We start from the raw sequence: 115,343 nt of genomic DNA on the forward strand, positions 1-115,343 counted from the left end.
AGTTGTGTATAATGGGATGCCTTGAAGGTGGAGAGGTCGCGACCGGGTCGCTGAAGGCAGTCGATCAGTTGGTACTCTCGCAGCCCCTGAATCGCCCCCGGCGTGGTTGACAGCGAAGCGACAAGGATGAGGCGGGCTGCGTCCGAGGTGTCGGTGTTGCCATTGTCGACATCGATCTGCTCGACCTCCGCATCGCCGCCACGGGCAATGTCGTGCGCAATCGCCTCACTGAGCGAAGGATTAATGGTACGGATTTCGGACGCGATCTCATCGAGATTGAGATCGAGATCATAGGGGTGAATCAAGTCGATGTTGGCGGCGTGCCCGGAGTTCCACAGGCTGGACACGACCATCTGCATCAGCCGGATGACGCCTCGGGTCTGCTGGAACCCCTCGTTTTCCTTGAACCGACCGACCAGCTCGCGTAGATCGGGATGGAATGGATAGGCGTCGATGACGCGGGTGTAGAGGGTCTCGGGCGAGCTGGTGGTCAGGCCCATTTTGACCGCCTCGCGCAGCGCTTCGCGATAGGCGGCGGCCACGGCGGCTACTTCAGGCACCCGCGCGACCCGCTCGAACAGGCGTTTGCGCAGAATATGATACAGCTCGTCGCCGTTCGGGTTGACCGGCGTGATGGGCACGGCGATTCGCTTGGATTCCGAGGTGATGCCATGCACCGCGCGGTTGAAGGCCGACTCCAGCGCAGATTGACCAATGCCGAAATTCGACCCGGCCAGATCGGACAGCACCAGACACACATTGGCCATGTCTGCGACGGCAACGAAGAGGTTCGCTAGTGCGGCCGTCGTCACGACACTCAAGTCGCCATTCCCGACCGGGACCGTAACGGCGTATTCCAGATAAGGCGGCAACTCGTCGAGAAACAGCACCAGCGGCTCGTCGCCGAGCAACTGCTTCCAGGCTTCCGGCCCCGGCGCACTGAGCAAGGGCGAAACATAGCGGGCGAACTGATCGGCTTTGCCGAGCTGCTCGGCGAGTGATCCCCAAATGCCGCCGGCCGCATCGGTACTGCGACCGTTGAAACCCACAACCCGACACGCCCCAAGGGCTGGGGCTGGATTGTGTTCGAGCACCCGATCACGCAACGCGGGATCACGCGCCAGCAGACCCAGCGCGATCATGCTGTGCGTCTTACCGCCCCCCATGGCCTGCGAGAGCAGAAACACCGAGGAACCCACGCCCTGACCGCCGAGATGGCGAAAGGCCCGATCCACCAGCGTGAGCATTCCGTTGGTGAAGTAGTTCTCCTCGAAGAACTCATCGCCGTTGACCTGCCCCTTGAGGAAGGTATCGAGGTTGAGAACCGTGGCGCGGCGATCAGCCGCATAGACGGACGGACGGGGCGTGCAGAGTGCGTGAATGCTCATAGTTCCTTAAACAGCGGACAAGCAATCCAACCTGCCCTGAGCCTCAAGGTTGGCCAGCGAAGGGACGCTAGCCCAGGCGGGATGCGCCGTCAACACGCAGCGTCGGGGGTGGCTGACGTCGCGTGCGCTACAAGCGCGCGATTGGGCCGCGATCCGCAGCTTTGCGGCGCAACTCCGTGCAGAGGCGTGTGACGGGCTCGCGGCGGATCTGGACGGGTTTCTTGGGGAGGCGCCAATGGCCTGCCGGAGACCAACGGTCGCCTTCGTGATCTCGACGCCCTGCTCGACATCGCCGGGCACAAAAGGGTATCGCTCACACACGATCAGGAGCGAAGGCCCTTGAGTTGATAGCCCTTCGGCCTTGGTCGTGCGTGTCTCGAAGGCGTAGCGCGTCCCGGTCGGATCCGCCTCGGTCGGGGTCTTCTCCCCGAGCGCCCGGCGCAGGTCGATGAAGTGCTCTTGAGCCGAGGTACGCTCGGTGAGGGTGATGCCCTGCCACTTGGCGATGAAGTCGTCCGGGGACATCGGCCTTACTCCTTGGCGTTATGACAGGACCGTACGAGGTCGAGACAGCCCCTAAGCTGGTCGGGGCACTGCTATGCAGGGTTCATTGCGGGTGACGACCGGATGCGAATGCGCGATCGCGAGCTATCTCGAACGGGCGGATCTTGCGGCGGAAAGGACCCTTAGAGAACCCGAGATCGTAGGCTCGTTTCACGGGTGCACTAACTTATTGTTTTGATGGTGCCCAGGGGCGGAATCGAACCACCGACACGAGGATTTTCAGTCCTCTGCTCTACCAACTGAGCTACCTGGGCTTTGAGATCCACTCCCGTTGCGGGTAGCAGAGCCCCGTATTAAAGCCGCAAGACGCGGGTTCGTCAAGGCGCGCAATCGCGCGACGGGCCTCCGATGTCGCGTCCGCCGTCCCACGCGGCGTTTCCGCAAGTTCCGCCTCTCGCGCGCCTGTGCTATGTTGCGCGGCTTGTCAATCACGCTGGATCGGTCATGTCATTGGATGCTTCCGACATCGAGAAGATCGCCCACCTGGCGCGGCTCGAGATCGCACTCGAGTCGATCGCGCGCTATGCCGCGGATCTCTCCAACATCCTCGACCTGGTTGCGCAGATGGACGCGGTCGACACCACGGGCGTCGAGCCGATGGCGCACCCGCTGCACATGAGCCAACGTCTGCGTCCGGATCGCGTGTCGGAGCGGAACCAACGCGAGTTGTTCCAGGCAATCGCCCCCTTGACCGAGGACGGGCTGTATCTGGTTCCCAAGGTCATCGACTGACGCCGAGCACTCATGCAGAACAAATCGATCGCCCAAATGGCCGCGGAGCTGAGGCTGCGCACCTACTCGAGCGTGGAGCTCACCCGTCACTATCTGGAGCGTATCGCACGCCTGGACCCGCGCCTGAACAGCTTCATCAGCGTCGCGAGCGAATCCGCCCTGACGGCGGCCGAGCGTGCCGATCGCGCGATCGCCGCGGGCGATGCCGGGCCCCTCGCCGGCATCCCGATCGCGCACAAGGACATCTTCTGCACGGCGGGGATCAAGACCAGTTGCGGCTCGCGGATGCTCGACAACTTCGTCGCGCCTTACGATGCGACCGTCGTCGAACGTCTGGCCGCGGCCGGGGCGGTGGTCTTGGGCAAGACGAACATGGACGAGTTCGCCATGGGCTCCTCGAACGAGACGAGCTACTACGGGCCTGTTCACAACCCCTGGGATGCGGACCGCGTGCCGGGCGGCTCCTCGGGCGGATCCGCAGCGGCGGTCGCCGCACGGCTCTGTGCGGCGGCCACCGGGACGGATACGGGGGGATCGATCCGCCAGCCTGCGGCGCTGTGCGGTATCACCGGCATCAAGCCGACCTACGGGCGCTGCTCGCGTTGGGGCATGATCGCTTTCGCCTCGTCGCTGGATCAGGCCGGCGTACTGGCACGCTCGGCGGCGGATGCGGCCTGTCTGCTCGACGAAATGGCCGGGTTCGACCCGCGCGATTCAACCAGTGCCGACGTGGCCGTGCCGGACTATGTCGATGCGCTCGACCACGACATCGCGGGTCTGCGCATCGGTTTGCCGAAGGAGTATTTCGGCGAGGGGCTCGATCCGCGCGTGGCGGCCTCCGTGCAGGACGCGATCAAGGAGTACGAGCGACTCGGCGCCACGGTGAAGGAGATCAGCCTGCCGAACAGTCCGCTTTCGGTGCCGGTCTATTATGTTGTCGCGCCGGCCGAATGCTCGTCCAACCTGGCGCGTTTCGACGGGGTGCGCTACGGCCACCGCTGCGAGAACCCGAAGGACCTCGAAGACCTCTATAAGCGCAGTCGCGCGGAGGGCTTCGGTGACGAGGTGCAGCGTCGCATCATGATCGGCACCTATGTGTTGTCGGCGGGCTACTACGACGCCTACTATCTGAAAGCGCAGAAGATCCGCCATCTCATCGCCGACGACTTCGCGCGTGCCTTCGAGGAGGTCGACGTCATCATGGGTCCGACCGCTCCGACGACCGCCTTCCCGCTCGGGGCCAAGACGGACGACCCGGTGGCCATGTATCTCAACGACATCTACACCATCGCGACCAACCTCGCGGGCCTGCCCGGGATGTCGATCCCGGTCGAGCCGGTCGACGGGTTGCCGGTCGGCTTGCAGATCATCGGCAACTCTTTCCAGGAGGCCCGCCTGCTCAATGTCGCGCATCGTTTTCAACATGTGACGCATTGGCATCAGGGCGCACCTTCCGGGTTCGAGTAATCGGCGAGCTTATCGCTTGGCGCGCCCCGGAAGTCTTGACACAGTGAGCGACATGAGACGGCAGCTTTGCCGACAGTACGATCGCGACATAGGTTAGACAGCATGCAATGGGAAACCGTGATCGGGCTCGAGATCCACACTCAGCTCGCGACCCAATCGAAGATCTTCTCGGGTGCATCGATCGCCTTCGGCGCCTCGCCCAACACCCAGGCCTGCGCCATCGATCTGGGTCTGCCCGGCGTGCTGCCGGTGCTCAATGCCGAGGCGGTGCGTCTAGCCGTGCGTTTCGGCAAGGCGATCGGTGCCGAGGTGGCGCCGCGCTCGGTGTTTGCGCGCAAGAATTACTTCTATCCGGATCTGCCCAAGGGCTACCAGATCAGTCAGTACGAGCTGCCGATCGTCGGCGAGGGTCGGGTGGAGATCGTGCTTGGCGACGGGGCGGTCAAGTCGATCGGGGTGACGCGTGCGCATCTCGAAGAGGACGCAGGCAAGTCCTTGCACGAGGAGAACCTCGCGGGCGGCGGCTACACGGGCATCGATCTGAATCGGGCCGGCACACCGCTGCTCGAGATCGTCTCCGAACCCGACATGCGTACGCCGCAGGAGGCCGTGGCCTACGCGCGCAAGATCCATCAACTGGTGCGCTGGATCGGCATCAGCGACGGCAACATGCAGGAAGGCTCCTTCCGGGTCGACGCCAACGTCTCGGTACGCCCGCTCGGTCAAACGCGCTTCGGCACCCGTACCGAGATCAAGAACCTCAACTCCTTCCGCTTCATCGAGCGGGCCATCCAGTTCGAGGTCGAGCGCCAGATCGACGTGATCGAAGGCGGCGGGACCATCGTGCAGGAGACCCGGCTCTATGACCCGGAGCGCGACGAGACCCGTCCCATGCGCTCCAAGGAAGAGGCCAATGATTACCGCTACTTTCCCGATCCGGATTTGCTCCCGGTCGAGATCGATGTCGCCTTCATCGTCGATGCGGTCGCGGATCTCCCCGAGCTGCCGGACAGCATGCGCGAGCGTTTCCATACTCAATACGGCCTCGGCGAATACGACGCTAGTCTGCTCACCGCCGGGCGCGAGCTTGCGCAGTATTTCGAGGCTGTGGTGCAGGCCACCGCCGAGCCCAAGTTGGCCGCAAACTGGGTCAACGGCGAGCTGGCGGCCGCGCTGAATCGCTCCGAGATCGAGATCGCGCGGAGCCCGGTCTCCGCGGCCATGCTCGCAGGTCTCATCCATCGTATCCAGGACGGCACCGTCTCGGGCAAGCTCGCCAAACAGGTCTTCGAGGCGATGTGGAGCGGCGAGGGCGACGCCGACAGCGTCATTCAGGCGCGCGGGCTGCGACAGATCACCGACAGCGGCGAGCTCGAGGCGATGATCGCGGCGATCGTCGCCGCCAACCCCGGCCAGGTCGAGCAATATCGCGCCGGCAAGGATAAGGTCTTCGGATTCTTCGTCGGTCAGGTGATGAAGGAAAGTAAGGGCAAGGCCAATCCGCAGCAGGTCAACGAGATCCTGATGCGCGTGCTCGCAAGCGACTGATCCCGAGCCCCCGGCGACGGGGGCAGTCAGTCACGCGTTTCAGGTTCGATGGAGCGATGTCCCTGTCATGGATCCCTTCCTCACTCGAATCGGTCCGATCGATCTTGCGCCCCTGACGGGCGGTCACGCGATTTCGGTCTTGGCGATCGGCTACGGGTAGAGCAGCCCATGCCTCAAGACTCGATGCTGCAGCGTACATCTCGGCCGCTTGCCCTTGCGGCGGCCTGGATGGGTGTGGCCCTGACCTCCTTCGCACTGCTCGCCGTCTCGGCGCGCGAGCTGCTGGACACCATGGAGCCGGTGCAGTTTCTTTTTCTGCGGACCGCATTCGGTCTGCCGCTCCTCGTGCCGCTGGCGTTGTGGTTGGCCCCGGGCTTTTATCGCACCGAACGGCTGCCCCTTCACCTGCTGCGCAACCTCTTCCATTACGGCGGACAGGTCTTCTGGATCACCGCCATCGGCATCTTGCCGCTCGCGTTGGTCTTCGCGCTCGAGTTCACCACACCCGTGTGGGCGGCCGTGCTGGCGCTCTTCTTTCTCGGCGAGCGGTTGAATCGGGGTCGTGTCGTGGCGCTTGTGTTGGGAGTGGCGGGTGTCCTCGTGATCACGCGGCCCGGCCTGCAACCGATCGATCTCGGTGTGCTGATCGGGCTGGCGGCGGCGGTCGGTTTCGCCGTGAGCCTGACAGCGACCAAGGGGCTCACGCGTTATGACGGCGTCTTCACCATCCTTTTCTGGATGCTGGCGATGCAGCTCCTGATCGGCCTCGTCCCCGCGCTCCTGGCCTGGCAGCCGGTCACCCGGGCCGATGCACCCTGGCTGCTCGTCGCCGCGGTTACCGGGATCACCGCGCATCTCGGTATCGCCAAGGCGTTTCAGCACGCCGACGCGACGGTCGTGCTGCCGATGGATTTTCTGCGCCTGCCGCTGATTACGCTGGTCGGGGCGATCTTCTATGGCGAGGGACTCGACCCCTGGGTCATCGCAGGCGCGGCTCTGATCTTTGTCGGAAACGAGTACAGCCTGCGGCGCGAGCGGAGAGTTTCGCGCTAGCCCGAACAGGGGTTGTATGCAGAGGGATGCCGATGTCGCCGCACCTTGCTTGACGATGATGCCGACCGCGGTCCATCTACCTGCGACCCGTCGGGTGCGCCGAGGACGTGACGGACGTCTCGGAGGGGAGGTCGCCCTCGCTCTCACCCTGCCTCGGCCGTTCGTAGGACTCGACAAGGTAGAGTGGTCGACCTTTGGTCTCGTTGAACATCCGCCCGAGATACTCGCCGAGTACGCCGATGGCTGCGAGTTGCACGCCTCCGAGGAAAAGAACGGCAACCATCAGGGACGGATAGCCGGCTACGGGGTCGCCGAAACGCAAGGTCTTATAGATAATCCAGCTTGCGTAGATGAATGCCGTCATGGCCGTGATCAGGCCGACATAGCTGGCGACCTTGAGCGGGGCCGTACTGAAGGAGGTAATGCCCTCGATCGCGAAACCCCACAGCTTGTGATAATTCCACTTGGTCACCCCGGCGCTGCGCCGGTCGCGATGGTAGGTCACCGCGGTTTGTCGAAAACCGATCCAGGCGAACAGGCCCTTCATGAAGCGATGCTGCTCGCGCAGCCGGCACAGGGCATCGACTGCGCGGCGACTGAGCAAGCGGAAATCACCCGTGTCCTTGGGGATCTCGATCGGGCTCATGCCGCCGATGACGCGGTAGAAATAGCGTGCGCTCAGCTTCTTCAGTGCGCTCTCGCCGTCGCGCGACAGGCGTGTCGCGTAGACCACGTCGTAGCCTTGGTTCCAACGCGCCATGAGCTCGGGGATCAACTCGGGCGGATCCTGAAGATCGGCGTCGATGATGACGGTGGCCTCGCCGCGACTGTGATCCAGTCCGGCCGTCATTGCGATCTCCTTGCCGAAATTCCGGCTTAGATTCAAGACGGCCACTCGCGGATCGGCGCCACGCAGACGATAGAGGATGTCCAGGGTCGCATCGCGACTGCCGTCGTTCACGTAGATCACCTCGGCGGTGACGCCCAACCCGTCGATCACGGCCGTCAGACGCCGATGGAGTTCCTCGAGCACCTCGGCCTCGTTGTAGGCGGGCACGATGATCGAAAGGGTCGGCGGCTCGGTGACCGGGACTGTGGCGTTGGGGTCGGACAAGGTGTAGAGCGAATCTGAATATTTGAGGCTCATAGCGCATCGCTCTCCCGAAAGGTCCAGAGGCTATTCAAGACGAAATTGAGTAAAAATACGGTCGCCGTGGCGACCACCTGGACGAGGAGGTAATTGAGGCCGAGGATGTCCACGCCCGCGTGGACCATCAACGTGTTCAACAGCCCCGTGGCGACCGCGATCAATGCAAATTTAGGCCCGGAATCACGATGCGCTTTCGTGCTGTTGAAGGTATATCGGTGATTGAGAAGGTAGTTGGCCAGGGCGCCGAGACCGAATCCGAGCGTTGTCGCCGCGACCGGTTCGACGGTCCAGATTTCGACGAGGAGGACTAGAGTTGCGTAGTGCACAAGGGTGCCGAAGGCCCCGACCATTCCGAAGATCGCTAGTCTTCGAGATACGGTCGCGAATGAAGTGGGCATCGATTTGTCTCCGGAGGAGTGTATTCGCGTAATGATGGATGATAGTAATGGGTTGCGGGGTCTTAATCATGATATTGGCCATACAGCCTATCGCCATGCTCGTGAGACTGTTTATGCCGTGTCACGCCTCCACCCACGCTCCGCCAAATGTGCCTCTTTGGGTGGGCTTAATGAACGAGACCAGTTGTGTAGATCGCCCGGGTCGGATTTTCAGTCATTGGCCGCATTCACCCTAATCTGAGGGTGGCTATCGCTTTGATGCGGGCGCTGCGGATGCTAAGGTTGTTCTCTCCAGAGGAACACAAAGTCGTCTGGGAGTGTGTAGTATTTCTTCATCCATTTCTCGATCTGAGGTTTTTCGTAAGGCATTTTTTCGGCGTATCGAGGCTTACGAAGTTTAAGTAGGGTCACGGAACTTCGGGGGCTCTTCTCGTGATTTATCTCGTGGCTTGCGGCAATCAGCTTCGCGTGATTGACCGAGTTCACCTCGAAGTTGGCCTTATATCCTGTATAGATGCTCTCTGCATTTGAAGCTGCAAACGGAAGCACTGCTAAGATAACTGCATAGACGACGGGCCTCGATCCGACGCAGAACAGTTGAGAAAAAATAAAGGTTACCGGGATCATCATCAAGAAGAAAAACGTCAACAAAGATCGTCCGGCGACGCCTGGTGCTATTAAGAGCAAAGCCAATGAGGCGACTGCTGCGATATATGTAGAAAGCACGATTGCATCGAACTCGAATTTCCTTCTTAAGAGGAACAGGAGCGCCCCATAAGCAAACAATGTCGCCGCAAAGAAAAGCGAAAGCGAGATGGCGCAGCAAATGCCCAGCAATGTCAGCATGGAAAGCGTTACAGCAATGGGTTTTGATTTGCGTGCGGAACATCTAAGGAGCAGAACGAACAAAAAAACGAACGACGCAGCGAGAATGGCAAGTAGAATACGCCCTTCCGGGTGGACGAAAATCCAATGGGTCAATGCCTTGGCGTTTATGGATAGAGTGTCGGTGAGGCTGTTCGACGGATAAGCCGAGATGCTTTTCCTGTTGAAATTTCCAGGTGCGAATATCGTGATGATGGCAATCAGAAAGACTGGACTGGTGAGCTTCAAATCCCTAAATACCCGCGCGGCGTCGAATTTTGGAAACTGCCTCAGAAGCGTATATGAAACGACAAATGCAACGACAGCAAAAGACATCTGCTCATGAAAAGCTGCGGCGAAAGTCAGAAGTAAGGTCGAGGTGAGGTCGAATGCTTTTCGTCTTTGAATCAAATAGGCCGCACATAAGAACAACGAGATTCCCCAAACATACGCGACCGAGGCCGAGAACCAATATAGGCCGCCGGCGACAGAATATTGCGGTAATGACAGAAAATAGACAATCGGTACAATGGTCAGCGGGTGAAAGAGTCTTTTCTGCGGGGAAAGTTTTATTGCCAAAAAAACGGTTGAGAGAATTATTCCGACTTGCGCTAGCCTGACATATTCAATGCCGAGTTTGAAGATGCTGATTTGAACAAAAAATGCAACGAATCGGCCGGACCAATTCACGTACTCTCCGCAGAGGAAGGCGAGCAGCTGCGTCAGGGCGAAGTTTCGGCCAGTAAATCCCGTTTGCTCGCCAACATAAGACAAGGTTGCATAACCCCAATCGTCGTGATAGGGAAAGACCATGTTGTGTTGCGCGAACAAGTAAGCGATGAATCCGCAAATGACGAGAGCTGATATGCCGGACGCGATCCTTCCCCGGGCCGACGAATTGGTCCCTCCGGACGAAAGGAGGTTGTTCGCCGCGACCTGAAGGGAATGCATGTTCAACTTGAGATGCGTCATGGTGTAATTGCAATGAGTCCTTCGATCGAAGTGCGCGGCGCCGCCCTCGAATGATGAGAGGGCGCGTCGGGTGCCTCCCTCTCCTCAGGCTGCTGTTCCGCCTTTTGGTCCCGTTGGCCGCTGAGTTCGCGACCGAGACGAGGGTGCCGGGTGACTGCCGCTGGAGCCGGTCGAGAGGTTCGGATGAAAGCCGTGCGATTCCGGGGACGCCCGCTGCTGTTCTGGCGTGCCGAATCTTCGCATGGGAGCTGGTATGCTGAACACTCATGGGCGACGGGCAGCGGCATCCTCGCCCTTTACGGTGGCCGTGACTTCCTGGAGTGTGGATCCGAAGAATGGGCGAGACCGATGGGTTCAATGATCGTTTTTGGCGTTTCGCGCGCCCGCTTCTGTTTCGCCTGGACGCCGAGCGCGCACACGAGTCGACTCTGGGGCTCCTCGGATTGTGCTCGCGCTGGTTCTCGGGCCGTTTGGGTGCGGGGGACCTTGCCCGTGCCCCGGGACGAGCCGTGGACGCGATGGGCCTGCGCTTCCCCAACCCGATCGGACTCGCGGCGGGTCTGGACAAGGACGCCGTCGCGGTGCCCGCATGGCAGGCGCTGGGTTTCGGATTTATCGAGGTCGGGACCATCACCGCCTCGGCACAACCCGGCAACCCGAAACCCCGGCTCTTTCGTCTGCCGGCGGACGAGGCGCTGATCAATCGGATGGGTTTCAACAATGCGGGCGCGGATGCGGCGGCGATCCGGCTGGAGCGGCTGCGTGCGCGGGACATCCTTCAGGTCCCCCTGGGCGTCAATCTGGGCAAGTCCAAGGTCACCCCGGCGGAGGACGCGGCGGACGACTATCGGCGCAGCTTCGAGCGGGTCGGTCATCTCGCGGATTATGTGGTTGTAAATATCTCGAGTCCGAATACGCCCGGCTTGCGTGATCTGCAGCGGGTCGAGGAGGTGGCGCGGATCATCGAGGCGATCCAGGGCCCCAATCAGCGTCTCGTGCGGCCCAGACCATTGTTGGTCAAGCTTGCACCGGACCTCGCCGACGAGGACGCGATCGACTGCGCCCGCGCGGCGCTGGATGCGGGCTGTGCCGGTCTGATCCTGACCAACACCAGCATCCGCTTCGAGGGGCTTCGCAGCAGCACCGAGGGCATGAGCGGCGGTCTGTCGGGTCGACCGATCCTCCACCGGAGTACCGCCCTGCTGGGACTGGTTCGGCAGGCCGTCGGTCCGGACCCGGTGCTCGTCGGTGTCGGGGGTGTCATGGATCCCGCGGGCGCCGCGGCTAAGCTCGCGGCCGGTGCGAATCTCGTGCAGATCTACAGCGGACTCATCTACCGAGGGCCCGGATTCGTGCGCGAGCTGCTGCGCGGGATGTCGAGCTGACGCTCGCCCCGCCGGGGCTTTCGCGTTGCCGCTTCTCGGTGTTTCCGACCGCGGCCCTTATGTGGCCCGGATCGGCTATGGTTTAATGCGGGCTTGCGAGCCAACGACACTGCTTCAACATGACCCTCGACAGCACTCATCGTCAGGCCCGGGTCGAGCGCAACACCCTGGAGACCCGGATCCGCGTGGCACTGGATCTGGACGGATCCGGGCGCTCCGATCTGCACACGGGCGTGCCTTTTCTGGACCACATGCTCGATCAGGTCGCGCGACATGGTCTGATTGATCTCGACATCCAAGCCGAGGGCGATCTGCATATCGACGCCCACCACACGGTGGAGGACATCGGCATCACGCTCGGTCAGGCGCTGGCGCAGGCACTCGGGAATAAGAAGGGGCTGCGTCGCTATGGCCACGCCTACGTCCCGCTGGACGAGGCCCTGTCGCGTGTCGTGGTCGATCTGTCCGGTCGCCCCGGGCTGGAGTTCAACGTTGACTTTACCCGTGCCATGATCGGCGGGTTCGATGTCGACCTCTTCCGTGAGTTCTTTCAAGGTCTGGTGAACCACGCGGCCATGACGCTGCACATCGACAATCTGCGCGGCACCAACGCGCACCACCAGGCCGAGACCGTCTTCAAGGCGTTCGGGCGTGCCTTGCGCATGGCCGTCGAGCCGGATCCGCGGATGGCCGGGATCACCCCGTCCACCAAGGGCGCGCTTTGAGACGCGATCCACGTCGTCACCATTGCCCGAGTTCTCGGCAGGGAGGCGCCTATCCGACATCCGACAGCGAGTGACTGATCCATGTTGCTGATTCCCGCGATCGATTTGAAGGACGGCCGCTGTGTGCGCCTACGTCAAGGCCGGATGGAAGAGTCCACGGTCTTCTCCGATGATCCGGTCGATACCGCCGCACGTTGGGTCGGCGAGGGTGCGCGCCGACTGCATCTCGTCGACCTGAACGGTGCCTTTGCCGGCATGCCGGTCAACGGCGAGGCCATTCGCGCCATCGCCGAGGCATTTCCCGAGCTGCCGATCCAGGTCGGCGGCGGTATCCGCGACGAGGCCACCATCGCGGCTTATCTGAGCGCCGGAGTGACCTACTGCATCATCGGGACCCAGGCGGTGAAGGAGCCGGTCTTTGTCGAGCGGGCCTGTCGCTCGTTTCCGGGCCAGATCATGGTCGGATTGGACGCTAAGGACGGACAGGTTGCCATCGAGGGTTGGGCACAGGTCACCGAGCATCTTGCCGAGGATCTCGCGAAACGCTTCGAGGACGCCGGTGTCGCGGCCATCATCTACACGGATATCGGCCGCGACGGCATGATGAACGGGCCCAACGTGGAAGCGACCCGGGCGTTGGCCGGATCGATCCGCATCCCGGTGATCGCCTCCGGAGGTATCACGGTGATCGACGACGTGCGTGCGCTCGCCGAGGTGGCGAGCTGCGGCATCATCGGGGCCATTACGGGGCGTGCCATCTACGAAGGGACGCTCGACTTCGCCGAGGGGCAGCGCCTCGCGGACAGTTTGAGCCCGCGTTGAGCCGGCGCCAATTGCACACGCGCGCAGCCGGGTGTTGTCGACGCCTTGAGGGCCGCCAGGAGATCGAAGATGTCTGAAGATTGGCTCGACGCCATCAAGTGGGACGCTCAGGGGTTGGTTCCGGCGATCGCGCAGGAGCACGGGACCGGGACCATCTTGATGATGGCTTGGATGAATCCCGAGTCACTGCGGTTGACGCGAGAGACCGGGCACGCGGTCTACTGGTCGCGCTCGCGCGGGCGGCTCTGGCACAAGGGCGAGGAGTCGGGCCATCAGCAGGTGGTGCACGCCATCCGAATCGACTGCGACGCCGACGTCGTGCTCCTCGACGTCGAGCAGAAGGGCGGGATCGCCTGCCATACCGGGCGTCATAACTGCTTTTTTCGCGAGCTCGATGTGCAGGGGCGTTGGGTCGAGGTCGCGCCTGTCCTGAAGGATCCGGATGCGATTTACGGAAAGGCGTGATCGATCATGAATGACTTGCTCGAGCGGTTGTCCGAGGTTCTGGAGGCGCGAAAAGGGGCGGATCCGGGAAGCTCCTATGTTGCAGGCCTTTATTCCAAAGGTCTCGACGCCATTCTCAAAAAGATCGGCGAGGAAGCGACCGAAACCGTCATGGCCGCCAAGGACGGGGTCCCCGAGAAGATCGTGCACGAGGTCGCGGATCTCTGGTTCCACACCCTGGTTCTGCTCGCGCAGCAGGATCTCGGCCCGGCCGATGTCCTGGCGGAGCTGGACCGGCGTTTCGGCCTCTCGGGGTTGGAGGAAAAGGCCGGTCGCGGGTCCTGATCCCTGGATTAAACCGCGCTCGGCACGGGACGCGCTGTTTTTGGATGGGATCGGCCCCGGCAGACTTGACAAGCGTTGGAGTCGGGGCGGTTTTTTAAGGATGATGAAAGATATCAGTTCAAACCACGTCCCTGCGAAGGGCTGTCGAGGCACCAAACCTCGAGCTCACTCGAAAATGAGCCTCTCGCCCTGGATGCGGTTTAATCGTCGACCTCGAGTCACCGAGGGACTAACCGCGTCTATGGGATTGCGGTATGATCCGGGCGCTTCGGGCCGCTTGGGACAAGGTTGCCGAAGACATCGAAAATCCAGTCGACGGACTGTTTCGTCGGCCTCCCCACTGAATCGAGTCGACCGTCGAATCGCGACGGTACGGAGGAAAACATGGGCGCTGGTGGCATCAGTATCTGGCAGCTTCTGATCATTCTGGTCATCGTGCTGCTGTTGTTCGGGACCAAACGACTCAAGGGCATCGGCTCGGATCTGGGCAATGCGGTGAAGGGCTTCCGCAGTGCCATGTCCGAGAGCGAGAAGGCCGAGGAAGAAGCCGAAGCCAAGCGGGTCGAGCAGACCGCCGAGAAGCGTGTCGCCGACGGCGAACCGGCCAAACACGAGCCGGTGAAGCCATCGGACAAGTCCGCCTGAGGCGTCGTCCCAAAGGCGTGCCTCTGAACGAGGCGGTCACGCGAGGTTGCCATGTTCGACATGGGTTTCTGGGAGCTTGTGGTGATCGGTGTCGTGGCGCTCGTCGTCATCGGACCCGAACGTCTGCCGAAGGTCGCGCGTATCGCGGGCCTTTGGTTGGGGCGTGCGCGTCGCACTCTGTCCTCGGTCCAGGATGAGATCCGGCGCGAGCTCAAAGCCGATGAGCTCAAGGAGATTCTCGACAAGCAGGCGCGCAGCCGCCCGCTCGAGACCATTCTCGAGGAGCCGGTGAAACGCACCGCAAAGCCCGCTTCCGGCACCGAAGCAGCCCGCACGCCGTCACAGGGTCAGCCATCCGCCGCGCTCGACGAGTCGACCTCGGCCGCCCGGACAAGCGAGCGCGACACCTCCGCGAGCTGACTGCGCCGATCCGGCGACCTGATCCACGCCCGTCGGTCAAGCCGACGCATCGCTCGCTCGATCAGTTCGCCGAGCCGCCATCCAACCTGCGACGAGACCATCACCCATGTCCCCCGCGATGCAGCCCGATGATCCGGGTGCCGAACAGCCTTTCGTCTCCCATCTAATCGAGCTGCGCGATCGTTTGATCCGCATGTCGATCGCGATCTTCGTGGTGTTCTTGGCGCTCTTCCCGTTCGCCAACGAGATCTACACCTTCGTCGCAGCGCCCTTGATGGCTCAGTTGCCCGAAGGCAATACCATGATCGCGACACAAGTCGCCGCGCCATTCTTGACGCCCTTCAAGTTGGCCCTGATCGCCGCGGTTTTCCTGTCGATGCCCTTCCTGCTCTACCAGTTCTGGGGGTTCGTCGCGCCCGGGCTTTACAAGCACGAGAAACGTCTGGCGACACCGCTGCTCATCTCGAGCATCATCCTGTTCTACGTCGGGGTCGCGTTCGCCTATTTCGTCGTCTTCCCGCTGATCTTCGCCTTCTTGTCGGCATCCACGCCCGACGGCGTGGCGATGATGACGGACATCTCGGCCTATCTTGACTTCGTGCTGGCCCTCTTCTTCGCCTTCGGAATCGCCTTCGAGATCCCGATCGCCACGATCCTGCTGGTGGCGGTCGGGATCACGACGCCGGCCGCCCTTGCCTCCAAGCGGCCCTACGTGATCGTCGGCGCCTTTGTCGTGGGTATGCTGCTGACACCCCCCGATGTCATCTCTCAGACCCTGCTGGCTGTGCCCATGTGGTTGTTGTTCGAGCTGGGGATCGTCTTCTCGAAGGTCTTGGTGCGCAAGCGCACGAACGACACCGACGAAGACCCGGATCCCCAAGCCCCAGGCAGCGCGTCTTCGCGCGCGCCGTCAACCCCTGGTGGTCCGGGCGGATCGAGCATGGGCCGAGTGACGCCTCGGCCCGAGACGCGTGAGGTCGGGCGCGATCTCGATCCGCACTTCGATGACCCGGATCGCTGGCAGCCCTTGAGCGAGTCCGAGATGGAGGCCGAGCTGGATCTGATCGAGGCCGATGAGATCCTGGATGCGCCTCGGCACCCCGAGCCGAACGCCTCTCAAGCCACGCGAACCGCAACCCCCGATGGCGCTCCGGCGATCAACTCGGTCGAAGAAAAGATTCGACGCGCGAACCGACTGCGTGAGCTCGGCAGCACCTTCGCCGCGCGCACCGTGCTCTACGAGGTTTTGGAAGAGGGCGACGCGGATCAACGACGCGTGGCACGCAACATCCTCAATCAGCTCGACGAGGCTTGAGCCTAAACCGCGTCCAGAGTGAAACGCTCGTTTTCGAGTGAGCTCGACGTTTGGTGCATCTACGACCCTGAGCGGGGGCGCGGTTAAGATTTGGACGGTTCCAAAACGCTGTTTCTCGATCGGGGCCTTCGCCCCCGAGGATCCTGCGCGCTGATGCTCGAGGGATGTTGCCCGACCGCTCGGCCGCGCCTCGTTCCGCTGCACGATTTTTCTATCCCTGCAATGCCGCGATCCGTGGCCGCCTGCCTTGCACATCCCGATGCCAAGGGTCGGTCTTGCCCTCGATCCGGCTGTTGGCCGCGTCGTACCTGATGCAAGGCATTGACTGCCTTGGCGATGTCGGTCGTCGCGTTGAAATAATTGCTTCTTTCAATGACCATGCTGAGATAGTATAGTTTTTACCGCCACTTGAAGATCGGAATCCCAATGGGCTCAGGATCCCAAATTCACTATAAGCAGAATCGTCTCAAACAATTGCGCGCCTTTTGCCATGCGGCGCGCACCGGCAGCGTCAGCGCTGCAGCCGAGAAGATCTTTCTCAGTCAACCCACCGTCTCTTTGCAGATCCAGGCGCTGGAGCGCGAGTTCAGCGCCGTCTTGTTCGAGCGGCGCGGGCCCAAGATCAAGCTGACTCCCGAGGGCGATTTGCTCTTCCAGATGGCCGAGCCCCTGGTCGAGGGTATGGACAAGCTCCACGAGGCCTTCGCCACGCAAAGCGGTCGCGTCGACCGGGGCGTGTTGAACATCGCCGCGGGCGAGTCGACCATCCTCTACATCCTCCCCGACCCGGTGCGCGCCTTCGTCGACCAGTATCCGGGGATCGAGCTGAAGATGCACAACGTGACCGGTCGCGACGGGTTGGCCATGTTGCGCGCTGATGAGGTCGACCTCGCCGTGGGGTCGATGTTGGATGTGCCCGACGACATCACCTATCGCCCGTTTGTCACCTACCAGCCGACGCTCATCACCCCGAAGGATCATCCGCTTGCGGGTAAGGAGTCCGTGACCCTCGAAGAGATTGCGCCCTACGGTCTGATCCTGCCGCCGCGACATCTGAGCACCTGGCGGATGGTCGATCTGGTGTTCAAGCAGCACAACCTGGCCTACCGGGTTACCCTGGAGGCGGGTGGCTGGGAGGTCATCAAGAAATACGTCGAATTGGGCCTGGGAATCTCGATCGTGACGGATGTCTGCCTGACGGGTGACGAAAACTTGAGTAGAATTCCACTATCTCAGTATTTCCCGAAGCGCAGCTACGGTATCGTACAGAGGCGCGGGAAATTTCTGTCACCCCAGACCAAGTGCTTCATGAAGACGCTTGATCGAGCGTTTGCCGACCGGATCGTGGAACCGCAACCTCAAACCGTGGGCGATGTCGAAGAATGGGAAGATGCTTATCTGGGATGATGACCCGGGATGATGACCATGCGCTCGGCCGCAGAGTACCGCGCCTAAGGCTTTTCGAGGGCGGTACGGCGAGTCATTTGCACGCGTGCGCACAGCGAATGTGCTTGATCCGAACAGGATTCGTGCACAATCAAAAATATATCGTGTATCACTGACATGAGGTGAATAGAGCCCAAAGCTATGGAACTCACAAAACGCATCGGGCAGCGCCTGCGCGCTGCGCGCCAAGATCAGAAGCTGAGCTTGTCGGAGCTCTCGGGTCGTACCGAGTCGCTCTCCAAATCACGCATCAGCAACTATGAGCAGGGGATTCGTCGCATGGGTCTCGAAGAGGCCCAAGAGCTTGCGGTCGCACTCGGTACCGTGACCCCGACTTACCTCTTGTGTCTCGACGACAAGGATCCGCTCTCGGCTCGCGAGCGCGAGCTCGTGGAATACTATCGGCAGGCCGACGAGCGCGGCAAGGAGACGATCGTCAAGGTTGCTTCGGACCAGTCCGGCTTCGTCGCGAACTAGAGTCGGCATGCCGCCGTGCGCGGCATGCCCTCGGGTCTAAACCGCGTCCAGAACGATATGCTCATTTTCGAGTGAGTTCGACGTTTGCTGCATCCACGACGCTTATCGGAGACGCGGTTTAAAATAATATATTTTTTAATATCTTAAGCCGCGCAGGCTCCAGCGGTCGTCAAGTCTTCCGGGGCCGATCCCATCCAAAAATATCGCATACCGCGCTGGGCGCGGGTTAGGGGCGCTATTTGTAGGCGCCGACTCCGCAGAAAAAGCCCTGTTCGTTCGTCATTACATAGCTGGTCTTCTCGCGAATCTCCTCCGTGCCGGGATAGGGCCAGTTATAGTCGACCCACCCCATGCCCGTGCTGCTCGCAACGGCGATCATGTTCTTGAAGAGTGTGTCGCCGTATTTGTCGAAATCCAGAAGATTTTTGCCGACCAGCTCCGGTTTGATCGCGTGCGACAGCATGACGCCGTCCATGTCCATGCAGAAGACATAGAGGTCGCGATCCTGGAAGCCGCCATCCGCAGCGGCAAAGGCTGCAAAGGCCTGCTCGCTTCCCATCTCGTTCACGGCAGCCTGTGCTTTCTGAGAAAGGGCCTTGGCTTCGTCGGGCGAAGCCATCTCCGCGGCGATCGCGTTGCCGGTAAGCATCATCGCAGCGGCTGCAAGTAGAAGTGTGTGCATTCTCCATCTCCTTATAGTGTTTATAGGGTTTTGCCTCGACGACGATAGTACAGATCCCGACCTAGATCCAGAGTGTTCGATCTTGGGGCGGCGATCCTCCCCGAATACCCCTTTTGCATGTCCGCTTGCACGAATCCGGTGCGCGCTCTGACCTGCGACCTCGCGCGGGGCCGCCAAACATGAGCCGACCGTCTTGGCCTGATTTCTGCTTGTTGTGCTGCCGGACGTCCTCGTCCCCGAAGCCATCACACCCATGTGTCGCATGACGAACAGGAGCCAGAACGTATGCTTAGACGCGACCCGATCAAATCGGTCTTGCTCGGCACGGGCCTCGTGCTTGGTTTGACCGCCGGATCTATGGCCCAGGCCGCAGACGACACCATCAAGGTCGGGGTCCTGCATTCGCTCTCGGGCACCATGGCCATCAGCGAAACGACGCTGAAGGATACGGTCCTGATGTTGGTGGACGAGCAGAACAAGAAGGGCGGTTTGCTCGGCAAGAATCTCGAGGCCGTTGTGGTCGACCCCGCCTCGGACTGGCCGCTCTTCGCCGAGAAGGCGCGCGAGCTGCTGACCAAGGACAAGGTTGCGGTCGTCTTCGGCTGCTGGACCTCGGTGTCGCGAAAGTCCGTGCTGCCCGTCTTCGAAGAGCTCAACGGGTTGCTCTTCTACCCCGTCCAGTATGAGGGCGAGGAGTCCTCCAAGAACGTCTTCTACACCGGTGCCGCGCCCAATCAGCAGGCGATCCCGGCGGTGGATTATCTGAAGGACGAGCTGGGTGTGGAGCGTTGGGTGCTCGCCGGCACGGACTATGTCTATCCGCGCACCACCAACAAGATCCTCGAAGCCTACCTGAAGCAAAACGGGGTCGCCGAGGAAGACATCATGATCAACTACACGCCCTTCGGTCATTCCGACTGGCAGTCGATCGTCTCGGACATCAAGCGTTTCGGCTCCGCGGGTCAGAAGACCGCCGTGGTCTCGACCATCAACGGCGACGCCAATGTCCCCTTCTACAAAGAGCTGGGCAACCAGGGCGTTTCCGCCGAGGACATCCCGGTGATCGCCTTCTCGGTCGGCGAGGAAGAGCTCTCGGGCATCGACACCAAGCCGCTGGTCGGCCATCTCGCCGCCTGGAACTATTTCATGAGCGTCGACGATCCGGCAAATGCCACCTTTATCGAGACCTGGCACGGCTTCACCAAGAACGACAAGCGTGTGACCAATGACCCGATGGAGGCGCACAAGATCGGCTTCGATCTCTGGGTTCAGGCGGTCGAGAAGGCCGGCACGACGGATCCGGATGCGGTGCAGGCCGCCATCATCGGTCTGGAGACCAAAAACCTCACGGGCGGGACCGCCAAGATGCTGCCCAACCACCACATCACCAAGCCGGTGCTGATCGGCGAGATCCAGGAAGACGGTCAGTTCGCCGTCGTTTGGTCGACCGATGAAGAAGTCCCCGGCGACGCCTGGTCCGACTTCCTCGAAGGCTCCAAGGATCTCACCGCCGATTGGACCCCTCCGGTGATGTGCGGCAACTTCAATACCGTGACTAAGACCTGTCTCGGGGCTCAGGCGCAATAGTCATTGAACCGCGTCCTGTTGAACCGCGTCCGGCGGGGTATGCGCTGTTTGAAGTCTGGGCTCGACTTGGCGTGAGCCCGTAAGCCCGGAGGTGGACGCGGTTCAAGTGTTTTTTCGGGATGGTTTTAGGTGATTCACGGTGAGCAGTCTGACTGCGTGTCGGGACGAATTGATTCGCCCCGGGTCTTCCGGACACGCGCAGTCGGGATGCTGATTCAACGATGATCCGTTTCCGTAAGTCCGCGTCCAGCCGGCTCGAAGCCGCTGGAAACGGATTCGACGTCGGATGTCGCCGGTGAATCAATGGGGGTTTCCAGACAGCCTTGACCGCAGCGAGTATCGAGATGCCCATGAGCCCGACAAACCAATCGCGACGATTCCCGTCCCTGGCGGGCCTTGGTCTCGTTTATGCATTCCTGATTCTGATGGTACTGCCGCTCGGCAGCATGGCCGATGAGATCGACGCGGCCTTGATCGATCTGAGCGACCGCTCGTTCGAGGTCAAGCAGGCCGCGGTCGATGTGATCGCCGTCGGCGATGATCCGCGCGCCGCGACGCTCCTCGAGGCGCTTTTGGGCGGTAACCTCTACGCCCGCGATTCGGACCGGCGTCCGGTTCTGGTCGCGCCCGCTCCCGGCGGGTACCGACTCACCGATGCACTGGACGGCAGCGACCTCGGCGAGGTCGAGCGCAGTGACGTGAAGAAGATCACGATCAACAACCGCATGCGCAACCAACTGCGCACGGCGATCGCCGCCCTCACGCTCGCGAGTCCCGATCCGGCGATTCGTCTCAAGGCCGCGCAGCAGATGCTGGGCGACGCCAATCCGATCGTCGTCGAGGCGATCCGCGAGCAGCTCGGACGCGAGGACGATCAGCGTGTGCGCGATTACCTGGATCTGAGCCTGACACTGGCCAGTCTGCGCGACGAGGCCCCGGCCGCCCGGCTCGCCGCCGTGAACGCGCTTTCGGGCAGTCTCTATCCGGCCGCACGCAACGCCCTGACCAAACTGCTGAGCGACGAGCCCGATCCGGAGGTGCACGCTGCCGCCGAACAGGCGCTCGCTGCCATCGAGCAAAAGCTCAAGCTCAACGCGGCGGCCGAAACGCTCTTCTTCGGCCTTAGCCTCGGCTCGGTCCTGGTGCTCGCGGCCATCGGTCTGGCGATCACCTTCGGGGTCATGGGTGTCATCAATATGGCCCACGGCGAACTGATCATGATCGGGGCCTACACGACCTATCTGGTTCAACAGGCGATGCCGGGGTTTCTGGACTACTCGCTGTTTGTCGCCATCCCGGCGGCCTTCGTGGTCGCGGGCCTGCTCGGAATCCTGATCGAGCGCACCGTGATCCGCTTTCTCTACGGCCGACCGCTCGAAACGCTCCTCGCGACCTTTGGCATCAGCCTGATCCTTCAGCAATTGGTGCGCACGACCATCTCGGCCCAGAACGTCGCCGTGCAGAATCCGTCCTGGATGAGCGGCGCCCTTCAGATCAATCCGGCGCTCGCCCTGACCTACAACCGACTGTACATCCTGATCTTCGCCCTGATGGTCTTCGTGGCCCTGCTGCTCATCCTCAAGCGCACCGCCTTGGGGCTACAGGTGCGCGCGGTCGCGCAGAACCGGGCGATGGCACGCTCGATGGGCGTGCGCTCGGCGCGGGTCGATGCACTCACCTTCGGTCTGGGTGCCGGCGTGGCGGGTGTGGCGGGTGTCGCCTTGTCTCAGCTTACCAACGTCGGTCCCAACATGGGGCAGGCCTACATCATCGATTCCTTCATGGTCGTGGTCTTCGGCGGGGTCGGAAATCTCTGGGGGACGCTGGTCGCCGGCCTGACACTGGGCGTGGCCAACAAGCTGATGGAGCCCTGGGCCGGCGCGGTGCTCGCCAAGATCCTGGTGCTGGTGTTCATCATTCTCTTCATTCAAAAGCGCCCGCGCGGGCTCTTCCCCCAACGCGGACGCGCCGCGGACGGCTAGACGGTAGACGAGTAGGTCGGGTTAGGCGCGCCGGCAGGGGTCTCGATGATTCACGCCGACGGCGATGCGCGCCGTAACCCGATAGCGGCGACGGCTTACCGAAGCGCCGAATGTCGGGTGACGCTGCGCTAACCCGACCTACAAAATACAGGCAAGAATTTGCGGTTTCGGAGAGACGAGTATGGGTGTGGCCAGTGTGATGAGGGGCGACAAAGGCGGACAGGCGATGCTGGCCGTCCTGCTGGTCGTCGCGGTCGTGGTGCCGATCCTGAATCTGGTCGTGCCCGAGTCCAGCCCCTGGCATGTCTCCACCTACACGGTGACCTTGCTGGGCAAATATCTGACCTATGCGCTGCTCGCCGTCGCGGTTGATCTGGTGTGGGGTTATCTGGGCATCCTGAGCCTGGGTCATGCCGCCTTCTTCGGTCTCGGCGGCTATGCGATGGGCATGTATCTGATGCGTCAGATCGGCGATCGCGGCGTCTACGGTCACCCGGTGCTGCCTGATTTCATGGTCTTCCTGAACTGGTCCGAGCTGCCCTGGTTCTGGCAGGGCTTCGACCTCTTCTGGTTCGCTGCGCTCATGGCCATCCTGGTCCCGGGGACCTTGGCCTTTGTCTTCGGCTATCTCGCCTTTCGTTCGCGGGTCACCGGGGTCTATCTCTCCATCATGACCCAGGCGCTCACCTACGCGCTGATGCTGGCCTTCTTCCGCAACGAGATGGGGTTCGGCGGCAACAATGGCCTGACCGACTTCAAGGACATCCTGGGCTTCGATCTGAAGAGCGACGCGACCCGAATCGGGCTCTTTCTCGCCTCGGCGGGTGCCTTGGCGCTCGGCTATCTGGCCTGCCGCTGGATCGTCACCTCGCGGCTCGGGCGTGTGGCGGTCGCGATCCGCGATGCCGAGGCGCGCACACGATTCATCGGATACCGGGTGGACCGCGTGAAGCTCGCCATCTTCACCTTCTCGGCGATGCTCGCCGGTGTCGCCGGGGCGCTCTATGTCCCTCAGGTCGGCATCATCAATCCGGGCGAGTTCTCGCCGCTCAACTCGATCGAGCTGGTGATCTGGGTGGCGATCGGCGGTCGGGCGACACTCTACGGCGCCGTCATCGGCGCCATCCTGGTCAACTACGGCAAGACCTATTTCACCGGCGCCTTCCCCGAGGCATGGCTCTTCGCCCTGGGCGCGCTCTTCGTCATCGTCACACTTTTCCTGCCCAAGGGCATCGCCGGCCTGGTCGGCATGATCAGGACCTGGCGACGATCGCGATCCCCCGCCGGGTCTGCAGCGGAGGCCGCGCCATGAAACCGGTCGAGCAACTGCGCCAATCCATGCGCAAGGACCGGCAGTGGAGCTTCATGTACTCCATGCTGGATCTTGATCTGGATGTCAGCCAGGGCGTGATCCTCTATCTGGAAGACGTCAGCGTCAGCTTCGATGGCTTTAAGGCGATCAATAACCTGAATTTTTACGTCAACGCCGGCGAGCTGCGCTGCGTGATCGGCCCGAACGGGGCCGGCAAGACCACCATGATGGACATCATCACCGGCAAGACCCGCCCGGATACGGGCAGCGCCTATTTCGGGCGGACCATCGATCTGTTGCGACTCTCCGAGCCCGAGATCGCCGCGCTCGGCGTCGGTCGCAAGTTCCAGAAGCCGACGGTCTTCGAGTCGCACAGTGTGTTCGAGAACCTCGAGCTCGCGATGGCCGGCGACAAACGCGTCTTCCCGACACTGTTCGCGCGGCTCAGCGGCGAGCAGCGCGACCGCATCCACGAGGTCCTGGGCATCATCGGACTCCAGGAGCAGACCCAACGCGAGGCCGGCGCACTCTCGCACGGCCAGAAGCAATGGCTCGAGATCGGCATGCTGCTGATGCAGGATCCGCATCTGCTGCTGGTCGACGAGCCGGTCGCAGGTATGACACACCAGGAGATGGACCGCACCGCAGAGCTGCTGCTTTCTCTGGAGGGCAAGCACTCCGTGGTCGTCGTCGAGCACGACATGGACTTCGTCCGCTCCATCGCCAAGCGCGTTACCGTGCTGCATCAGGGCTCGGTCCTCGCCGAAGGCAGCATGGACGAGGTCCAGAACGACCCGCGCGTGGTCGAGGTCTATCTGGGTGAATAGACCCGGCTAAAACGCGTCTCGTGCAACATGCGATGTGGTCGCTTGGGACGAGCCGCTGATATGCCAGCGAGCACAGTGTGGACGCGTTTTAGTTGATTTCAGGGAATCGTCATCTCGACTGCGCATGCCAGGAAGGCGGTTTGCGACGGTAGGGGCGAATTTATTCGACCACATGCCGGGAAATCCTTTTCCGGAAATCACCTTTTTTGGCTTTGTTTTTTATCTTGAATCGCGTCGACTGTAAGGCATCCTGAGCCATCGACGCGGCGACACATGACGAGATCGATCATCACCTCGGACGCGATTCAACATGCTTGAGATTTCGGGACTCAATCAGTTCTACGGCGAGAGCCACACACTCTGGGATCTGGATGTCGAGATCCCGCAGGGTCAGTGCACCTGCGTGATGGGTCGCAACGGGGTCGGCAAGACCACACTGATGCAATGCATCATGGGGTTGCTCCCGTTGCGCTCCGGATCCCTGAGCTATCAGGGGCAGGATCTCGCGCGTCTCCCCGCCGAGCGACGCGCACCGCTCGGCATCGGCTATGTCCCGCAGGGACGCCAGATCTTCCCGCTGCTGAGCGTCGAGGAGAACCTGCGTATCGGTCTCGCCGCGCGGCCTGATCGCGCCAAGCAGGTCCCCGGCTACATCTTCGAACTCTTCCCGGTGCTCAAAGAGATGCTCGGGCGACGCGGCGGCGACCTTTCAGGCGGTCAACAACAACAGCTCGCCATCGGCCGTGCGTTGGTCATCGACCCCAAGCTCCTGATCCTCGACGAGCCCACCGAAGGCATCCAGCCCAACATCGTCCATGAGATCGGCGACATCATCCGTCGCCTGATGACCGACCTGAACCTCACCGTCATCCTGGTCGAACAGAAGCTCCCCTTCGCCCGCCGCGTCGCCGATCGTTTCATCATCCTCGATCGCGGACGGCTGATGGCGAGCGGGCCGATGCCCGATCTGTCCGAGGATCTCGTGAAGCAATACCTGACGGTGTGAGTCTTCAACCGCGTCCAGAGCGAGATGCTCATTGCGCCGGGCGCGGTTGAGCGTGCAGTCACTGCGTCACCGGCAAGGCCTCGCGTTTCCGATACACCGTCCCCTGAAAGAGCGCGATCAGGGTCTGCTCGTCGTCGCGGATGCGGATCAGATAAGTGGCGAGCTTGGGATTGATCGAGACCTCTTCGGCCTCGGCGACGAGGGTTCCGCCGCGCGCGGCGGTCATGTAGGAGATGGAAACGTTGATCCCGAGCGCGACCGTGCCGTGTGAGTTGGAGGCGACGGCGAAGACCAGATCGGCCAGACTGAAGATGGCTCCGCCGTGGACGACGCCGACGGCGTTGCGGTGGTGATCATGGATCTCGAGCTTGGCCTTGGCCCGGCCCGGCGCCATCTCCAGAAGCTCGATGCCGACATGTGCAGCGAAACGGTCCTTGAGAAAGAAGTTCTTCAGGTCGGCCTGGGTTGGCTGACGGGACAGCGGGGGGTTCGTCATGGGTCTCTCCTTCACGACTGATGGTCCGAATATCGTCGAGCGGGCTTGCAACCCCTTCGCCGGACGCGATGTGGAAGTATAGCCTTACAGGAAACCGGGCAACCCGATCGGAGATTACCTATGACCCCAGTGAACGATCGCGTCCTATGGGCGACGCTCCTTTTGGTCCAATGCGCCGTGTTCTTCCCGGCGACGGCATACAGCGGACTCAACGAGCCGCAGCGGATCATCCAGCAGGTCTCGGACGGCCTGATGCGGGTGCTGAGCGAGGATCGGAACCTGCTCAAGACCGATCCCGGCTATGTCCATCGTCTGGTCGACGAGCTGTTCTTGCCGCATGTGGATGTTCCGCGTGTCTCGGCCTTGGCGCTCGGACCCTACTGGCGGGATGCGACGCCGGAGCAGCGTCGGGTGTTCCAAGCGGCGTTTCAGCGGCTCTTGATCCAGACCTACGCCTCTGCGCTCGATGCTTTGAGCTCTTGGGATATCCGCTTCCTCCCCATGCAGCTCGAGCCCGGCGCCACGCGCACCCTCGTGCGCACCGAGATTCGGCAGCCGGGCGGGCAGCCCGTGCGTGTGGACTATCGGATGGCATTCAGCGACGGACGTTGGCGAGCCTACGACGTGGCGGTTCAGGAGATCAGCCTGCTGGCCTCGTATCGGAATCAGTTCACGTCGGTGGCGCAGCGGCGCGGCATCGACGGTTTATTGGAGGAATTGACCACGCGGAACGACACCCGCCGTTGATCCGCGCGCGACTTGCGTGAGCGTGAGGGTTGGTCGGGCCACTACGCCCGCGGGGCCCAACCGACATCTGGACTTCGACGGATCAAACATGGTTCGGCAAGTGGCGAAACAACTCGACAAGTAAATCTGTTGAACCGCGCCGGCTCGAGCGCTCGTCAAGTCCGCCGAGGCCGATCCCATCCAAAAACCTCGCATATCGCGCGGGCGCGGTTGAATTACCGAGCAAGCGTCGGCGTCAGTGCAAACCCGCGCAGGTTTTTGGAGAACCGCTCCAACGCCTGAATCCCCGTCGCCTCGGCCTGCTGACACCAGTCCTGTAGCGCGTTGAGCAAGGCTTCCTGGCTAGGTGCCTTGCGGTCCCAGATCTCTTGTAGGCGCTCGCGAAACTGATAGACGGTGGCGAGCGTCTGATTCTTGGCCAGGATCTGCTCCAAACTGCCGCGAGCGGCGACGTCGAGGCGTTGGCCCTCGGTCAGAAGCAATCGTCGCGCACGCCTGACCAAGCGTTTGCAGTGCTCCGCGTCGCGGCACAGCTCCTCGCGCGACACCGGAACCATCACCTCTTTTCCGTAGCGCGCAAAGACGTGCATCCGGCTCGTGATCACCGCGCGCAGTGTCTCGAGATCCAGTTGCGACTTACCCGGGACCACCTGCGGGTTGGGTGCGACCCGGCGGACCTTCGCCAGCCGCAGTGCCGTGAGGATGCGGATATACATCCAGCCGATATCGAATTCCCACCGCTTCGACGAGAGCCGTGCCGAGCTTGGGAAGGCATGGTGATTGTTGTGGAGCTCCTCGCCGCCGATCAGGATGCCCCAGGGGACGATGTTGGTCGAGGCATCGGGCGGCTCGAAGTTGCGATAGCCGAAAGAGTGCCCGACGCCGTTGATGACTCCGGCGGCGAAGATGGGGATCCAGAGCATCTGAACGGCCCAGATGACGATTCCGTAGACGCCGAAGAGCACGAGATCCAGGATCAGCATGAGTGCCACCCCCTGCCAGGAAAAGCGGCTGTAAAGCCGACGCTCCATCCAGTCATCCGGGGTGCCTTGGCCGTAGCGCTCGACGGCTGCGCGATCGCTCGCAGCTTGTGCGTAGAGTTCCGCGCCCTCGCCCAAGACCTTGCGCAGCCCCAAGATCTGCGGGCTATGCGGGTCATCGACGGTCTCGCACTTGGCATGATGACGCCGATGGACGCCGACCCACTCCTTGGTCACCATCCCGGTCGTGAGCCAGAGCCAGAAGCGAAAGAAGTGCGAGACCGCCGGATGCAGATCGAGCGCCCGATGCGCTTGTGCACGGTGCAGATAGACCGTCACGGCGACGATGGTGATATGGGTCATGCCGAGCGTGATGAGCACGGCGGACAGGATGTCGACGTCGAGCAATCCGTAGAGCGTCATGGATGTCCTGAAGGAGTGGTGGTGGCGTGCCGATCCGGGCGTGGCCGGCGGCGATCTCTCCCTTTGCCGTTGTCCGACTAGGGTTTTATTGCGACCCTCTTTGCAGCATCAGGTTCCCGACCGGGTCCAGATCGGCACGCCAGCCGGGGGCGAGCCAGGTGGTGGCCAATGCGTCTGCGATGATCGCCGGTCCAAGCAGCCCGTGCCCTTGTCCGAGGTCCTCGCGTGTCCAGTAGGCGACCGGCGTCGGACATCCGTAGGCAGCGGAGCTTCCCGTCGGACCCCCTCGGCCGGCCGCGCCGATCGGCGGCAGCGCAAGATTCGGGATCGGGCCGCGCACGCGCACCCGCAGATTGACCAGCTCGACCGGCAGATCGAGGCGGTGGCCATAGCGATCCCGGTGCTGCCCGTGAAAGGCGGCGATGGTCCCCGCGACGCCATCCCAAGGCAGATTGAGCGTATGTGACTGGCCACGATAACGCAGATCGAGCGAGCGCTCGACACGCAGACCTGCGCGTGCCACACCTTCCTGCTCCAGCTCAACGATCCCGGACTCGGCGAGCGCGCCGAGCGCCGATTCGATCTCGGCATCGCCGGCCTGGTCGAGCGGTCCGAGGCGCGTCCTGGTCAGGGTTCGCCCGGCCGGGGTTATCAGCATCCCGAGTGCCGAGAGGACGCCGGCATGCACCGGCACCAGGGCGCGTGTCATGCCCAACGCCTCGGCCAAGGCGCAGACGTGCAAACCGCCGGCACCGCCGAACGAGGTCAGAATGAAATCGCGCGGATCCTGCCCGCGCTGCACCGAGATCACCCGCAGGGCGCGCGCCATATGCTCGTCGGCCAGACGGATCACGCCCAGTGCCGTCTCCTCGATCGAGAGGCCCATCGGGTGCGCGAGTCGTGCGAGTGCGGCACGGGCGGCGTCCGTGTTCAAGCGCATGCGACCGCCGAGGAATCCGCTCGGGTCGAGCCTTCCGAGCACCAGGTTGGCGTCGGTCACGGTCGCCTCGCGTCCGCCGCGGTCATAACAGGCCGGTCCCGGATCGGCCCCGGCGGACTCGGGTCCGACCAGGAGCATGCCGCCTGCATCGAGTCGCGCGATCGATCCGCCGCCCGCCCCGATGGTGTGCATGTCGACCATCGGCAGCGCGACGGGGAAGCCGGCGATCCGCCCGTCGGTGGTGAGGCTCGGCTCGCCGTCGACCACGGCGACGTCGGTGGATGTCCCGCCCATGTCGAAGGTCAGCAGCCGCGGGCAACCTGCGTGCTCCGCAGCGAATGCCGCCCCGGCGAGTCCACCGGCGGGCCCCGAGAGCAGCAGGCGTGCGGTGTGTTGTGCAGCTTGACTCGCCGTGACCGCCTCGCCGCTGCTCTGCATGATCGAGACCCGCGCACCCGAGAGGCCGTCGGCAAGGCGCCCGATGTAGCGGGCGACGATGGGTCCGATCCGCGCGTTGATCCAGGTGGCGATCCCGCGCTCGTACTCGCCGACGAGCGGCAGGACCTCGGAGGAGCGCGCGACGAACAGGCCCTCGGGCATCGCCTCCTCCACGGCCCGCTCGTCACTATCGTCCAAATACGAAAAGAGCAGATTGATCGCGACCGACTCCGGGGCGAGCCGCGCGACCGTCGCCTCGAGCGCGTCCAGGTCGGCCGCGGTCAACGGCTCCACCCGGTTGCCGTCGGCGCCGAGGCGACCGCCGGTCTCGACACAGAACTCGGGTGGAACCGGCGGGAGTCGTGCCGGTGGCTGGAGGTCGTAGAGATCCGGTCGCGCCTGGCGACCGATGCTCAAGAGATCGCCGAGTCCGCGATTGGCAACGTACAGTGTGCGAACGCCCTTGCCTTCGAGCACTGCATTGGTCGCCACGGTGCTCCCGTGGATGACGTGCAACCCGGCCGGATCCAGACCAAGATCGGCGATCCCACGCAGGATCGCCTGCTCGGGTGCCGCCGGTGTGGAGAGGACCTTATGCGTCCGGACCGCGCCGTCGCGCCAGAGCACCAGGTCGGTGAAGGTCCCGCCGGTATCGATACCCACGATAATCATATCTGATGAGCGTCGCGTTCGAGCGTCGTTTGGGTCGCAAAGGCCGAGGGCGCCCGGTCGGATCTAGTCGCCTGTTCGGGCGCGGGGACCACCCGAAGGATCCTCGGCCTCGAGCGGTGGCGGTGCAAGCGAGCGCACCCGCAGATGCAGCGCGGCCTTGGCAAGCAGGTGCGCACTGACCGGGGCCGTGATGAAGAGGAAAAGGGTCACCAGGATCTCGTGCAGGCTGAGCCCCTCGCCGCGGGTGCTGAAATAGAGCACCGAGGCGATCAGCAGCGCACCCACGCCGAGTGTGGTGGCCTTGGTCGGGCCATGCAGTCGTGTGTAGAAATCGCCCAGACGGGCAAGGCCCAACGACCCGATGAAGGTGAAGAGCGCACCGACGACGATCAGGACCGACAACATCATCTCAAGCATTCAATCGCGTCCTCGGCGTGATGGAAAGAGGCTTTACCGGATCATACCCACGCGGCCCCATCAGAGCATGGAGTCGACGCGATTGAAGTAAAAAACAAAAGGAATTAAACATCATGAAAGCGCGTCAACTCCAACGCGCACGGGATGCCCACGGCGCTCGCCAAACCCTCGAACATGACAAAAGCCCACCAAAAGACGCGCTTTCATCACTCGATGATATCGCCGCGTAAGAGATATTTGCACAGTGCCACGGTGCCCACGAAGCCCATCATGGCGATCAGGAGTGCGGCCTCGAAGTACAGCGAGCTGCTCAGATGGATCCCGAGCAGGACCAGCAGGGCGATCGTATTGATGTAGAGGGTGTCGAGCGCCAGGATGCGGTCCGGTTTGTCCGGCCCCCGGAGCAGTCGCCAGAGGCTCAGGAGCAGCGCCCCGGAGACCAGTGTGAAGGCGATGGAGACGGCGATGCTCAGCATGGTTCGAAGACCTCTTTGATCGGTGCCTCGTAGCGATGCTTGATCTCGGCGATCAGTGCGTCGGGGTCGTTGACATTCAGCCCGTGCACGACCAGATGGCTGCGATCCGGGCTGAGCCAGGCCGAGACGGTGCCCGGCGTCAGCGAGACCGTGTTGGCAAGCAGGCTGATCCCGAGATCCGTGCGCAGGGCGAGCGGCACGCGCACGAAGGCCGGTTTGACGTGTTTGGGTCCGCCTAGGATCAGGGCGGCGACCGCGAGGTTCGCAACCAGGATGTCGTACATGACGACCGCCAAAAATCGCATCAAGGTCAGCGGCTTGTGGATTCGGACCCGCTCCGGCCAGAAGCGCAGGGTGAAGACCGGGATCGCCCATCCCAGGATCAGGCCCAAGAGGATCTGACCGGGCGACAGGCTGTTGACCAGCAGGAGCCAGATCAGAGCCAAAACCGGCGTGAGGATGGGGTGTGGCAGCAGCCTGAGCTTCATCGCTTGTGCACTCCGCTCATGGACTTGGGGGGTCGCCCAGCACGGCCCGGATATAGACGCTCGGCTCCAAGAGCTGCTCGGCGGTCGCACGGGTGTAATCGGACAAGGGGCCGGCCCAGACGACCAGCGTGACGCAGAGCAGCAGCAGGCCGATGATCGGCAGGAGACGGCCCCAATTCGGACCGACGGCGTGTCGACCCGCGGCGCCGGTGCGCTCGATCAGGCCTTCGGCGCGGTAGAACAGGAGGCTGCCGCTGCGCGCCAGCGCGATGACGCCCAAGAGCCCGGCACTCAGGATGACGCCAAACACCCAGGGCATGCTCGGCAGGTCCGCCGCGGCGTTCAGTACCATGTACTTGCCGAGAAAACCCGAGAGCGGCGGCAGCCCGGAGACCAGGATGGCGGTGACGAAGAAAAAGCCGCCGATCAGGTTGGCATTGGCGATCACCGGCCCGGGATCCAGACGATCGGCAAGCGTGCCGCGCCCCATGGCGATCATGTCCGCCAGGAGAAAGAAGGCCGCTGCGGCAAAGGTGCTGTGCGCCAGATAATAGAGACCTGCACCGATGCTGGCCTCGGTGCCCAGAGCGAAGGCCGTCAGCAGAAGCCCCACGGAGACCACGACCAGATAGGCGATCTGCCTGCGCAGCTCATGCGCGGCCAGCATGCCCAGGGTGCCGATCGTCATGGTGGCGAGGGCGAGCGGCAACAGCCAGGGGCCGATCAGATCCGCCACCGGGCCGGCCTCGGCGCCGAAGATCAGGGTATAGACCCGCAGGATGCTGTAGGCGCCGACCTTGGTCATGATCGCGAAGAGCGCGGCCACCGGCGCCGACGTCGATGAATAGGCCGCGGGCAGCCAGAGATAGAGCGGGATCAGTGCCGCCTTCAGCGCGAAGACCACGAACAACAGCAGCCCGGCCGCGCGCACCACGCCGAGGTTCTCCGGCGGAGTCGCCGCCGCCTTCACCGCCAGATCCGCCATGTTGAGCGTCCCGAGGATGGCGTAGAGTGTACCGACCGCGAACAGAAAGAGCGTGGACCCCGCCAGATTCAGGGCGACGAAGTGCAGCCCGGCGCGCACCCGATTCGCCCCGCCGCGATGCAGCAGCAGCCCGTAGGAGGCGAGCAGCAGGATCTCGAAGAAGACGAAGAGGTTGAACAGATCGCCGGTCAGAAAGGCCCCGCTCAGACCGAACAACTGCAGCTGGAAGAGCGGATGGAAGTGCCGGCTTCCGGCGTCCGTGCCGCGCACGGCATAGAGCATCGCGAAGAAGGCAACCAGGCTCGTGACGAGCAGCATCCAGACGCTCAGACGATCCGCGACCATGACGATCCCGTAGGGTGCCGGCCAGTTGCCGAGCGCATACACCAGGATCTCGCCCCCGGCCACGCGCTGAACCAGCAGCGACACCAGCAGGATCTGGATCACGAGTGCGACGAGATTCAGGCTGCGTCGCACGCGCAAGGGGATGACGCGCCGAACCAGCAGCAACAGGGTAGCCGCCAAGAGCGGGAAGAGGATCGGGGCGATGATCAGATGGCTCATCCGCGCTCTCCCCCACGCCCCGCGCCATGCTCGTCAGGGGCGACGTCGCCGTCGAGTCGGCCATCCACCTGATCCGTTCCCAGTTCGGCACGCGCCTTGAGTGACAGCATGATGATGAAGGCGGTCATGCCGAAGCTGATGACGATGGCGGTCAGCACCAGCGCTTGAGGCAGCGGGTCCGCATAGCCTGCGGCCTGATCCGAGATCACGGGGGGCAACCCGACGGTCAGGCGCCCGGTGACGAAGAGGAAGAGATTCACGGCGTACGAGAGCAGGGTTAGTCCGATGACCACGGGAAAGGTGCGCGCCCGCAGTGCGAGGTAGACCCCGCTCGCGGTTAAGACACCGATGATCAGGGCGATCAGGGCTTCCATCGACAACAGCGACTCAAGCATGGTTCGCCCCGGACGGTTCCGGCTCGCCCGGATGGCTGGCATGGTGCATCAGACCGAGATGGACCAGGATCAGGAGCGTCGCCCCGACCACCACCAGATAGACCCCGAGATCGAAGGCGATCGCCGAGGCCAGTTCGAAGTCCCCGACCACCGGCCAGTGCACATGGGTAAAGGCCGATGTGAGGAAGGGATAGCCGAAGACCAGGCTCGCCAGTCCGGTGAGCAAGCCGATCAGCAGGCCGGCGCCGATGACCGGATGCAGATTGGATGTCATGCGGTTGTGTGTCCATTCCACGCCGTTCGCCAGGTACTGCATGATCAAGGCGATCGCGGTGACGAGTCCGGCGATGAAACCGCCGCCCGGCAGGTTATGTCCGCGCAGGAAGATGAACGCCGAGACCAGCAGGGCGAGCGGCAGCAGCAGACGCGTCAAGGCAGCCATGATGGTCGGATGCATATCCCAGTTCCAGGGCCGCCCGCGTGCGTCGCAGGCCGGTCCGGGCAGACGCAGATCCCTGAGCATGGCGTAGATGCCCAATCCCGCCAGCGCCAGAACCGAGATCTCGCCCAGGGTGTCGAAGCCCCGAAAGTCCACCAGGATGACGTTCACGACGTTGCCGCCTCCGCCTCCCGGCACGCTGTTCTCCAGAAAGTAGTCCGCGATGCTCTCGTAAGGCCGGGTGAGGACCGACCAGGTCAGTGCCGCCGCGCCGCCGCCGGCCAAGCCGGCCACACCGATATCGCGGATCCGTCGCGGCCAGCTCGACTCGGCAGGGCTGTACTGCGGCAGAAAATACAGTGCCAGCAGCAGCAGGACGATGGTCACCACCTCCACCGAGAGCTGAGTCAAGGCGAGGTCCGGTGCCGAGAACTTCACGAAGATGAGCGAGATCAGCAGTCCCAGCGCACCCATCACGATCAGTGCGGTCAGGCGGCGTCGGTGCAGGATGACCGTCCAGAGGGCGACGGTGATCAGCGCGATCGTGACGAGCAGGCTCACCGCATCGGCCGGTAAGAGTGCGCGATCGCCGGTCAGCGGTGCGCCGCCGCCGAGGAAACCGATCGTCCCCAAGGTCAGCGCGCAGAGGATGAAGACGAGCAGCATGCGCTGCAACGAGCCGCTATCCAGCGTGCGGGTGACGGCCCCGGCCAGCGCGAGGAGTCCCTTCAGGATCCAATCGAAGACGGCCTTGGCATCGAGGAGCCCTTCGAGCCTGGTCGCGAGCTTGAACAGCGGCCGCCGTCCGGCATAGATGAGGATGCCTCCGACCAAGGCGATCACACTCATGATCAGTGCGGCGTTGACGCCGTGCCAGATGGCCAGATCGTAGTCCGGCGGTGCGCTTTGCAGCACCCCCGTCGCCGCCACGGTGAGCAGCGGCGCTACGGTAAAGGCCGGCAGGATCCCGACCAGCAGACAGATTGCGACCAGGATCTCCACCGGTACCTTCATCCAGCGCGGCGGCTCGTGCGGGGTCTTGGGCAGATCCACCGGGTCGCCGTTGAAGAAGACGTCGTGGATGAAGCGCAGCGAATAGGCCACGGCAAAGATCCCCGCGACGACGACGGCGCCGGGCAGGAGCCACTCCCAGGAATGGTTCGCCGAGAAGGTGACCGTCTCGCCGAAGAACATCTCCTTGGAGAGGAACCCGTTGAAGAGCGGAACACCGGCCATGGCCGCTGCGGCCACCATCGCCAGTGTCCCCGTGTAAGGCATGTAGCGCCACAGACCGTTGATGCGGCGCATGTCGCGTGTCCCGCATTCGTGGTCGATGATGCCCGCGGCCATGAAGAGCGAGGCCTTGAAGGTCGCGTGGTTGATGATGTGGAAGACCCCGGCCACCGCGGCGAGCGGTGTCCCGATGCCGAACAGCAGCGTGATCAGGCCCAGATGACTGATGGTCGAATAGGCGAGCAGACCCTTCAGGTCATGCTTGAAGAGGGCGAAATAGGCGCCGATCAACAGGGTCGAAAGCCCCGCGCCCATGACCAGGACCGACCATTCGGTGGTGCCGGAAAGTGCCGGGAACAGACGTGCAAGCAGGAACACGCCCGCTTTGACCAGGGTTGCGGAGTGCAGATAGGCCGACACGGGTGTGGGTGCCGCCATCGCGTGCGGCAGCCAAAAGTGGAACGGGAACTGCGCGGATTTGGTAAAGGCGCCGAGCAGGATCAACACCAGCATCGGCGTGTAGAGCGGGTCGGATCGGATCAGGTCGCCGTTGGCGAGGACGACGGACAGATCGTAGCTGCCGACCATCTCGCCGAGCAGCACGAAGCCGCCGAGCATGGCGAGTCCGCCCAGCCCCGTCACGGCAAGCGCCATGCGCGCCCCCGTTCGGGCATCCTCGCGATGCTGCCAGTAGCTGATGAGCAGGAAGGACGACAGACTGGTGAGCTCCCAGAACATCAGCAGCAGGATCAGGTTCTCGGACAGGACGATCCCGAGCATCGAGCCCATGAAGAGCAGCAGATAGCCGTAGAAGCGGCCCATGCAGTCGCGTTCGGCCAGGTAGTAGCGCGCGTAGAGGATGATCAGCAGACCGATGCCCAGGATCATCAGGGCGAACAGCAGGCCCAAACCGTCGAGCCGAAACGCGAGATCGAGTCCCAGCGCGGGTATCCAGGGGATGCGTTGCACCAGGGTCTCGCCCAGAAACGGCGCGGTCACGCTCGGTGCCAGCACGATCAGGGCGGCCAGGGCCACGCCGCCGGCCACCCAGGCCGATTGCAGTCGGCCGAAGCGCGACACCCAGGCGGCCAAGCCGGCCCCGATGAAGGGTATGAGAACAACAAAGAGAAGATTCATGCGCGCGACTGCCTGAACGGGAGGACGGTGACTCGCTCGGGACAAGGATAACACCGTCCGTTCGCAGGCGTCCCGCGTCGGCATTCGTGCCTAAGTCGTCCTCGGACAGCGCCTGCTCGGCCGACTCGCGCTCGGTGATGTCTTCGACGGTGCCGGCGGCACGCAGTGCCCGGTCGTTGCGGTCGAATCGGAGAACCCACCATTGGCGCAGCCGCCTCAGCCTGCCACGCCGCGCACCGGGGTCGCTCCCGTGTACCCGAGCGTAGACCTTTTTCACGGGTCGACGTCGCTCGAGCGCGATCCAGTGGCGATTTTCGTGCTCGGCAAGGAGCGCACCGCGGCATTGGGGCTTTCCAATTTCCTCCCGAGCGCCGATGATTCACCGCATGGACGTCTTCCCTCTCCCTATAGCACGTATCGGCATCATCGGCGGCGGACAGCTCGGCCGTATGATGGCCAAGGCCGCGAAACGGATCGGCTGCACCTGCGTCGTGCTGGACCCGACACCGGGCTCGCCGGCCGGCCAAGTCGCCGGGCATCAGATCGTGGGTGCCTATCACGACCCCGCCAAGCTGCGCGAGCTGGCCGAGTCCTGCGATGTCGTGACCTTCGATATCGAAGACATCGATGCCGAGACACTGATCCAGCTCGGACGCGAGGGGCACAATATTCAGCCGCCCCCGGCCGTGCTGGCCTTGATTCAGGACAAGCTCGCGCAAAAGCGGGCGTTGAGCGCGGCCGGCATCCCGACCGCGCCCTTCGAGCCGATGCCCGAGCCCTCGGCCGAGGCCTTCGCTGCATTCGGCTATCCACTCGTGCAGAAGGCCTGTCGCGGCGGCTACGACGGCCGCGGTGTCTCCATCCTGGACGGCCCCGAGGATTTCGACGACCATCTGCCGCTGCCCTCCCTGGTGGAGCGCTTCATCCCTGCGGCCAAAGAGCTGGCCGTGCTGGTGGCGCGCGGTCTCGACGGGGACCACCGCTGCTATCCCGCGGTCGAGATGCGTTTTCGACCGGGCGAGAACGTGCTCGAGATGCTGCTGGCCCCGGCGCAGATCCCGGCCGAGACCGCCGCCGCGGCGGAGCAGCTCGCGGTGCGCACCGTGGATGCGCTGGGCGGGGTGGGCATCTTCGGGGTCGAGATGTTTCTGACCGAGGCGGGCGATCTGCTGGTGAACGAGGTCGCGCCGCGCACCCACAACTCGGGTCATCACACCATCGAAGCGAACATGACCGACCAGTTCGAGCAGCATCTGCGCGCCGTCGTGGGTCTGCCGCTGGGGTCGACCGAGCAGCTCTGCCCTGCCGCCATGATCAACCTGCTGGGCGCGCCCGGCCATCGGGGACGCCCCGTCATCAAGGGCATGGCCGAGGCCCTGGCGATTCCGGGCGTCTGTCTGCACCTTTACGGCAAGGCGGCGACCTCGCCCTTTCGCAAGATGGGCCACGTCACGGTCCTGGACCGGGACATCGAGCAGGCCCGCATCAAAGCCGAGCGGGTCCGTCGTCTGATCGAGATCTCGGGAGAGGATCACCCATGACCGCATCCACGCCATCCACGTCGTCGGCGGCTTGCCCGGCCCGCGTCGGCATCATCATGGGCAGCGATTCCGACCTGCCGGTGATGCAGGATGCCGCCGCCGTGCTCGGCGAGCTCGGCATCCACTACGAAATGACCATCGTCTCTGCGCACCGCACGCCCAAGCGGCTCTACGACTACGCCGAGAGCGCGGTCGAACGCGGCTTGCGCGTGATCATCGCCGGTGCGGGCGGCGCGGCGCACCTGCCCGGTATGGCCGCCGCCATCACGCCACTGCCGGTCATCGGCGTGCCGGTGAAGACCTCCAGCCTCTCGGGACAGGACTCGCTGCTCTCCATCGTGCAGATGCCCGCCGGCGTGCCGGTGGCGACGGTCGCCATCAACGGCGCGAAGAACGCAGGGATCCTCGCTGCCCAGATTCTGGGCGCCTCCGATGCGGAGATACGCGAACGGATCGTACGCTTCAAGCAGGATCTCGAGGCCACGGTGATGACGAAGGTCGCGGCGATGGAGCAGCCGACGTGAACCCGCTCGACGATTTCGATCCGGACCCATTTTGAACCGCGTCGGCACCGGCGCGGTTTAAACGAGACGACGTCAAGCCGACCCGAAGACCTCGCATATCCCGCGGAGGACGCGGTTCAGCAACCAACCTCGTGCGTCGTCGGAATCAACTCCGCGACACCGTCGCGTCGGTTCGCCGCAGCAACCAAATCGCCGGGATGGACTCGCCGGTGGCGTTATCCACCACGCCGGCGAGCGCACCTGGACCGAGATGGGGAATCAAGTCGCCGCGCGAGAGCGCAGCTGCGAGTCGTTGACGCATCGTGGTGACCTATTGCGGCCGAGGAAGGACATGAGTTGGTAGGCAAAAACAACGCCACCAATCAAATCCCACGATCAGGGGCCGGTCCGGGCCGTGCGGTGCCTTAAATGTCCCCGATCCTCCGCCCCCTCGTCCCCTTCCCGACAATCCAATCCCTTTCGCCTTTCACCTGAAATCTTCCGAACCGCGTGACTCCAAGTCCGAGACGGCACTCTAAAGATCCGCACCGGACTCGAGCCTCGCGCCAAACCCCGGAGGCGGTTCAGCTCGGATCCGTACGCTTGCGACGCCGCTCCTGATGGAATCCCGGCTCCCGAGACTTGCGCTCGTAAGAGGGCTGGTCGGGTCGAGCGCCGCCCGGGTTCTCTCCCTCGCTGCGCCGCGTCCCGCCTGCCGCCCCATCCGCGAGCGAGATCCGCAGCGCCTGACCGCGAACATACACCCGCTTGAGATGGTTGAAGATCTCGCGGGGCATGCCCTCGGGCAGATCGACCAGCGAGTGATCGTCCCGGATGTCGATCCGGCCGATATAGCGGCCTTCCAGCCCGGATTCGTTGGCGATGGCACCGACGATCTCGCGCGGGGTGGCGCCGTGTTGGTGGCCGACCTCGATCCGATAGCTGGTGAGCCCCTCGGATCCGCGTGCTTGCGGGCGCGGGCGGTTGCGACTGTCCTCGCGCCCGGGCGCTGCACCACGATCGCCGTCGCGGGGGGGGCGCGGACGTCCCTCGTCGCGACTTGCGCTCCGCGGGCCGCGTTCCGAGCGCTCGGGCCGCGTCGCCGCGGGGCGCGGCAGATCCGGTTGGACATCGAGCGGACGCTCGCGTTGGGTCAAATAGGCCAGCGCCGCGGCGATGTCCATCATCTCCAGCTCCTGCTCCGTCGCAAGCCGTGCGACCAGACGATAGAAGAAGTCGAGGTCCTGCTCGGTCAGGGTCTTGCGCAGCTCGGCGGTGAAGCGGTCGATGCGTGACTCGCTGAGCTGAGAGGCCGAGGGCGGCTCCATTGCCGGAACGCTGCGTCGGATGGTGCGCTCGATCGCGCGCAGCAGCCCGCGCTCGCGCGGCTCCACCAGCAGGATGGCCCGACCGGCCCGACCGGCCCGACCGGTCCGCCCGATGCGATGGACATAGGCGGAGGGATCCGTGGGGATGTCGTAGTTCACGACATGGCTGAGCCGTTCCACGTCGAGCCCGCGTGCAGCGACGTCGGTCGCGACCAGGATGTCCAGATGGCCCTGCTTGAGACGCTCGACTGTGCGTTCGCGCATCTCCTGGCTCATGTCGCCGTTCAGGGGCTCGGCCGCGAAGCCGTGGGCCTTGAGCTTGTCGGTCAGCTCGACCGTGGCGTTCTTGGTCCGCACGAAGATCAGCATGCCGTCGAACGGCTCGAGCTCCAGGATGCGGGTGAGCACGTCGAGCTTATGGAAGCGGGTGACCACGCAGTGGTGCTGGTCGATGGTGTCTACGGTTTCCGAGTCCGCCGTGACGCGAATCTCGACCGGATCGGACAGTCGGGTCTGGGCGACCCGGCGAATCCCTGCAGGCATGGTCGCGGAGAAGAGCGCGACCTGGCGTCCGGGCGGCGTCTGCTCGAAGATCCAGTCGATGTCTTCGGCGAAGCCCATGTTGAGCATCTCGTCGGCCTCGTCCAGGACGAGCGTCTTGAGCACGTCGAGCGCCAGTGTGCCGCGCTTGAGATGATCCATCACGCGTCCCGGCGTGCCGACGATCACCTGCGGGTTGCGTCTGAGCTGACTGAGCTGCAGGCCGTAGGCTTGACCGCCGTAGATCGGCAGCACCAGAAAGCCTTTCAGATGCTGCGCGTAACCTTGGAAGGCTTCGGCGACTTGGAGCGCAAGCTCGCGGGTCGGCGTGAGCACCAGAATCTGGGGTCCGCGCTGCGTGGGATCGACACGGCTGAGCAAGGGAAGGGCGAAGGCGGCTGTCTTGCCGGTGCCGGTTTGGGCCTGGCCGAGCAGGTCGCGCCCGGCGAGCAGATGCGGGATGCACTGGAGTTGAACGGGTGTCGGGGTCTCGTAACCGAGATCCTCGACGGCTTGTGCAACGGCGGGGGCTAGGCCGAGCTGGCCGAAGCCGATACTCGTGTCGGGGGTGTCCATCGTGGGGCCTCGAAAGAATGGCGCGTCCGGCGGGAAGTCCGGCGGACCATCCAGGGGGATTCGCAAAGAAACAATGCATTATCTGCGTGGGTCGCGGCTGGAGCAAATTTGATTCGCGGCTCGGGTGCGATTCCTCATCGTTGCACTGCGGATAACTCGATACCATGTCCACCTTTTAGTCTGGACAGAATCCGGACGCCGCCGATTCTTTTCCGAGGAAACCCGATGTCCACTACACCTAACCGACCCGGCATGGCCGTCCCGAGCACGCGTCTGAGTCGCCTTTGGCACCTCGGACGGGCCACCGGGGATCTCGCCGCCGGGATCGGCGTGAAGGGTCTGATCGAACTCGCCCGGACCCGTCGCAGCGCCGAGCCGTCGCGGATCAGGCTCTCGCCCGAGCATACCCGCCGCTTTACCGATCGGCTCGCGCGCATGCGCGGCGCCGTCATGAAGATGGGGCAATTGATGTCCATGGACGGCTCGGACATCTTCACGCCCGAGGCCGCCGAGATCATGAGTGCCTTGCGCGAGCGTGCCGAGCCGATGCCGATGAGCCAGCTCGCCGGGGTCTTGGAGCGCGAATACGGACAGGGCTGGAACGAGAAGTTCAAGCGGTTCGAGTTCACGCCCGTGGCCTCTGCCTCGATCGGGCAGGTGCACCGGGCCGAGACGCGCGACGGACGTCGTATCGCGCTCAAGATTCAGTTTCCCGGCGTGCGCGAGAGCATCGATAGCGACATCGACAACCTCGCCTTCTTGGCCCGGACACTCGGCATGGCCCCGGCGGGCGTTGATCTGACGCCTTATTTGGAGGGCGCGCGCCGGCAGCTCCATCAGGAGGCGGACTACGGCGCGGAGGCGGATTCGCTCGAGGCATATGGGGCCGGTGTCGGTGCTGATCCCGACTTCTTCGTCCCGCGCGTGCATCGCGACCTCTCCACATCGCGCGTGCTGGCGATGGATTTCGCCGAGGGTGTTCCGGTCGATCGTTTGGCCGACAGCGGCTACAGCCGCGAGGAGCGCGACCGCGCCGCAACGGCGTTGACGCGTCTGTCCATGCGCGAGCTCTTCGAGTTCGGTCTCGTCCAATCCGACCCGAACTTCGGCAATTATCTCTACGACGCCAACAGCGGGCGGATCGTGCTGCTCGATTTCGGCGCCGCGCTGCCGGTGGGGTCGGATCTCGTCGAGCGCTATCGACAGCTCGCTCACGCTGCATTCGCCGATAACCGTGCCGCAATGCGCGCGGCCTCGATCGACCTAGGCTATGTCGGTGCGAACGACCCGGCCGAGCAGGTGAACGCCCTGATCGATCTCCTGCGCATGTCCAGCGAGCCGCTGCGTAGCCCGGGCCATTACGACTTCGGCGTCTCCGACCTTTTCGAGCGTGTCTATGCGCGCGGTCGCGAGATGTTCTACTCAGGCGCCTTCAGCACCGTGCCGGCACCGGAAACCATGTTTCTACATCGTAAGTTCATGGGCGCTTTCATGTTGTGCCGGCGTCTGCGCGCGCGGGTGGATCTCGGGGGGATGCTGAGGCACTATCTCTGAGGTGAGGCGCCTGGCGCCTGGCGCCTGCCTCCTGCCTCCTGCTGGTGGCCGGTGGCTGATGGCTGGCGGCTCATCGCGCCAAACGAGCGAGCCGGCGCTGATACCGCCGCATGACCAGAAGATGCGCAACCGCCTGTGTCGAGAGATAGATCGACCAGGGCAGGGCGGGTGCGTAGTCGTGGATGGCGGCCATGGTGTAGCGATCGTCCAGCAGGGTTTGGAACTCGAAGCGGGCACGGCCCTGTCCGTCCGCTCGACTCAGTAGACCGCCGACGATGGCGTAGACCTGGCGTTGCGGGCTGCTTTCTTCGGCGAGCCATTGCAGTGTCAGCAGGTGCAGGCGCGGGAAGCGGGTGTAGACACTGCATCTCCCCGTCGCGTCGATGTCGGTGCAGACCATGGGCCAGCAGCAGGCGCCGAGCCAGCGGAAATAGTTGCCGGCGACCCAGGCGGCATCCTGACCGGGCGGCAGTATTACCCGCTGAATGGAGCGCACCAGCCGCGCGCGGCGCATCAGCTCGCGGCTCTGACCCTCGATCGGCTGGCGCGGGCTCGGCAGCAGGTGTCGGCCGGTCCGGTCGAGTGCGGTGCGCAGCGCCTCGCTGAACGGGATCGCTGACGGGTCGATCGCGCGCTGCACCGGGTTGTCGCGAATCACCGTGTCTTGATGCAGGCTTTCCAGTGCCGGACCGACGACGGCCGAGGGCGCACTGCTGAAGAACCGAGCGGTGGCCGAGGCCAGCCAGAGCGGCATCCAAGGCAAGGTCAGGATGCGTCTGCGCAGGCCGAGCACCTCGGCCGTTCGGCGCAGCATCTCTTCGTAGCTCAAGCACTCGGGTCCGCCGATGTCGTAGGCGCCCCGACAGGTCTCCGGTTGTCCCAGGCAGTGGCGAACCGCCCGCACAAGGTCCACGAGCGCGATGGGTCGCGTCATCGAGCGGGCGCTCGGCGGAAGCAAGAGCAGCGGTAGGCGCCGGACGAGATCCACCAGCAGCCGTGGGGCCGAGCCGCCGGGGCCGACCACGAGTCCGGCACGCAGCGCCGTGACCGGTGTCCCGCGCGAGGCCAGCACCAGCTCGACCTCGCGCCGACTCCAAAGCAGCGGCGAGATTCTGAAGCTGTCCGGGATCAGCCCGCCGACGACGATGATCTGTTTGACCCCGTTCGCCGCAGCGGCCTGTGCGAAGTTATCGGCCAGGATGAGATCCATGTCGCGCGGATTGGCCTGCGTCAGGCGCGACGAGGGCGCGAGCGAATGCACCAGATAGACGGCGTAATCGCAGTCCGCGAGCCCTGCGACCAGGTCCGGTGCCGAGAAGAGATCGCAATGACGCCAGGTGATGCGCTGATCCGGGTCGGGTGTTTGCTCCCGGGCGGGCGATCGTGTCAGTGCCCGAACGGAAAAGGCGTCCGTTAGGGCGCGGCAGACCGCGGTGCCGATAAAGCCGCTGGCACCGGCGACGGCGACCCGCGGCCGCCCTGGTGGATTGGATGGCATGGCGTCCTGTCTCTCGGGGGATGTCTCGACCCAACGCCATAGGATATACCGTCCGAGGACCGATCAGGCTGCACGTGCAACCCTTTTGGAAGTTGCCTTCTTGGAATTTGGTAAAGTCGCGACATGGAGCTCAACAGCTTTGTCCTTTCGGCGATCGCGCTGCTCACCGTGGCGGCACTCGCCGTTGCGCTCTTCAAGCACTTGGGTCTGGGCTCGATTCTCGGGCTTCTGGTGGCGGGCATCGTGGTCGGGCCGCACTCGCCCGGCCCATCGGTGACCGCGCATGTCGAGGACGTGCGCAATTTCACCGAGCTGGGCGTGGTCATGCTGCTCTTCCTGATCGGTCTGGAGATGAAGCCTCGGCGGCTGTGGTCGCTCCGACGCGAGGTCTTCGGGATGGGCTCGGTGCAGATCCTGGTCTCCGGCCTTCTGGTGGCGAGCTACATCTCGCTGTACGACTATTCGTGGCAGGCGGCGCTCTTGATGGGGCTGACCTTGGCGCTCTCGTCCACGGCGCTGGTCATGCAGCTGCTGCACGAGCGCGGCGATCTCGCCACCCGCCACGGAACAGCCGCCTTCGCCGTCCTCTTGATGCAGGACCTGGCCGTGGTGCCGCTGCTCGCGATCGTGCCGATCCTCTCGGATGTCGGCACCCTGTCCTCGGACGTCCCCTTCTGGCGGCAGATCCTCGTTGTCCTCGGCATGGTGGCCTTGGTCTTCGGCTTCGGGCGTTACCTGGTGCCCTTCGCGCTCAAGCATCTGCTGCGTCAGCACAACCGCGAGGCCTTTACCCTGGTGGTGCTGCTGGCGGTCTTTCTCGCAGCCGGGGCAATGCACGAGGCGGGTCTCTCGATGGCGCTCGGCGGCTTCATGATGGGGATGCTGCTCTCGACCTCGCGCTTCAGCTTTCAGATCCAAGCACAGATCGAGCCCTTCAAAGGGCTGCTGATGAGCCTCTTTTTCGTCGCCGTCGGCATGTCGATCGATCTGGAGGCGATCGCGGCTCAGCCGCTGCTGCTGGCCCAGCATGTCGCCCTGATCCTCGCCATCAAGCTGGTCGTACTCCTGTTGATCGGCATGGCCTTCGGACTGGCGCGTGGCACGGCGACGCGCGTCGCCTTCATGCTGGCTCAGAGCGGGGAGTTCGGTTTTGTCCTTTTCGGCTCGGCCAAGGCGCTCGGAGTCATCGACGATGCCACATTCGTCATCGCGGTGAGCGTCATCTCGGTCAGCATGCTGCTGACGCCCTTATTGGTGCGGCTCGGCGACGTCTTTGCGCGGCGCCTCCAACGGCGGCTCCGATGAGCTTCGAGTACCCGGCGGTCCCCGCGGGTCAGGCGGGGCGGGTCGTAATTGCGGGTTACGGGCGCGTCGGTCATACGGTCGCGACCCTCTTGGAGGCCAACAACATCGCCTTCATTGCCTTCGATACCAACCCCGTCCACGTCGAGCGTGGCGAGCGGGACGGTCGCGCGGTCTATTTCGGGGATATCGGCGATGTGGAGCTCTTGGAGGCCGTCCAAATCGACAAGGCGGCACTGGTGATCCTGACTATCGATCACGGACCGACCGCCTTGCGGGCCGTCTCGCATATCCGCACGGCCTATCCGAAGGTGCCCGTGATCGCCCGCGCGCGGGACCTGGAGGCCTGCGGCAGTCTCATTCGCGCCGGCGCGACGCTGGCTTACCCGGAGGCGATCGAGAGCAGCCTGCGCCTGGGGGCGGAGGCGCTGCAGATGCTCGGCATCTCCACGAATGAGGTCGACTCACTGCTCCGAGGCGTGCGCAGCGAGGGCTATGCGCGTGTGCTCGAGTAACCAGACGTTGGCTTGGCCTCATGCGCGGCCGATGCTCGCGCTCAACCGCCGGCCGCCAGCGCCCAGCTCTCGCCACCATCCCCGGTTGCTCGATCCGCCCAAACTCAGTAGGCTTCCAGGTCGCCCAGAACACGAAGACGAGGACTCGATTCCGATGGATATCACCGCCGAGTGCGCGCGTTTCAATATGATTCAACAGCAGATTCGCCCCTGGGACGTCCTGGACGACCGGGTCCTCGAGGCGATGGCGGAGATTCGACGCGAGGCGTTCGTTCCCGACGCCTATCAGGGTCTCGCCTATGCCGATATCGAGATCCCGATCGGCGAGGGCGCCTGCATGCTGGCGCCGAAGGTCGTGGGGCGCATGCTTCAAGCGCTGGACGTGCAGGCCGGCGAGCGGGTGCTGGAGATCGGTGCGGGGACGGGTTATGTAAGCGCCTGTCTCGATCGCTTGGGGGGGCGTGTCATCGGGGTCGAGATCGATGCCGCTTTGGCGGACGAGTCGCGTGCGCGTTTGGCCGGCTTGGGGCTCGAGTCGATCGAGATCCGCACGGGCGACGCGCTGAGCGAGCCCGTCGAGGGTGGGCCGTTCGACGTCATCGCAGTCACCGGATCGATGCCCACCGAGGCCGCCTTGCCGCTGCTTCAGGGGCAATTGGCTAAAGGCGGGCGTCTGTTCTGTATCCTTGGTGTGGAGCCCGTGATGGAGGCCCTGCTCCTAACCCGTGTCGGCGAGCGTGATTTTCGCCGAGAGGGACTGTTCGAGACCTCGACGCTTGCGTTGAAGAATGCCGCCGAGGCGAACGAGTTCGAATTCTGAACCGCGCTGAACCGCGTTCGGTGTGTGATGCGGGGCTTGCGTTTGGGCTTGGTGTTGTCCGAGTCAACGGGCGTTGCAGCGGACGCGGTTCAGGAGAATGTCAAGAAACGATCGGATGATTCATGGCGTGTTTCCCGGGCCGGCCGGTGCCTTCCGAGTCCGGCAGGTCGAGCCTCGGAAACCTATGCCGGTGCGGGCCTGGCTGAATACGGGGGCTGGTGATGCGTCGAATGGGGCCTGGAGAGGTTGCGCAATTGTTGGCGGCGGACGGCGAGCCGCCGATCTTGCTCGATGTCCGCGAGCCGTGGGAGTTTCGGATCTGTCGGATCGAGGGATCCCTATCCATTCCGATGGGACAGATCCCGGGGGCATTGGCACGCTTGGATCCGAATCGCGAGATCGTCGTGATCTGCCATCACGGCATTCGCAGCTATCAGGTCGCGCGGTTCCTCGAACAGCAGGGCTTCACGCGTACGGCCAATCTCGACGGCGGCGTTGCGGCATGGGCGCGTGATCTGGATCCCGCGATGCCGGTCTACTGATCTGCAGCCCGTCCTTGCCCACGGGCGGCTCGGGCGCGGCGCTGCTTTTTCCTTGATTCACGTCGGGAAACTGACGCACACTCCCCTGTGCCACGGGCGATTTCTGCCACGTGCGATCCAATAACAATCTCGCGAGGACACGCCATGAGTACCCATCAAGCGCAGATGCCGCTCTGTCAGAGGGCCTTTTCCCAGCTTCTGATCATCGATGCCCAGGAGCGTCTGGCGCATGCAATGCCGGCCGAAGAGCTGGATCTGGTCGTCGCGAACATCAATCGGCTGGTTTCCGCCGCCAAGATCCTCGGTATTCCGGTCATCGCGACCCAGCACAATTCCAAAGGGCTCGGACCGGTCATGGCGAGCATCCGCGACAACATGCCCGAGGGTGCCGAGCCGACCGAGAAGACAGCGTTCTCCTGCTGCACCGCGCCCGGATTCGAGCGCAACATCTCCGCCCATCCGGACCGGCGTCAGCTGATCGTCGTCGGCATGGAGGCACACATCTGTATCGTCCAGACCGTCTCCGGGCTCCAGCGCTGGGGATATCAGGTTTTTGTTCCGGCCGATGCCATCATCTCGCGGAAGTCGGTGTTCAAACAGAACGTCTTGGATCGCATGCGCCATGCCGGGACCCAAGTCGTCTGCACCGAGTCGGTCGGCTTCGAATGGCTCGGGGACTCGACCGACGCCCAATTCCGAGAGCTGTTGTCACTGTTCAAAGCAGCGGATTGAATCGCCGGGGCGGCCGATCACGGATCGTTCCCTCGCATCTTCGGCAAGCGGGCTTCGATCAGCGTCATGAGCCGATCGAGTGCACCGCGATTCGCCTCGACGATGCGACGGCCGTTCTCGCCGATGCGCGCCCGCTCGGTGGCGTCGCTCAGCCAAGAGATCATGAGTCGCGCCAGCGCTTCGGTGTCGGCGACCTCCATCGCGCCTTCTTCGGTGCACAGCAGCTCCGTCATGGCTGCAAAGTTGAAGTGGTGCGGGCCGATGGCGACGGGGACGCCCGAGGCCGCGGCCTCCAAGAGGTTGTGACCGCCCGTGGGCACCAGGCTGCCGCCCATAAAGGCCGCGTCGGCAGCGGCGAGAAAGACCGGAAGCTCTCCCATGGTGTCGCCGAGAAAGACCGCCGTGCTTGGTGTGCAGGGCTCCGGGCGGCTGCGACGGGCCAGCGTCAACCCCTGCCGTGTCACCAGCTCGGCGACGCGATCGAAGCGTTCCGGATGGCGCGGAACCAGCACCAGCAGGGCCTCGGGCAAGACTGTTCGAATGCGTTGGTGAGCCGCGAGGATCGGCCCGTCTTCCCCCTCATGGGTGCTGGCTGCGACCCACACCGGGCGCTGCACACCCCAGGTGCGACGCATGGCTTCGGCTTGATCGAGCAGGCTCGCGGGTTGGCGCAGGTCGAACTTGATGCTGCCCGTCACCTGGACCCGCTCGGGATCGGTCCCCAGTGCGATGAAGCGCCGGGCATCCGGCTCCGCTTGGGCAGCGATTAGGTCGAAGCCTTGCAACGTCTCGCGTGTGAGGCGCGCGAGCCGCCGATAGCCCTGCGCGGAGCGTTCCGAGAGCCGCGCGTTCGCCAGGATCACCGGGATGCCGCGTCTTGCGCAGGCCGCCAGGGTGTTGGGCCAGATTTCGGTCTCCATGACGATCAGCAGCGCCGGGGTCGTTCGGTCCAGAAAGCGGTCGAGGATTCCGGGAAGATCGTAGGGAGTGTAGCGGTGCGCCACGCCGTCGCCGAAGCGCTCGCGCAGCCGCTCGGCGCCGGTCGGTGTGGTGGTCGTGACCAGGATGGACAGCGGCGGGTCATGTTCCATCAGGCGCCGAATCAAAGGCTCCGCGGCCTGGACCTCGCCGACCGAGACGGCATGGATCCAGACCTGCGTTGCCGGTCCTGCCGGGCCGAGCGCGAGTCGCTCGCGCACCCGCCGCCGATAGGCAGGTGACTTGAGGCTGCGCCAATACAGGCGCAGGAGCGCGAACGGCAGCAGCAGGCGCAGCAGGAACGTGTAGAGGCGTCGGGTCATCGGCGAGGGGTCGTCTCGGTGTGCGCTACGGGTCGGCGCGTCTGCACGGGCTCAGGTCTGCGGCGCGGCAGCCCGGATCGTGCCTTGGAGTGTGCTCAGGATGCGCGTGGTCGAGCGCCCGGGCACCAGATCCAGGACGCGCACCTCACCGCCGTTGGCATGCACGCAGTCCGCCCCGGCGATCTCCTCCGGCCGGTAGTCCCCGCCCTTCACCAGCAGGTCCGGTTTGACCCGGCAGATGAGTGCCTCGGGCGTGTCCTCGGAGAAGGCGCAGACCCAGTCGACCGAGGCGAGACCGGCGAGCACGGCCATGCGTTGCTCGATGCCGTTGATCGGTCTCTCCGGGCCTTTGAGTCGGCTCACCGAGGCATCGTCGTTGACCGCCACGATCAAGCGATCGCCGAGCCGTTTGGCCTGCTGCAGATAGGCGACATGGCCCTCGTGCAGGAGGTCGAAGCAGCCGTTGGTCATGACGATTCGCTCGCCGGCAGCGCGCGCGGCCTCGACCGCGTCGACCAATGCCTCCTGGTCCAGCACCGTATGCCATTCGCTGCCCTGATAAGCGCGCTCCAACTCGCGCGCGGCGACCGTCGCGGTGCCCAGTTTACCGACCGCAAGACCGGCCGCGCAGTTGGCCAGCGCGCAGGCCTCGTCGAGTGCGACGCCCGCGCCCAGCGCGGCGGCCAAGGTCGCGATCACGGTGTCGCCGGCACCGGTCACGTCGAAGACCTCGCGGGCCCGTGTGGGCAGGTGCAGTGCTTCGCTGTCCGGGCGCAGCAGCAGCATGCCGCGCTCGCCGAGCGTGATCAGCATCGCCTCCAGGTCGAGCTCGGCACGCAGCCGCTGGCCCCGCTCGATCAGGGCAACATCGTCGGCGCAGACACCGACGATCGCTTCCAGCTCGGCCCGGTTCGGGGTCAGGAGTGTGGCACCACGGTAGCGCGTGAAATCCAGTCCCTTGGGGTCCACGAGCACGGGTTTGCCGTCCGCCAGCGCCAGCGCGATGAGACGCTGCGGGTCGGCCAGCGTCCCTTTGGCGTAGTCCGAAAGCACCAGCAGATCGCAAGCATCGAGCGCATTGCAGACCAGCGCCGGAAGCGGGTCGTCGGCGAGCGGCGTCAAGGGCGCTTCGAAGTCCAAGCGGATCAGCTGTTGATGCTGGCTCAAGACCCGCAGCTTGGTGACGGTAGGCACATCCGCGCGTCTGTGCACTCGGGTACGGATACCGTGCGCATCGAGTCGTGCGGCCAGCACATCGGCCGCTTCGTCGTTGCCCGTCACGCCCGTCAGGGTGACATGGCAGCCCAGCGCGGCCAGGTTCAGCGCGACGTTCGCCGCACCGCCCGGGCGGTCGTCCACCCGCGCGACGTGCACCACCGGCACCGGGGCCTCGGGCGAGATCCGACGCGTCGCGCCGCTCCAATAGCGGTCGAGCATCAGGTCGCCCGCCACCAGGATACGGGCGCGGGAAAAATCCGGGAAAGGATGAGTCGAGGTCGAGGGCAAGATGGGCTCCAGGCGAGAGGATGCGACGAGTCTAAACCGCGCTCAGTGCAGTACGCGATGTTTTTGGATGGGATCGGCCCCGGCGGATTTCAGAGCCGCTGGAGCCGGCGCGGTTTAAAGTATTAAAAAATATAAAATTGTAAACGGCGTCCCCGCTAAGGGTCGTGGATTCACCAAACTTCGAACTCACTCGAAAGTGAGCATCTCGCTCTGGACGCGGTTTAGCCGGAAGGCACTGAAGTTTCGAGGCGAGGAGCGAGAAGCGAGTAGGCGGCGAGGTCCGGGGTCTTCCCTTCGAGACTCAAACCACTCACCACTCACCACTCACCACTCACTCCTCGCCACTCCTTTTGGGTTTATGCTTTCACGAGATCAACCGGATTGCGTTGGAGGGTCATCATCATGGGACACGCTGCACTTAAACAAGAGGTCGACACCCTGCGGGAGTACATGAAGGAGCTGAGCTACCAGGCGATGCGCACCGAGATGTCGCTGGCCCGTCTGTCCGAGGAGATGCTCGAATTCAAGGACGAGATGCGCGAGTTCAAGGACGAGATGCTTACGTTCAAGGAAGAGAGCCAGCGCGAGCGTCGGAGCATGAACAAGCAATGGGGCGATCTCGCCAATCGCCTCGGCACGCTGGTCGAGGATATCGTAGCGCCCAATCTTCCGCGGGTGGCGGCCGAGCTCTTCTCCTGTCCCGTGGCGGATCTGTTCGGGGTCCGCGTCGTGCGCCGCTTCGGGGGCGAGACGCGCGAGTACGATGCGCTGCTGGTCTGCCCGGAGGTGGTCTTGGTCAACGAGACCAAGTCACGCCTGACGGATGCGCATGTCGAGGGCATTCTCGAACGGCTCGCCGAGATCCCCCGTGTCTTCCCCGAGTATGCCGATCGTCGCGCCGTCGGAGTCCTGGCGAGCCTCTATCCGGACGCGAGCGTCGTACGTCGTGCGACGCGCCGCGGCGTTTTGGTGATGGGCATGGGCGACGAGACGATGCACGTCTTGAACCCGGAGGCGCTCCAAGCCGGCGGTTGAGCGCGCTCCGTTACGCGCCTTGTCTCGATCAACGACCGCTCGCCCGCTCGAAAACGATGCGTCCATCCAGCACCGTCGCCATGACGCGCCCGTGCATCTGCGTGTGGAGAAAGGGGCTGTTCTCGCCGTGGCTCAGGAGTGTCTCCGGGGTCGGTATCCAGCAGTCGTTCGGATCGAAGATGCAGACATCCGCCGCCGCCCCGGGCGAGAGATGTCCAAGGTCGAGACCCAAGATCTCGGCAGGACCAAGGGTGAGTCGGGCGATGACGCCCGGCAGATCGAGCACGCCTTCGGTGACCAGTCGCAGCGCGAGCGGCAGCAGGGTCTCGAGCCCCGAGATGCCGGGCGCGGTCTCGGGGAAGGGCAGCAGCTTGGCATCGGCATCGTGCGGCTGATGGTCCGAGCAGATGGCGCCGATCTCGCCGGCCGCGAGCGCATGACGCAGGGCATCGCGGTCCGCCCGGGTGCGCAGGGGCGGTACCAGGTGACAATTGGCGTCGAAGCCGTCCAGGTCCTCTTCGGTCAGGAAGAGTTGGTGGATGGCGACGTCGCCGCTCGCCTGAACGCCGCGGCCGCGCGCGGCCGCCAGCATCACGGTCGCCCGTGCGGTCGAGAGACCGCGGAAATGGATGCGTGCGCCGGTCTGGCCGGCCAATGCGAGATCGCGGGCAACGGCGACCGTCTCGGCGGCCTCCGGGATGCCGGGAAGCCCCAGCCGGGCGCTCACGCGGCCTTCGTGTGCACAGCCGCCGCTGGTCAGGTCCGGGTCTTGCGGATGCAGGAAGAGCGTCAGTCCGAAGGTGGCGGCGTACTCCATCGCACGTCGCTGCACCTGGGCGCTGCGGATCGGCCGATCCGCCTGGCTCAACACCCGACAGCCGGCGAGCTTGAGCGCAGCCATCTCGGTGATCTGTTTGCCGTCGAGGTCTCGGGTCATGGCGCCGGCCGGCACGACGCGCGCGAAGCCGAGCCGCTGTGCGGTCTGCCGAATCAATTGTGCGACGGCCGGTGTATCGATGACGGGCGAGGTGTCGGGTGGGCAACAGAGCGTCGTAATCCCGGACGCTGCTGCCGCTCGAGTCTCGCTCGCGATCGTCGCTTTCTGCTCGAGACCGGGCTCGCGCAGCCGGGCGCTGAGGTCCACGAAACCGGGGCACACGATCAGCCCCCGCGCATCGAGAACGCGCTCCGGTTGAAACCCGGTTGGCGCCTCGCCGATCGCGAGCACGCGCCCGTCGGCAAGATGCAGGTCGATCTCCCGGTCGATCCGGTTGGCCGGGTCGATCAGTCGACCGCCGCGAATGCTGATGTGCTCGACCTCAGCCATTGGGCTCACCATCCGTCTTCACGTCCGCCTGCATGGCGATGTTCTGGGTGCCGATACACATGGACATGACGGCCATGCGGATCGCGATTCCGTTGGTGACCTGCTCGAGGATCACCGAGCGGGGCCCGTCGGCGACCTGTGACTCGATCTCGACCCCGCGATTGATCGGCCCGGGATGCATCACGATGGCCTCGGGATGAGCCACGCCGAGGCGCTCTTCGGTGAGGCCATAGAGCTGGAAGTACTCGTGCTCGCTCGGCAGGAGCGCATTGGTCATGCGCTCGCGTTGCAGGCGCAACATGATGACGACGTCGACATCGCGGATCCCCTCGCGCAGATCGTGAAAAACCCGCACGCCGAGCGCCTCTTCGGCGAATGCCGGAATCAGGGTGCGCGGGCCGATGACCCTTACCTCGGCCGCACCCAGCGTGTTGAGTGCGAGGATCTGGGAGCGCGCGACCCGCGAGTGCAGGATATCGCCGACGATGGCCACGCGAAGGTTCGCGAAGTCCCCCTTGTGGCGGCGGATGGTGAACATGTCCAACATCCCCTGGGTGGGATGCGAATAGCGCCCGTCCCCGGCATTGATGACGCTCACGTACGGTGCTGCATGGGCGGCGATGAAATGAGCCGCGCCGCTCGAAGGGTGGCGCACGACGAACATGTCGACCTGCATCGACTCGAGGTTGCGCAAGGTGTCGAGCAAGGTCTCGCCCTTGGCGGTCGCCGAGGTGGAGATGTTGAGGTTGAGCACGTCCGCGGAGAGTCGTTTGGCGGCCAGCTCGAAGGTCGTTCGGGTGCGAGTGCTGGTCTCGAAGAAGAGATTCGCGATGACCTTGCCGCGGCACAGCGGGACCTTCTTGACCGCCTGCTGTGTCACCCCGAGAAAGCCTTCGGCGCGGTCCAGGATCTCGGACAAGAGCGCTCGACTCAGCCCTTCGATCGTCAAAAAGTGCTTGAGGTTGCCCTGGCCGTCGAGCTGCTGATGGCCTGTCTTCATCGGCGGGCCTCGCCCTTGGCGCTCTTGGTCGGGCGCGCGACCGATGCCCGATCGGTCTTGGACGCCGTCGTTTTTGCGCTTTGACCGCGCAGCAGGACGAGCGGGTGCGGTCCGCTGAGCTTGATCTGCTCGCCCGGCTCGAGCTTGGCATGCAGGCCGACGACGTTCGGCTCGATCGGCAGCTCGCGCCCGTCGCGCTCGGAAAGGGTGACCAAGATGACCGAGGCCGGCCGGCCGTAGTCGAACAGGACATTCAGGGCGGCGCGGATGGTGCGACCGCTCTGCAGGACATCGTCCACCAGAATCAGGTGACGGTCGTCGATCCCGACCGGCAGATACGAGGGGCGCACCTGCGGATGCATCCCGATGCGAGTGAAGTCATCGCGGTAAAAGGAGATGTCCAGATGGCCGAGCGGTTCGGCCAGCTCCAGCATCTCGTGTAGCTGATCCGCAACCCAGACCCCTCCGGTATGGATGCCGATCATCAGCGGGGCTTCGATGGCGCGCTCGGCGATAAGAGAGCCCAGCTCGTCGGCCATTCGGCCGATGATGCCGTCGATCTCGGCGCTGTCTTTCCAGATCTCGGAATTGATCACTGAGGAATGCTCGGGGTTGGGTGCTTGATGGTCGGGATGCGTGTGTGGTGAGTGGCCGGTGGGGCGGAGTGATGCTTCAGAAACAGGTCAACACGGTGTTCAAGGCGTAGGATGGGTAGAGCGCCAGCGAAACCCATCCTCCAAACCGCCGGGTTGCCGGGTTTCGGTCTGATGCCTTTGGCGCGGGGTGGATGGGTTTCGCTTCGCTCTACCCATCCTACGTGTTTCCACTCTACCCGGCGCCATGCTCGCACAGCCAGGTTTCCAGGATCAGGGCGGCGGCAACCGCATCGACGGCATCTCGATCCGCGGATCGTCCGCGCGATGCCTCCGCGAGCTGCCGTCGTGCTTCGATCGAGGTCAGGCGCTCGTCGATGAGATGCACCGCGAGGCGAAAGCGTCCTTCGAGCTGGCGCCCGAACCGATGGATCTGCGCGGACCACTCGACCTCCTTGTCGTCCATCGTAAAGGGCAGCCCCACAACGAATGCCTCGGGTTGCCACTCGCGCACCAAGGCGGCGATACCGTCCCAATCCGGCTTGTCGTTGCGGCTGCGAAGCGTCACGAGAGGCGTGGCCGAGCCTGTGATGGTCTGGCCGACCGCGATACCGATCTTGCGCGGACCGAAGTCGAAGCCCAGTAGGGTGGTCATGCGGTGCTCGAACGTGCTCGATCCGATGGATGCCCGTGCGGACGCGCTCTACGCGTGCCCGGCTTCGCCGCTGAGTAGGTTTAGATCGACCCCCAGCAGTTGCGCCGCGGCGAGCCAGCGGGCACTCGGATCCATCCGAAAGATGATCTCGTCACTGGCCGGACCGCTCAACCAGGCGTTGGCACTCATCTCCTGCTCCAACTGACCGCTGCCCCAGCCGGCGTAACCCAGGGCGACCAGGGTCTGCTCCGGACCTTCGCCCGAGGCGATGGCTTCCAGCACGTCGCGCGAGGTGGTGACGCTGATATCCGATGTGATGCTCAGGGTCGAGTCGAAGGTCGGCCCGGAGGTGTGCAGCACGAAACCCCGATCGGTCTGGACGGGTCCACCCTGGTAGACCGGGATCTGCTCCACGTTTGGGCGCAACGCAACGATCTCGAGCTGGTCCAATAGCTCGCCGAGCCTGACGTCGAGCGGGCGGTTGATGACGATACCCATGGCGCCCTGATCGGTGTGCTCGCAGACATAGGTCACCGTTCGCGAGAAATTCGGATCCTGAAGACCCGGCATCGCGATCAGGAAGTGGTTGGTAAGCGAGGTGCTGAAGGACATGGCGTTAGTATCCCGGTCGGGGAGATCTCAAGCAAGTCCGAGGATGGTCTTGCGGCAACCGGATGTCCGGGGTAGGGTTGCGCAACAAACCGTGTTTATGGGCTCGAGGGTCCGCAACGGACGTCGGCGTTCTCCTGTGAGTTTGCACGCATCGACCGGTGCGTCGATGGTGGGGGTAAGCCCCGAGGAGTTTTGGATCATGGCACTGGCCAGAGAAGATATCGCGTTCATCAAGGAGCACCTCGGCGAGTGGCTCGTCGAGGTCTCGCTCGGCAAGCCGCCCGCAGTGTATGAGATCGAGCTGCGCGAACGCATGGTGCGGGTCGAGGAGGAGCTTAAGCATCAGCGCGAGCTGATGCGCCAAGGGTTCGAGCAGGTCGAGAAGCGATTCGAGCAAGTCGAGAAGCGCTTCGAGCAAATCGACAAGCGCTTTGAACAAGTCGAGAGACGTTTCGAGCAGATCGACAAACGTTTCGAGCAGGTCGACCGCCGATTCGACGAGCTGATCAAACGCAACGATCGCCATTTTCTGTGGTTGATTGGCTTTATCACCACCATCGCTGCGTTGATCATCGCCGCCGGCAAGCTGCTTTAAAGCTGCAGGCGCACGAGGCACCGAGCTCAATTCGCCCCGCCGATCGATTGAAATGGGGTATTTTCTGCTTCCCTAACGTTGAAATTCGGGCATGCATCGGCTAGGCTCCGTCGCATGTGTGCAGCGTTGCGCATTTACTACATCCGTGTCCTTGACGCGACTGTTTGCGGCCGGGGTTGCTGTCGCAGCCGAATGGTCGTTTAGCGGATCGTTGGTTTGGATGCGAGGCTCGCCTGGTCTTCAGATTGGTCGAGTACAGAGTCCGTTAGGCTCGGGGCGGTCCGGGCCAAATCGCGATCGGCGATTTTCCGGGCGGTTTCGGGGATTCGCTTGAGTCCAGTTCATAGAGACACCGCCGTTTTTTGATGCCTTGGTGCGGGTATCTCGATAGTGTCACGTGCTCGTCAACATTACAGGGAGTCATTGCTCATGCGAATTCGTTTGGCCCTTCCTTTGACCGGACTGCTGCTTGCGCCGTCATTTTTCTTATCCGGGGCGGTGTTTGCTGCCGACTGCGTCCCGGGTGTCGCTTCAGCGGGAACCTGTACGGTTCCTGCCAATGTGTTTAAAGTCAGCTTCGAGGCATGGGGCGGAGGTGGCCGGGGTGGAGCCCGCAGCGTGGGATCCGGCGGCGGCGGTGGTGCCGGTTCATTCTGCGGCAACCTCGAAGTCCCGGTCCAGCCGGGCGACGACCTCGCGATTACAATCGGCGCCGGCGGAAACTCGGCATCGGGTAACGGTGGCGCATCAAGCGTCGTTTCCGGTGCCGAAACGCTGGTCAGTGCAGCGGGCGGCACTGGTGTGGGTAGTTCCGCGACCGGTGGTAATGGCGGCGCGGCGTGCACGATTACCGGTGCAATCGGTTATGCCGGAGGTCGTGGAGGTAATGGCGCGACAGTCGGCGGCGGCGGCGGAGGTGGTGGTGGTGCCGGCTCCGGCAGCAACGGCAGCAACGGCGGCAATGGTACAGTGACAGCGGCCGGGGTCGGGGGGGAAGGCGGTACCGGGGCAACTCCGGGTGGTGCAGGAGGGCAGGGTGCCGGCAGAATAGTCGACGAAGCGGTTGCCGGCTCGGCCCCTGGCGGTGGTGGCGGCGGTCGATCCACGGTGAATAATTCGCGAGCAGATGGCGCCGCCGGCCGGGTCACCTTGGCCTTCACGGTTTCCGATCCCGATCGGGAACTCTCCGGCATCACCGTCGACGGCGGCTCAGACCCGGTCAATGTACCTGCCGATGGCACAACTTCGGCGACGATCGCGGTCACGGTTCTGGATGAGGACGAAAATCCGCTCTCTGGATCCGTAGTTCTGTCCGCGGACAGCGCGACGACCGTGATTACCCCGGTGGAACTCCCGACAACAATCCGGTCCTCAGCGCCCTCCGTCGGTGCCTCCGGTACGGCTCCCTTGATCAACGGCGTTGCGACCTTCACCGTTACCAACACGGTTGTCGAGAGTGTAACCTACAGCGCGAAAGCCTACACCGACCCGGATCAGCCCACGCCGGCGAACGGGTTCGCACCGGCCGCCATTGTCACCATCGGTGACGGTGTGATTGTGACCTTCGAGGATCTGCCTCCCCCTGTCGCCATCCCGACCATGAGCGCCTACGGCCTCTTGGCGATGACCGGTCTACTCGGCCTGCTTGCGGGTTGGCATCAGCGCCGTCGGCGCGGCTGATCCTCTCCGTCGCTGGAAACGCCGCCGGTTCCGCAAGGAGCCGGCGGCTTTTTGGGGTCTGGTCTCGGTCGGTGCTCCCGATACCCGGCGCGTTCGGCCATTTCCGGAGAATCTTGTCATCGACGCAGTGTGGGTCGGACTTAAGTCCGACTCGGCGGTATCGCCCTCCTGCGGCGTCCTTGTCGGGCTCAAGCCCGACCCACGGTGGGTCTAAAGAATTTCACGGAAAACACCTGAAGCCCTTCGTCGGGGTGAAGGCCTGTCTATAGACTCTCCGATCGATGCGATGCGCGAAGGTGTCTCGTCGCGCTGCCCCTGCTCACTGCTCCCAACCCAACCCCCCGCCGCGCAAAAACTGCCAGGTTCGCACGATATCGAGCACGTCCGTCTCCGCGGCGATGTCGGGCGGGAAGGGGGAGTAGGGCGCTGCAAGCTCCACGATCCGCACGGCCGCCTCGTCGAGCAGGTCGTAACCCGACGAGCGCACGACTCGAATCTGCTCCACGCTGCCGTCCGAGCGCACGGCGACATGCAGGATCAGGCTGCCGAACATGCGTTGATCTCGGGCTGCTTGCGGATAATTGAGGTTGCCGATGCGCTCCACCTTGCGCGCCCAGGCGCCCAGATAGCTCGCATACCGAAACTCCCGCGTGCTCGCACTCACCGACTTGCGCCGGACGCGGCTTGCATAGGCGGCGGTCTTGGCCTGGAGGTTGGCCGTGAGTCGATCGATTTCCTCGCCGCGGCTGGCGAGGATCGTAGCCGCGTCGACCGCTGTTTCCCGGGCGGGGATCTCCCGCGCGGCCAGCGGGTCGGGAGGAGGGAGTGGCTCGGGTTGGATCTCGGGTGCGGGTTCGGGCGGAGGCTCCACGCGTGCGAGCGTCTCGAGGTCCAGCGCGGGCGGCTCAGTGATCTCCGTCGGGTCCGGAGAAATCGTCTCGACATCGATCGGCTCGAGTGGCGCATCGACGGCGTCTGCATCGAGCCTGCTCGGTGGCGGCTCCGTGACGGCCGGGTCTCGATCGGCCGATGTGTCGGTCTCCGGCTCCGGCTCGACAGTCGACTCTTCGACCGACTCGATCCGCGTCTCTGGGATGGGTGTCGGAGGCTCGGTCGCCTCGATGTCTTCCGAGACGATCGCGTTCGGGTCGTCGTAGACGGCATTTCCGCTGGACGACGCGCCAGAACGATCGATCCGCGAGAGGGCTGCGTCCGGAGATGCCGAACCCCGACCGGCGTCCCGCAAGATCAAGATCTCCAGCGCCGATTCCGCGACGCCGCTCGCCTCGGTTCGGGGTGGCTCGAAGGAGACGAGGGTGATCGCACTGACATGCAGCAGTGTGGCGGCCAACAGGGCTATCGTGAGGGTCAAGCCCGAGGAGTCGTGACGGGGCGTCGCGAGGAGCGTGCGTTGCATCAGCGGATCGGGCGAGCGGGTGGGCATGAATGTGGATCGATTTCCAGAAAATGCCGCCGTCGTAGGTTGTGCTGACGCTAGGAAGCAAAACGTCCGCCGACGGTTGGTTGTGCTTCGCGCGGCTCTACCCGTCCGGCCCTGAAATGTCGGAGCTGTAGAGGCGGCTTAAGTCGCCCCGACACGTCGGTGAGTCCTTGGGAGCGGCTCACAAACAACCGAAATTCGTAGGATGGGTAGAGCGAAGCGAAACCCATCCAGTCCGCGCCAAGGGCATCGGACCGAAACCCGAGAACACAGCGGTTTGGAGGATGGGTTTCGCTGACGCTCTATTCATCCTCCGCATTCATCAAGGTTTGGAGGATGGGTTTCGCTGACGCTCTACCCATCCTACGCACTCATCAAGGCGCGATCCGAGCACCTGTGTCGACCAATTCGATCCGATCGGCCATTGCTGCGTTCATGTGCAGTGTGCCTTCGGCATCGACGAGCAGGACATAGCGGATGTCCATCGCGCGCGCCACCGTCTCCCAATCGGTCGGTCCGGCGACGAACATGGCCGTGGCCGCCGCCGCCGCGGTGGTCGCATCCCGATGCAGAACGGTCACCGAGCGGGTGCCGCGCGCGGGCGAGCCGGTTCGCGGATCGATGATTGCGTGGTAGATCTCGCCCTTGAACACGAAGTTCCGGTCGTAGTCGGCCTTGGTGACGAGGCTTTCGTCGCCCCCCATCGGCACGATGGCGAGCACCCCTGAACCGCTGGGTCGACGAATCGTGATCCGCCAGGGCTGGCCGCTGCGATCGCCGATCACGCGGACCTCGCCGCCGGCCTTGATCAGTGCGCTCTTGATCCCGAGCTCACGTAGGTGCTCGATGGCAAGATCCATGGCATGGCTCTTGGCGATGCTGTCGAAATCCAGCTTGATGGCCGGGTTGTGGCCGTGCAGCTCGAGCCCCTCGATATCGATCTGGCTCATCCCGGGCGCTGCCGCGACCAAACGTTCGATGTGCTGTGCGGGGGGCGGCGGGCGGCTGCGTACCGCGTCGGCATGAAATCCCCAGAGATCCATCAAATAGCCGATGGCGGGGTTGAAAAGTCCGCCGCTTTGCTCTTCGAAGTCCTTGCTCAGGCGAACCAACGGCATGGTCGACGGGGGGGCCACGAAAGGCTCCTCGGTCAGCAGCATCTGATTGACCCGTCCCATCGGACCGGGTTGCCAGGAATGCCATGCGTCCTGCAGGAAGGCGAAGTCCTGCTGGACCAGGGATGCCGCCTGTTGGGCCTGTTGCCGGTCGACGCCGACGAGGCTCAGATCGACCAGGCCTCCGAAGGCGTCGAATCGGATGGTGGTGACCGGGGTCTCTTGTCCGCAGGCGGCGAGTCCGAAGAGGGTCGCCGCGACCGCACACAATAGGGGCACGCGCCGAGGCCGGTCGGGGCGGGAGGATGAATACAGCACGGACACCTCCGGGAATGGGTTGCCGGTCGCGGTCGCTCGCGAGGCCGAGCGGTTTGGGTGACCGGTGGGCAAGGTCTCAGGTGCGACGCATGACTCGGGCCTGAATCGCGTCCATCAGATCACCCGCGATGTCGGTCCCGTAGGCGGCATCGATCTCGCGGATACAGGTCGGGCTGGTGACGTTGACCTCGGTCAGGAAGTCCCCGATCACGTCCAGGCCGGCGAAGAGGATCTCGCGTGCGCGCAGCTCCGGACCCACCTGTGCGGCGATCCAGCGATCCCGCTCGGTCAAGGGTCGAGCCTCGGCGGAGGCTCCGGCCGCGAGGTTGCCGCGCGTCTCGCCCGGCGCGGGGATGCGCGCGAGACAATAGGGCGCGGGCTCGCCGTCCACCATCAGGATCCGCTTGTCGCCGTCGCGGATCTCCGGAATGAAGCGTTGGGCCATGCAGTAGCGTCGGCCGTGCAGTGTCAGCGACTCGATGATGACGCTGAGGTTCGGGTCGTCCGTGCGCACGCGAAACACCGAGGCCCCGCCCATGCCGTCGAGCGGCTTGAGGATGATGTCGCCGTGCTCGCGATGGAAGTCCCGAATCGGCGCGGCGCGGCGCGTGATCAGGGTGGGCGGTGTACACTGAGGAAAGGCCGCAGTGAAGACCTTTTCATTGGCGTCGCGCAAACTGCGCGGGTGATTGACGACCAAACAGCCGGCCGCGTGGGCCTGCTCGAGGAGATAGGTCGTGAAGATATACTCGATGTCGAACGGCGGGTCCTTGCGCATCAACACCGCGCCCAGCGCATCGAGCGGGCGCTCGATCTCGGCCCCGAGACGATACCAACCCGCGGGGTCGTCCGTGACCTCGAGCGAGCGCATCCGCGCCAGGGTGCGTCCGTCGCGCAACGACAGATCCGCAACCTCCATGTACCACAGCGGCCAGCCGCGCCTCTGCGCAGCCAACAGCATGGCGAAGGTACTGTCCTTCTTGATGTTGATGGATCCGATCGGATCCATCACGACGCCGAGATCGATAGACATGCACGCGAGTGTACTTCAGTGGTCGGGGGCTTGTCAGGGATGATGACGAGGGTTCCGGCTCCGTCGGACTCGCGTGCATCGGATCTGTTGCTTGATCCCTTGCCCGATGCGTCGCCCGCCGCGCGCGTTGCGCAAGACGATGCCTGCATTCTGTTGGCGGACGACAGCCCGGTAGCGCGCCGTTTTGCCGCCAAGCTCCTGCGCGCTCGGGGTTACCGCGTCGAGGTTGCGCGCGACGGTTTCGATGCGCTCGGCATGGTGTTCGCGGTGAACCCCGACCTTCTGCTGCTCGATAGCGGGATGCCGCGGCTGGACGGCTTTCAAGTCTGCGCTCTCGTGAAGCGCGCCCCCGGGTTTGCCGCTCTGCCGGTGGTCATCCTCTCGGATTGCGGTGGGCTTTACGCCCGCGTTCGGGCTCGACTGGCCGGGTCGCGGTCTTGCCTCGCGAAGCCGTTCACGGCCGACGAGCTGTTGAATACCGTAGCCGGGGCACTGCACGATGGCTGACCCGCGCGCCGCCGTCGATCTCGACGCCGAGACGTCTCGTGCGACGACGAACCTGCAGACACTTGCCGAGGTGATGCTGCGGGTGCGCCCGATGTTTCACCGCAGTTTGGTCGACTGGTATCGAGACGCAACGGATCCGCACGGCTTGACGCAGCTCGAGGAGCTGTTTCGACAATTGAACGCCGGCCTGGGGAGCGGCGTTCTGGCAGACCTCTTCGGCCTGGCCGAGATCTTCGCGGCGGCGCTGCGTGACGGGCGGCTGGACTGCGATGCGGGTATGCGCTCCTTGATGGGGCAGCTCGATCGGGTCTTGAAGCCATTTGCGCAGCAGCCGCCCCTGTGGCCGGAGGTCGAGGCCCGAGCGCTGATCGAGCGGCTGTTGGATCTCCTGGGGGGCTTGGAGCCGGAAGACCGCCGGCTGGTCGATCTGGTCGCCGTCTATCGCGCGTCCGAGGCGATTCGCGCGGCGCAAAGCCCGCATCGCGATCGACCTGCGCAATCCTCTGAGGATGACACGGATCGCATCGACGGGCGGCTTGTCGAGCTCGTCGCCCTCGAGGAGCTGCTCGAGCGGATCGACCGCGGCGATTTCCTGGATCCGGCGGCGCTGGATGCCGCCTACGCGGCGCTCCACGAGGTCGTCGGTGTGCTGGATCCGAGCGATTCCCGTCGGCTTGCACCACGTCTGGCCGCGATCGCAGACCAGGTGAAGGCGCTGGTGTCGGCAGAGGCGACCGAGCAGTCGATGCGTCTGGAGGCTCTGGCCGCCGACCTGCTCGCCTTGGAATCGATCCTGCAAGCGTGTGTCGATGAAGGTGTCGCCTCCGAAGCGTCTTCGCTCGGTTCCGGAATGGAGCCGGCCGAGCTGACACTCGCCGCCTTGCGCGAGCTGGATGGGGAGCTTCTCGGGGTGAGCGAGCTGTTGTTCGGACGGGGCATCGAAGACCTGTCGACGCGCTCGGATGCGGTCGTGCCAATGCTCGCCCGCATCGCAGGTGTCCTGCGCCTGCTCGGGTTGGCCGACGCTGGCGATCTTGCGGCGGCCTGTGAAGACCGGGTGCGTCGAGACGACAGGGTCCGCGATGCGCGCTCGGTCGCTGTCGTTCTCGATCCGTTGGCTGAGGCGCTGGCGTGTTTGCGGCGAGAGATCGGCGCTGGCGTGGCCGCAGGGCTTGCGGTTCCGTCTCCGACGGGGTGCGTCGAGCAGGCGTTGATTGCGCTCGCACGGGCAATCGAGCAGACCTCCGCTCCGAGCAGTCCACCCGAAGCGCCGAGCGGCATGTCTTCGGATGTGCCGAGTCTCAACCGCGCCGCGCCCCCCGCGCAGGAGAGGATCGCTCCGGAGCTCATGGAGCTCTTTGTCGAGGTGATCGACGAGGACATGCCCTCCGATCGGGAGCGGCTGGCCGGTTGGACGCTCGACGCGCCGGACACCTCGTCCGTGAACGGACTCAAGCGCACCTCCTCCTCCGCCGAGGTCGACAGCCTGTCGGCATTGGTCCCTTTGGATGGTTTGACGCGATCGGGCGCTGCCCCGCAGATCCCCATCGAGGATCTGCTCGATACCTTCGAGGCCGCGCCGGAGACACCGAGCGAATGGGCGCTGCCCGATGTCGACGACTCACACGACATCGATTCAGGCGACTTGCTCGCGCGCTCGGAGCAGGCTCTCGGCGAGGAGCTTGAGCAGGCCTTCTCCGCGCTCCTCGACCCGGCGACGGAGCCTTCGGAGGATCCGGCAGCCGATCCTGCGCTCATCCCGTCGGCGCCGCCGACACCGGAGGCGAATCCGATCTCGGCGTCGGCCTCTTTGCTGGAGCAGATTGTCGAGATCGCACGCTGTCGCTCCGAGCTGGACATCACCCATGCGCAACTGGTCTCCGGCTTGGACGCACTCGACCTTGGCTTGGCGCGTCTGCGCGACCTTGTCGATCGCCTCGCGAACGAGCCACACCCGGGCACCGTGCCGAGCGGCGAAGGCGTGGACGATCGGGGCAAGTCAGTCGATCAGCGTGAATTTTGCGGTCGCGTGGGCGAGATCCTCGATGACCTGGAGAGCGTCAGACGCGGGTTGATCGCCGATCGACAGGCCTCCGACAAGCCGCGGGCGCGACAAACCAAACTCCTGGGAGCCGTCTTGGATGCCTTGGTCAAGCTGAATCTGGAGTCACCGGATTAAACCGCGCCCGGCGCGGTATGCGTCGTTTGTTGGATGAGCTTGGTCGCGTCGGCTCCGATCATTGTCGGAGCCGGCGCGGTTTAAATGATTAAAAAATTCACCTAAACCGCGTCTCAGCGGGATCGAGGATATCTCTGAAGCCAAACGCACACTGAAAACGACGCATGTCGCTCTGGACGCGGTTTAGTCGCCCAGATCCCCCCAGAGTGCTTGGATGACGGCGATTGCGGCCAGCGGTGCGGTTTCGGTCCGCAGGATCCGCGGCCCCAGGCGCACCCCCTCGAACCCCCGATCCCGAGCGCTCGCGCGTTCGCGCGGGCTCAGCCCGCCTTCCGGGCCGATCAGCAGGGTGATGTTCGCCGCCGGAGCAGGCAAAGCGGTCAAGGGCCGAGCCGCCCCCGGGTCGAGCAGCAGTCCGCCGCCTACATGGTCGATCAACCAGTCCGCATAGGATGCCGCAGTGGCGAGATGCGGCAGGCGTCGCCGCCCCGACTGCTCGCAGGCCCCGACGAGGATGCCGCGCCAGTGATCGAGACGCCGCTCGAGTCTCGGGCCGCTCAGGCGGACCTGACTCCGCTCGGTGAACAGAGGCGTCATGCGGTTCACACCGAGCTCGACGGACTTCTGCAGCGCGTAATCCATCCGCTCGCCTTTGGAGACGCCGAGCGCGAGGTGGATATCCAGCGGCGCGATCGGCTCCGGCGCCCCGGGCGTGCCGACCCGGACACGCGTCGCGCCGCGGTCGGCGCGAGTCAGGTGCGCCGGGTAGTCGGATCCGTCGCCGTTGAACAACACCAAAGGCGCATCGGGCGGCAGGCGCAGAACTTGGGTGAGGTGACGGGCTTGAGCCGACGGCAACTCCAGGGCTGCGCCGGGCTCCAAGGGCAGGTCGACGTAGATTCGCGGGATTCGCATCGACGAGCCGTCAATCCGCTCCGGAACCGGAGTCCGCTTGGCTGCGCCCCTGGGCGCCCCGGGCACCGACGACGAGCAGCGCCCAACCCACAAGGAGGAGCACGCCGCCGATCGGGGTGATGATCCCGATCGCACGCTGATCCGTCAGCACGAGTACAAAAAGGCTGCCGCTGAACAGCAGGATGCCGACCAGAAAGGCCCCCGCGGCCCGGTGCACGAGCCCATCATCGGGGCGCTGCAGCAGCCACAGCCCACAGGCCAGGATCGCAAGCGCGTGCAGGCCCAAGTAGTCCGTCGCGGTGGCCCAGTTCGCCAGTCGTTCCGGACTCACGAGGTCACGCAGACCGTGCGCCCCGAAGGCCCCCAAGGCGACCGCGACGAACCCGCAGGCCGCGCCGGTCGTCAACCAAAAGCGTGGTCGATTCATCTTCCAAATTCTCTGCCGTGATCGAAGTCATTGACACGGCCTAATAAGATAAATTTATGAAAGCAGGCCAAAATTCTGTTTTGACCGCGAAGGGGGCAGTCTCTAACCTCGAACCAGCTCATCGATCGGCCGGGACGACGTCAAAGAATACTACCCCGATCACGGATGTGAAGGGCGAGGAAAGCGCGACGGGACCCAAGCATCGACCGACTGAATCGCGATCCGTCGGCATCCGGGTTTCGGGTCGGACCGACACCGGATGAACGACACGTTTGTAGACGAGGAGAGCTGGACATGCTTCGTCAACTCGGTCTATCACAATAAGACCAAGACCTGGACCTGCTGCTAGCGGGCCGAAGTTGACACGAGCACACTGTTCAAACAACGAAGCCAACCGGGCCTTGTGCCCCGAGTCGGCTCGCCATTGACCGGACGCCGCGAGGCGTCCGGTTTTTTTGTGTGCGCCGTAGCCGTTCCCGAGTGTGGATCGGACTTCAGTCCGACACCGCCCTTGTTCGCGTTCATGCGTAGTGGCACAGTAGACCTGCCCTCCAGCGATGCCCTTTACAACGCCCTTGACCACCGCACCCAACGATCGCGCGCGCACGGGTGACCGTCAGAGGCGTTTGAGCGGCTGTAAGAGCCCAGGGCGCAGCGTTGGATGCGACCCAACGCATCGAACGGGATTGCCGGTCTGCATCCCGAGACATCGTCATCCATATTTTCGTGTCGGTGCCCTTCATCGAAATACCGGTGTCCACCGCCGATGCGGTCGACCGAGTCCTCATGAACGACACCAAAAAGCACCCACATCAAGATCTTGCTGCCATGCTTGCCGACCGACTCGGCGCGACCGCAGCCCTCGTCGAGGCCGTCCGGGGCGACGCCGAGCTGCTTGCCGCCACGGTCGATGCCGCGGCGCGCACCGCCGAGTCCATCCGCAACGGCGGCACACTCTTCATCTGCGGCAACGGCGGTAGTGCCGGCGAGGCCACCCACCTCAGCGGCGAGCTGATCGGTCCTTTCCTCAACAAGACACGCCGTCCCATCCCGGCCGTTGCACTGGGGTTCGATACCAGCGCCCTGACCGCGGTGGCCAATGATTTCTCCTTCGCCGAGATCTTCTCGCGCCCGCTCACCGCCTTGGCCCGGCCCGGCGACGTGCTCTGGGCGCTGTCCACCAGCGGGCGGTCGCCCAACATCGTCAGGGTGCTCGAAGCTGCCGCCGAGGCTCGCGTGCTCAGCGTGCTCCTGACGGGCGCACGACATGCCGACCTCATCGCGCCGGCGGATCTCCTGCTTTCGGTCCCGTCGCGCGAGACGCCGAGGATTCAGGAGCTTCATCTGGTTCTCGGGCATTTTCTATGTGAGGCCGTCGAGGCGTTGGCCTGTTGAGTGCGCACCGGGCGCCGAGTCGCCGCAGGGTCACGAGTCGTGCCTGTCGTTCCTGCCGTTGACAAGATACCGAACAAGCGGGCTCATCTTGCCGGCAACGAGGTTGTCGGATCAAAGCGGACTCAAGTATCTGAATACGCGAATTTTGCCGGTCACGGGTCGAGCTGTCCGCACAGACCATTCGAGTCAGTCGTGCTCTTGCCGTCTCCGCGGCGTGAAACGCTGGTCCGATGACTCGATCGGCTTGGTGCAGCTTATCTCGGATGCAGTCAAGCGCGGAGAGTGCGCACGCGGAGTCGGGTTGGTCGATGAGTTCGAGAAGCGCTGAAAAGGTCACTTTTACCCATCGCAGCACAGCGTTGTCGTCGGCCAGATCTTGCTTGGAAGTGCGATTGTGTCTCAGCCGTCCCTGGAGGAACCGGTCGATCTCTCGGGCCGGATCATTCTCGAGTGCGCAAGGATCTCTCGCCTAAACTTAACCAGATAGACTCCCGGGTAGTTTTGGCAACCGCCTGGATGGGCTCAGCGCAGCCAGGCGGAGTTGAGGCTGCCGTCACAAGACCGATCTATCACGGCGTCGGCCGCTGACGATAAGATGGACAGTGCGGCGGGTGCGAGGCATCCTAGTTTCTGGGCTGGTTCGACCGTGCATGGGAACATACATGTTGTCGATGGATGCCTTTTTCGGAGGCGAATCCAGACTCCGAAATCTCTCCAATATGGAATCTAGAGGGTAAGAAAATGACGACGAAGACATCTGTTCGGTGGATGCTCATGGTCCTCGTCTTGACAGGAGGTTTGATCGCCGCCGGCATTGCGGCGGAATCCGGGGAAGATTTGAATGCGTCCCCGCTTCTTTTTAAAGACTTTTCGGGTTCTGACGTCGTAGAGACACAAGACGGCGCTGTCGGCCGCTACATCGTGTTGTTTCGAGATTCGGCGTTTAGTGTTTCCGCTCTATCGGCGGGTAACCTGGAGAGCGAGGTTGCGAGCCTAAGCCGGTCCCTCGCTCAGCGATATGGCGCCAAGGTCCAGGCGCAGTGGAGCAACGCGCTCACCGGCATGGCGGTGGAGATGACCGCTAAAGCGGCTGCGGCCCTCGCCAAGGATCCCCGTGTGCTGCTGGTCGAGGAAGATGTCCCGATGTCCATCGACGGTGTCCAAAGTCCCGCAACCTGGGGCTTGGACCGGGTCGACCAGCGTGATCTTCCGCTGAACAACAGCTATTTCTACGCGAACGGCGGCGATGTCGTCACGGCCTACATCATCGATACCGGTATCCGAATCACGCACGCTGAGTTTGGCGGCAGGGCCACCTGGGGCGCCAATTTTGTCGACAGCATCGACACCGATTGTCAAAGTCACGGTACCCACGTCGCCGGCACGGTAGGCGGTAACACCTACGGTATCGCCAAGAATGTGGCGTTGGTTGCCGTAAAGGTCCTTGACTGCAACGGTTCCGGGCTAACGTCGGGTGTCATTTCCGGAGTCGACTGGGTTATCGCGAACAAGCAACTCCCTGCGGTTGCAAACATGAGCCTGGGCGGATCATATTCGGCGTCGCTGAATCTAGCTGTTAAGCGGGCGATCGATTCGGGCATTACGGTTGTCGCCGCAGCTGGAAACGACAACGAAAATGCCTGCAGCGGCTCTCCTGCATCTACTCCGGAAGCACTTACGGTTGGTGCGACCACACCCACCGATGGGCGCGCTTCTTTTTCGAACTGGGGCACCTGTCTGGATCTCTTCGCGCCTGGTGAAGGGATCACCTCGGCTTCGATATCGAGCGATACGGCAACCAGCGTGAAGAACGGGACTTCAATGGCAGCTCCTCATGTTGCCGGCGCCGCGGCCCTCTACCTCCATACGGATCCCGGGGCGTCCCCGGCTGAAGTGGCCAGCGCATTGAACACCAACGCGACCGCTGGCAAGGTTGCGAACCCGGCCACCGGCTCCCCCAATCGGCTGCTCTTCACCGGATCCGACAACTCCGTTGGCCTCACCGTCGGAAAAGCAGGATTGGGTATGGTCAGGAGCTCACCTGCCGGTATCGATTGCGGTGCGACCTGCAGCGCTAGGTTTGCGCGGAATACCCGCGTTGTTCTAACTGCCCAACCTGCCTCCGGTTACACCTTCTCCGGTTGGTCTGGAAACTGCTCCGGAACCGCGACGACTTGCACTCTCTCGATGAACGCCGAGAAGTCGGTGACCGCAACATTCGTCGATCCGCACGGAGCTAGTGAAGTATTTCCCGCGGGTGGCGTGTGGCCTGTCGGCTTCACGACTCCCTCGAGCTCACGGGCGGTGTGGAACATCGTGACCTCGCCGGTCACTGAAGGTCGATACAGTTTGCGATCCGGGACCATTCGCGACAACCAGGCCAGTTCGATCGAAGTTACGGACACCTTTGCCGCGGGAACTGTGTCGTTTGACTGGACGGTCTCCAGCGAGATCTACTTCGATGGAATCGTCTTTTCCGTCGATGGCCGATCCATCGCCAGCCTATCAGGATGTAGCACATGGTCCCCGAGCTGTTGGCGGTCTTACAGCTATCGGCTTCCCGCGGGACGGCATACCCTGAGGTGGTCTTATCAGAAGGATTTCAGCGCCACACACGGGCTCGATGCGGGCTGGCTGGACAATCTGGTGATGCCTGCGAGGGCAGGGGATGCGAACATCAATGCCGCTGTGTTGCCCTACGCTCGCGCCGTGGCGATCGGGCAGACCGCCACGGCGTTTGCCAGTGTCGTCAACGGCGGAAACACAACTGCAAGGGGTTGCAGGTTGGCCTTGCCGAGCGGTATCCCCGCGACCTTCAGCTACCAGACGACGAATGCGGGCAATGTCCTAGTCGGCGCCCCGAATACTCCGGTTGATATTGCTCCCAGGGCGACGCAGGGCTTTGTGTTCGCGATCACGCCGACAGCGGCTATGGCGGCGAGGGAGATCGCGCTCGTGTTCGACTGTGACAATACCGCTCCGGCGCCGAGCAGGGCCGGTCTCAATACCTTCATCCTCTCTGCAGCAGCGGTTGCACCGCCCGACCTTCTCGCCATTGGCGTAACGCAGAGCGGGGACGGCGTGGTCTGGCTGCCGAGTCGCACCGGCACCGGACTATTCGCGGTGGCTGCGGTCAACATCGGCAGCGGTGGGATGGTGACGGTCAGCCCCGATGATGGTGGGCGCCGCTTGCCTGTTGGGCTTCAGGTCTGCGAAACGAATCCGAGTGGTGCCTGGTTGAGTTGCGGTACTAGTCTTACCCGAATGGTCGCTGCCAATCAAACGGTCTATTACACGGTACTGGCCACCGGCAGGGGGCAGCCCATCGCGTTTGATCCGGCCAACAATCGGCTCTTTCTGCGATTCCGGGCAGGGGGAACGACTGTGGGGGCGTCCAATGTCGCGGTAACTGCGCGCTAACGTCCGAGCGCGCGCGATGCTCCGCCGAACCCGGTTGTTTTTACCGGTCGGCGGTCGCATCGCTCGATACATAGCGGGCTACCGTTTCCAGGGGCTGGCCAGTCATGAGCCGACCCACAAGCTTGTGTGAGGATTGCGGATGAAGATTGACTGGACGCCGGCTTCGCCTCGAAATTTCGCCTGTCCGGTCTGCCTTTCGGACGGTGCAAAGCGGTCGGTGCTTGCGGTCGCGTCGCCGTTCAATGCCGGAGATCTCTTGCGACTCCACGCCTGCGATGTGTGTGGAACGCTCAGCTTTCCGGGTTTAAAGCCGCCGGCCTACGAGGACGGCGCGGTGGCGGAGGATGCCGATGCCAACGCGCCCCTCTCGCAGGGCGCCATCAAGTTCTATGTCGAGCAGGGTGCGGCGCCCGACACTATGGTCGAGCCCCTGTTTTGGTTCGATCACGCAGGCATCAAGCGTTATGCGGAGGTCGGCTGCGGCTTCGGGTTCGGTTTGGACTTCGCTCGTGAGGCACTCGGCTGGGAGGTCCGCGGCTTCGATCCATCGCCGCTTGCGCGCGCCGGCCGACGTCTCCTGGATCTTCCGGTGACCTTAGACTATCTCGGTCCGGAGACCTTGCGCGGCGAGGCGCCGGTCGACGTACTGTTGGCCTCCGAGGTCATCGAGCATGTCGTGGATCCACACCGATTTCTGGACGACATCACCCCGCCCTTGGCCCCGGACGGCTGGCTGGTGATCAGCACCCCTAATGCCGCTGGTGTCCATCGGGATGCGTCTCCCGGCGCGCTGCTGCCGATTTTGACCCCCGGTTATCATCTGGTGCTCTTCAGCGAGACGGCGCTGCGCCGGCTGCTCGAGATACATGGATTTACGCAGGTCGAGATCCGAGCGTCTGAGACGAATCTCACGGCGCTTGCTTGCCGTCGTTCCCGGTCGTGCGACCTCTCTCGGACACTCGACCGGGCGCTCTACCGGGACTATCTAAAGCGCCGACTCGGCGCCCTGGATTGGGACGAGCCGCTCGCACACGGCTTTTCCGGGCGATTGATCAAGGAGCATGTCAACGCGGGCAACATCGAGCCCGCGCGGGCGGAACTCCGCCGTTTGGCCGACTGCTACCGGCGTCTTTACGACATCGATCTCGATCGTCCCGAGTCGGTCCTGGCCGAACCGACCGCAATCGAGAGTTTCGCCCACTTCGCCGCCGCGATCCCGGCGAATCTCTGTGGTTTGGCCTATCGAAGCGCCTTCATCGCGCTGCATCATGCGACGGATCCCGCACATGCGCTGGCGTATTTCGAGCTCGGCGAACGCGCCGGGTCCGCCCTGCGCAATGCCCTGCAGTCGATCGGCTCGGACGACGGCGAGACCGAGCACCTCGTCGATCTGTGCCGACTAGGCGCGCTTGAGTCTGCGATCCGCATAGCCCCGTCCGAGGCGTCCGGGCGTTTGAAGGCGGTCCGCGAGGCATTTGTCGGAGCCAACGGCGCTGACGTGTGCGCATCGCATCGCTTCGAGGGCGGGCTCGAACGCTGTTTCGTCGACCTCGTTTTCGCTGGATCTTACGCAGCGGCGAATGCCTTGGCGGATGCGCGTGGCACGACCGGGGGCAACGCACCGGAGGTTTTCGGCCGGGAGTCAGGCGAGGCGCTGGACTCGGCAGCGCTCGACCTCGCCCGCTCCTGTCACGCCCGCGGCCTACTGGCCCTGAACGATCGAAACGATGCGGCGGCAGCGCTGCCTTGGTTCCGCGCCGCCGGCGAGCACCTTCGCGCCGCACCCCTCTCCGACAGCGCGCTCGGCGCGCTTGCCGGAGCCATCGAAATGGCCCGCCTGTCGGCGCGAGCGGTGGTTGAACCCGCGGACGCCGCACTGGAATGTGCGGAGCGCCTGGCTGTGGACGCATCACCCGCACCGCAGCTCTTCGGCCTCTGCTGCGAGGTCTTCCAGCGCCTGATCCACGGCGCGTTCTACGCCGAAGCCGCGAGGCTCGAGCCCGTCATCACGCGCCACCTGCGCCACGCACCCGAGATGCTGTCGGCAGAGCTAGCCTTCGTGCTCGGGATTTTCGCCCTGAATCATGCCCTGTCCCCGGCCGACGCCTTGGGGTGGTTTGCGCAAGCGGCGCAGTTGACCCCTCCCGAGCACCCGCTGAACGAACTCGCCCTGTCCCATGCACGCCGCGCCGAGGCGGCAGTCGGCATGGGCGCAGAGTCGCGTACATCCAAGTAACTCGAGCCACGCAGTAAGAAAGGATCCCTTATGGGTTTGCGCGAATTCCGTCAAGCGCTCGGCAGGCGCCGACTCGGCAACTTCATCGAGCATCGAGCCTGTTGGATGCGAGTGCGGCTGGCCCGGGATCCGAGTTGGGTCGTGCAGCGTTGGGACGGCGAGCGAGGACTGCGCGAGTCCAAGCGGATCGCCGTCTTCGTGCATTACGACGACAAGGGTCTGGTACACCCCTACATCCTCTTCCATTTGGAGCAGTTGCGAAAGGCCGGCTACAGCATCTTGTTCGTGACCAACAGCCCTCTGCTCTTGCCAGCGGCCATCGATGTCTTGAAGGCGCGCTGCGGCTTGATCCTGCTGCGGCGTAATCGGGGATATGATTTCGGGGCCTACAAGGACGCGTTGCGGGAGATCCCGGACCTCGCCGCACTCGACAGTCTGATCCTCGCCAACGACAGCGTCTACGGACCCTTTCATGACTTGGGCGACCTACTGGGTCGAGCCGACCCGAATCAGGCCGATATCTGGGGAATTACGGATAATTTTGAGCATCATTACCATCTCCAGAGTTATTTTCTGCTGCTCCATCCACCTGCTTTGGCGGCGACCGAGTTTCAGCGGTTCTGGAAGGATGTCTGTTACGCACAGACAAAAGAGTTGGTCGTGCATCATCACGAGATCGGGTTCTCGCGGCGTATGTTGTCCGCCGGACTGCAATTGGAAGCGCTGTACCCCTATCGCATGGTGGCGATGGATCTGCTTGAGGATCTGGAATGCCGCTCGCTGGAAAACCCCGACTGGGCCGCCCGTCTTCCGCAACGGGACTATCTCAAATGGTTTCACAAGACATTGATGGCCGGTATTCCTTTGAATCCAAGCCACTTCTTCTGGGAGCCCCTGTTGCGCCGGCATGGCTACCCCTTCCTGAAGCGCGAGCTGCTCACGCGCAATCCCTGCGGCGTGCCGATGACCCAATATTGGGAGTCCGTTGTTCGCCAGGTCAGCGGATACGATACCCGCTTGATCTCCCGACACCTACAGCATGTCCTGCATAACCGCTGCGTCTGACGGCCGGATAGCTTGCGGATTTGAGCGCGCCGCGCTTGTGATCGACACGAGGTCGACGACTCTCTACCTGATCACATCTCCAAGAGCGACGACGCCTCGGCATGCCCGCACCCAACAGAATGCGGCATTCTTGACTTGAAAAGATCTCGCGGAACAGCTGCCCTCGTGCCGCCGCGATACAAAATACGGAAGCAGCCCGATGATTAGATTCATTTTGACGTTTTTCCTAATCGTCATTGTCCTTTTGGTCGCCGAACTGTCGTCGCCGGTGCAAGAGGCTTTCGTTTTGCCGTTTACGTCTGCGATAAGCCACGTTAGTGCGTGGATCATGCAGGCCTTTGACGATCAAGTTCGCGCCCAGGGCAAGCTGATCTGGGACCAAGCATCCGGGTTCGCAGTCTCGATCGAAGCCGGTTGCAACGGCGTCGAAGCGGGAATCGTGCTCGTCGCCGCTATGTTGGCTTTCCCCGCTTCGTGGCGACAGAGGGCAATTGGTATCGCGCTTGGACTACTGACGGTTCAGGCGCTGAATTTAATAAGAATAATTAGCCTATTTTATCTAGGACAATGGAATCAGACTTTTTTTGAATGGGCGCATCTCTACTTGTGGCAGGCATTGATCATGCTCGATGTACTTTTGGTGTTTTTGGTCTGGTTGCGTTGGATATCGGGGCAGCACCATGGAGATCGCTCGCATGGCTTGGCGTGATCTCAGCTTACTCACTCGCTTTACGGTTTACACATTGCTATGGCTTCCGGTCTGCTTTGCAGCCTGGTACTTCCTCTCGATCTTATCGATTCTGCCGCTGTCCTCGCTTATGGACGTCATCATGACCAACGTCTATCCGCAGCTGATCGGAGGTGTTCGATCCAATGGTAATGAGTTATTAGTCCAAACCTTCATGGCTATACCGAACCCTCAGGTGCCGGGCGGACCCGATGTCGCTGCTGTCTTTAAAGTAAACCCGCTGCCGTATGGGTATGGTATTCCAATGTACACTGCATTGGTGCTCGCGTCGCCGATTCATGTCAGAGAGAAGGCTTGGCGATGGGCTGTCGGCCTGTGGATACTCGGTCTGGTACAGACATTCGGTGTGGCGACAAACATCATCAAAATCCTGGCCTTCCAGATGGGAGAGGGTGCCCGTGAGCGTCTTGGTTTCTCGCCGTTGGCCTACGAAGGCGTCGCGATCGCGTATCAGATCGGATACCTGATCCTGCCGGCAGTCTCTCCGATCCTTATTTGGGTCTGGCAGTTCCGGGGGTTCGTTTCGACTTTAACAGAGTCACCTTCATCTCGTTCAAAAGCGCCATGGTTGCGCAAGGGAGCCTAATACGCATCTCGGTTTCCAATGATTTCCTTGCTGCCCGAGATACTCAGTCGCTCCGCAGCTTAGGGTTTCGCCGTTTCGATGGAAGTGTACTGATCCTGAGTCCGGAATCAGCCGCAATTGATAGTCGGGAGTTCAGGTCGTGAAAGAGTCGCTCATGTCCGGCATGGTAGGGGTTTCGTCCAAGTGGTGGTTTCTGTTCTGCGTCTTGAGCGTCTGCGGATTCATGGCCGTTGCATGGATCGCGGGGGTCCTGAGCTCCCTTCCGGAGGGACGAAGCGGTCACGTCGTGGAGTGGCAGGCTGCCGATCTTCGTCACGCCCCCGGTTCCGGTTCCAGCATTCCGGGAGCTTATCGGCTGGTGCTTGATACGCAGGGTCGAGCTTTGCTGCCACTGCCTCTAGCGGACCTGTCGGCTGACGCCTACAGGTTTCTCACGATCGAGGCGGAGAGCGTGAGGAGTTTGACGCACGCCGTTCTATTGTGGTCCGTCAGATCCAGGCATGACCCACTATTCATTCAGCAAAGTCCGCCAATTGGCCCGCTGCAGCAGGCGTCACTCCCGATCTATGGCTGGTCCGGGATTTGGCTTGATCTGAGTAGCCTGCCCGAATGGTCGGGTGACCTGGCCCGCGTGGGTATTGCTCTGCAAGGGCCCCCCGGCGCGGAAATATCGATTCATCAGGTGCGCCTTGCGCCTGATACAATGGCTAACCGACTTGCATGGTTCTTCGCAGGTTGGGCTCGATATGACCCGTTGGCGCAGTGGTCGATCAACGTATTCAAGGGAAATGGCATCGACCCGCCCATCAAATTTCGTATGCCCTTCGTTGTCACGTTTCTCGCTGTTGGACTCTTGTTGTATGGGCTCCTGCTGGTCTCGCGGCGTTTCCGACCGCCGTTTGATTGGCGTGTCGCCGGGGGATTACTGTTAATTGCCTGGTTCGCGCTGGATGCGCCATGGCAGTGGCAGCTATGGCGACAGGCTATGGACGCTGAAAAAGCGTTTGCGGGAAAAACACAAGGCGAAAAGGCTCTGAGTGGTCCAGACGCTTCGATCTATCAGTTGACCCAAGGGGTTTACCCTCTTCTTGGGCCGCCGCCTGCGCGAGTCTTCATTGCGACCTCGCAGGAGTATCTCGGCCTTCGTGCGGCGTATCGTTTGTACCCGCATAATCCTTACTGGGCCCGCGGTCGCGTAAACGAGCTCCCATCGGCGAATCAGTTGAAGCCGGGAGATTTCGTGCTGACGCTTCGCTCGACGGTCGTCAAATATGAACCGGAGTCAGGCGAGCTAAAGTGGCCGGATGATCAGCGGATCTCTGCGGAGCCTTTGTACGCGGATCCCACCGGTCAGTTGTATCGGGTGCACTAATGGATCTCCTTCGTATTTCTTTTGCCTTGGGATTGCCATGGCTGCTCGGTACGTTCGTCGTGCATCGGATTGTCCCAGCCGCGATGGCGGGACGCCGAGTCTTGGTCTTGGGATACGGTTTTCTCGTCGGCGTCATGCTCTTGACTCTGCTCATGCGTGGTCTCGATGCGGCCGGTTTCGGGCTCCATCTGATCTTCTTGGTGCCCGTCGTATTATTGCTGATCGCCATTGGCGTGCTGCTGGAGTATCGGTACCCGCGGTCTTTCGGCGGTGTATGGCTGAGCCGGGATTACCGTGATCTCCCCCTCTGGCAAAAACTCCTGATCGCCGTACTGCTGACGATCCTCGCGATCCGACTTGGCGGTCTTTGGCTGGAGGTGTATTGGCGTCCCTTATTTCCCTGGGATGCGTATATGCACTGGGCAACCAAATCTCGGGTTTGGACCGATGCGCAGGCGATCGTCCCTTTCGTCGACTATGACGAATGGCTGGCGCTTCAGGGTCGAGGTGTCTTCACCGACAATCACCCCGGCTATCCCATTACGACCCCTTTGCTGCAGACATGGATGAACTTGATACTGGGCCGATGGGATGATGCCGTGATGAACCTGCCTTGGGTGCTGGTAGCCGCTGCCGGGGGCATGGCCTTTTTCGGTCAAGCCAGAATGGCGGGAATCGGTCCGCTTGCGGCGCTCGTATTCTGTTATTTCCTGCTCAGCCTGCCGATCCTCAACGTACAGGTTGCACTGGCGGGGTACGCGGATGTCTTCATGGGCATCTTCTACTTGGCGGCGCTTATGGCGTTTTATCATTGGAGCAACACGCGCTTGTTCTGGCAAGGTCTGCTTGCGCTCCTCCTCGCTGCGGGGTGTTTTCTGATCAAGAACGAGGCATTGTACTGGATCCTTGCTTTGCTGCCTGGCTTTGCCGCCGTGTTTTTGCCCCCGCGCCGGCTGATCCTTTTGGTTGGTTTCGGGATATTACTCAGTGCTGGGGTTTTGTTGTTTTTCCCGCGCGACCTTGAAGTCGCCGGTCACACCCTGGCCGGGCTGGGGCTCCAATTCCATTCTGACGCAGTCCTCCCGCTTCTGCAGAGTCTGTTTTGGTTTTCCAACTGGCACTTGTTGTTTTGGATGGTTGGCTTCATGCTCCTGGCGAGGGTCATAATCGGCTTCCTTTCCGGCACGCGTTGGCCGCGACCGCTTTTGGCTCTATGTCTTATCCTGGGTTCGGCATTCGTCCTGTTTCTTGTGCTTTTCCTGTTCACCGGATACGCCCTCACCGTTGTCGGTCAGACATCGGTCAGTCGCATTTCCTTGCAGCTCGCACCTTCTTTTGTTTTTCTCGCGATGTTGCTCTATCAGGATCTCGCGAAGATTCCCCCCGTCGCCCTTCCTGCGCAAAAGCGCAGAACCGGCTTAGAATAGAGTCCATTCAGGCGTCTTAGTGATAATCAGTGCAGATAACCAGACGTCACGTCATCCCGAGTGCGGATTTTTTAAGCTGAAGCCATCGCATAATCTGACGTGAAACTCCTTATTCAGATTCCTTGTTTCAACGAGGCTGGCACTCTATCCGTCACGTTGGCCGCATTGCCGCGCCACTTGGACGGGTTCGGTGAGGTCGAATGGCTGGTGATCGACGACGGCAGTATCGACGACACTGCCGAAATCGCTCGTCGGCTAGGCGTCGATCATGTTGTCCGTCACACCGCCAATAAGGGCCTCGCGCGTGCCTTCATGACTGGACTCGATGCCTGCGTGCGGCTCGGTGCCGATGTCATTGTCAACACCGACGCGGATAACCAATACGATGCAAGGGATATTCCCGCGTTGGTCGCGCCGATTTTGGCACATGAGGCTGATATCGTGATCGGGGCACGTCCGATCGAGACGATCGCGCATTTTTCGCCGGTCAAGAAAGTGCTTCAGAAAATGGGTAGCTGGGTGGTGCAGTTGGCGAGTAAAACCGATATTCCAGATGCCCCGAGCGGCTTTCGCGCGATGAGCCGCGCGGCCGCGCAGCAACTGGTTGTCTTCAACGACTATACCTATACACTGGAGACCATCATCCAGGCCGGTCAGAAAAACATGGCCATCCGCTCGGTGCCCGTGCGGGTGAACAAAGATTTACGCCCGTCGCGACTGGTTAAAAGCATTCCCTCCTACATCAAGCGCAGCATCGTCACCATCGTCCGCATCTTTGTCATCTATCGTCCATTCAGGTTTTTTGCCACGATCGGGGTAGTCTTGTTTACGGTGGGCTTCCTGATTGGCCTTCGGTTTCTGTGGTGGTGGTGGGTTGGAAGCGGCGAAGGGCACGTCCAGTCGTTGATCCTTGCGGCTGCGTTGCTGGGAATGGGCTTTCAGACCCTGTTGGTCGCTTTTCTGGCCGACCTATTGGCGGCAAACCGAAAGTTGCTGGAAGAGCTTCGGTATCTGGCGCGCAGCGAGCGGTCGGAGGGTTTCCCGACTCGGGGCGGGGAGCGCTAATCATCGTCCTGTCTCCCTTTTCGGCGCTTCTGCCCTTTCGCGCATGCCCATGACGGTCTCCCCCGCAGCAAGTCTCACGAGTGGGCGTCGCTTAGCGCGCAATATGCTCTGGAATCTAACTGGCCAGGGTCTCCCCTTGCTGGCGGCCCTCGTGGCGATTCCGCTGTTGATTTCGGGTGCCGGGTTGGAGCGCTTCGGGATCTTGGCCTTGTCGTGGGTTTTGATCGGCTATGCAAGCCTGTTCGACTTCGGTCTAGGGCGCGCCCTGACACAGTTGGTCGCGCGACGGTTGGGCCAGGACCAGGTTCAAGAGATTCCAGTCCTGGTGTGGACGGCTTTGGCGCTCATGGCCGGTTTCGGGATCATCGGGTGCTTGATGTTGCTGCTCTTCGCGCCTTGGCTGGTGACCGAAGTACTTGAGATTCCCTCGATCTTACAGGATGAAGCGCTCCGCGCATTTCAGGTCGTTGCATTCGGTATTCCGGTGGTGACCTTGGCCACGGGCTTGCGAGGGGTTCTAGAGGCATACCAACGTTTTTCCGTCGTCGCGGTTGTGAATGGTCTGTTGGGTGCAGCCACCTTTCTCGGGCCTCTGACTGTCATGCTGATCACCGATCGTCTTGATGCCCTGGTTGGTGCGATCCTGCTGGCCCGTGCTATCGCAACGATCGCTTACGGGTTTTTATGCTTGCGCGGCAGCATTGGTCTTCGTGCTCCTCACGTGGACATTCAGGCCGTTCGACCGCTATTTGGTTTCGGAGCCTGGATGACGGTAACGAATGTGGTTGGTCCGATCGTGGATTATCTCGATCGTTTTATCGTCGCGGGACTGCTGTCGATTGCGGTGGTTGCGTTCTACTCAACGCCGTGGGATGTGGTGACCCGTCTATTGGTGATCCCGGCAGCGATAAGCGGAGTTCTTTTTCCGGCGTTCGCGGCGACGTTTTTAACCGACCGTACAAGATCCACGCATTTGTTCGCGACGGGCGTGCGATATGCGTTTCTGGTGTTGGCGCCTGTCGTACTCATTGTCGTTTCATTCGCTCACGAAGGGCTCGATTGGTGGTTGGGTCCTCGGTTTGCGACGGAAAGCGAGCGGGTGCTTCAGTGGCTGGCGGTCGGGGTGCTGATGAACAGCCTCGCCCGTATGCCGTACGCCTTGATTCAAGCAGCAGGACGGCCGGACCTGACCGCGAAGCTCCATTTGTTGGAGGTGGTCCCGTATCTGGCGTGCGTTTGGTGGTTGGTCGGAACCTTCGGGGTCACTGGCGCTGCCGTTGCCTGGACCTTGCGGGTCGCCGTCGATACGGTCTTGCTCTTTTTGATTGCACGCCGACTCCTATCCGGAGTCGGGCTCCCCTTCGGCCTGTCGTGGTGGATTGGGGGGGGCATGATGTTGGTCATGGTCGGTGTTGCTTTTGTCTCTGATCCAATCGTCAAGAGCGCGATCTGCGCTGTATCACTGATGCTGTTCGGGGCGGCGTCATGGCGCTGGCTCATTGAGCCGGATGAGGTTCGGCGGGTCCGCTCGTATTTCAAAGGTATGCCTAGTCATGCCAAATAAACCGTGCAACTTCGATGCACAGAGGAATCGCCCATGATACGTACGCGCCCACAGCTGCATTGTGAACTCTGCGGGTGTCCGGGAAAGCCGCTTTATACCGGTCTCGCGGATCGATTGTTCGGCGCCTCCGGCGAATGGAACCTGAGCGAATGCTCGAATCCCGCTTGTGGTCTGATGTGGCTGAACCCGATGCCGTCCGAGGAAGATATCGGGCTGGCGTACCTTAATTACTATACCCATGACCCAAGGCGGACGCCCCTTTTCGAGCGCATGTTGGCGTGGTTCCTCTATACCTCGCTCGGATTGCTCGCGGAGCGCCGCCGAGCGGACTTGATGTATTTAGACAGGATCTCGCCAGGTCGATTGTTGGAAGTTGGCTTCGGTGACGGGCGGCGCCTTGAACGCCTTTCGGCGATGGGTTGGACGGTCGAGGGCCAGGAGGTGGATCCGGTAGCGATTCGGCAAGCGCGTGATCGCGGACTCACCACTCATCAAGGGGCACTGGAGACTATCGGGCTGCCCGGTGATTGCTACGACGCGGTCATCGCCAATCATGTCATTGAGCACATTCATGATCCTGTCGGGTTATTGGCGGAATGCCGTCGTCTGCTCAAGCCCGGTGGTCGTTTGATTTTGGTTACTCCGAATAGCAACAGCTACGGTCATGCCCTGTTTCGGGAAAGCTGGCTGCCTCTTGATCCGCCGCGTCACTTACATTTGTTTTCAACGGCAACCATGATCGCGCTCTTGAGGCGGGCGGGGTTTCGAGACCCCCTGATTTGGACGACAATGGCACGCGCCGGCACGGTGTTCCGCGGCAGTCATGACCTAAAGCTTCGGCAGGCACACTCGGTCACTGCGTTTCCGAGAGTCGGCACGGCGCTCTTGGAGCTGAAATCGCTGCTGATGGCTCGTATCGAGCAGTTTCGACGGAGCGACGCCGGAGAAGAATTGGTGGCTTGTGCCGTGAAGTTGCACCCCGGAGCGATATCTCAAGCGTGATCAATATTTCTAGGCATGGATGGATGATGCGTCGACACGTTCATGTGCTTCTCTCTACATTCAACGGCGCCGAGTATCTTCGCGAACAACTCGATAGCTTATTGAGTCAAGATTATCCTCATTTTTCCGTGCATGTGCGAGACGATGGGTCAACAGATCAAACTGCCGATATCATTCGAGAGTACGCAAAAAAGGCACCCATTGGCTTTCATGTCTCATTTGGGCAAAACCTCGGATTCAATGAAAGTTTTCGAAAGTTGTTGGAGCTAGAGGCATCCGAGGACGATTTTTTTGCGTTTTGTGATCAAGACGATGTGTGGGCTAACGATAAAATTAGCCGTGCCGTTGAAATGCTTTCGAAAAGCAAGCACCCTGAAACCGCGCTCTATTTCGGCAGGCTATGTTATGTGGATCGGAATCTTAAGAAAATAGCACTTTCGGACATTCCTCGCTATCTGGATTTCAACAACGCGGTTGTGGAAAATGTCGTGCCCGGCTGTACGATCGTAATGGGGGGGGGTGTTAGAAATTACCTTCTTCGGGCTCCGGCATCCGCCATGTCTTCGCACGACTGGTGGGCTTATCTGTGCGCCAGCGCATTCGGCGTCGTGATCTATGATTCAAGTACTAGGATTCGATATCGCCGTCACGGTACGAACACATCGCCTTGGCAGCATTCGCCAACTAGCGTGGTCGTTACCCGAGCGCAAGAGTTCCTGAATCGTTGGCGAAGTCGAAAGATTGGATTTAAGTCGTTGCAGCAGGCCGTGCGTTTCATCCGGATTTATCGGGAAGAGTTATCGGACGATCAGGCATCTATTGTTGGCGAGCTGATTGATCTGCGGCCCCCTAGCAGTACCGTCGTTTCTCGATTCCGCTATGCGCGGAAGCCCAAAGTTCACAGAAACAAGCGATTTGACGATCTTGTTATGCGTGCGATGATCGTGCTCGGGCAGCAGTAGCGTTGGCGAGTGAGCTGTTGTTCGGTAGTGTTCCTCGGCTAGAGGTGGTGACTCATCTCATGACAAGCCGTCGATCGGTGCGAAGATGCGGCCGGATAGTATTCCGTGACCCTGCGCTAAGTAGCTTTGATGAGATATGATGTTGGGCAATGGGCGCATGTTCGCTTGCAGACATCATTTCCGTGCGCCCTTTCGATTATATCTTTGCAGAAGCGGAAAGCAGGCAATCTGAACATAAAGAAATGCCGTCAGGACGCCGTTTTGGCAATGGATTTTATGCTTTAAGGTTGTGGTTATTCGCTTTGCCAGGCGATAATCTGACAATTTTGCAAAGTCTTGTAGCGATGTCGTTGGGATCATGGGTTTGCATCGCGGTTCTTGGTAATTCGAATGTTTCAGGAGTTCTTGTGATTGACTGATCGAGCAGTCGAGCAATCTATTAAGCTTTAAGGCGATGCGGTACCACGTTGTCGGCTTGAGTAGCCATCGAATTCCACCGGCCCCCACTTGGTTAGTGCTGTGCTGGCGATAAGCGACCAGGCTTTGCGGGATGAATTCGGTAATGCCGAAGAAGGCTGTGAAAAGTCCAAGCCACCAGTCATGCATGTAGGTGTCGGGGGGTAGCGGAGTCGCCTTTTCAAGTAATGCCTTGTTGCCGAGTAGCGTGCACCCAACGATGTGATTTTGAAAGATGACGGTTGTCGGTGCGGGTGTGGCGGGATTGCGTATGCCTTGATATGACATGAATGATGAGCAGATGACATCAAGTTTTTCGGATACGACCGTAAGGTCCGAGTGAATGAGAATAGGTGTATCCTCGGAGTATTGCGTTTCGAGTTGAAGTAGTCTTTTGAATTGCCGCTCGAGCTTGTTTGGATTCCACACGTCGTCCTGATCGCTGAAGGCAAAATAAGATCCGCTCAGCGCTAGCGCCTGTTTCATGAGTTGGCCGAAGTTTTGAGCTGCACCTAAAGTTCCGAGAGCATCATCGATGAGCAGGATGCGAGAGTCGTGCTCGGCGAAATGTTTCAGCAGGGCAACGGTGCCGTCGGTCGAGCCGTCATCTCTTACTAATAAAAACCAATGTGCAAGGGTTTGTGCTTTGATGCTTGCTATCTGCGCGCCGAGATATTTCGCCCCATTGTAGGTCGCCATCAAAATAAAGATTGGCAAATTCTTATCGGATGTATTCTTATGCATTAGAAGAACGACTGAGTACGATGCTTCGCAACGCATTCAGAAGTGGAGAAGTAACGTTGCGTGGAGTGATGCGATCGGAGTTGCAGGGTATCCGCGATGCCTGCCTGCTCGGGATGCCGAGGGCGGCGAATTCGGATATTTTACGGGCTAAGTCTTCGTGTGAAGCCTGTGGAAGAAGCGTGACGCCCGGATAGTCGATCAGCAATTCTCGCGCGGCGGGGGAATCCATCGTGATCAAGGTGCCGCCGGCGGCTAAGACTTGAAACGCTTTATTCGGGATAACCCGCGATGCCTTTTCGCTGGTGCCGAAGACCCCGAGGCAGACATCCGCCTGATGGATCCAATGGACGAGTTCGTTGTACGGTACCCATTCATACCATTCGATATTACGGGATTGCAAGTCGTCGATCAGGCGACGGATTCGAGACGATTCCTGCCCTTTGCCGATCAACACCCAACGAATCGGTTGTCCCTCGGTCAGTTTTGCGGCGCGTACTACGGTATCGATGCCATGCAACGGGATGAACTGGCCGTAAAACAACACAGTGAATGGACGCGCCAGGTCGCGCGGCACGCGACCGTTGGCCGGGGGATGGAAATACTCTGTCTCGGCTCCCACGAAAACGTGCTTGACCTTCTCCGGTCGGACCTTGAAGGTGTCGATGAAATAGTGCCGATGGGCATTGGTGTCCAATAGGACGATATCGGCAGCTCGACAGGCGAGCCATTCCCAGGCGTAGAGGAATGCCGCCAGAGGGTGCCGCCGCCCGACAAGTTTTCGGTCATTGACCGCGGTATCGTAGAGCGACAAAAAGGCATCCCACGCCAAGGGGGCGCGTCTTAGCTTGGCGAACGGCCAGATCAGGAGAACGTCGAGATGGCCGAAATAGCCGACGATGACCGCGTCATGGGGCGGTAAGCGCAGGTAGCGCCAAATCAAGCCGGGATAATGACTCAGCCAACGCAGCAGCAATCGAAGCTTGATGCGAAGGCTTACGATCTGGGTCTTGTCCTCGATGCCGGCCCATACCTGTTCGTGACATTCGAGAATGTCGACGCCGTTTTCGCGCAAACCCTGCAACAGGATACGCACGCGCGGCTTGCCGAGGTCGTATGTCCCCCAGAACACGATACGAAAGGGTTTCTTGGTGGCCGCCGGGTCGGTCATGTTCTAGGGGCTGTTTGTCCACGGAGTCATGCTTGGACCGGCGCAGCTTCCCGCACCGGAATGGCTCGCGCAGGCCGCACGGGCCGCTCCGTGCGGCAATAGAGGTCGGCCGAGGTGTTTCCGTTGCGTCGCTCCGGCGCTCTGCGCCCTGCTTCATGGGTGACCGACAGCATTGACCTCCGTCTCACTGGACGTATTCGGGGAGTCGAGATACGAGCTGGATCCGACCAACGACCCGAACGCCTCGATCTCTACCAAGCGACTGTAGCCGGCCAAGGCGCCGCTGATCAGCACGCGAATGCGTTCGGTGGTGACCGGGGTGAAGCTCAGGCGACGCCAGACCTTGTTGTTGCCGGTGACCGCGGCGCCGGGAATCGCGACCCAAGCCGAGCCGTTCCAATACTGTACCGTAAAGGCGGTGACGCCGTACTTGCCGAACGCGAGGCTCTCCGTCGGCTCGATCGGGGAGGCGTAGTTGTCCTGCAGCGTGAGGACATTGATCTCGTCGATGCTCGCGGGTCCGGCGAAATCGATCTGCGCCCAGTCTGGATAGCCGTTGGAGGTGGCGTCGTTCCAGCCGCCGCCGCTGCCCCAGTTGAGGCCGCGCCGATCGCCGTCGTTGAGAGCCGCGGCCGGGAAGGCCGTGCTGTAGGTCGAGGATGCGCTGGCGACGCCGTTGTTGGCGCGTGCCGCGAGGTTGACACGCGGGTTGGTCGGCGGGTCCGGCGGCGGGTCGATCGGATCCGGCGGATTTTGCTCGACCAGGGTCCCGAAGGCTTCGATCTCGACCAAGCGACTGTAGCCGGCCAAGGCGCCGCTGACCAGCACGCGAATGCGCTCGGTCGTGACCGGTGTGAAGCTCAGGCGACGCCAGACCTTGTTGTTGCCGGTGATCGCGGCGCCGGGAATCGCGACCCAGGCCGAGCCGTTCCAATACTGCACCGTAAAGGCGGTGACGCCGTACTTGCCGAACGCGAGGCTCTCCGTCGGCTCGATCGGGGAGGCGTAGTTGTCCTGCAGCGTGAGGACATTGATCTCGTCGATGAGTGCGGGTCCGGCAAAGGCGATCTGCGCCCAGTCTGGATAGCCGTTGGAGGTGGCATCGTTCCAGCCGCCGCCGCTGCCCCAGCTCACACCGCGGCGATCGCCGTCGTTTAATGCCGTGACGGGGTAGGCCGCGCTGTAGGTCGAGGATGCGCTGGCGATCCCGCCGTTGGCGGGTACCGCGAGGTTGACGCGCGGATTGGTCGGCGGGTCGATCGGGTCGTTCGGCGGATCATCCGGCGGATCGGACGCGACCAAGGTCCCGAAGGCTTCGATCTCGACCAAGCGGGCATAGCCTGCCAATGCGCCGTCGACCTGCACGCGGATGCGCTCGGTCGTAACCGGCGTGAAGCTCAGGCGACGCCAGACCTTGTTGTTGCCGGTGACCGCGGCGCCGGGAATCGTCGCCCAAGCGGAGCCGTTCCAATACTGCACCGTGAACGCGGTGACGCCGTACGTGCTGAATGCGAGGCCCTCGGTCGGCTCGACCGGCGCAGTGTAATTATCCTGCAATGTCAGGACACCGACCTCGTCGATGCTCGCGGGTCCGGCGAAGGCGATCTGCACCCAATCGGGATAGGTGTTGCGCGTGGCATCGTTCCAGCCGCCGCCGTTGCCCCAGCTCACACCGCGGCGATCGCCGTCGTTTACTGCCGCGACGGGGTAGGCCGAGCTGTAGGTCGAGGATGCGCTGGCGACGCCGCCGTTGGCGCTGGCCGCGAGGTTACTGGATTCGGCGTTGCGGAATGCGGCGCTGACGATCTTGTCGGCGTTCATTGCGATCGTGCAAGTCGCGACAACACCGGTGCATGCGCCATCCCATCCGCTGAAGATGCTGTCGCCGTCGGACTGAGCCGTCAGCACGACGGTCGTCCCGTTTTCGAATGCGTGGGTGCAGTCCTGGCCGCAGTCGATCCCTCCTGGATTGCTGGCGACGTTCCCGCTGCCGCTTCCGGTCGTGCTGACGGTGAGCTGACGATCGCTCGCCGGGGCCGTGTAGCCGACCGAGAGCGTCACGCCCGCGAACGGCGAGAAGCCATAGAGGCCGATGTACCAGGTACCCGGGGTGGTCGGTGTCGGGAAATTGTCGCAGACCTCGTTGTTTCCGATGTTCCAGGGTCTACAGTCGTAAGCCGACAACGTCGGCAAGGTTCCGTAGCGAACATAGAGATCGACGTCCCCGGTGCCTCCGGTCGTGCTGATGGTCAGGCCCGTGGCGCCGCTCGGAACCTGCACCCCGTAGTATTGCCATGCGGCTTGCGCGCCCGCCAGATTAGGCTGTGTTGCGCCGTTGTCCAGAGTCGGCGGAGGTGTGGTGAATGTGGCGGTAACCAGTTTCGACGTGTCCATGGACAGGATGCACGACGCCGCGCCCGTGCAGTCGCCGCTCCAGCCGTCGAAGCTGTCGCCGTCCGCGGGGTCGGCATCGAGAATGACGGTCGTGCCGGGCGCATTGTCATAACGCTCGGAGCAATCGCTGCCGCAATCGATGCCGGCCGGGTGACTGACGACCACACCTGTTCCCGATCCGAGCTTGGTGACCGAGAGTGCGATGGTGCCGTCGTTGCGCGCGAACAGGAGGCGGTTGGGCGAGTCGGCGATGGCGTTCGTCACCACCCCCGGAGTCGCGTTCGCGGTGATGCCGGCGGCAACCGTTGCGGGTGATGCCGTCGGGTCGTCATCGAGATAGAGTGCGGCGGCGCCGGCGACATGGGGTGCCGCCATCGAGGTGCCGTTCCAAGTTCCGATCGAGGTGTCGGAGACGTTGGTCGAGGAGGTGATTGCCGAGCCCGGCGCGAAGAGATCCAAACAAGCGCCGTAGTTGGAGAAGCTCGAGCGCCCGTCCGCGTTGGTGGTGGCGCCGACCGTGATGGCCTCGGGCGCGGACGCCGGCGAATAACCGCAGGCATCGGCGTTGTCGTTGCCCGCGGCGACCACCATCATGATACCGGCCGTTGTGGCTTGTTTGATGGCGAGATTCAGCGCGCTCGAGTAAGAGCCGCCGAGGCTCATGTTGGCGACGGCGGGTGCCTCGTCTTGATCGATCACCCACTCAATGCCCGAGATGACGCCGGAGGTCATGCCGGACCCATTGCAGTCGAGCACCTTCACGGCAACCAGATTCACGGCCTTCGCGATCCCGTAGGTCACCCCGCCGACGGTGCCGGCGACATGCGTACCGTGACCGTGGCAATCCAGATCGGCGCCGTCTCCGGTCGTGTTGGTACCCCAGGTCGCGCGTCCGGTAAACTCCTGATGCGTCGTTCGGATACCCGTGTCGATAATGTATGCGGTGACGTTGCTTGCATCGACATCGTAGTTGTAGCGGTTGTCGAGCGGCAGGCCGCGTTGATCGACGCGGTCCAAGCCCCAGGTCACCGGGCTTTGTTGCGTCCCCGCGTAGACGTAACCGTCCTCCTCGATGAAGAGGATCCGAGGATCCCGGGCGAGCGCCTCGGCGGCATCGGCGTTCATCCGCACGGCCATGCCCTGGAGTGCCCGGCTCCATTGCGCCTCGATCCTCGCGCCTTGCCGGCTTGCGAGCGATTGATTCAGACCTTCTACGGCGGTTCGCAGCCCACTGACCGACGCGCGCGCCCCGGACGCGAAGGCCCCTTCTTTATAGACGACGATGTAGCGATCGGCCACCGGCTCCGCCACCGAGCGTACCAGCGTTTGGCCCGGGTCAACGCTTGCCGATCCTGGCATCCGAGGGGCCGAGTGGCTGGCGCCTGCCGCAGTCATGGACAGCATTGCCATCAGGATTATCGCTCGGGTAGGTCTCCCCATGCGGCCTGCACGAGGAGAAAGGCGTTCCTTGCGTCTGTGCGCCGGCATCGACAGCATGAGTGATCCTGTTGTTTCCATCTGCGTCACCATCTGAATGGATTGTGCGTCCGTTCGACGAACGTCCGAAGCCGAGGCCGTTCCCGTCTTGCCGGGCGACGACCACGCGTTGCGCGAAGCGATGCCCCGTGCGCGATTGCGCCGAAGCCGGTGAGGAATCGCCGTCGCGTGCCCGCCCGGACTGCACAGCCTGTTGCGCGCTCCCCGTCGTCATCCGGTCGTTCAACACAACTATATAGAATGAATCGACCTCTGGACTTGCCGGAGATCACACTTGAAAAATCTTGCCATCCGCGTGATCATCCCGCGCGGGTAGCTTGCTCGGACCCGTCGGCGATGTGCGCAAACATCCCGAATCGACCGGAGTCTTTCAAACGGAAATGACCGAGACCACAACCAAGTCGCCGGCAAGAGAGATGCCCGGCGATACGGCGCAGGCGCTGCGGCGCGGCATCGAACTGTTTCGGGTCGGTCGGATCGAGGACGCCGAGCGGCTGATGCGCCGAGTCGTAAAGCGCGTCCCTGATGCGCCCGATGCGCTGCATATCTTGGGCATCGCAGCCGCGCGGGCCGGTCGGCTCGACGAGGCCGAGCGTCTGCTGCGCCGCTGCGTCGCCGTCGCGCCCTCCTACGTCGACGCCCACAACAATCTCGGCAACGTCCGTATGGCGCGGGGCGCCTTGGACGCGGCACGCGACAGCTACGCGCAGGCCGCTCGGCTTGCGCCCGACTATGTCCTCCCGCAGTACAACCTCGGCAACGTGTTGCGCGCGCTCGGGCGGCTCGACGAGGCCGAGGCGGCCTATCGGCGCGCGATCGCGCTGGCGCCGTCCTATGTCGATGCGCGCGTGAATCTCGGGAACCTGCTCCTGGAAGCCGGCGCGGAGGATGAGGCGCAGGCCATCGCCCTGGACATCCTCGCGCAGCACCCGGATCGCATCGAGGTCCGGCTGAACCTCGGCAACATCGATCGACGGCGCGGGCGCCTTCCGCAGGCGCGGGCCCACTACGACACCTTGCTGCGCGCCCGACCGGGGCATCCGCGCGTGCTGCTCTCGATGGTCCTTCTGGCGCTCGACGAGCACGATCTACCGGAGGCCGAGCGCCTCTTCGCCTTGGTCGGGGAGTCGAGCGGCGCGCCCGCGCATGAACGCCTTACGGCCCTCGCACTGCTGTGCGCCGCCCGCAACGACCGCGCGGGTGCGCTCGAGGCCGCGCTGCAGGCCTACCGGGCCGGGGCCGGCCCGGAGCAGGCGGTGATCCTTGGCGGGCTGCTTGCGGAGATCGGCGAGCCCGCCCCGGCGATCGACCTGCTCGAGCAGGCCCGCGCACGTCACGGGGATCGCGCGCCGCGCATCCCGGTCATGCTGTTCGACCTGCGGCGCGCCGTCTGCGACTGGCGTGACTGGGAGCGCAGCCTGCCCGAGGTGCTCGATCGCATCCGCGCAAGCGACCTGGCGCTGATCGAGCCCTTCTCCGCCCAGTCGCTGCCCGGCTTGAGCGCCGCGGATCTGAGTCGGGTCGCGCGGCTGCACGGACGGCGCCTGCGTTCATGGGCCGAGCGCGGACCGCTCGCGGGCGCGCGCCCGCGGGACTCCGCATCCGGCAGGCGCCTGCGCATCGGCTATCTATCGGCCGATTTCCGCGAGCATCCCACCGCCTATTTGTCCGTCGCCGTATTCGAGCTGCACGACCGCGCGCGCGTCGAGGTCTTCGGCTATGCGATCGGTCCAAACCCGGAGAGCCCGATGCGGCAACGCATGCGCGCCGCGTTCGACCACTTCGTCGAGTTGAGCGATCTCGGCCACGAGGCGGCCGCGCGGCGCATCGCCGCCGACGGGATCGACATCCTGGTCGATCTGGGCGGCTATACGACCCACGCCCGGCCCGAAATCCTGGCGCTGCGCCCGGCACCCGTGCAGGTCGGCTGGGTCGGCTTTCCGGGTTCCCTGGGCGGATGGTGCCTGGATGCGCTGATCGCCGATTCGGTGGTCGCACCCCCGCGGGCGGCGCCGGACTATCCCGAGACCCTGATCAGGCTTCCGCACTGCTATCTGCCGGTGGATCCGCGTCGGGAGATCGCCCCGGTGCCGAGCCGCGCGGAGCTGGGTCTCCCGGAGGAGGCGTGTGTCTTCGGCTCCTTCAATCAGCCGCATAAGCTGACCCCCGAGCTCTTCGCGCGCTGGTGCGCGCTGCTCGCCGCCGTTCCCGGGTCGGTCCTCTGGATCTACGCCAAAGAGGCCCGCACGCGCGAGAACCTGCGGCGCGAGGCCGGCGCGCGCGGGATCGACGCGCACCGGCTGCACTTTGCCGGGTCCCGCCCGCAGCCGGAGCATCTGGCGCGGCTCGCCTGCGCGGACCTGATTCTCGATACCCTGCCCTACAACGGTCACACCACCACCTCGGACGCACTCTGGGTCGGCGTTCCCGTGCTCACCTGCGCGGGCGAGACCTGGCCCTCGCGCGTGGCGGCGAGTCTGCTGACGGCCGCGGGCGTACCCGAACTGGTTGTCGAGGACCTCGACGCCTATCTCGAGCGGGCCATCGCGCTCGGGAGCGATCCGGCTGCGTTGGCCGGCCTACGTACTCGGCTGGCGGCAACGCGCGCGAGCGCGCCCTTTTTCGATACACCGGGGCTCGTGCGGGCGCTCGAAGGTCTGTACGCCGAGATGCCGCCCGGGCGCCCGGCGGCGGACGGCTCGGGATGACGGGCCGATGACGGCAGCCGTACCGCCGCGGATCGTGACCAAAGATGCTGCTGTTGCGCCACTGCAACGATGGGGTGCAGTCCCGCGGTGTTGCAGTATCCGGGCGGGGGCAGGGGTCGGAATCAGGTCCCTCGCATTTTCGGTCGGTTGCTTGACAGGGCTCGGTTGTGGTGTAAACTTCACGTCGTGGCGATTGAGTCCGAGAGATGCTGGACAGGAGGTCGGTAGCTCGGTCCCACGCGGTAGACTCAGGTCGGGGTTCATTCGCACAGATCCACTGAAAGTGTGCCGTCGAAGCCGGGGGGGATTGCAGCTCTGGCGGGGGATGCGTAAGATCACGCTCAGTGCGTTCAAGCCAGTTCATTGATATCGGAGAATCATGATGTTTGCAAAGAAAAAACTTTCACTTGCCGTGGCGATCGCCGCCGGTTTCGCGGGCATGCAGGCCGCTCAGGCGGACAGCGTCTTCTTCCCCTATGTGGTCGGAAGTGAGACGGTTTCCACCATCATCAGCGTCGTCAACACGGCCAACGGCCTGCTTGGCCTAGATGCCGCCGGCAACAACAAGGCCGGCACCAACAACATCCACTACGCGCTGATCTACAAGCAGAGCGAAGGCGGTGTGGTCGATAACTTGGACGTCTGCCAAGAGACCAACTACGACCTGCCCACCAGTTACAACGACATCCAGACCAGCGACATCACCGGCTACTTCGCCGACAACGCGCTGGCGCCATTCACCCCGAACGATCAGGGCGTGCTCTTCAACGACCCCAGCCTCAACAACAACTGGGTCGCCTCCGGCCGCGATTTCGCGCTGGCACGTCCTCTGATGGAGCCAGGCGAAGGCTTCCGTGGCTACATGCTGGTCGACAACGCGGCCCCTACCTCCTCCGGTAATGTTTCGACAGTTAGCGGCGAAGCGCTGCTGCTCGAATACGCGAACGGTTCCGCTTGGGGCTATCAGGGCTTCACGCAGCTCGGCGAAAACTCCGATACTATCGTCGCCCAAAACAGTGAATTTGACTATTTCTACGCACGCACCCAAAGCCCGGTGCCGGTGAGTCTGCCGCCAGTCGACGAGTTCAACGTCGCCTTCCTGGTGACCCCCGTGAATTTCCCCACGGAAATCGCGTCGGTCTACGGCGCTGTTGGCGAGAACCAGTCGCAATACTGGAACCTGTCCGCAGCCATCAAGTTCACATCGACAGGCCGGAACAATACCTTCGCGCTCTTCGATCGTGACGAGAACCCGATCTCCGGTGCTCAGGAGCAGGTCGTGACCTGCGTGGGTCGTGTCCCGGCCAGCTCCTTGGTCGGCACTGCGTCTGCTTCGCAACTGGTAGACGGTGGCTGGGGCGACCTGGCAAGCCGCCGTACCAACCTCATGCTCGCTGATGGCACCGTCCAGAAGCCGGGGCTCCAGCCGCAGTACACCGATGTGTCCCCGAAGGTCAAAGGTGGTGCGGTTGTCTTCAAGCATCAGGTCAACCTCGGCTCGACCTTCAACGGCGTGCCGATCAACGGGATCTACAACGACGGTTCCTTGTTGATGCCTGCTGCAGTCGGTCAGTAATCCTTAATCGGATGCCTGAACCCGATTGGTCCCGGCTTGGACTCTAAGTCCTGCCGGGTCAGACAAAGCCGCCTCCGGGCGGCTTTGTCGTCTCGCGAATTACGCGCCGCGTGGTCGCTGTCACTGTTAATCCTGAAGCTGCCCAAGAGAGATCGCATGACAATACGGATATCCGCTCCGACTCGAGGTGCTCGGGTTCGAGCCGGGGTCGCGCTGTTCACCGCAGGCGTCCTGCTGCTGCCGTTCGCCCTTGCCGCAGAAACGTCTTCGAGCCCGACCCCCGCCGTCGCACTCACCCCCTATACCCTGAACTGGGACACGAACTGGCAGCAGCGTCTCGACGCCGCCGGACAGTCCTGGCTCGGCTACTACGACCAGGCGCGGATGCTGCGTCTGCGTCGACCCGACGGCGAGGTGGCCACCATGCTGCCCGCCACCGAGCGCTCGCAGGCGCCCTCCGGCCTGGCCATGACCGGCCTGGACGCAGGCGCTGCCGTGCTTTGGCGCGACAAGTTTCCGGTCAAGGGCCTGTATCTGGGCCGGCTGAACGAAGCCGGTGAATCCGCCGCCGCCCCGCTCAAGATCGGCGAGGAGACCGAACCTCTGGCGCGCTTCGAGCTTGCGCGGTTCGGCTCGCGCCTGCATGCACTTTGGTACGGCGAGAAGAATAGCGCCCCCGATGAGGCGCAGTACAACCTCTACTATCGCGCGTACGATCTGGAATCCAGCGCGCTCACGCCGATCGAGACCCTGATGCCCGGCATCTATCCGGTGTGGACGTCGAACCCGCAGGGCGGCCTGATGGCCTTCAGCTGGCTCTACAACGAGTCGCCGCGACGCATCGCCGCGCGGTTCCGCCCGGCCGGCGCCGAGGCCTTCGGCGAGACGGTGACGGTTGCCGAGGTCGGCGAGATCACGCCCATCTTCGAGGCCTTCCGCAGCGGCGAGCGCTGGTTCGCGGTCTGGGTCTCGGAGCGCGAAGGCGCCTGGCAGCTCGAGGGCGCCCGCTCCGACGACGCGGGCAAGACCTGGACGGCCTTCACCTTCGAGGACCTGCGCGACTTCGACATCGGCGCGATCTCGATCGCCGCCAACGACGCCGGCACTATCCTGATCGCCGTCGACGGTCAGCCGGGCCGCGGCGTGAATCGCCCCAAGAGCGACGTGCGTCTGATCCGCTCGATCGACCGCGGCGAGACCTGGTCCACGGCCAGCTCGCCGCGCCCCGCCGAACTCGCCGCCGGATATGTCGCGCGCAATCCGATCGTCGCCTTCGGGCCGCAGGATGGCCAGGTCCTGATGGTGTGGGAGGAATGGCGCGAGATCCGCGCGCGCCCCTATGCCAACCTGTCGCTCGACGGTGGAGAGACCTGGGCGCAGCAGAACGTCCCCTTGCCGTTCGAGCGGAACACCAACCTGGGTTTGCGCGCCAACCCCGGTGCACTCGGTGTCCGGGACGGGCGCTTTCACCTGATTATGCTCGAGTCGCCCAACGATGCCGTACAGAGCGCACGCCTGGTCGAGGCCAGCTTCGCGCCCGAGGAGCTGGCCGAGTTTGCGCGGCTCGCCGTCGAAAATGCCCCGCCGTCGTCCGACGAAGGGCTGCGCGCGCGCGTCATGGCCTATTGGAAGGCCATGATGGAGGAGGATTACACTGCATCCTATAAGCTGTTCGATCCCTTCTTCCGCGATCGTAACGAGCAGATGTCCTACCTGCGCCAGCTCGGACGGATCAAATACGGCGAAGCGGCGATCGACGCGGTCAAGATCGACGGCTGGCGTGCCGAGGTCAAGACCCGTGTGACGGCGACCATTCCGCCCTTCACGGCGAAAACCGGCGAGGTCGTCTCGCGTCCGCCTCGCGATGTGGAGCTTACGGAGGTCTGGCTCTGGATGGGGGACGACTGGTACCGCGAGTACTATAGCGAGGCGAACGACATCAAATATGTCCGCTACTGATCGCGGAGCGCCGACCATGTGCTCGGTTTGCCGTGCGCGATGCCGTCCGCGTCGGTGCGGCATCGGGGGCGCGCGTGCTGCCGGAGTGCGCCCGGCGCGGACCGGCGGGCGCGTACGGTAACGCGGCTACACCGAGGAGTGACGATGCAGGAGGAGGCGCTCGGGATGGACGGGGTCTATGAGGTCCGCGACGTGGGTGAAGACCGCGTCGAGGATCTCTGCCGGTTGTTCAAGACCGTCTTTGAAGCCGAGATCACACCGGCGGCCTGGCGCTGGAAGTACCAGGACGCCGCCTTGCTCGGGCATGTCAATGTGGTGCTGGCCGAGGGCGAGCAGATCCTCGGGCATGCGGGCGCCCTGATCCTGCCCGGCGTGCTGGACGGCGCGCCCGTGCCGATCGCGCAGGTGTGCGACGTCATGCTCTCGCCCGATGCCCGCGGAGGCGCCGGTCCGCGCGGCGCCTACGCGGTTTTTATGAACGGCCTGATCGGCGTCCTTCAGGCGCGCATCCCGGAGGGCATGTTCTACGGGTTTCCGGGCGAGCGGCCGTTTCGCCTCGGCGAACGGCTCGGCTTCTATCGCGGTACCGGGCGGATCCACGACTACATGCGCCCGGCCGCGCCGAAAGGACGCGGGTTCTGGGGAGCCTCCCCGCTCGGCTGGAACGATTCACGTCTCGACGCCCTCTGGTCGCGTCATGGGCGGCGTCCCGGGTGCCGGTTGGTGCGCGACCGCCGGTATCTGTCATGGCGCTATGAGCGTCACCCCGGCCGGAGCTATCAACTCCTGGGGATCCGGCGCGGCCTATCCCTGGCGGGATGGGTCGTTCTGAACCGCCGCGACGACGAGATCCTGATCGTGGATCGGCTGATCGATGAAGCCGCAATCGATCGGGTCCTCGCCGTTGTCGCCGGCTGGGCCGATACGCAAGGCGCTCGGCAGATCGTGTGGTGGCAGGGGGATCTCTCGGATCAGGCGCCGGCGGGCGCAACGGCCCGCGATACAGGCATGATCGGCGTCGTCATGCCGTCCAGCGCGGCGCGCTTCGCGCACGTCTCTCCATCCTGGCAGCCCGGCGATACCGATGTGCGTTGAGCAACAGACGGCGCAAAAACAAGGTGTACGGATGGGTGACCGGCATCAGACGTAGGGGCAAAGCGCGGCGTGCCCAACTGCGTCCACTGATGCCGGCGCGGGTTGGGCACGCTGTGCTTTGCCCAATCGACATGTTCATGTTGTTTTTGAAACGGTGCTAGGGCACAAGCGCACTCACGCCGACCCTTGTCGCGCTCCGATCCCGCCCCGAGCCATGCCATGCAGCTGACCGAGATCCACTACATCCCCTATTCCGTCTCGCCCTTGTTCCCGGGGCCCTGGATCGTCTTCGCACCGCATCCGGACGACGAAACCTACGGGATGGGCGGAACCATCGCCGCCGCTCGCGCCGCCGGGATCCAGGTGCATGTCGTGGTGGTCACAGACGGGGCACTCGGCGGCGAGCCGGGGGATGACCTGATCGAGACCCGCGAGCGGGAGGTGCGCGCGGCTGTCGCGGTGCTCGGCGGTACATCCTTGACCTTCTGGCGCGCCCCGGATCGCGGATTGGTACCCGATGCGAACCGCATCGCAGCCGCAGAGGCCCTCCTGCTGGGACAGGCCGGGGGCACGGTCTTTTTTCCGTCTCCCGTCGAACCCCATCCCGATCATCGCGCCACCTCGGTGCTGGTCTGGGAGGCGTTGCGCCGGTGCGGCTTCCCGGTCATGCCCGTGGCCTACGAGATCTCAGTACAGGGGCCCTGCAATCGGCTGATCGATGTCACGCCCTGGATCGAGGTCAAGCGTTGCGCGATGGCGGAATATCAATCGCAGGAGTCGGAGCGTCCCTACGCGCGTCGGATCCTCGCGCTCAACACCACGCGCTCCTGGTCGTTGCCCGACACGGTGGAGTTTGCCGAGGGCTTCAATGCCTTTCCGCTCGAGGATGCGCCCTTGGATGCGGTCCTGACGCGGCTTCGGCAACGTGATGCCGAGGGTGTCCGGATCGACACCGGCAGTGTGCCGAGCCCGGACGACGAGGACACGGAAATCGAGTCCCCGGAGCTGGAGCTGGCGCGGATCAAGGCGAGCCGCTCCTGGCGCTTGACCGAGCCTTTGCGTGCCCTGGCCCGCCGGCTGCGCGGCGAGACCAGGCCGCGGCCTACGCGCCCGACCGAGGCGGCGTCGCGCCCTATCCTCCTGATTGTGCTCGCGACGAATCATGTGGGCGGGGTGGAAACGCAAAGCCGGATCCGTTTTCAGGGCTTGGCTTCGCACTTTCGTCTCGTCGTACTGACGCACGAGGCTCTGCGGCCGCACTTCGCGGACCTATTGGCCCCAGAGACATCGAATCAGGCCATCGAGCTCGTGACCTTCGAGTCTTTCGGTCTCGTGAATCCATTCGATTACCGACCGGAGAACTTCCTGGCCTATGCGCGGGCGATCGCAATCGCGGCACGCGAGACCGGTGCGTCGCTCCTCTACGGGGTGATGCACAATTCCACGCTCTACATGACGATCGCGTACTGGCGCCACTATCGCACACTGCGCGGCAGACGCTTGATCGGAAGCCTGCACGGTTCGCTGCTCGGTTATTTCAAGCAGCGCGGACACGGCGCGAGCCTCACCGAGCGCGCCCTGATCCGGCTTGCATTGAAGACCTGCGACGTCGTGATCACGCCATCCGTCGGCGTCGGGCGCGAGCTGATCGAGCGATTCGGCGCCCGTCGGGCGCGGATCGCCAGCATCCACAACGGCGCCGACCTGGAACATATCTGCAGCCTCGGCGATCGTCCGCTGGCGTTCGAGAAGACACGGCCTTGGATCCTGACTTGCTGCCGGCTGGCCGATCAAAAGGACTTCAGGACGCTGATCGCCGCCTTCTCCCGAGTCGACATCGAGCCTTTGCCGCTCCTGGTCGTTGTGGGAGAGGGACCGATGCGCGGGCAGATCACGGCCTGGGCGGATGAGTACGGTGTCGGCGGGCGCCTTTACTTGGCGGGCTTTCAGGAAAATCCCTTCAATTGGATCCGGCACGCCGATCTCTTCGTGCTGTCGTCGCATTACGAGGGATTCGGCAACGTGCTCGTCGAGGCGATGGCCCTGGGCGTCCCTGTGGCGGCGAGTGATTGCCCTTGGGGGCCGGGTGAGATCATCGAGCCCGGAGAGAGCGGCGCACTCTTTCCGATCGGCGACGACGCGGCGCTGGCGCAGATTCTGAATCACTGGTTGGCCAAGCCATCCGAACGCGCACGATTGGCCGAGGGAGCCCGGAAACGCGCGTCGGTGTTCTCGGCCGAACGGATGATCGAAAACTACAGGGCGCTGTTTCAGCGCCTGTCTTGATGCTCCCCGGGCATGCCGATCGCTTCAACGCGCCCGCCGTTGGTCTCGGCGGAGATGTCGATCGTCTGGTTGCGCTTTCCCCAGAAACGAGGATCGAGCACGAAATCCGGCTTGACGAATTCGATCAGCTCCTCGATCCGGTCTCGATCGATATCGAAACACATGAAGCGATCGTAATCTCGAAAATGTGCCTTCGCGCGCTGCGTATGGCTCGCCCACTGGTCGCGCCAATACGGCTCCACCGCTTCAGGGGGCAGATTCAGTGCGGTGCAGATGCGCGATGCGAACAGGTAATGATTGAACCGGCTGCGAATCCAGTCGTCTTCGTTTCTGGTCTGTAGAATAAAGTAGGCATTCGGATATTCGGCGTGCAGCGCCTCGAAATACCGATTGCCTTCGATATAGTGCGTGTCGCTCAAGTATGTGAGATCGCTGTAGACGTCGGCATCGTCGAATCCAGCCAAGAGCGCCTTGCCCTCCAGGCTGTTCTTTTCCATGTTCACGGCCAGATTCCATCCGTCGAGATTGTGGTGGTAGCTCTTGTAGCCGCTGCTCGCGAAGAGCTCGTGCAGTGATGTGGTTCCGGTCTTGTTGAAGCCGATGAAGAAGACTTTCGGTTTGGCGTGTTCCATGACGATCTTCGGCAAATCTCGACGTTGGATGCTAAACCGCGCCCGGCGCGGTTCAGCCGTTTCCCCGGCACCGTAGGGTGGACACGCGATAGGCGCAGTCCGCCGGCGCCGGCGCGGGGTGCGGTGGACTTCGCTATCGCTCGTCCAACCTACGGGAAGGCGGTTCGAAGCGTCTCTTTGCAGCTTCGTACAAACGTCTATCCCACCGCGTTGCATGCATCAGCAGCTCGATCGTTTCCTCATCGAGATCCGCTGCCTTCGGGCGTTCGGTATTGCAGTTTTCGCGCCCAACCGCAAACCCCGTGTCCTTTCGACAAACAGTCCGGTGCAATCGGGCGAGCCCTGTGTGGATGGTGTCGACAAACAAGACGTCCGCGAAGTCTTCTTCGAGGTGCTGTAAGGCGATCTCGAGGTGCTCCGGCCCGCAGGTGCCGAAAGGAATGGGATGCAGGCCGCTGATCATCCGTACCATTTCGTTATCACTTTGCAGGAAGAAGCCGCCTGTCAGGAATCCCCGAATATCCAGTCGGTTCTTCACGATCAGATCGTTTGCGGGGCCGGTAACGACATCGCGATAGAAATAGTAGAGCGAGAGGACTCGATCCACGGGTTCACGCATCAGCGTGACGTATTTCGAATGCTGAGGAAGCGCCTCATGCAGGCCATAATGGAAATGACCGTAGCCGAGACGGACCTTCACCTTTTCTTCGTCACTCCATGCCCGGAACTCGCTTTCGAGTATCCCGGGTGATTCGCCGTAGAGCAGAACCAGCTCTTCGGGCTCGAGCCAATCTTGAAGCAGTACACGAACGGATGTACCGGCGGTCTTTGGTATGTGTATAAACAGGAGTGTGTCTGTCACGGATCGAGTCCTCTGCTGGTGTCGATCAAGACGCGGCCTCGGACCGCTGATCCCGTGCCTGTTGTCGAGGGCTGCTTGTCAAATATTCCGCAATACGGCGCCCGACAACGGCGGGAGCGAGTTGGGCGCGCGCGGACATCCACGCCGCCCTGCCGATCGTCTCGTAGAGCTTGCGGTCGGCGCTGATTCGTCTCATTGCCGCCGCCGCTGCCTTCAGATCAGGCTCTGCCCAGACGGCATCCTTGTCGTAGGGTCCCTGGTTCACTCCGATCTTGACCAGTCGATAGGGGATCAGCAGGCTATTGGCGTCGGTCATGAAGTCCGTGTTGCCGGAATAATTCGTGGCGATCACCGGTTTGCCGAGCCACATCGCCTCCGCGGGCGGAAGCCCGAAACCCTCTGCACGATGAAGGGAGACCAGTACATCGCAACTCTGAAAGAGTCCGTTGGTCTCGCGGCGCGTCAGTACGCGATCGACAATCGTGATATTGGGTCGGTCGGCGATGCTCTTCAGGAGCGTTTCACGGGCTTCTTCATCGGCGTTGTTGACCTTCACGACAAGGTGGACATAGCGATCGAGCGGATCGAACGCACTTTTGAACGCATCAATGGCGCCCTGCGGATTCTTGCGCGCGACGATGCTGTGGACATCGAAGAGTGTCAGGTATATGAAGCGATCCTTCGGGAGATCGAAGAATTCGCGCCCCGGGAGATCGTGTGCGTCGACCGATACGGGGTTCGGGACGACTCGAACGGGCTTCTCGGTCAGGCGTTGGATGCCGCCGCGAACGTGCTCGGAAGCGACCCAAATCTCGTCGACCAAGTCGAAGGCGGGCGTCCAGCGTCGAGGAAACTCGGAGAGCTCCCAGGCCCAATAACCGATGGCGTAGCGTTCGTTGGGTAATTGGCTTGCCACGTCGTCCTTGACCGTCGGGAGCCAATCGGCATTGACGATGTAGAGCGATGTCGGGTAGCGGCCTTTGCCGGTTAAGCGGTGTGCGTATCGACGATCGCCGCAGCGCGACGGATTGCCGCGACGATAGTCGATCGCGTCGACGCAGAGTCCCGCCGAATCAAGCGAGGCCAGTATGCCCCGCGCCGCCTCGCCTAATCCCATCTCGGCCGTAACATAAGCAATACAATTGATTCCGTCGGCGGGGCCATCGGCGGTGTGATTTTGATTCGCCTGCTTGTCATCCAAATCGTAGGCGATTCCGCAATCCCCGGAGGTTTTGACGAATTGTCGATGGTGGTAGCGATCTCCATGCTTCAGGGAATCTCCCCAGATGCTCCACATGCGTTTATCGTCATCCGGACTCGGCTTATCTCCGCGGTGCACGCTCTCGTGATGGATCAAGCTGGTGTCGGCGACGACCAGGTTACGCAGACCGAGAGCACCGGCACGCAGGCAGAAATCCACATCGTTGTGCGTGATTGCAAAGGCCTCGTCGAAACCGCCGAGCGTGCCGAAGGCCGAGGTGCTCACCAGAATGCAGGCACCCGTGACCGCCGTGACCTCTCGCGTGACCCGATCGAGACGCTGATAGAGGGATGTCGCCGGCGGGAGCCGATGAAACCAGTGGCGCACCCCTCCGCCGTGGTCGACCAGGAACACGCCGTCATGCTGGATCTCTCCGGACGGATAGTACATGAGTGCGCCGACACAACCGACGCCGGGTCGGCCCGCATGGGAGACAAGCCAACCGAGCCATTCCGGATCCGTGACTTCGATATCGTCGTTCAGAAAGAGCAGATAATCGCCGCGCGCCTCGCGGGCTCCTCGATTGTTGAGGCGTGCCCAGTTGAAGGGCTCGTTGCACTCGATGATTTTCAGACCGCGCTCCCGCAGCCATTGGATACCCTCCGGGAAGGCTCCGCGCCCGTTGTCGAGGATGATCAACTCATAGTCGGGATAGGTGGTGCGGCCGGTGATGCTCTCGATACAGGGAACGAGGTACTTGGGGTTGCCGGTCGTCGGGATGACGATCGAGACCTTCGGTGCTGGCCCGGGCAACGACCACCGAATGCGGCGATGCTTGGTCTCGGGATCCTCGATCACCCTGGCCTCGGGATCCAGGTCCAGGATCCACGAAGCCGCCATCGCGCCGGCTTGAGGTGCTTCCGTTCCCTCGTTGGCGGGTTTTGACCACAGGACACGCGGAACATGTCGAACCTCGGCAGGTGCGCGTGTTGCGGTGAGTGCTTGTCGGTAGCGCCACGCCGGATCGTTGTACAGACGAACCGCTTGCTCGTCGAGCCGCGCTGCGGGGATCAGCAGGCAGCCGGCGATGTAATCGCGCTGGAGCAGAAGGGTCGGTGACCAAGCGGGTTTGAGATTCGGCTCGATATGCAGATAACCCGCGTCGATCAGGTCGTGATCGCAGTAGACCAGATCCGGTGCGTCCCCCAGCGACTCCCGCACGAGGTAATAGATTGCGGTTTGACTGAGTCGTTCGCCTGCATCGAGCATCAGGATGTGATCCGCCGAGTTTCGCAGATCCGCCACGGCGGTATCCGGGCTAAAGACGCTGATGGAGAAGGGCGCAGCGGAGTTGAGCTCCGACCATGCGGGTACCATCCACGCCAGCGCCTCGGCGTTTCCGCTGCCCTGCTGTCCGGGCAGTAGGATGACACGCGCCGGCGGAACGACCTGGGATGCAAGATCGCCGAGAAGCTGCTCCGGAAAGCCAAGTCGGCACGATATGAGTGCCGTGACCCGAGCGGGGCTCTCCCGGTCGGAAAACCTCCTGGCCATAGCGCGAGCGTCGGAAGGGCTCGGCTGTTGTCGGAAATAGGCAAAATGCCAACGCATCCCGCGGTCTTCCACCACCAGATTGATGCGACGATTGAGCGAAGCGCCTGAAACCGATTGGAATGCAATCTCGACGACATGATCGCCGGGCTTGAGCCCCGAGATGTCGAGCGTAATGTTGAACCCGCTTTTCAAGGTATCCGCCAGATCCGGATGTGCAGCCTGAACATCGGCTCGGTCCTGTGTTCGCTTGATGGCCATCCACTCTTGTCCATCGATCAAGACCGATGCCTCGGTGATGCCGCCCCGGCCGATCATCCAGCCATGCAACGGCAGGATCTCGCTCCCGTAGACGGTATCTCCCTTCATGGAGTCCAGCCCGAGACGGACATCGTCGAGTGTGGGGTCCGCCGGACACGGTCTCCGACCTTCGGCTCTTCCGTGCAGGACGAAGTGGATGAGCGGGTTGAGTCCGGATGCGATGAGATCCGAGTTCTGCTCGAGATACCAGGATGTCCTGAAGCGGGGGTGCGGGTCGCGGCCTTCCCGATGACCCTGGGTCAGAAAATGGACGAACGGGTTGATCCCGCTGGCCGCGACATCTGGATTGTGCTCGAGATACCAATCTGAATTGAATAGCGGATGTGGGTCGAGACCCGCTGCGGCGCCGTGGTCGAGATAGTGAAGAATCGGATCCGTTTCCGATGTCTTGACCTCGGGGCATTGTCCCGAGTACCACGAGTAATCGAAGAGCGGATGGGGGTTCAGTCCTTCTCGATAGCCGACCGAGAGCCAGTGCTGCCATGGGTCATACCCGTCGATCAGGATCTCGGGGTAGCTGTGGGTGTACCAAGCCTCGTCGAACAAACCTGAGTTCCGAATCCGTTTGATCCGGGCTTGCTGCACCCGCGCAGCCCTCCCCTTGAAGCGCACTGCGCGCCACACACGCTTGGCGAGCCGAATCAGATCCTGCGCTGCTTCGGGATGACGTCTTCCGATCGCCAGAACTCGATTTGAAACCGGCCAGAGTGGATTTTTATTGATTCCGATGATTCTGGATTCGAACTTCGCTTTGATTGCAAGACAGGACTTATGCTGTCCCTGAATAGCCGCTAGTCTTGTTTCAAGGCGCGCGTTTACGAGTCGTTGATGTTTGGTTGACTCGAGGCGCTGAAGTCGTTCGTCGTTGAAAGCGGCCAGCTCGGCTTGCAACTGCTCGATGGTCTTACCGCGAGCGTTCAAGTCCGATTGTAGATTGCGAATGGCATGATCTCGCTCGGCCAGATGTCCACGGAGACCGCGGTCTTGTTCGGCCAAGTGTTCACGGAATACGCGATCTTGCTCGACCAATTGTCGGCGCAGATCGGCAATCTGGTCGGCGTCGGCCAGATGCTGATTGGCTCGATGGGTGATTGCGATGATTTGGCTGCTGGACCAACGCAGGCGCCACTTCGCGAACAGTGCCGATAAGCCTTCGGCGACCTTTGGATCTTCCGCTCTTACGCCGAAACCGCCGGATGTCGAAATTCGGTAGATTGCAGTGATCCGGTCGAGATGAACGAAATCCGAGAGAGCATTGAGTTGGAGCCAGAAATCCCAATCCTCGTAGACGTCGAGTGTCTCGTCGAATCGCAACGACTCGGCAACGAGCTCTCGTGCGAAGAGGACCGCATGCATGGGTAGATAGTTCTGGGTCAGCAGCCGTGTCGGATCGAATGGCTCATTGAAGACATGAACGGTCTCCCAATCCTCGGACTGGGTTTGTCGTCGGCATGCGACACCCGCATAAGCGACCCGGCTGCTATTGTTTTCTTCCAAGACGCCGACGAGAGAGGCGACATGGTCGGGCAAAAACCAATCGTCGTCGTCCAGAAAGGCGATGTAGCATCCTGTTGCAGCCATCATCCCGACGTTTGCGGCCGCACCTCGGCCGAGGTGGCCTCCGGTCGATGCGATATGTAAGGGGAAACGGCCGCACCGGGGCTCGGACTGCAGGCGACCCCGGCCTTCGACATCGACCAGGATCACCTCGATGTGTCGGTAGGTCTGAGCAGCGATCGAATCGAGTGCCTCGGATAACTCGGGGCGATTCATGCTGCGGATGACGATGGAGACCAGGGGGCCGACGGGTGGTTGTTCGGTCCAGTTCTTCATGCGCTCCAACATTCCGGCAATCGGCCGAAATAGCTCTTTTGCTTTGACGATCGTCATTCCTTCAGCTGCCTCGATTGCTCGGGGATGTCGACGTGCATGTGCGTTGCTCAAGTCGGACGTGTGTTCGCTCGGTGTTCGAACAGTCGGCAGCGAGCCCAAGCAGGCCATGGCCGCCTGCTTGACGTGGAAAACGGAGGTGATATCGATCAGGTGATTCGGCTCTGTTGATGCCGGAGGATCGTAGAAAATCAGCCCGCAGGTTGCAGGGATGCGGCGGATCGCCTCGCGCGCGACCAGGCCGAGCGTCGCGCGAATCTGATCCCGGTCGAGCGGAGATGGAGCGTATAGGAGTGTCGACCCGGTATCTTCCACGAGTCGCATCAGTCGCAAGACCAAGTGTTCGCCGTATTGGATGTCGGACGGCGACTCGTGCCAGAATATCGGCTCCAGACAGCCGAGCATGCCGGCCGCTTCATGACATTCGGATTCGAGTCTTCGGCTGGATGCACGGCTCATCGGCGGCTCAACCGCTGATCGACGGCCATCCGTGATTACGAGCACATGGACTTCATTCCCTGCTTCGGCGTGAAGGCGACAGGCTCCGCCGCAACCGAAGACAGCGTCGCCGGGTTCCGCGGAGAGCACCAAAACCGGGCCTGAGCCGAAGCTGCCGACTGCTGAATCCTGAATCGAGGGAAGAAGCGAAATCGTATTCATATCAATGGGTGGCATTTTATCGAAGAATCCGCAGAGGCGAATGCGGAAGATTGCGTTTGCGGCGGATTTCTGCTCATTATTTTAATCAGGATGGCATCCGCGGTAAGGTCTTAGCGAAAGTCTTCGGAAATGCTGCTGGTTGGATTCCCGCGCCCTAGGCGCGAAGGATGCGTCGAGTGAAGGGGCGGTCGAAGGCAGCAACCGTTGGCGCATCACATCCTTCCGTGCCGATCCGGAGTTCCGTGCGGGGCATTGCTGGTCATGTCGAGTCGGGTCCGGTCACCAATGCGCATCGGGCGGGTACGCATGAGGTCCGGAGTTCCCGCGTGATCGTATGTCTATTCCGATGAGGGAGGATATCCGGCGCGTGCCTTGAAATGCGGCGGGCGGGTTCTGCTGTGCTGCTCGGCGAGAGCCCAGATCCACCGACTCGGGTGCCGCGATAATACTTGAGAATGGATCCGGGGTGCTAATCGCCAAGGGCGACGCGAGGTCGAGTCCGAATCCTTGTCCGTGGCCGCAAGCGTGGAAGGCGCTCCGCCGAGCAACGGCTCTCCAAGCCGTGCGGCAAGCCCGTCCTCGGTCCGACATCGGCCCACACCGCCGATTCCATTGTTTCGTGACTCGGAAGGGCCTGGTGTTGTAACATCCGGTCTCTTGCCGACAGACATCGGAATCGCCTCCGCGTGCAAAGTCGCCGCAGAGTTCGTTTGACCGAGGCATGAGGTCGGTATAGTCGTGCTCAAGTGCCGACACGGCACCCCTGCCAGCTTGTCTCGACCATGCCGATAAGTTGATGCAACATGATGGCACGGCCTCCGACCGCTCACGTCGCTTCAATCATTCCTACGGATCCGGGACATCCCTCGCCACTGAGTCCGCGCTCAACTTTAGTCGGAAACATGTGGTTTGGGGAAGGAGCGGCGCCACTCGGAAGGTCCGCGGCGACTCGGATCCCGATCAACTCCGACCCTGAGTCGTCACCGGTTTTTCTCATTTCGTCGACATGAAAACCCCTCGTCCGCTTCTCGCGAGCCTATTTGCCCACCCAAGAGCGATCGTAGGTCGCGGCCTGCGTGCCGTCTATCACCGACTACCGCTGACGTCGGGCGGGCGGGCATATCTCAAATCGATCTCTTACCGGATCTTGTCCCCCTTGATCAAGAACACCGCCAGCTATCGGCACTGGCAGGGGGAGCAAGAGGTCCAGGCCGACCTTGGAGACGGCGTCGGCGTCGACCGGAAAGAGCCGATCGCTACGATTTCTCCGCCGCCGCTGTTCTCCGTGCCCGAGTCGGGCATCCCGGGGGCGGCTGCCGGTCTGGTGATGCCGGTCGCCGAGGATCCGGAGGTCAGCATCCTGATTCCGGTTCACAATCAGGCCGGCTTCACGTTTTGCTGCCTACAATCGATCGCCGCTGTGTCGCCGCGCGCCTCGTTCGAGATCATCGTGATCGACGACGCATCGACCGACGAGACACCCGAGCTGCTGCGGGCCGTGAGCGGAATCCGTTACCTGCGCAACGACCCCAACCTGGGATTTCTGTTGAGCTGCAACCGGGGTGCTGCCCTGGCGCGCGGTCGATATCTGCTGTTGCTGAACAACGATACGCAGGTTCAGGCGGGATGGCTCGATGCGCTTCTCGAGGTATTCAAGGAAGAGCCGGACACGGGTATCGTCGGCTCCAAGCTGATTTACCCGAGCGGCCATCTTCAGGAGGCGGGCGCTGCGCTCAAGCGCGACGGGCGTGTCGAGCTGATCGGATTGAATCAGGATCCGGAGGAGCCGATCTTCAACCGGCGTCGACGAGTCGATCACTGTTCGGGTGCCAGTATCCTGATCGAGAAATCGCTGTTCGAGCGTCTCGGGGGGTTCGACGAGGCCTATGCGCCGGCCTACTACGAGGATTGTGATCTTTCGCTGCGTGTGCGCTCCCTCGGCTACGATGTGATCTACGAGCCGAAATCGGTCGTCGTACACCATTTGAGTGTCTCGACGAATGCCCGGCCGGCCGAGAAGATGACGCGAATCGCCGCAAACAGCGCGATCTTCCTCGACCGCTGGCAGGCCACGCTCGACGAGCTCGATGCCGTCCGGCTTATTGCATTTTTTCTACCTCAGTTTCACCCGATCCCGGAGAACGATCGTTGGTGGGGCAAGGGCTTTACCGAGTGGACCAACGTCACCCGGGCAAGGCCCAACTTTCCAGGGCACCAACAGCCTCACCTTCCCGCCGATCTCGGCTTCTACGATCTGAGGCTCGCGGAGACGCGTCAGGCCCAAGCGGATCTGGCGCGCGACTACGGTATTCACGGATTCTGTTACTACTATTATTGGTTCGGCGGCAAACGTTTGTTGAACCGACCGCTCGACGAGGTCCTTGCATCCGGTCAGCCGGATTTTCCGTTCTGCATCTGCTGGGCGAACGAGAGCTGGAGCCGGCGATGGGACGGGCGTGAGGCGGATATCTTGATGGCGCAGCACCATTCGGAGGCGGATGATTTGGCGTTCATTCGCCATCTGCAGCCGATGCTGCGGGATCGCCGGTACATCCGGATCCACGGGCGTCCACTGATCCTCGTGTACAGGATCGGGCTGTTTCCCGACGCCGCACGCACCGCCGAGGTTTGGCGCGAGTATTGTGCGACATCAGGGATCGGCGACATTTTTATTGCGTGCGTTCAGAGTTTTGGCTTAACAGCCGATCCGCGGGATTTCGGGTTCGATGCGGTTGTCGAGTTTCCGCCGCATGACCTCTCTGTCCCTCTCGACCCGCAGCCGCCGATGGATAATCCGGATTTCACCGGTCGCGTCTACGATTATCGGGCCACGGCCGAGTGCTTCATGCACAGGCCGCTGCCCGAGCATCGGTTTTTTCGCACGGCGATGCCGAGTTGGGACAATACCGCACGACGGCAGGACGCCGGTACGATCTTTTCCGGCTCCACCCCGCGGCTCTACCAGCAATGGCTGTCCACGCTGATCCAGCAGACGAGGGAATTGAATCCGCCGGGAGAGCGGTTTGTCTTCATCAACGCGTGGAACGAATGGGCGGAAGGAAACCACCTGGAGCCGGATCTGCGTTACGGACATGACTATCTGGAAGCGACGCGTGCGGCGCTCGGAGGGCTAATGCCGCTCCGATCTGCGGGAGTGCTTGAAAACGCCGTGCCGTCCGTCGCGACACGATCGACCCCTTCGGGCCGAGTCGGAGCATGTTGATCCGCGTGCGCGACATGCTTGTACACGCCGACGGAGTGATTCCGGCGATCAAGCGGATCGTGACGGCTGGTCGGATACGAGTGGGCGCGCGGCTCCGCGATGCGCTCCGTCGCCATCGGAGCCGACGATCCGTCGGTGATCCGCTCTCGCCGTTGGCTCCGAGCCCCGAGCGAACGAAATCCGGCGCGCGTCGCCTTGTCTCGCGATCCACGGCGGATCCGGGCGCTTTGTTGATCGGCCATCCCTATGCGGTACTCGGGCGCGCCGAGGATATCCGAACGGCGGCATCCGCCTTTGATGAAGCTGCTATTCCGTTTGCACTGCGCAATCTCTATGGTGAGTACGGCCGGGAGTTGGCCGGAATGCACAAGGAATTCGACCTGATGCACCGCGAGGATTCGGCCGCCTCGCGCTATCGTGCAAATCTTCTCGTCCTGAATGCAGACGAGATGGAGATGGCGTGGGAGCATCAGCGTACGACGCTTGAGGGCGGCGCGTACAACATCGGATATTGGGCGTGGGAGCTGAGTCAACTTCCGGATGCATGGCTGCCGGCACTGACCGGACTGGACGAGATTTGGGCGCCCTCGCGTTTTATCCAGCAGGCGATTGCCGACAAGGCGGACTGCCCGGTCATCTGGATGCCGCTCGCGGTCGAGCATCGACAGACCGAGACGGCGGGTCGAGACGTCCTCGGACTTCCTGATGATCGATTCCTCTTTCTTTTCTTCTTTGATTTTCGCTCCTTCGTCAGTAGAAAGAACCCTATGGCTGTCGTTCGGGCGTTCGAGCAGGCTTTTCCCCGCTCGGATGAATCGGTCGGTCTTGTCATCAAGACAAACGGCATGTCGGAGTGCTCGGATGCATACGAGGCATTCAAGAGCGGAGACGTCATGAACGATCCACGCATCCTTTGGATCGATCGGGTGATGGACGACCGCGAGATCAGATCGCTGGTGAGCGGATGCGATTGTTTCGTCTCGCTGCATCGATCGGAAGGTTTCGGGCGGGGTCTCGCCGAGGCCATGTTGATGAGTAAACCGGTGATCGCAACCGGATACTCGGGCAATCTCGATTTCACGAATGAAGAGAACTGCTGTCTGGTCGATTACGTGCTGGTTCCGGTCGAGGAGGGCGAGTATCCATTCGGAGCGGGGCAGCTCTGGGCCGACGCCGATGTCGACATGGCTGCGGGTTTTATGCGTGCCTTGGTCGAGGATCCCGCGTTGGCTCGGGAGAAAGGTGAAGCCGGAGCACGATACATCCGTCGACACCACAGTTTCGCTGCGGTCGGTGCGCGCTACCGTCGACGGCTCGAACAACTCGGCTTGGTCGATCGGTTGAATGGATGATGCTCGGGTCCGCACGATCGGGGATGCCGATGTGGCAGATCATGGCTGCCCGCGCTTCAAGCATGGCTATTTCCGATAAAACGAGCGGACGTCCCGGGGCGGTTGTCAAGGGCGGGCTGGGCTTGCTTACAAATGCGGCCACGTCGCTGGTCGCAGCCGCAGGGTGGGCAGGTGCAGCGCAGTCCACCAGAGCCGGCGCGGGGTTCGATGGACTTCGCTATCGCTTGTCTACCCTTCGGCCTGGATTATGAAGAACGCCGGCGGGCTGATGGAACGGGCAAATGCCGCCGTTCGTCGGGTGCGCGATATCTACCATCTGTTGCCGCTCGGAGCGACCCGGCGGGCCCGTATCAAAGCGCTCGTCAACGTCTTTTGGCTGCCGTTGTCGAAGCTGTTCGGTTCCGGAGACCCTCCATGGTCGCAGCTGGTGCCTGAATGGCGTGCGGATTGGTCTTCCCTATTTCCGCCGGTCGAAACAGCAGGGCGCCGTATTCTGGTCATTGACTGGAAGGCGCCGACGCCGGATCGCGATTCGGGCTCGTTTCGGATGCGGATGATCTTGGATTTGATGTCCGAACGGGGCTGGATCATCGATTTCATCGGCGATCGTCCCGCCGAGGCGCTTTCCTACGAGACCTCGCTCGAGGAGGTAGGAATTCGGGTGATCGTCGGCCAAGGGGAGGCGTTGAGGTATCTGACTCGCCATGGCGCAGCCTATCAAACGGTTTGGATTTCGCGCCCCGAGACCGCTGAGCGCTATTTGCCGATGGTGCGCTCCCTGGCGGTCCAGGCGCGGGTGATCTACGACACGGTCGACCTCCACTGGATTCGGTTGCGGCGAGGTATTCCATTCAGCGATCAGCCCGAGACGGTCCGCGAAGACGCAGAACGGTATCGTGCAATCGAGTTGTGCAACGCGAGATGCTCGGACCTGACGATCGCTATCAGCGAGGATGAAAAACAAGCGATCCTGAACGAGGTGCCGGGTCTTGCTGTTGCCGTTCTGCCCAACATCCATCCGGTTTTCGCTGATGTCGAAGCGGTCGGGGCACGATCCGATCTTTTCTTTATCGGCAGCTTTCATCATCCTCCGAACGTCGATGCCGTGTTCTATTTCGTGCGGGAGGTTTTTCCTCTGATCCTCGAGCGTATCCCCGATGTGCGTTTTCATATTGCGGGCAGCGATATGCCGTATGCGGTGCGTGCGCTCAAGTCGAGAAACGTCGATCCCCTCGGATACGTTCGAGACGTGACACCCTGGTTCCAGCGAGCGCGAGTCTTCGTTGCGCCGTTGAGGCACGGCGCAGGAATGAAGGGGAAGGTCGGTCAAAGCCTCGCCTTTGGCTTGCCGGTCGTCACCACGAGCGTCGGCGCGGAGGGTATGGGGTTGGTTCATGAGGTGGACGCGCTCATCGCGGAGGACGCCGGGGACTTTGCCGAAGCGGTTATTCGTCTCTACTCGGACGACAAGCTCTGGCAGCAGATCTCTCGCGGCGGGCAAGCGTTGATGAATCGACACTTCTCGAAGGAGGCCGTCGGACGCGCCTTGACGTCTTTGCTGTGCGCAAGCGGTTAAAGAGAGGGCATTGGACGTGACAGGGCATGAAGCGAGTCAATCGGCACCTCTGATCAGTGCGATCGTTCGTGCATCGGGCTGCGTGGAGGCCGTGCGTCCGTCTTTGGAGTCGCTCCGTGCACAGAGCCTCGATGCCGATCGATTCGAGGTCTTGGTCGTCGATGACGGTTGCTCGGATCGAGCGTGGGCAGGAATCGAGGCGACCTCTGCCGTATTGCACTTCGGATGCGTGCGTCGGAAGACCGACGAGCGTCCTGGCTGGCGAAATCGAGGGCTGTCGTTGGCGCGGTCGCCGATTGTGTTGTTTATCGCGGACGACGAGGTCCTGGACCCGGCGTGTTTGGAGGAGCACCATCTCGCCCATGCGGAGCACCCGCAGCCGCAGGCTGCCGTCCTCGGTTATACTGGCCTAAGCGACGAGGCGGAACGCTCGCCGCTCATGCGCTATCTTGCGGAGGCTGACCGGCGGCACCTTTGCTGCGACGAGGCACTCGAGTCTTACGCCATCGGTTGGCCCGGGTTTTGTCTCCGGCTGCCATCCTTTAAACGGCTCTACCTTCGTGATCACGAGGGACTCAAACCTGATTTTCCGCTCGGTACCGAGCCGCGTGAGCTTGTTGATCGACTGAGCCGAGCGGGCCTGCACATCGTGCGTCGCACGGGTGCAAAAAGCGTCGTGATCCGGTCGCGTGGTCTCGACGAGGTCTGCGCCGATTGCTATTCGCTGGGAGAGGTCGATCGGCTGTTGGCTCGGCACTATCCGCCGGAGCCCGGCACTCCGGGGTGTTTTGATCTCGATGAGGTCGTAGCGGAATGGATGGCGATCGAGCCGATATTCCCGAAGGTAGTGAAATCAGCTCGCGAGCTTGACCGATTTGCTCGGGAGCGATGTCGAGCCGAACTCCTTGTGGATGATCTGGCGATGCGTCTCCTTCATCGTGCCTATGCTGCCGCTTTACGTGCAAACCGTATTCGGGGCTTGCTCGACGCGATGTCCGAGCCGGAACTTGGTTTGATTCCTGCGATCTCGCCGAGTTAATGAAAGCTACGCATGTCGCTCTGGACGCGGTTTAAGTCAAACGAGCGTTGAGCCTTCCGGTTTCTGGAAACAATCCATGATATCTAGCACCACCAAAGCCCAGTCGCCTCTTATTCAACAGCTTCGCCGTGGACTCGAGCCCGAGCAGTTCAAGAATGCGTGGCTCGATATCGTGGCGGGCTGGCATCGTCGCGAGCTCTGGGCAACACTCGGACTTCACGATGTTCGTCAGCGCTACCGGCGCTCGACGCTGGGGCCTTTCTGGATCACCATCTCCATGGGCGTCATGGTGTTTGCTTTGGGGCTTCTATACGGTCAGATCTTCGGCCAGGATCTGCATGAGTATCTGCCCTTCCTAGCCGCAGGTTTTGTGATCTGGGGCCTCGTCTCCGCGATGATCCTAGGCGGCTGCACGACCTTTATCTCGGCGGAGGGCATGATTCGACAGCTCAATGCGCCGGTTTCCATCTATGCCTACCGTGAAGTGTGGTCGGCCGTCATCGCGTTTGCTCACAATATCTGGATCTTCGTGGCCGTGGCCTGGTGGTATGACGCGAGTTTGAGCTGGAACATGCTCTGGGTTGTCCCTGCAGTCCTGATTCTTTTGATCAACGGGTTCTGGATGGCGCTCTTTTTCGGTCTCTTGAGTGCGCGCTTCCGCGATGTTCCTCTTATCGTCGGTAGTGTGGTTCAGGTGCTTTTCTTCCTGACGCCGGTGATTTGGCGACCGGAGATGTTGCCGGACCGAGCCTTGTTCCTGCAGCTCAATCCCTTTTACCACATGGTCGAGATTCTGCGTGCTCCGATGCTGGGTCACGTGCCTGCATTCGAGAATTGGGCGGCAGTCGTTCTCATTGCAGTTTTCGGCTGGGTCATTACGCTCTTTTTCTATTCCGCCTACCGTTGGCGGATTGCCTACTGGGTCTGAGGATAGGGACGATGGCATCGATCACTCTGGAGAAGGTCTCTGTCTCCTTCCCGGTTTACAGCTCGGCGACGCGATCGATCAAGAATCGCTTGATCCAGAGCGCGACGGGCGGACAGATTCGCTCGGAGTCCGGCTCGGATCGGATTTCGGTTGTGCAGGCGCTCCAGGATATCAACCTGAAGCTCGAGAGCGGGGATCGCATCGGGTTGGTCGGTCACAACGGCGCCGGCAAAACGACGCTCCTGCGCGTTCTCGGCGGCATCTACGAGCCGAACGAAGGACGCGTATCCATCAAGGGTTCGACTGTACCCTTGTTCGATATCAGTCTCGGGATGGATCCCGAGAGTACCGGCTATGAGAATATCCTGCTCCGCGGACTCTATCTGGGGCTGAGCCGATCCCAAATGCGGGCACGGTTGGACGAGATTGCCGACTTTACGGAGCTGGGAGACTTCCTCAACCTCCCGATTCGAACCTACTCGGCCGGGATGCGGATGCGTCTGGCGTTCGCGGTGTCGACCTCGGTCGCCCCGGATATCTTGTTGATCGACGAAGGTATCGGGGCCGGCGATGCGGCCTTCTTGGAAAAGGCAAGCCAGCGTTTGAAGCTGTTTACCGAGCAGGTCTCGATCATCGTGCTCTCGTCTCATTCGGAGGCATTGATCTCAAAGATGTGCACCAAGGCGGTGCTGATGGAGCACGGCCGTGTGATCGGTGCAGGAACGACCGAGGATGTGCTGGAGCAGTACAAGGAATCGCGCGACGGCTCGCCGAAGGCTGCTCCGCTGGAGGTCTCGATCTCGCCTGCGTCCGTGCCGCAGCAGGCCGTTGTGCCGTCGCCGTGCGACCCGGGCTCAGGCGCCTCCGCAAAGGATCGAGCCGACTGGGCCGACCGAACTGCGCATCTTCTCCGCGAGGGTCGCTGGCAGGATGTGGATCTGGATCGTCTCGTGACCGAGGTGGAGTCGCTCGCGCATACGCAGTCGCAAAACTGATTGCTTAGACCGCCCCAGCTCCGAGAGTTGTCGGAGCTGGGGCGGCGAAGTCAATCCAACAAGCGACGAAGCCTGCGCCAGGCGTGTTTTAAGCCTGACGCGCCGCAGAGAAAAACAGCAGCGCGCCGAGCATGTAGCAGCCTGCGACGAGTGCAACTCCGGTCGTGGGCGGCAGCCACGGACCCGGGCCGAGCAGCAGCACGAGTGTGCCGCAGACGATCACGGTGGCGCCCCCGAGTGCGCGGACCGACTGGGATGTCGAATTGGCCGTGTCGTGGCTGCCGTTGCGGCCGTGGTCTCGGAGTGATCCGG

The 115,343-nt window shown here is 62.8% G+C and carries 92 protein-coding genes, 1 tRNA gene and 1 pseudogene (1 of these 94 running past the window's edge); 57 read left to right on the forward strand and 37 right to left on the reverse strand.

Annotated elements, in window-relative coordinates; translation table 11 throughout:
- From B4N44_RS03080 to B4N44_RS03090, 3 genes are all read right to left on the reverse strand, one after another.
- Positions 1-1,142, reverse strand: a 1,142-nt coding sequence (locus B4N44_RS03080) for a DUF499 domain-containing protein (protein ID WP_296696829.1), incomplete at its 3' end; no start/stop codon positions are given.
- A gap of 252 nt (positions 1,143-1,394) precedes the next feature.
- A complete protein-coding gene (locus tag B4N44_RS03085; protein WP_296696831.1) occupies positions 1,395-1,913 on the reverse strand; it encodes a hypothetical protein in 519 nt (172 codons plus the stop codon).
- A gap of 217 nt (positions 1,914-2,130) precedes the next feature.
- Positions 2,131-2,206: transfer RNA gene (locus tag B4N44_RS03090), tRNA-Phe, on the reverse strand.
- Between the two features lie 190 nt (positions 2,207-2,396).
- Between B4N44_RS03090 and gatC the strand changes: the two genes are divergently transcribed.
- The 4 genes from gatC to B4N44_RS03110 all read left to right on the forward strand — a co-directional run bounded on the left by gatC (position 2,397) and on the right by B4N44_RS03110 (position 6,752).
- The gene (gatC, locus tag B4N44_RS03095) at positions 2,397-2,684 is read left to right on the forward strand and encodes an Asp-tRNA(Asn)/Glu-tRNA(Gln) amidotransferase subunit GatC (protein WP_296696832.1); all 288 of its coding nucleotides are present in this window, start codon (positions 2,397-2,399) and stop codon (positions 2,682-2,684) included.
- A 12-nt stretch (positions 2,685-2,696) separates the two neighbouring features.
- Positions 2,697-4,151: an Asp-tRNA(Asn)/Glu-tRNA(Gln) amidotransferase subunit GatA gene (gene gatA, locus B4N44_RS03100; protein ID WP_296696835.1), complete on the forward strand. Its 1,455-nt coding sequence runs from the start codon at positions 2,697-2,699 to the stop codon at positions 4,149-4,151.
- Positions 4,152-4,253: 102 nt separating this feature from the next.
- Positions 4,254-5,699, forward strand: coding sequence for an Asp-tRNA(Asn)/Glu-tRNA(Gln) amidotransferase subunit GatB (gene gatB, locus B4N44_RS03105; RefSeq protein ID WP_296696837.1), 1,446 nt, complete (start codon positions 4,254-4,256; stop codon positions 5,697-5,699).
- A 168-nt stretch (positions 5,700-5,867) separates the two neighbouring features.
- Positions 5,868-6,752, forward strand: a complete 885-nt coding sequence (locus B4N44_RS03110) for a DMT family transporter (RefSeq protein ID WP_296696838.1) — start codon at positions 5,868-5,870, stop codon at positions 6,750-6,752.
- Between the two features lie 76 nt (positions 6,753-6,828).
- On the opposite strand, the gene B4N44_RS03115 is transcribed toward B4N44_RS03110, so the two are convergent.
- From B4N44_RS03115 to B4N44_RS03125, 3 genes are all read right to left on the reverse strand, one after another.
- Positions 6,829-7,899, reverse strand: a complete 1,071-nt coding sequence (locus B4N44_RS03115) for a glycosyltransferase family 2 protein (protein WP_296696840.1) — start codon at positions 7,897-7,899, stop codon at positions 6,829-6,831.
- Positions 7,896-8,300 (reverse strand): GtrA family protein, encoded by a 405-nt coding sequence (locus tag B4N44_RS03120; protein WP_296696842.1) that lies wholly within the window; start codon positions 8,298-8,300, stop codon positions 7,896-7,898. The genes B4N44_RS03115 and B4N44_RS03120 overlap by 4 nt, the downstream gene beginning before the upstream one ends.
- 276 nt (positions 8,301-8,576) lie before the next feature.
- Positions 8,577-10,115: a hypothetical protein gene (locus B4N44_RS03125; RefSeq protein WP_296696844.1), complete on the reverse strand. Its 1,539-nt coding sequence runs from the start codon at positions 10,113-10,115 to the stop codon at positions 8,577-8,579.
- Between the two features lie 356 nt (positions 10,116-10,471).
- On the opposite strand from B4N44_RS03125, the gene B4N44_RS03130 reads away from it, so the two are divergent.
- From B4N44_RS03130 to B4N44_RS03175, 10 genes are all read left to right on the forward strand, one after another.
- Positions 10,472-11,521, forward strand: coding sequence for a quinone-dependent dihydroorotate dehydrogenase (locus tag B4N44_RS03130; RefSeq protein ID WP_296696846.1), 1,050 nt, complete (start codon positions 10,472-10,474; stop codon positions 11,519-11,521).
- A 119-nt stretch (positions 11,522-11,640) separates the two neighbouring features.
- Complete coding sequence (gene hisB / locus B4N44_RS03135; protein ID WP_296696848.1) at positions 11,641-12,246, forward strand: imidazoleglycerol-phosphate dehydratase HisB; 606 nt, start codon at positions 11,641-11,643, stop codon at positions 12,244-12,246.
- 81 nt (positions 12,247-12,327) lie between these two features.
- Positions 12,328-13,068: a 1-(5-phosphoribosyl)-5-[(5-phosphoribosylamino)methylideneamino]imidazole-4-carboxamide isomerase gene (hisA, locus tag B4N44_RS03140; RefSeq protein ID WP_296696850.1), complete on the forward strand. Its 741-nt coding sequence runs from the start codon at positions 12,328-12,330 to the stop codon at positions 13,066-13,068.
- Between the two features lie 69 nt (positions 13,069-13,137).
- Positions 13,138-13,533 (forward strand): phosphoribosyl-AMP cyclohydrolase, encoded by a 396-nt coding sequence (gene hisI, locus B4N44_RS03145; protein WP_296696852.1) that lies wholly within the window; start codon positions 13,138-13,140, stop codon positions 13,531-13,533.
- Positions 13,534-13,539: 6 nt separating this feature from the next.
- Positions 13,540-13,857: a phosphoribosyl-ATP diphosphatase gene (locus B4N44_RS03150; protein WP_296696854.1), complete on the forward strand. Its 318-nt coding sequence runs from the start codon at positions 13,540-13,542 to the stop codon at positions 13,855-13,857.
- A 384-nt stretch (positions 13,858-14,241) separates the two neighbouring features.
- Entirely contained in the window at positions 14,242-14,502 is a 261-nt protein-coding gene (gene tatA, locus B4N44_RS03155; protein WP_296696856.1) for a twin-arginine translocase TatA/TatE family subunit, read from the forward strand.
- A gap of 51 nt (positions 14,503-14,553) precedes the next feature.
- Positions 14,554-14,922, forward strand: a complete 369-nt coding sequence (tatB, locus tag B4N44_RS03160; RefSeq protein ID WP_296696858.1) for a Sec-independent protein translocase protein TatB — start codon at positions 14,554-14,556, stop codon at positions 14,920-14,922.
- Positions 14,923-15,028: 106 nt separating this feature from the next.
- Positions 15,029-16,237 carry a twin-arginine translocase subunit TatC gene (gene tatC / locus B4N44_RS03165; RefSeq protein WP_296696860.1) on the forward strand — a complete coding sequence of 403 codons (1,209 nt, stop codon included), beginning with the start codon at positions 15,029-15,031 and terminating at the stop codon, positions 16,235-16,237.
- A gap of 426 nt (positions 16,238-16,663) precedes the next feature.
- On the forward strand, positions 16,664-17,644 hold the full coding sequence (locus tag B4N44_RS03170) for a LysR family transcriptional regulator (protein ID WP_296696862.1): 981 nt from the start codon (positions 16,664-16,666) through the stop codon (positions 17,642-17,644).
- A 180-nt stretch (positions 17,645-17,824) separates the two neighbouring features.
- On the forward strand, positions 17,825-18,160 hold the full coding sequence (locus B4N44_RS03175) for a helix-turn-helix domain-containing protein (RefSeq protein ID WP_296696865.1): 336 nt from the start codon (positions 17,825-17,827) through the stop codon (positions 18,158-18,160).
- A 235-nt stretch (positions 18,161-18,395) separates the two neighbouring features.
- Here B4N44_RS03175 and B4N44_RS03180 read toward each other — a convergent pair whose 3' ends face one another.
- Positions 18,396-18,842 (reverse strand): cache domain-containing protein, encoded by a 447-nt coding sequence (locus B4N44_RS03180; RefSeq protein ID WP_296696866.1) that lies wholly within the window; start codon positions 18,840-18,842, stop codon positions 18,396-18,398.
- Between the two features lie 285 nt (positions 18,843-19,127).
- Between B4N44_RS03180 and urtA the strand changes: the two genes are divergently transcribed.
- The 5 genes from urtA to urtE all read left to right on the forward strand — a co-directional run bounded on the left by urtA (position 19,128) and on the right by urtE (position 25,556).
- The gene (gene urtA / locus B4N44_RS03185) at positions 19,128-20,429 is read left to right on the forward strand and encodes an urea ABC transporter substrate-binding protein (RefSeq protein WP_296696868.1); all 1,302 of its coding nucleotides are present in this window, start codon (positions 19,128-19,130) and stop codon (positions 20,427-20,429) included.
- A gap of 350 nt (positions 20,430-20,779) precedes the next feature.
- Complete coding sequence (urtB, locus tag B4N44_RS03190; RefSeq protein ID WP_296696870.1) at positions 20,780-22,411, forward strand: urea ABC transporter permease subunit UrtB; 1,632 nt, start codon at positions 20,780-20,782, stop codon at positions 22,409-22,411.
- Between the two features lie 181 nt (positions 22,412-22,592).
- On the forward strand, positions 22,593-23,723 hold the full coding sequence (gene urtC / locus B4N44_RS03195; protein ID WP_296696872.1) for an urea ABC transporter permease subunit UrtC: 1,131 nt from the start codon (positions 22,593-22,595) through the stop codon (positions 23,721-23,723).
- A complete protein-coding gene (gene urtD / locus B4N44_RS03200) occupies positions 23,720-24,550 on the forward strand; it encodes an urea ABC transporter ATP-binding protein UrtD (protein WP_296696874.1) in 831 nt (276 codons plus the stop codon). The genes urtC and urtD overlap by 4 nt, the downstream gene beginning before the upstream one ends.
- A gap of 310 nt (positions 24,551-24,860) precedes the next feature.
- Positions 24,861-25,556, forward strand: coding sequence for an urea ABC transporter ATP-binding subunit UrtE (urtE, locus tag B4N44_RS03205; protein ID WP_296696875.1), 696 nt, complete (start codon positions 24,861-24,863; stop codon positions 25,554-25,556).
- Between the two features lie 58 nt (positions 25,557-25,614).
- Here urtE and B4N44_RS03210 read toward each other — a convergent pair whose 3' ends face one another.
- Complete coding sequence (locus tag B4N44_RS03210; RefSeq protein WP_296696877.1) at positions 25,615-26,052, reverse strand: PaaI family thioesterase; 438 nt, start codon at positions 26,050-26,052, stop codon at positions 25,615-25,617.
- A gap of 120 nt (positions 26,053-26,172) precedes the next feature.
- On the opposite strand from B4N44_RS03210, the gene B4N44_RS03215 reads away from it, so the two are divergent.
- Positions 26,173-26,799: an MlaC/ttg2D family ABC transporter substrate-binding protein gene (locus B4N44_RS03215; protein ID WP_296696878.1), complete on the forward strand. Its 627-nt coding sequence runs from the start codon at positions 26,173-26,175 to the stop codon at positions 26,797-26,799.
- 215 nt (positions 26,800-27,014) lie between these two features.
- Here the strand turns inward: B4N44_RS03215 and B4N44_RS03220 are convergent, their stop codons facing one another.
- The 8 genes from B4N44_RS03220 to B4N44_RS03255 form a co-directional block, all read right to left on the reverse strand.
- A complete protein-coding gene (locus tag B4N44_RS03220) occupies positions 27,015-28,202 on the reverse strand; it encodes a DesA family fatty acid desaturase (RefSeq protein ID WP_296696880.1) in 1,188 nt (395 codons plus the stop codon).
- Between the two features lie 85 nt (positions 28,203-28,287).
- The gene (locus tag B4N44_RS03225) at positions 28,288-30,252 is read right to left on the reverse strand and encodes a hydantoinase/oxoprolinase family protein (RefSeq protein ID WP_296696882.1); all 1,965 of its coding nucleotides are present in this window, start codon (positions 30,250-30,252) and stop codon (positions 28,288-28,290) included.
- A gap of 63 nt (positions 30,253-30,315) precedes the next feature.
- Positions 30,316-30,669 carry a Na+/H+ antiporter subunit G gene (locus B4N44_RS03230; protein ID WP_296696883.1) on the reverse strand — a complete coding sequence of 118 codons (354 nt, stop codon included), beginning with the start codon at positions 30,667-30,669 and terminating at the stop codon, positions 30,316-30,318.
- A 206-nt stretch (positions 30,670-30,875) separates the two neighbouring features.
- On the reverse strand, positions 30,876-31,145 hold the full coding sequence (locus B4N44_RS03235; protein ID WP_296696884.1) for a K+/H+ antiporter subunit F: 270 nt from the start codon (positions 31,143-31,145) through the stop codon (positions 30,876-30,878).
- Positions 31,139-31,633, reverse strand: a complete 495-nt coding sequence (locus B4N44_RS03240; protein WP_296696886.1) for a Na+/H+ antiporter subunit E — start codon at positions 31,631-31,633, stop codon at positions 31,139-31,141. Before B4N44_RS03240 ends, B4N44_RS03235 begins: the two co-directional genes overlap by 7 nt.
- A 16-nt stretch (positions 31,634-31,649) precedes the next feature.
- Positions 31,650-33,182: a monovalent cation/H+ antiporter subunit D gene (locus B4N44_RS03245; RefSeq protein ID WP_296696887.1), complete on the reverse strand. Its 1,533-nt coding sequence runs from the start codon at positions 33,180-33,182 to the stop codon at positions 31,650-31,652.
- The gene (locus B4N44_RS03250) at positions 33,179-33,556 is read right to left on the reverse strand and encodes a Na+/H+ antiporter subunit C (RefSeq protein WP_296697015.1); all 378 of its coding nucleotides are present in this window, start codon (positions 33,554-33,556) and stop codon (positions 33,179-33,181) included. The genes B4N44_RS03245 and B4N44_RS03250 overlap by 4 nt, the downstream gene beginning before the upstream one ends.
- Positions 33,557-33,569: 13 nt before the next feature.
- On the reverse strand, positions 33,570-36,386 hold the full coding sequence (locus B4N44_RS03255) for a monovalent cation/H+ antiporter subunit A (protein WP_296696889.1): 2,817 nt from the start codon (positions 36,384-36,386) through the stop codon (positions 33,570-33,572).
- Positions 36,387-36,772: 386 nt separating this feature from the next.
- On the opposite strand from B4N44_RS03255, the gene purK reads away from it, so the two are divergent.
- Both purK and purE read left to right on the forward strand, forming a co-directional pair.
- Positions 36,773-37,927, forward strand: a complete 1,155-nt coding sequence (gene purK / locus B4N44_RS03260) for a 5-(carboxyamino)imidazole ribonucleotide synthase (RefSeq protein WP_296696891.1) — start codon at positions 36,773-36,775, stop codon at positions 37,925-37,927.
- Positions 37,924-38,451: a 5-(carboxyamino)imidazole ribonucleotide mutase gene (gene purE / locus B4N44_RS03265; protein WP_296696892.1), complete on the forward strand. Its 528-nt coding sequence runs from the start codon at positions 37,924-37,926 to the stop codon at positions 38,449-38,451. Before purK ends, purE begins: the two co-directional genes overlap by 4 nt.
- A 563-nt stretch (positions 38,452-39,014) precedes the next feature.
- On the opposite strand, the gene B4N44_RS03270 is transcribed toward purE, so the two are convergent.
- Complete coding sequence (locus B4N44_RS03270) at positions 39,015-40,874, reverse strand: DEAD/DEAH box helicase (RefSeq protein WP_296696894.1); 1,860 nt, start codon at positions 40,872-40,874, stop codon at positions 39,015-39,017.
- Between the two features lie 225 nt (positions 40,875-41,099).
- Between B4N44_RS03270 and B4N44_RS03275 the strand changes: the two genes are divergently transcribed.
- On the forward strand, positions 41,100-42,428 hold the full coding sequence (locus B4N44_RS03275) for an ABC1 kinase family protein (RefSeq protein WP_296696896.1): 1,329 nt from the start codon (positions 41,100-41,102) through the stop codon (positions 42,426-42,428).
- A gap of 70 nt (positions 42,429-42,498) precedes the next feature.
- Here the strand turns inward: B4N44_RS03275 and B4N44_RS03280 are convergent, their stop codons facing one another.
- Entirely contained in the window at positions 42,499-43,926 is a 1,428-nt protein-coding gene (locus B4N44_RS03280; RefSeq protein WP_296696898.1) for an NAD(P)H-binding protein, read from the reverse strand.
- Positions 43,927-44,049: 123 nt separating this feature from the next.
- Between B4N44_RS03280 and B4N44_RS03285 the strand changes: the two genes are divergently transcribed.
- The 5 genes from B4N44_RS03285 to B4N44_RS03305 all read left to right on the forward strand — a co-directional run bounded on the left by B4N44_RS03285 (position 44,050) and on the right by B4N44_RS03305 (position 47,837).
- The gene (locus tag B4N44_RS03285; protein ID WP_296696899.1) at positions 44,050-45,231 is read left to right on the forward strand and encodes a cation:proton antiporter; all 1,182 of its coding nucleotides are present in this window, start codon (positions 44,050-44,052) and stop codon (positions 45,229-45,231) included.
- A complete protein-coding gene (locus tag B4N44_RS03290; protein WP_296696902.1) occupies positions 45,228-45,743 on the forward strand; it encodes an NAD-binding protein in 516 nt (171 codons plus the stop codon). Before B4N44_RS03285 ends, B4N44_RS03290 begins: the two co-directional genes overlap by 4 nt.
- A 154-nt stretch (positions 45,744-45,897) precedes the next feature.
- A complete protein-coding gene (locus tag B4N44_RS03295) occupies positions 45,898-46,563 on the forward strand; it encodes a protein-L-isoaspartate O-methyltransferase family protein (RefSeq protein WP_296696903.1) in 666 nt (221 codons plus the stop codon).
- 221 nt (positions 46,564-46,784) lie between these two features.
- The gene (locus B4N44_RS03300; protein WP_296697016.1) at positions 46,785-47,105 is read left to right on the forward strand and encodes a rhodanese-like domain-containing protein; all 321 of its coding nucleotides are present in this window, start codon (positions 46,785-46,787) and stop codon (positions 47,103-47,105) included.
- A gap of 144 nt (positions 47,106-47,249) precedes the next feature.
- Positions 47,250-47,837: an isochorismatase family protein gene (locus tag B4N44_RS03305; protein ID WP_296696905.1), complete on the forward strand. Its 588-nt coding sequence runs from the start codon at positions 47,250-47,252 to the stop codon at positions 47,835-47,837.
- Between the two features lie 17 nt (positions 47,838-47,854).
- On the opposite strand, the gene waaA is transcribed toward B4N44_RS03305, so the two are convergent.
- Together waaA and hldE are read right to left on the reverse strand one after the other, a co-directional pair.
- Positions 47,855-49,138 (reverse strand): lipid IV(A) 3-deoxy-D-manno-octulosonic acid transferase, encoded by a 1,284-nt coding sequence (gene waaA / locus B4N44_RS03310; RefSeq protein WP_296696908.1) that lies wholly within the window; start codon positions 49,136-49,138, stop codon positions 47,855-47,857.
- Positions 49,139-49,189: 51 nt separating this feature from the next.
- Positions 49,190-50,644 (reverse strand): bifunctional D-glycero-beta-D-manno-heptose-7-phosphate kinase/D-glycero-beta-D-manno-heptose 1-phosphate adenylyltransferase HldE, encoded by a 1,455-nt coding sequence (gene hldE / locus B4N44_RS03315; protein WP_296696910.1) that lies wholly within the window; start codon positions 50,642-50,644, stop codon positions 49,190-49,192.
- A 402-nt stretch (positions 50,645-51,046) separates the two neighbouring features.
- On the opposite strand from hldE, the gene B4N44_RS03320 reads away from it, so the two are divergent.
- The gene (locus B4N44_RS03320; protein ID WP_296696912.1) at positions 51,047-51,679 is read left to right on the forward strand and encodes a hypothetical protein; all 633 of its coding nucleotides are present in this window, start codon (positions 51,047-51,049) and stop codon (positions 51,677-51,679) included.
- A 28-nt stretch (positions 51,680-51,707) separates the two neighbouring features.
- Here the strand turns inward: B4N44_RS03320 and B4N44_RS03325 are convergent, their stop codons facing one another.
- The 5 genes from B4N44_RS03325 to B4N44_RS03345 all read right to left on the reverse strand — a co-directional run bounded on the left by B4N44_RS03325 (position 51,708) and on the right by B4N44_RS03345 (position 55,866).
- Positions 51,708-53,006, reverse strand: a complete 1,299-nt coding sequence (locus B4N44_RS03325; RefSeq protein WP_296696914.1) for a dihydroorotase — start codon at positions 53,004-53,006, stop codon at positions 51,708-51,710.
- Positions 52,999-54,006, reverse strand: a complete 1,008-nt coding sequence (locus B4N44_RS03330) for an aspartate carbamoyltransferase catalytic subunit (protein ID WP_296696915.1) — start codon at positions 54,004-54,006, stop codon at positions 52,999-53,001. Before B4N44_RS03330 ends, B4N44_RS03325 begins: the two co-directional genes overlap by 8 nt.
- On the reverse strand, positions 54,003-54,602 hold the full coding sequence (gene pyrR, locus B4N44_RS03335; RefSeq protein WP_296696916.1) for a bifunctional pyr operon transcriptional regulator/uracil phosphoribosyltransferase PyrR: 600 nt from the start codon (positions 54,600-54,602) through the stop codon (positions 54,003-54,005). The genes B4N44_RS03330 and pyrR overlap by 4 nt, the downstream gene beginning before the upstream one ends.
- A 232-nt stretch (positions 54,603-54,834) precedes the next feature.
- On the reverse strand, positions 54,835-55,254 hold the full coding sequence (gene ruvX / locus B4N44_RS03340) for a Holliday junction resolvase RuvX (protein ID WP_296696917.1): 420 nt from the start codon (positions 55,252-55,254) through the stop codon (positions 54,835-54,837).
- A 48-nt stretch (positions 55,255-55,302) separates the two neighbouring features.
- On the reverse strand, positions 55,303-55,866 hold the full coding sequence (locus B4N44_RS03345; protein WP_296696918.1) for a YqgE/AlgH family protein: 564 nt from the start codon (positions 55,864-55,866) through the stop codon (positions 55,303-55,305).
- Positions 55,867-56,065: 199 nt separating this feature from the next.
- Here B4N44_RS03345 and B4N44_RS03350 point away from each other — a divergent pair, with 199 nt between their 5' ends.
- Positions 56,066-56,461: a hypothetical protein gene (locus tag B4N44_RS03350; protein ID WP_296696919.1), complete on the forward strand. Its 396-nt coding sequence runs from the start codon at positions 56,066-56,068 to the stop codon at positions 56,459-56,461.
- A 429-nt stretch (positions 56,462-56,890) separates the two neighbouring features.
- A complete protein-coding gene (locus B4N44_RS03355; RefSeq protein WP_296696921.1) occupies positions 56,891-58,141 on the forward strand; it encodes an IPTL-CTERM sorting domain-containing protein in 1,251 nt (416 codons plus the stop codon).
- A gap of 319 nt (positions 58,142-58,460) precedes the next feature.
- On the opposite strand, the gene B4N44_RS03360 is transcribed toward B4N44_RS03355, so the two are convergent.
- From B4N44_RS03360 to gshB, 3 genes are all read right to left on the reverse strand, one after another.
- A complete protein-coding gene (locus B4N44_RS03360) occupies positions 58,461-59,585 on the reverse strand; it encodes an energy transducer TonB (RefSeq protein ID WP_296696922.1) in 1,125 nt (374 codons plus the stop codon).
- Between the two features lie 371 nt (positions 59,586-59,956).
- Positions 59,957-61,015, reverse strand: coding sequence for an FAD:protein FMN transferase (locus tag B4N44_RS03365; RefSeq protein WP_296696924.1), 1,059 nt, complete (start codon positions 61,013-61,015; stop codon positions 59,957-59,959).
- A 76-nt stretch (positions 61,016-61,091) separates the two neighbouring features.
- Entirely contained in the window at positions 61,092-62,048 is a 957-nt protein-coding gene (gene gshB, locus B4N44_RS03370; RefSeq protein WP_296696926.1) for a glutathione synthase, read from the reverse strand.
- An 87-nt stretch (positions 62,049-62,135) separates the two neighbouring features.
- Here gshB and B4N44_RS03375 point away from each other — a divergent pair, with 87 nt between their 5' ends.
- Both B4N44_RS03375 and B4N44_RS03380 read left to right on the forward strand, forming a co-directional pair.
- Positions 62,136-62,555 (forward strand): response regulator, encoded by a 420-nt coding sequence (locus B4N44_RS03375; RefSeq protein ID WP_296696928.1) that lies wholly within the window; start codon positions 62,136-62,138, stop codon positions 62,553-62,555.
- Complete coding sequence (locus tag B4N44_RS03380) at positions 62,548-64,734, forward strand: hypothetical protein (protein ID WP_296696930.1); 2,187 nt, start codon at positions 62,548-62,550, stop codon at positions 64,732-64,734. Before B4N44_RS03375 ends, B4N44_RS03380 begins: the two co-directional genes overlap by 8 nt.
- 183 nt (positions 64,735-64,917) lie before the next feature.
- Here the strand turns inward: B4N44_RS03380 and B4N44_RS03385 are convergent, their stop codons facing one another.
- Positions 64,918-65,649 carry a 16S rRNA (uracil(1498)-N(3))-methyltransferase gene (locus B4N44_RS03385; RefSeq protein ID WP_296696932.1) on the reverse strand — a complete coding sequence of 244 codons (732 nt, stop codon included), beginning with the start codon at positions 65,647-65,649 and terminating at the stop codon, positions 64,918-64,920.
- 10 nt (positions 65,650-65,659) lie between these two features.
- Positions 65,660-66,076 (reverse strand): DUF423 domain-containing protein, encoded by a 417-nt coding sequence (locus B4N44_RS03390; protein ID WP_296696934.1) that lies wholly within the window; start codon positions 66,074-66,076, stop codon positions 65,660-65,662.
- Positions 66,077-66,862: 786 nt separating this feature from the next.
- Here B4N44_RS03390 and B4N44_RS03395 point away from each other — a divergent pair.
- The 12 genes from B4N44_RS03395 (at position 66,863) to B4N44_RS03450 (ending at position 82,918) form a co-directional block, all read left to right on the forward strand.
- On the forward strand, positions 66,863-67,471 hold the full coding sequence (locus tag B4N44_RS03395) for a D-sedoheptulose-7-phosphate isomerase (RefSeq protein ID WP_296696935.1): 609 nt from the start codon (positions 66,863-66,865) through the stop codon (positions 67,469-67,471).
- Between the two features lie 774 nt (positions 67,472-68,245).
- Entirely contained in the window at positions 68,246-70,891 is a 2,646-nt protein-coding gene (locus B4N44_RS03400; RefSeq protein ID WP_296696937.1) for a S8 family serine peptidase, read from the forward strand.
- Between the two features lie 256 nt (positions 70,892-71,147).
- Entirely contained in the window at positions 71,148-73,127 is a 1,980-nt protein-coding gene (locus B4N44_RS03405; RefSeq protein WP_296696939.1) for a class I SAM-dependent methyltransferase, read from the forward strand.
- 30 nt (positions 73,128-73,157) lie between these two features.
- Positions 73,158-74,192 (forward strand): rhamnan synthesis F family protein, encoded by a 1,035-nt coding sequence (locus tag B4N44_RS03410; protein ID WP_296696941.1) that lies wholly within the window; start codon positions 73,158-73,160, stop codon positions 74,190-74,192.
- Positions 74,193-74,391: 199 nt separating this feature from the next.
- Positions 74,392-74,901: an exosortase H gene (xrtH, locus tag B4N44_RS03415; protein ID WP_296696942.1), complete on the forward strand. Its 510-nt coding sequence runs from the start codon at positions 74,392-74,394 to the stop codon at positions 74,899-74,901.
- On the forward strand, positions 74,888-75,526 hold the full coding sequence (locus tag B4N44_RS03420) for an exosortase H-associated membrane protein (RefSeq protein WP_296696943.1): 639 nt from the start codon (positions 74,888-74,890) through the stop codon (positions 75,524-75,526). Before xrtH ends, B4N44_RS03420 begins: the two co-directional genes overlap by 14 nt.
- Before the next feature lie 139 nt (positions 75,527-75,665).
- The gene (locus tag B4N44_RS03425; protein WP_296696945.1) at positions 75,666-76,898 is read left to right on the forward strand and encodes a hypothetical protein; all 1,233 of its coding nucleotides are present in this window, start codon (positions 75,666-75,668) and stop codon (positions 76,896-76,898) included.
- A complete protein-coding gene (locus B4N44_RS03430; RefSeq protein ID WP_296696947.1) occupies positions 76,898-78,325 on the forward strand; it encodes a hypothetical protein in 1,428 nt (475 codons plus the stop codon). The genes B4N44_RS03425 and B4N44_RS03430 overlap by 1 nt, the downstream gene beginning before the upstream one ends.
- A gap of 99 nt (positions 78,326-78,424) precedes the next feature.
- A complete protein-coding gene (locus B4N44_RS03435) occupies positions 78,425-79,390 on the forward strand; it encodes a glycosyltransferase family 2 protein (protein WP_296696949.1) in 966 nt (321 codons plus the stop codon).
- Between the two features lie 103 nt (positions 79,391-79,493).
- On the forward strand, positions 79,494-80,954 hold the full coding sequence (locus B4N44_RS03440) for a flippase (protein WP_296696951.1): 1,461 nt from the start codon (positions 79,494-79,496) through the stop codon (positions 80,952-80,954).
- Between the two features lie 33 nt (positions 80,955-80,987).
- The gene (locus tag B4N44_RS03445; RefSeq protein ID WP_296696952.1) at positions 80,988-81,956 is read left to right on the forward strand and encodes a class I SAM-dependent methyltransferase; all 969 of its coding nucleotides are present in this window, start codon (positions 80,988-80,990) and stop codon (positions 81,954-81,956) included.
- On the forward strand, positions 81,953-82,918 hold the full coding sequence (locus tag B4N44_RS03450; RefSeq protein ID WP_296696954.1) for a glycosyltransferase family 2 protein: 966 nt from the start codon (positions 81,953-81,955) through the stop codon (positions 82,916-82,918). Before B4N44_RS03445 ends, B4N44_RS03450 begins: the two co-directional genes overlap by 4 nt.
- 174 nt (positions 82,919-83,092) lie before the next feature.
- Here B4N44_RS03450 and B4N44_RS03455 read toward each other — a convergent pair whose 3' ends face one another.
- The 3 genes from B4N44_RS03455 to B4N44_RS03465 form a co-directional block, all read right to left on the reverse strand.
- Positions 83,093-84,118 carry a glycosyltransferase family 2 protein gene (locus tag B4N44_RS03455; protein WP_296696955.1) on the reverse strand — a complete coding sequence of 342 codons (1,026 nt, stop codon included), beginning with the start codon at positions 84,116-84,118 and terminating at the stop codon, positions 83,093-83,095.
- On the reverse strand, positions 84,111-85,286 hold the full coding sequence (locus B4N44_RS03460) for a glycosyltransferase (protein ID WP_296696957.1): 1,176 nt from the start codon (positions 85,284-85,286) through the stop codon (positions 84,111-84,113). The genes B4N44_RS03455 and B4N44_RS03460 overlap by 8 nt, the downstream gene beginning before the upstream one ends.
- Positions 85,287-85,439: 153 nt before the next feature.
- A complete protein-coding gene (locus B4N44_RS03465; RefSeq protein ID WP_296696959.1) occupies positions 85,440-88,979 on the reverse strand; it encodes a S8 family serine peptidase in 3,540 nt (1,179 codons plus the stop codon).
- Between the two features lie 578 nt (positions 88,980-89,557).
- Here B4N44_RS03465 and B4N44_RS03470 point away from each other — a divergent pair.
- From B4N44_RS03470 to B4N44_RS03490, 5 genes are all read left to right on the forward strand, one after another.
- Positions 89,558-91,885: a tetratricopeptide repeat protein gene (locus B4N44_RS03470; protein WP_296696962.1), complete on the forward strand. Its 2,328-nt coding sequence runs from the start codon at positions 89,558-89,560 to the stop codon at positions 91,883-91,885.
- A 379-nt stretch (positions 91,886-92,264) separates the two neighbouring features.
- Positions 92,265-93,461 (forward strand): hypothetical protein, encoded by a 1,197-nt coding sequence (locus B4N44_RS03475; RefSeq protein ID WP_296696963.1) that lies wholly within the window; start codon positions 92,265-92,267, stop codon positions 93,459-93,461.
- Positions 93,462-93,617: 156 nt separating this feature from the next.
- A complete protein-coding gene (locus B4N44_RS03480) occupies positions 93,618-95,420 on the forward strand; it encodes a WD40/YVTN/BNR-like repeat-containing protein (protein WP_296696965.1) in 1,803 nt (600 codons plus the stop codon).
- Between the two features lie 144 nt (positions 95,421-95,564).
- The gene (locus B4N44_RS03485; protein WP_296696967.1) at positions 95,565-96,515 is read left to right on the forward strand and encodes a GNAT family N-acetyltransferase; all 951 of its coding nucleotides are present in this window, start codon (positions 95,565-95,567) and stop codon (positions 96,513-96,515) included.
- A gap of 219 nt (positions 96,516-96,734) precedes the next feature.
- Positions 96,735-98,801 carry a glycosyltransferase gene (locus B4N44_RS03490; RefSeq protein WP_296696969.1) on the forward strand — a complete coding sequence of 689 codons (2,067 nt, stop codon included), beginning with the start codon at positions 96,735-96,737 and terminating at the stop codon, positions 98,799-98,801.
- Here the strand turns inward: B4N44_RS03490 and B4N44_RS03495 are convergent.
- The 3 genes from B4N44_RS03495 to B4N44_RS03505 all read right to left on the reverse strand — a co-directional run bounded on the left by B4N44_RS03495 (position 98,786) and on the right by B4N44_RS03505 (position 105,933).
- Positions 98,786-99,433, reverse strand: coding sequence for a sulfotransferase (locus B4N44_RS03495; RefSeq protein WP_296696971.1), 648 nt, complete (start codon positions 99,431-99,433; stop codon positions 98,786-98,788). The two genes, B4N44_RS03490 and B4N44_RS03495, sit on opposite strands and share 16 nt — an antisense overlap.
- A gap of 133 nt (positions 99,434-99,566) precedes the next feature.
- Positions 99,567-100,295 carry a sulfotransferase family 2 domain-containing protein gene (locus B4N44_RS03500; RefSeq protein WP_296696973.1) on the reverse strand — a complete coding sequence of 243 codons (729 nt, stop codon included), beginning with the start codon at positions 100,293-100,295 and terminating at the stop codon, positions 99,567-99,569.
- A gap of 25 nt (positions 100,296-100,320) precedes the next feature.
- Positions 100,321-105,933: a glycosyltransferase gene (locus B4N44_RS03505; RefSeq protein ID WP_349681061.1), complete on the reverse strand. Its 5,613-nt coding sequence runs from the start codon at positions 105,931-105,933 to the stop codon at positions 100,321-100,323.
- Positions 105,934-107,074: 1,141 nt separating this feature from the next.
- Between B4N44_RS03505 and B4N44_RS03510 the strand changes: the two genes are divergently transcribed.
- The 7 genes and pseudogenes from B4N44_RS03510 (at position 107,075) to B4N44_RS03535 (ending at position 115,031) form a co-directional block, all read left to right on the forward strand.
- Positions 107,075-109,141, forward strand: coding sequence for a glycoside hydrolase family 99-like domain-containing protein (locus tag B4N44_RS03510; RefSeq protein WP_296696977.1), 2,067 nt, complete (start codon positions 107,075-107,077; stop codon positions 109,139-109,141).
- A 227-nt stretch (positions 109,142-109,368) separates the two neighbouring features.
- Positions 109,369-110,493 (forward strand): glycosyltransferase family 4 protein, encoded by a 1,125-nt coding sequence (locus B4N44_RS03515; RefSeq protein ID WP_296696979.1) that lies wholly within the window; start codon positions 109,369-109,371, stop codon positions 110,491-110,493.
- Positions 110,494-110,740: 247 nt separating this feature from the next.
- Positions 110,741-112,069 (forward strand): glycosyltransferase, encoded by a 1,329-nt coding sequence (locus B4N44_RS03520; RefSeq protein ID WP_296696980.1) that lies wholly within the window; start codon positions 110,741-110,743, stop codon positions 112,067-112,069.
- A 91-nt stretch (positions 112,070-112,160) separates the two neighbouring features.
- Positions 112,161-112,463: pseudogene (locus B4N44_RS19865) on the forward strand (glycosyltransferase family A protein); the annotation flags it as partial.
- Between the two features lie 45 nt (positions 112,464-112,508).
- Positions 112,509-113,108: a hypothetical protein gene (locus B4N44_RS03525; RefSeq protein ID WP_296696983.1), complete on the forward strand. Its 600-nt coding sequence runs from the start codon at positions 112,509-112,511 to the stop codon at positions 113,106-113,108.
- Between the two features lie 76 nt (positions 113,109-113,184).
- Entirely contained in the window at positions 113,185-114,036 is an 852-nt protein-coding gene (locus B4N44_RS03530; protein ID WP_296696985.1) for an ABC transporter permease, read from the forward strand.
- Positions 114,037-114,047: 11 nt separating this feature from the next.
- On the forward strand, positions 114,048-115,031 hold the full coding sequence (locus tag B4N44_RS03535) for a DUF29 family protein (RefSeq protein ID WP_296696987.1): 984 nt from the start codon (positions 114,048-114,050) through the stop codon (positions 115,029-115,031).
- Between the two features lie 88 nt (positions 115,032-115,119).
- On the opposite strand, the gene ubiB is transcribed toward B4N44_RS03535, so the two are convergent.
- Positions 115,120-115,343 carry the end of a ubiquinone biosynthesis regulatory protein kinase UbiB gene (gene ubiB / locus B4N44_RS03540; RefSeq protein WP_296696988.1) on the reverse strand. The gene runs 1,438 nt beyond the window's last position, so only the last 224 of its 1,662 coding nucleotides appear in the window; its start codon lies off the right edge, out of view — the gene reads right to left on this strand; its stop codon occupies positions 115,120-115,122.

Source organism: Thiocapsa sp. UBA6158, assembly GCF_002423035.1.
Classification (GTDB): Bacteria; Pseudomonadota; Gammaproteobacteria; order Chromatiales; family Chromatiaceae; genus Thiocapsa.

What these genes read in the sequence shown, in the direction of transcription:
- B4N44_RS03085 (WP_296696831.1), bottom strand. Translation starts at nt 1,913, where the DNA reads ATGTCCCCGGACGACTTCATCGCCAAGTGGCAGGGCATCACCCTCACC.
- gatC (WP_296696832.1), top strand. Translation starts at nt 2,397, where the DNA reads ATGTCATTGGATGCTTCCGACATCGAGAAGATCGCCCACCTGGCGCGG.
- gatA (WP_296696835.1), top strand. Translation starts at nt 2,697, where the DNA reads ATGCAGAACAAATCGATCGCCCAAATGGCCGCGGAGCTGAGGCTGCGC.
- gatB (WP_296696837.1), top strand. Translation starts at nt 4,254, where the DNA reads ATGCAATGGGAAACCGTGATCGGGCTCGAGATCCACACTCAGCTCGCG.
- B4N44_RS03110 (WP_296696838.1), top strand. Translation starts at nt 5,868, where the DNA reads ATGCCTCAAGACTCGATGCTGCAGCGTACATCTCGGCCGCTTGCCCTT.
- B4N44_RS03115 (WP_296696840.1), bottom strand. Translation starts at nt 7,899, where the DNA reads ATGAGCCTCAAATATTCAGATTCGCTCTACACCTTGTCCGACCCCAAC.
- B4N44_RS03120 (WP_296696842.1), bottom strand. Translation starts at nt 8,300, where the DNA reads ATGCCCACTTCATTCGCGACCGTATCTCGAAGACTAGCGATCTTCGGA.
- B4N44_RS03125 (WP_296696844.1), bottom strand. Translation starts at nt 10,115, where the DNA reads ATGCATTCCCTTCAGGTCGCGGCGAACAACCTCCTTTCGTCCGGAGGG.
- B4N44_RS03130 (WP_296696846.1), top strand. Translation starts at nt 10,472, where the DNA reads ATGGGCGAGACCGATGGGTTCAATGATCGTTTTTGGCGTTTCGCGCGC.
- hisB (WP_296696848.1), top strand. Translation starts at nt 11,641, where the DNA reads ATGACCCTCGACAGCACTCATCGTCAGGCCCGGGTCGAGCGCAACACC.
- hisA (WP_296696850.1), top strand. Translation starts at nt 12,328, where the DNA reads ATGTTGCTGATTCCCGCGATCGATTTGAAGGACGGCCGCTGTGTGCGC.
- hisI (WP_296696852.1), top strand. Translation starts at nt 13,138, where the DNA reads ATGTCTGAAGATTGGCTCGACGCCATCAAGTGGGACGCTCAGGGGTTG.
- B4N44_RS03150 (WP_296696854.1), top strand. Translation starts at nt 13,540, where the DNA reads ATGAATGACTTGCTCGAGCGGTTGTCCGAGGTTCTGGAGGCGCGAAAA.
- tatA (WP_296696856.1), top strand. Translation starts at nt 14,242, where the DNA reads ATGGGCGCTGGTGGCATCAGTATCTGGCAGCTTCTGATCATTCTGGTC.
- tatB (WP_296696858.1), top strand. Translation starts at nt 14,554, where the DNA reads ATGTTCGACATGGGTTTCTGGGAGCTTGTGGTGATCGGTGTCGTGGCG.
- tatC (WP_296696860.1), top strand. Translation starts at nt 15,029, where the DNA reads ATGTCCCCCGCGATGCAGCCCGATGATCCGGGTGCCGAACAGCCTTTC.
- B4N44_RS03170 (WP_296696862.1), top strand. Translation starts at nt 16,664, where the DNA reads ATGGGCTCAGGATCCCAAATTCACTATAAGCAGAATCGTCTCAAACAA.
- B4N44_RS03175 (WP_296696865.1), top strand. Translation starts at nt 17,825, where the DNA reads ATGGAACTCACAAAACGCATCGGGCAGCGCCTGCGCGCTGCGCGCCAA.
- B4N44_RS03180 (WP_296696866.1), bottom strand. Translation starts at nt 18,842, where the DNA reads ATGCACACACTTCTACTTGCAGCCGCTGCGATGATGCTTACCGGCAAC.
- urtA (WP_296696868.1), top strand. Translation starts at nt 19,128, where the DNA reads ATGCTTAGACGCGACCCGATCAAATCGGTCTTGCTCGGCACGGGCCTC.
- urtB (WP_296696870.1), top strand. Translation starts at nt 20,780, where the DNA reads ATGAGCCCGACAAACCAATCGCGACGATTCCCGTCCCTGGCGGGCCTT.
- urtC (WP_296696872.1), top strand. Translation starts at nt 22,593, where the DNA reads ATGGGTGTGGCCAGTGTGATGAGGGGCGACAAAGGCGGACAGGCGATG.
- urtD (WP_296696874.1), top strand. Translation starts at nt 23,720, where the DNA reads ATGAAACCGGTCGAGCAACTGCGCCAATCCATGCGCAAGGACCGGCAG.
- urtE (WP_296696875.1), top strand. Translation starts at nt 24,861, where the DNA reads ATGCTTGAGATTTCGGGACTCAATCAGTTCTACGGCGAGAGCCACACA.
- B4N44_RS03210 (WP_296696877.1), bottom strand. Translation starts at nt 26,052, where the DNA reads ATGACGAACCCCCCGCTGTCCCGTCAGCCAACCCAGGCCGACCTGAAG.
- B4N44_RS03215 (WP_296696878.1), top strand. Translation starts at nt 26,173, where the DNA reads ATGACCCCAGTGAACGATCGCGTCCTATGGGCGACGCTCCTTTTGGTC.
- B4N44_RS03220 (WP_296696880.1), bottom strand. Translation starts at nt 28,202, where the DNA reads ATGACGCTCTACGGATTGCTCGACGTCGACATCCTGTCCGCCGTGCTC.
- B4N44_RS03225 (WP_296696882.1), bottom strand. Translation starts at nt 30,252, where the DNA reads ATGATTATCGTGGGTATCGATACCGGCGGGACCTTCACCGACCTGGTG.
- B4N44_RS03230 (WP_296696883.1), bottom strand. Translation starts at nt 30,669, where the DNA reads ATGCTTGAGATGATGTTGTCGGTCCTGATCGTCGTCGGTGCGCTCTTC.
- B4N44_RS03235 (WP_296696884.1), bottom strand. Translation starts at nt 31,145, where the DNA reads ATGCTGAGCATCGCCGTCTCCATCGCCTTCACACTGGTCTCCGGGGCG.
- B4N44_RS03240 (WP_296696886.1), bottom strand. Translation starts at nt 31,633, where the DNA reads ATGAAGCTCAGGCTGCTGCCACACCCCATCCTCACGCCGGTTTTGGCT.
- B4N44_RS03245 (WP_296696887.1), bottom strand. Translation starts at nt 33,182, where the DNA reads ATGAGCCATCTGATCATCGCCCCGATCCTCTTCCCGCTCTTGGCGGCT.
- B4N44_RS03250 (WP_296697015.1), bottom strand. Translation starts at nt 33,556, where the DNA reads ATGGAAGCCCTGATCGCCCTGATCATCGGTGTCTTAACCGCGAGCGGG.
- B4N44_RS03255 (WP_296696889.1), bottom strand. Translation starts at nt 36,386, where the DNA reads ATGAATCTTCTCTTTGTTGTTCTCATACCCTTCATCGGGGCCGGCTTG.
- purK (WP_296696891.1), top strand. Translation starts at nt 36,773, where the DNA reads ATGGACGTCTTCCCTCTCCCTATAGCACGTATCGGCATCATCGGCGGC.
- purE (WP_296696892.1), top strand. Translation starts at nt 37,924, where the DNA reads ATGACCGCATCCACGCCATCCACGTCGTCGGCGGCTTGCCCGGCCCGC.
- B4N44_RS03270 (WP_296696894.1), bottom strand. Translation starts at nt 40,874, where the DNA reads ATGGACACCCCCGACACGAGTATCGGCTTCGGCCAGCTCGGCCTAGCC.
- B4N44_RS03275 (WP_296696896.1), top strand. Translation starts at nt 41,100, where the DNA reads ATGTCCACTACACCTAACCGACCCGGCATGGCCGTCCCGAGCACGCGT.
- B4N44_RS03280 (WP_296696898.1), bottom strand. Translation starts at nt 43,926, where the DNA reads ATGCCATCCAATCCACCAGGGCGGCCGCGGGTCGCCGTCGCCGGTGCC.
- B4N44_RS03285 (WP_296696899.1), top strand. Translation starts at nt 44,050, where the DNA reads ATGGAGCTCAACAGCTTTGTCCTTTCGGCGATCGCGCTGCTCACCGTG.
- B4N44_RS03290 (WP_296696902.1), top strand. Translation starts at nt 45,228, where the DNA reads ATGAGCTTCGAGTACCCGGCGGTCCCCGCGGGTCAGGCGGGGCGGGTC.
- B4N44_RS03295 (WP_296696903.1), top strand. Translation starts at nt 45,898, where the DNA reads ATGGATATCACCGCCGAGTGCGCGCGTTTCAATATGATTCAACAGCAG.
- B4N44_RS03300 (WP_296697016.1), top strand. Translation starts at nt 46,785, where the DNA reads ATGCGTCGAATGGGGCCTGGAGAGGTTGCGCAATTGTTGGCGGCGGAC.
- B4N44_RS03305 (WP_296696905.1), top strand. Translation starts at nt 47,250, where the DNA reads ATGAGTACCCATCAAGCGCAGATGCCGCTCTGTCAGAGGGCCTTTTCC.
- waaA (WP_296696908.1), bottom strand. Translation starts at nt 49,138, where the DNA reads ATGACCCGACGCCTCTACACGTTCCTGCTGCGCCTGCTGCTGCCGTTC.
- B4N44_RS03320 (WP_296696912.1), top strand. Translation starts at nt 51,047, where the DNA reads ATGGGACACGCTGCACTTAAACAAGAGGTCGACACCCTGCGGGAGTAC.
- B4N44_RS03325 (WP_296696914.1), bottom strand. Translation starts at nt 53,006, where the DNA reads ATGGCTGAGGTCGAGCACATCAGCATTCGCGGCGGTCGACTGATCGAC.
- B4N44_RS03330 (WP_296696915.1), bottom strand. Translation starts at nt 54,006, where the DNA reads ATGAAGACAGGCCATCAGCAGCTCGACGGCCAGGGCAACCTCAAGCAC.
- ruvX (WP_296696917.1), bottom strand. Translation starts at nt 55,254, where the DNA reads ATGACCACCCTACTGGGCTTCGACTTCGGTCCGCGCAAGATCGGTATC.
- B4N44_RS03345 (WP_296696918.1), bottom strand. Translation starts at nt 55,866, where the DNA reads ATGTCCTTCAGCACCTCGCTTACCAACCACTTCCTGATCGCGATGCCG.
- B4N44_RS03350 (WP_296696919.1), top strand. Translation starts at nt 56,066, where the DNA reads ATGGCACTGGCCAGAGAAGATATCGCGTTCATCAAGGAGCACCTCGGC.
- B4N44_RS03355 (WP_296696921.1), top strand. Translation starts at nt 56,891, where the DNA reads ATGCGAATTCGTTTGGCCCTTCCTTTGACCGGACTGCTGCTTGCGCCG.
- B4N44_RS03360 (WP_296696922.1), bottom strand. Translation starts at nt 59,585, where the DNA reads ATGCCCACCCGCTCGCCCGATCCGCTGATGCAACGCACGCTCCTCGCG.
- gshB (WP_296696926.1), bottom strand. Translation starts at nt 62,048, where the DNA reads ATGTCTATCGATCTCGGCGTCGTGATGGATCCGATCGGATCCATCAAC.
- B4N44_RS03380 (WP_296696930.1), top strand. Translation starts at nt 62,548, where the DNA reads ATGGCTGACCCGCGCGCCGCCGTCGATCTCGACGCCGAGACGTCTCGT.
- B4N44_RS03385 (WP_296696932.1), bottom strand. Translation starts at nt 65,649, where the DNA reads ATGCGAATCCCGCGAATCTACGTCGACCTGCCCTTGGAGCCCGGCGCA.
- B4N44_RS03390 (WP_296696934.1), bottom strand. Translation starts at nt 66,076, where the DNA reads ATGAATCGACCACGCTTTTGGTTGACGACCGGCGCGGCCTGCGGGTTC.
- B4N44_RS03395 (WP_296696935.1), top strand. Translation starts at nt 66,863, where the DNA reads ATGAACGACACCAAAAAGCACCCACATCAAGATCTTGCTGCCATGCTT.
- B4N44_RS03400 (WP_296696937.1), top strand. Translation starts at nt 68,246, where the DNA reads ATGGTCCTCGTCTTGACAGGAGGTTTGATCGCCGCCGGCATTGCGGCG.
- B4N44_RS03410 (WP_296696941.1), top strand. Translation starts at nt 73,158, where the DNA reads ATGGGTTTGCGCGAATTCCGTCAAGCGCTCGGCAGGCGCCGACTCGGC.
- xrtH (WP_296696942.1), top strand. Translation starts at nt 74,392, where the DNA reads ATGATTAGATTCATTTTGACGTTTTTCCTAATCGTCATTGTCCTTTTG.
- B4N44_RS03420 (WP_296696943.1), top strand. Translation starts at nt 74,888, where the DNA reads ATGGCTTGGCGTGATCTCAGCTTACTCACTCGCTTTACGGTTTACACA.
- B4N44_RS03430 (WP_296696947.1), top strand. Translation starts at nt 76,898, where the DNA reads ATGGATCTCCTTCGTATTTCTTTTGCCTTGGGATTGCCATGGCTGCTC.
- B4N44_RS03440 (WP_296696951.1), top strand. Translation starts at nt 79,494, where the DNA reads ATGCTCTGGAATCTAACTGGCCAGGGTCTCCCCTTGCTGGCGGCCCTC.
- B4N44_RS03445 (WP_296696952.1), top strand. Translation starts at nt 80,988, where the DNA reads ATGATACGTACGCGCCCACAGCTGCATTGTGAACTCTGCGGGTGTCCG.
- B4N44_RS03455 (WP_296696955.1), bottom strand. Translation starts at nt 84,118, where the DNA reads ATGCATAAGAATACATCCGATAAGAATTTGCCAATCTTTATTTTGATG.
- B4N44_RS03460 (WP_296696957.1), bottom strand. Translation starts at nt 85,286, where the DNA reads ATGACCGACCCGGCGGCCACCAAGAAACCCTTTCGTATCGTGTTCTGG.
- B4N44_RS03470 (WP_296696962.1), top strand. Translation starts at nt 89,558, where the DNA reads ATGACCGAGACCACAACCAAGTCGCCGGCAAGAGAGATGCCCGGCGAT.
- B4N44_RS03475 (WP_296696963.1), top strand. Translation starts at nt 92,265, where the DNA reads ATGATGTTTGCAAAGAAAAAACTTTCACTTGCCGTGGCGATCGCCGCC.
- B4N44_RS03480 (WP_296696965.1), top strand. Translation starts at nt 93,618, where the DNA reads ATGACAATACGGATATCCGCTCCGACTCGAGGTGCTCGGGTTCGAGCC.
- B4N44_RS03485 (WP_296696967.1), top strand. Translation starts at nt 95,565, where the DNA reads ATGCAGGAGGAGGCGCTCGGGATGGACGGGGTCTATGAGGTCCGCGAC.
- B4N44_RS03490 (WP_296696969.1), top strand. Translation starts at nt 96,735, where the DNA reads ATGCAGCTGACCGAGATCCACTACATCCCCTATTCCGTCTCGCCCTTG.
- B4N44_RS03495 (WP_296696971.1), bottom strand. Translation starts at nt 99,433, where the DNA reads ATGGAACACGCCAAACCGAAAGTCTTCTTCATCGGCTTCAACAAGACC.
- B4N44_RS03505 (WP_349681061.1), bottom strand. Translation starts at nt 105,933, where the DNA reads ATGCCACCCATTGATATGAATACGATTTCGCTTCTTCCCTCGATTCAG.
- B4N44_RS03520 (WP_296696980.1), top strand. Translation starts at nt 110,741, where the DNA reads ATGAAGAACGCCGGCGGGCTGATGGAACGGGCAAATGCCGCCGTTCGT.
- B4N44_RS03525 (WP_296696983.1), top strand. Translation starts at nt 112,509, where the DNA reads ATGCGCTATCTTGCGGAGGCTGACCGGCGGCACCTTTGCTGCGACGAG.
- B4N44_RS03530 (WP_296696985.1), top strand. Translation starts at nt 113,185, where the DNA reads ATGATATCTAGCACCACCAAAGCCCAGTCGCCTCTTATTCAACAGCTT.
- B4N44_RS03535 (WP_296696987.1), top strand. Translation starts at nt 114,048, where the DNA reads ATGGCATCGATCACTCTGGAGAAGGTCTCTGTCTCCTTCCCGGTTTAC.